A 115,343-nucleotide genomic window follows, 5' to 3' on the forward strand; every position below is an offset into this window, starting at 1 on the left:
GCCACGGAAAAATAATGGAAATTCCGATCCGTCACCCGCAAACGCGCCGAACCCAAACGAAAACGACGCCCGGAGCGGGCGCTCGGGCGTCGTTTCTGTCGTCGTGACGTTTTGCGTGGCACCCCGGTCCAGGGTCGGGCCGCGGAGCCACGTGCTTGACGCGTCAGGCGGCCTGCTTGGCGGCGTTCAGCGGGATCTCGACATCGATCTCGAGGATCGACATGTGCTCGTCCCGGTCCATCTTCACATGCACCTTGTCGCTGTCGATCTGCACGTGCTTTGCGATGACGGCGAGGATTTCCTCGCGCAGGATGGCAACCAGGTCGGATCCGGCTGCACCGCGTTCGTGCGCGAGCAGAACCTGCAGCCGCTCGCGCGCCATGGGCGCGGACCTCTGTTTGGTGAAAAGGCGGAAAATGCTCATGCGGCCCTCCGTGCGAAGATCTTGCCGAACAGGCCACGCTTCTCACCGGGGATCGTCACCGGCAGGGTTTCCCCGGCCAGCCGACGGGCGGCATCGAAATAGGCCATGGCCGGCGGGCACCGCACATCGGCGAGCGTAACCGGCGCGCCGATATTGGAGGCACGCAGCACATCCATGCTTTCGGGGATGATGCCGAGCAGCGGGATCGACAGGATCTCCAGCACGTCCTCGACCTTCAGCATGTCGCCACGCTCGGCGCGGACCGGGTCGTAACGCGTGAGAAGCAGGTGCTTCTCCATGCGTTCGCCATTTTCGGCCTTCAGCGTCTTGGAGTCGAGCAGACCGATGATGCGATCGCTGTCGCGCACCGACGAAACTTCCGGATTGGTCACGACCACGGCGACATCCGCATGGCGCATGGCGAGCGTCGCGCCGCGCTCGATGCCGGCCGGGCTGTCGCAGATGATCCAGTCGAAATGCTGCTTCAGCTCGGCAATGACGCGCTCGACGCCGTCTTCCGTCAGATTGTCCTTGTCGCGCGTCTGCGACGCGGGCAGCAGGAACAGGGTCTCGAGCCGCTTGTCCCGGATCAGCGCCTGCGGCAGCTTTGCGTCACCCTGGATGACATTGATCAGATCGTAGACGACGCGGCGCTCGGCGCCCATCACCAGATCGAGATTGCGCAGCCCGACATCGAAGTCGACCACGACAACCTTTTCGTTCCTCTGAGCCAGGGCGGCACCGAGGGCGGCCGTGGACGTGGTCTTGCCGACCCCACCCTTGCCTGACGTAACGACGATGACTTTCCCCATCTTGCTCTCCTGTTTTGGCCGTTTGCGGCTCACTTGAGTTTCTCTGCCATGATCGCATCGTCCTCCAGCCACAGCTGGACGGGCTGTCCGCGGAAGCCGGGGGCCATGTCTTCGGCCATTTTGTAGACGCCGTCGATCGCGACCAGTTCGGCCTCGAGCTTCCGGCAGAAGATCCGTGCGGCCGCGTTGCCGACGGCGCCCGCCATGGCGCGGCCACGCAGCGCGCCATAGATATGGATCGAGCCGCCAGCAATGATTTCGGCACCCGAAGCCACCGAACCGACCACGGTCACATCGCCCTCGGTAAAGACGACGGATTGCCCGGACCTGACCGGCTCCCGGATGACGAGCGATTGCAGCGCCGGGCGGGGCTCGTCCGCGCGCGCCTCGGTGGAGTCCGGCACCGGATCGCCGGACGTTTCGGCATCCGTCGGATCGCTGGTCGCGACCTCGAAGTCGGAAGCCGGGCGTCCACCCTTCAAGGCCGGCGGCATTCCCGGCGCGATTGCGGACGGACGCGCGCCTTCGATGCCCATGATGCTGACATTGCGCTGCGTGAGTTCGTCGACGAGCGCTTTCAGCTGTGCCCGGTCGAGCTTGAGGTCCGCGACATCGAGGACCGCCGGCCGGCCGAAGAAGAAGCCTGCAGATCGCGCGGCGAGGTCATCCAGCCGGATCAGCCACGCGTCGAGCGGCAGGTCCGGTGAGAGAACGACCGCGAGAAAGGAGCGGCCCTTGATACGGATCGAGCGGGCGTCTGTGGGCACTGTGTCCATCTGGGTTAAGGATTCGTTTACGATGTTTAACGCTGGGTTGGTTAATGAAAGGTTAACAGGACCGGCCTTGCCCAAGGCTTGCGGACGGATCGACAGCAGTCAAAACAGCTCTTTCAGGAGCGCTGCGAGCCGTCACGGTGTGCCTTGGGGAACATCCCGCGCCGCGGCACGTTCCAGTGCCACAAAAATGTAAGGGATGGAGGATTGATGGTCACGTCAGAGATTGCGACACAGGATCAGGCCGCAGGCCCCCTGACGAACGGCGCCCTCGACCTGCCCGCCCTGACGATCGATGACTACAATATCGAGATTCGCGACAAGGATGGCTTTATCGGCGACAAGGCGACGAAAGCCGAGTTCCGCGCCAAGCTGGACGCCTGGCGCAAGGTCATGCGCGCGGTCGACATCGACCCGATCGGAAAGGTGCCGACGGCCGATCTTCCGAAGCGCGAGATCGACGGCTTTCTTAAAGGCAAGAACGCCCAAGCATCAGCCCTGGTCTGGAGCGCGGTCGAGGATTTCGCGCAGGAGTTCGCGGATGTCGTCACGCGTTTTCTGAAACAGAAGCACTGGTCCGGCACCGAACGGATCGCGGTCGGCGGCGGCTTCCGGCAGAGCCGGTCGGGCGAACTGGCCATTGCGCGCACCGAGATGCTGCTTGCCGAGCGCGGCGTCCATGTTCACCTGGTTCCGATCGTCCATCATTCCGACGACGCAGGCCTGATCGGCGCGGTACATCTGATGCCGGCCTGGATGCTAAAGGGGCACAAGGCGATCTTCGCCGTGGATATCGGCGGGACGAACATGCGGGCGGGCGTGGTCGATCTCGGAAAGGCGAAGTCCGACAACAGGCATTATCTTGAGGAGGCTGCCGTCTGGCAGTCGGAGATCTGGCGGCACGCCGACGATCGCCCGAGCCGGAGCGCAGCCGTCGAGCGGCTCATCGGGATGCTCAAGGACCTGATCGCCCGTGCCAAGGCGGAAAACCTGGCGCCGGCACCCTTGATCGGTATCGGTTGCCCGGGGATCATCCAGGCGGACGGGTCCATCGAGCGCGGAGGACAGAATCTTCCCGGCGGCAATTGGGAAAGCGACAGCTTCAACCTCCCGGCGGCCATCAAGAAAGCCATTCCCGAGATCGACGGCCATCAGACCGTGGTGATGATGCACAATGATGCGGTCGTCCAGGGCCTTTCCCAGATCCCCTTCATGACAGATATTTCCAAATGGGCCGTGCTCACCATCGGCACCGGGCTCGGCAATGCGCATTTCGTCAACAAGGCGAAGGCGAAGGCCTGAAGGAAGATAGTCCGGTGTCGCATTTGTGAAGCGACGCTTCCTCCGTTCCCGTCTACCGTTTAAGAGACAGGACGAGAGGGAGATGTCGCGATGACGCGCCTGACAGCCAAGGATTTCGACCAGGAGCTCCTGGAACTCTACGATTACTATGCTCATGGAAAGATCTCCAAGCGCGAGTTTCTCGACCGCGCCGCCAAATTCGCGATCGGCGGACTGACGGCTGCGGCGATCCTTTCCTCCATGAGCCCGGATTATGCGCTTGCGCAGCAGGTCGCCTTCACCGATCCCGATATCGTTGCCGAATACATCACCTATCCATCGCCCCGGGGACACGGAGAGGTGCGCGGCTACCTCGTCAAGCCGGCGAAACCGCAGGGACGCGTTGCTGCGGTGGTCGTGGTCCATGAGAACCGCGGCCTCAATCCCTATATCGAAGACGTGGCGCGCCGGGTTGCAAAGACCGGCTTCATAGCCCTGGCGCCCGATGGCCTGAGTTCCGTCGGCGGCTATCCCGGGAATGACGAGAAGGGCCGCGAGTTGCAGAAGACGGTCGACCCGACGAAGCTGATGAACGATTTTTTCGCAGCCGTGGAATTCCTGATGAAGCATGACGCCGCGACCGGGAAGGTCGGAATGACAGGCTTCTGCTATGGCGGCGGTGTCTCCAATGCCGCGGCGGTTGCCTATCCCGAACTGGCCGCGGCCGTGCCGTTTTACGGTCGTCAGCCGAAGTCCGAGGATGTGCCCAAGATCAAGGCGCCCTTGCTTCTGCATTTTGGGGAGCTGGACAAAGGGGTCAACGAAGGCTGGCCCGCTTACGAAGCCGCCTTAAAGGCCGCCGGCAAGACCTATGAGGCGCATATTTATCCCGGCGCCAACCATGGATTCCATAACGACTCGACGCCGCGTTACGATGAAGCGGCCGCAAAGCTGGCCTGGGATCGGACGATCGCCTGGTTCAACCGATATCTCGCATGAGCCGTGGACGATCGTGCCCGGAGCCGAAGGTCGAACACCATCTTTTCGACCGGCGCCCTTTCGACCGGCGCGGGTTCCGGGCAAGCCGCCGGCTTCCGGAACGTCCCCCTTCGCCGGCACAGGTGGGATGCTCCGGGGGCACCGGCGTCAGAATTTCTGGGTCAGCGACACCTTGAAGGTGCGTCCGGCTTCCGAATAAAACGCGGATGCGTTGGCGATGGCCTTGACCTCGAGAGCATCGAGATAGGTCTTGTCGAACATGTTGTAGATACCACCCTGGAGACGCAGGCCGTTCGCCTGTGCGGGCTCCCACCAGCCCGTCAGGTTGACGACACCGTAGCCGCCGGGACGGGTCGCAGCCGCTGAGTCCGCATCGACGGCAGCCGCGGTGACAAGGCTGAGGTCCGTTCCCCAGATCTCGGTGTTGTATCCCAGGCCAAGAATTGCCTTCAGGGGTGCGACGGAGGCGAGGAGCTTGTGCGTATCGAGATCGGTTCCGCGGGCATAGGCGAGCGATCCATGGAGATCGATGCCCGACGACAGCGTTTTCTGCGCACGCGCTTCGACGCCGGAAATCCGAACGCGCGCGCGATTGAAATATTCAACGGTGCCGACCCGATACCCCGCCTCGGGCGTTGTTTCCGTGTCGATGAAGTTCGTATAGCGCGTGCTGTAGGCTGAGACGCGCCCGCCGAAATTCTCATCGCCAAAGCTGGCGCCGGCTTCAAAACCGAAGCTCGTCTCCGGATCAAGATCCGGATTGCCGATCTGCCGGTAGAGCGGGGCATTGTCGTAATTGCTGTAGAGCTGGGCGACGTTCGGCGCCTTGAACGCGGTCGCCACCTGGGCGTAGAGCTCGATGTCCGGACGGACCTGCCAAGCCGCGCGCAATTTGGGCGAGAGGCGGACATCGCTCTGTCCGTCGGGCAGATTAGGGCTGCTGCCAATGCTGGTATAGGTCGCGGTCTCCTGCGGATCGTAACGGTACCCGTCGAGGCGTAGGCCGGGTGTCAGGGAGATGTCGCTCTGGCCGATCCCGATGGTGTCCTCGGCAAACAGGCCCACCATCATGCTGTCGGTATCGGGCATGTCAGAGCGGTTGTTGTGAAAGTTTGCGCAGGGAGGGGCAAAGACGATGTCGCAGCTATCGTCGCCCTTCTGGTACTGGGTTGTCCGGGTCAGGTCGAGATTGCCGCCGAAGGTAAGCTGGTGGCTGAACGCGCCGGTATCAAAGCTCGATCGCGCATAGGCGCTCGCGCCATAGGAGCGCGCTTCATTGGTGCTCGATCGCATGTAGAAGCCGGCCGGTGCGGTCAGCCGGGTGCCGTGGGTGCCTTCAACGCGCTCGGCGCGCTGGAGATAAACGGTCGCAAAGGCGCTGTCGATCCAGCTTCCGTCGCTTTCGGCATCGAAGACATAGTCGAGCGATAACCGGTCCCGCTTCTTGTCGGAACTCCGGTCATAGTCATCTGGCTGGTAGGTCACGCCCTGGGTCTGACGCAAGTTGGTCGACGTGTTCTGGTCGTAATGCTCCGCCGTCCAACCGATCGTATGGCCGCCTTCGAGCGATTGGCGCATCTTGAAGAGAATGTTGCGTCGGTTGAGATCCTGCGGATCGGCCTCCGTGCGCGTCGGGCCGTAACCTCCGGTATCGCCACCTGTCTTTTCCTCATGTCCGTATTTGTAGGAACTCTGGAAGAGCACGGTGGTGTTGTCGAAGCGTTTGGCAACCGCTGCGGCCCCGGTCAGCGCGCGATCGGCGCCGTCATAGCCGAGCTTGGCCACACCGCCGACCGTCGCACCCGCAGCCATCAGGTCTTCCGGCTCCAGCGTATGCAGAATAACCGCGCCGCCGAGTGCTCCGGAGCCGGCCCGGCTCGAATCGGCACCGCGTAGAATGTCGATCGTACCAAGAGACGCGAAATCATAGGTATCGACCCCGCCAAGAGATCCGCGCACGCCGTCCGACAGGTAGGGAATGGGGATGCTGTCAATGGTCGTGCGGACGCGATCGTTTTCCAGACCGCGAATATTGACGCTCTTCGTTGCCGATACGAAACTGACGCCCGGCTCCGTGGTATCCCCGAGATCGTCGAGATTGTCGATCTCCTTCCCTGAGATTTCCTCTGCCGTTGTCCGGGTTGCGAGCGGGGTAACTTCCGGCGCGCCCTGCCGGACGCGTTTGCCCTTGACGACAATCGCAGGCAGCGCCGTCGGCTCTTGCAACGCGGTAGCGTCCTGCGCCATCCCCCCGTCTTGTGCGGCTACTTTGGTTGAGGGTGCCAGCGAACCGATGGCGATAAGGCAAGAGCAGGCAAGACGAAGGGACCGGACGCTCCGAATGATCATGTCGTTTCCTTTCAGCGGACACGGCAAGCCCATTCGCCGCAGGGTTTCCCGCGGAGATGACATGACATGGCCGACATGTTGAACCGGCAGACGAATGCCTGCCCCCTGCTGTGACAGCTATAAAACATGACAATTATAGTCAATATTAAAAGCTGATGTTCGATCCTTGGTTTCTGGGGGTGACAACGAGCATGACGGCGGAGAAAAGCCGGCTTCGACATGGACAAGGCCGTTCCGCCGACTACTTGGAGACCATGCGGTCGCGACGTGTTCGACCTGCTGCTCGGCATGGGTCACGATTCTGACCGACGCACCGCCTGGAAGGAACGACACGCATGCCCCTGCCCCCGCTTTCGGATCGAACGGAGACGCTCGTCGTTCTCCAAGGCGTCTCGAAAAGCTATGGGACAGCCGAGGGCCCGCTCATGGTCCTGCAAGCGATGGACCTCACGCTGGACGCAGGGCAAAGCCTCGCGCTCACCGGTGAATCTGGCAGCGGCAAGAGCACGCTGCTGCATCTGGTCGCGGGCCTCGATCATCCCGACCAAGGCCGGATCATGGTTGACGGACAGGAAATCGGCGGTCTCGACGACAAGGGGCGGGCTAGCCTGCGTCGGTCGACGGTGGGACTGGTGTTTCAGCAGTTCAACCTGATCCCATCCCTGACCGTTGCGGCAAATCTCGCATTTCATGCGCGCCTTGCTGGCCGTTTCAACGCGACGTGGCAGCGGCAGCTGACGGAAAGGCTCGGGCTTGACCACCTCCTTGCCCGCTATCCCGAACAATTGTCCGGCGGCCAACAGCAACGCGTGGCAATCGGGCGTACGCTGGCCGCACGCCCGAAACTGGTGCTGGCGGACGAACCGACCGGCAATCTCGACGAAGCAACGGGCGATGCCGTGATGGCCCTGATGCTGTCGCTCGTGGCGGAAACGGGATCCTCGCTCCTGATGGTCACGCATTCCGACCGTCTGGCGCGATGCCTGGATCGCCGCATCCATCTGCGCTCGGGCTGCATCGACGCAACGACGGTTCCCACGGCATGATGCGCCGCACCGCGATGGCAGCGCTCTTGTCGCATTGGCGCAGACGGCCGATGCAGCTGGTCATGCTGCTCCTTGGTCTGTCGCTTGCGACCGCTCTCTGGTCCGGCGTTCAGGCGATCAATGCCGAGGCGCGCGCGAGCTATGATCGCGCGGCCGCAACGCTCGGACAGGACCGTCTCGACCGGATCGTCAGCGGTACGGGCGCGCCGATCAGGCAATCCGATTATATCGCGCTACGCCGCGCGGGATGGCTCGTTTCGCCGGTGGTCGATGGGACGCTCCGCCTCGGTCAAACGCGCCTCAACATCATTGGCATCGATCCTCTTACCATGCCGACCGAGGGGCTGAATGCGGATGTCGCGCGCGACGGAGATCTCGCAGCCTTCCTCACGCCTCCCGGTCTGCTCTACCTGTCTCCCGAAACGGCGGACAAGCTGTCCGGATCCTCCCTACCGCCGATGAAGCGAACCTCTTCCCTCCCCGCCGGCATCGGCATGACCGATATCGGCGTTGCACAGCAGCTTCTCGGCAAGCCCGGCGAGATCAGCCAGTTGATCGTCGCGCCCGGTCAGCGACGGGATCTGCGGGCGATCGGAGAGATCGCGCCGACATTGGTGGTCAAGGCACCGGATGCGCGAGGCGACCTTGCGCGCCTGACCGACAGCTTTCACCTCAACCTGACCGCCTTCGGATTTCTCGCGTTTGCGGTCGGCCTGTTCATTGTCTATTCCGCCATCGGACTGGCCTTCGAACAGCGACGGGCGACCTTCCGCACGCTCCGCTCGCTGGGCCTCCCGGCATCCACCCTGACAGGCCTTCTTCTGGCGGAGCTTGTGGGGTTCGCCATCGTCGCCGGCGTCGCTGGCGTTCTGCTCGGCTATCTCGTCGGTTCCATCCTTCTACCCGGTGTTGCCGCGACCCTGCAGGGACTCTACGGCGCGAGCGTTCCCGGCACGCTGTCGCTGCGACCACAATGGTGGGCGTCCGGTCTCGCGATCGCGCTGTTTGGCACGCTTGCAGCCGCGGCGCAGAGCCTCTGGCGCGTGTGGCGCATGCCCCTTCTCGCACCGGCCCAGCCACGCGCGTGGGCGCGCGCATCCGAGTCCGGACTTCGGTTGCAAGCGGCAGCGGCCGCGACGCTGTTTGCCGCGACGATCGCCCTTGCAGGCTTTGGTTCGGGCCTCGTTGTCGGTTTTTCCGTGCTCGGGGGCCTGCTTCTCGGTGCCGCGCTGTTGCTGCCAGTCCTTCTCGCGCTGTTCCTCGCCCTCATGCAGCGGCTGGCCCGGCACCCTACCGCACAATGGTTCTGGGCGGATACCCGCCAGCAGCTGCCCGGCCTGTCGCTGGCCCTCATGGCGCTGCTCCTTGCCCTTTCCGCCAACATCGGCGTTGGCACCATGGTCTCGAGCTTCAGGCTGACCTTCACCGGCTGGCTCGATCAGCGGCTTGCGGCCGAGCTTTATGTGACGGCCCGTAGCGAGCCCGAAGCCGCAGCCCTGCGCGGATGGCTGAAGGGCCGGGTCGATGCGGTTCTGCCGATCTGGAGCGTTTCCGGAGAAGTAGCCGACGCACCGGCCGAGATCTACGGTGTCGCGGACGATCCGACATATCGTGAAAACTGGCCGCTCCTCGCCCGCACGACGGAGACCTGGGATCGTGTGGCGAACGGTACCGGGGCGCTGGTCAACGAACAACTGTCACGGCGGGACGGACTTGAGATCGGCGACAGCCTGACGCTTCCTGGCGGCTGGACCACGACGATTGCCGGCGTCTACTCCGACTACGGCAATCCCCTCCCCCAGGTGATGATCGGTCTTGATGCGCTGACCACCCACTATCCCGACGTCGCGCGCCTTCGCTACGGGCTCCGGCTTCCCCCGGAAAACGTCGCCGCTGTCTCGGAGGCTTTGCGCGCGCGCTTCGACCTTCCGCCGGAGAACATCGTCGATCAGGGGAGCCTCAAGCGCCGTTCCCTCGCGGTTTTCGAACAGACTTTTTCGGTCACCGCCGCCCTCAACGTTCTCACGCTCGGCGTGGCTGGTCTCGCCATGTTTGCCAGCTTGATGACGCTTTCCACAATGCGGCTGCCGCAGCTTGCGCCGATCTGGGCCATGGGACTGACCCGCCGCCAGCTTGTCGTTCTCGAACTCGCAAGAACCCTGGTTCTGGCCGTGATCACCCTGATTGCGGCCTTGCCCGTCGGGCTCGGGCTGGCCTGGGTGCTGCTCTCGGTCGTCAATGTCGAAGCTTTCGGCTGGCAGCTTCCCATGCATGTCTTCCCCGCCGACTGGGTGCGGCTTGCGATACTTGCCCTTGGCGCGAGCCTTCTGTCGGCCCTCATTCCCCTGCGCCAGCTGGCCGCCACGGCGCCTTCCGACCTCCTGAAAGTCTTTGCCAATGAACGGTAGGCTCCCCACCGCCAAAGTTGTCATTCTGCTCCTGATGTCGGTTCTGCTCGGCTTCAGCCAGCCGATGCCGGCCGGCGCGCAAGGTTTCGCCGGTCTCGGCACGACGGCCGAAGGCTTCGCCGTGCCAGAGCCCGGCAAAAGCTTCGCGTTCCCGCGCGATCATGGCGCGCATCCCGATTTCCGCATCGAATGGTGGTACATCACGGCCAACCTCATGGGCGCCGACGGAAAGGCGTACGGGGTGCAGTGGACGCTCTTCCGGTCCGCGCTGCAGCCGGGAGACCATGAGGGTTGGAACAGTCCGCAGATCTGGATGGGACATGCCGGTCTGACGACGCCGGACCGGCACTTCGTGGCGGAGCGCATTGCCCGAGGCGGCATCGGTCAGGCCGGCGTCACACCGGAGCCGTTCGACGCCTGGATCGATGACTGGCGCATGCAGGCCGCCGCACCGGCGAAAGGGTCGGAGACGAACGCGCCGAGTGATGGACTTGCGAATGTCACGCTCAGGGCCACGGGAGCAGAATTCGGCTATGCGCTCGGCCTCACAGCGAAGGGTCCGATCGTGCTGCAGGGGCAAGGCGGATATTCGGTCAAGTCTGCCGCGGGACAGGCGAGCTACTATTATTCCCAACCCTTCTACACCGTCCGCGGCACGATTTCGTTGCCCGGCGGCGATGTCGCGGTCACCGGCCAGGCCTGGCTCGATCGGGAATGGTCGTCGCAGCCCTTGGCAGCGGACCAGACGGGCTGGGACTGGTTCTCGTTGCATTTCGACAGCGGCGACAAGCTGATGGGCTTTCGTCTTCGCGACAGCGGCGCCGGCTACACATCCGCCACCTGGATCGCGGCAGACGGAACGCCCTCCCCCCTCCCCCCGGGGGCCCTGACGGTCGAGCCCCTCTCCTCTGCGCAGGTTGCGGGGCGGACGGTGCCTGTCGGATGGCGCCTGAGGCTTCCCGCCCGCGGTCTCGACATCACAACCACCGCCGTGAACCCGCAAGCGTGGATGGCGACACGGACGCCCTACTGGGAAGGCCCGATCAGCGTCTCCGGTAGCCATCAGGGGCGCGGCTATCTGGAGATGACCGGTTATTGACGGCAGACGCGGCGACGGGCAATGGACGACGTGGTGGATGTCGTCCGTGATTTCAGGGCATCCGCCGACGAATAGGATTAGACGTTTCAAGGCGTAACGGATAATTTACACGCAATGAACGCAGCGATTTCAGTCGAAAACAGTGCACAGCCGGATTTTCGTTCTCAGGACGCCGCAGGTAGACTCGACGTTGGCGCGCGCGCCGACGAGGAACGGATGAGACGATGACAACTGACCTGGGTTCGACGGCGATGACCGGCGTGAAGGGCCTCGACGACGTGCTGGCAGGCGGCCTCTCACGCCGGCACGTTTTTCTGCTGGAAGGCTCCCCTGGCACGGGCAAGACGACGATCTCCTTGCAGTTCCTGCTGGAGGGCGCGGCCCGCGGAGAGCGCTGTCTCTATATCACGCTGTCGGAAACGGAGGATGAACTCCGCAGCAGCGCCACCTCCCACGGCATGACGATCGGCGAGGACATCACGATTTTCGAACTCGTGCCGCCGGAAAGCCTGCTGGACTCCGAACAGCAGCAGAGCCTGCTTTACTCCTCCGATCTCGAACTCGGCGAAACGACCAAGCTGATCTTCGAAGCCTTCGAGCGCGTGCGCCCGAGCCGGGTCGTCATCGACAGTCTTTCGGAGATCCGTCTCCTGGCGCAGAGTTCCCTGCGCTACCGGCGCCAGATCCTTGCATTGAAGCACTATTTCTCGAAATCGGGCGCGACCGTTCTGCTTCTCGACGATCTTACCGCGGATGTCCTCGACAAGACGGTGCACAGCGTCGTCCATGGTGTCATTCATCTGGAGGAACTGTCCCCGAACTATGGCGCCGAACGTCGCCGCCTGCGCATCATCAAGTATCGCGGCAGGGCCTATCGCGGCGGCTACCACGACTACATCATCGAAACCGGCGGCGTCGTCGTGTTCCCCCGCCTGCGCGCGACGGAACACCGGACGGACTTCGCGCGGACCATGCTTAGCAGCGGCATTCCCGCCTTCGACGGCCTTCTCGGCGGCGGCATTACCCGCGGATCGAGCACGCTCCTCATCGGGCCGGCCGGCACGGGCAAAAGTCTCTTCGGTCTGCAGTTCGTGGACGCAGCGGTCAAGCGCGGCGAAACCGCGGCCATCTTCGTCTTCGACGAGGAACTGGGCCTGCTCTTTGCCCGCACGCGCAGCATGGGCATCGATCTGGAAGCGATGCGCGCTGCCGGACACCTCTACATCGAACAGCTGGATGCCGCAGAACTGTCGCCCGGCGAGTTCGCGCAGCGCGTTCGCGAAAGCGTGACCCGTTCCAACGCGAAAACGGTCCTGATCGACAGCGTCAATGGCTATCAGGCTGCGATGCCGGAGGAAAATGCGCTCATTCTCCACATTCACGAGCTTTTGCAATATCTCAACCGCCAGGGCGCAAACACCTTCCTGACCGTTGCCCAGCACGGCTTGGTCGGCGACATGAAGTCGCCCGTCGACGTCACGTACCTCGCGGATACCGTCATTCTGCTGCGCTATTTCGAGGCGATGGGGAAGGTGCGTCGAGCGGTCTCCGTCATCAAGAAGCGGACAGGTCACCACGAGGACACGATCCGCGAATACCGGATCGGGTCGGATGGCTTGAGCCTTGGCGAGCCGCTGGTGGGCTTTCAGGGCGTGCTTCGCGGCGTGCCGGTTCTCGCCAGCGGGGGCCCGTCGCTGATGCCGCCTGCCGATGGGAGTGGCGACAATTACTGATCGCGTTGCGACCGTTCTCGTCCTCGCGCCTGCCGGGCGCGATGCCCAGATAGCAGCATCCCTGCTCGCGGAGGCGGGGATGACATGCCTATCCGCAGAAAGCATGGCCCAGTTCGTCGAGAGGCTTGGCGAAAACATCGCCTTTGGCGTCCTCACCGAGGAAGCCCTTCGTTCGACCGATCTCAAGGCCCTTTCCGGCTGGATTTCGGCACAGCCAAGCTGGTCGGATCTTCCCTTCATCGTGCTCACACAGCGCGGCGGCGGACCCGAGCGCAATCCTGCGGCCGCCCGGCTCTCCGAGGTGCTCGGCAACGTCAGTTTCATCGAGCGACCGTTCCATGCGACGACCTTCATCAGCGTCGCCCGAACGGCCATGCGTGGACGACGTCGGCAGTTCGACGCGCAACTTCGGATGCAGGCGCTGGACGACGGCGAGCGGCGATTGGCCACGGCACTCGAGGCCGGAAGGCTCGGCGCCTGGGAGTTCGACCTCGCCACGGAAGCGTTAACGACGTCCGTCACGTGCCGTTCGATTTTCGGACGCGGCGCGGATGACACGCTGAGCTACGACGAACTGATCTCGACCATCCATCCGGAAGATCGCGAGCGGATGATCGACGCGGTCCGGCATACGATCGAGACCGGGCAGGATTACGCGATCGAATACAAGGTCGTCTGGCCGGACGGGTCGCTGCACTGGGCGGAGATCCGGGCGCAGGTCTATCGCGATGGTCACGGCCGGCCGGTCAAGCTCGTCGGTGTCTCCGCCGATATCACGGAGCGGCGCCGGCTTGAGGAACAGCAGCGACAGATCAACGAGACGCTGGAAGACCGCGTGACGAAGCGGACGGCAGAGCTCGAGGAAGCGCATGCCGCGGTCATGAGCGAGGTCGCGCAGCGCGAGAAAGCCGAGGAGCAACTGCGACAGGCGCTGAAGATGGAGGCCATCGGACAGTTGACGGGGGGTGTCGCGCACGATTTCAACAACCTGTTGATGGCGGTCCTCGGAAACCTCGAACTTCTGCGCAAGCATGTGGATGGCGACGCCAAGGCTGTTCGACTGATCGACGGTGCCGTCCAGGGCGCGCGCCGCGGCGCGTCGCTGACCCAGCGCCTGCTGGCCTTTGCGCGACGGCAGGACCTACAGGTCGGGCCGGTGGACCTCCACAAGCTGGTGACGGAGATGGAAGATCTTCTGCGCCGATCCGTCGGCTCCGCCATCACCTTGCAGAGCGAGATTACCGCAGATCTGCCGCCGGCAGAGGCAGACAGCAATCAGCTCGAACTTGCTCTCCTCAATCTCGTCGTCAATGCGCGCGATGCGATGCCGGACGGCGGAACCATCACCATCCGGCTCGACATGGAAGATCGCGCCGTTGCCACCGACGTGCTCTCGGCCGGTCGCTATCTCGTGCTTTCGGTTACCGACACCGGCACCGGGATGGATGCGGAAACGCTACGCAAGGCCATCGATCCGTTCTTTTCTACCAAGGAGCTGGGAAAAGGTACCGGCCTTGGTCTGTCGATGATCCATGGCCTCGCGATCCAGCTGAAGGGCGCGCTGCAGCTGTCGAGCCGGCCCGGCCAAGGCACGACGGCCGTCCTGCGCCTCCCGGTCGCAAAACCAAGCGAAGCGCGCGAAACGGCTTTCCCGCCGGAGGTTCCGTCTGTCGGTCCGTCGCAAGAGTCGGGCTCGCTGCGAATCCTCATGGTCGATGACGATGCCCTGATCGCCATGAGCACCGTGGACATGCTGGAAGATCTCGGTCACAGCGTGGTCGAGGCCAATTCCGGTCGTCAGGCCCTCGGTATTCTGGAAGGCGGCGACGTCTTCGACCTGATGATCACCGACTTCTCGATGCCGGGTATGAACGGGGCAGAACTGGCCAGGAAGGCACTGGCGATGCGGCCGCATCTGAAGATCCTCATTGCGACGGGATATGCAGAATTGCCTGCGGGAGCGGAACTCAACATCCCGAGGCTCGGCAAGCCCTATTCGCAGGATCAGTTGGCAACCGAGATCGCAAAGATCGTCTGCCAGTCCTGAAGCGGAAATGAAGCGGCTACCGCTTGATGCGCAGGATTGTCTCGATCTCCACCGTCATGCCGTTGGGCAGCGAGCCCATGCCGATCGCCGACCGCGCATGACGTCCGTCCTCGCCCATCACCTCGATCAGCAGGTCGGAAAACCCGTTGATGACGAACGGATGGTCGGTGAAATCGGGCGTGGCGTTGACCATTCCAAAAACCTTGATGACCTCGACCGCGTCGAGATCCCCCACCGCATGCTGCACCGTCGACAGAACCTGAAGCGCGACGATACGGGCGTGGCCTCGCGCCTCCTCGATCGAGACATCGCGCCCGACTTTTCCCGTATGCCAGCCTCCGCCGGCCCGTGCCGCACCTCGCCCCGCCAGATAGAGCATGTCGCCCGCTTTCTTAGCCCGCACATAATTACCGCCGGGTGCCAGCGGGGCCGGCAATGCCAGGCCTAGTTCCTCCAGTCGTCGGTAGCAGCTCATGGCCTCCCCTCCCCTCTCTAGACGCTGCTCAGAAGCAGGCTCGTCTCGCTGTTCGACACGCCCTCGATCATCCGGACCTCACGAAGCACCCGGTCGAAATCCGACAAGGTCGCAGAACGCATGTTCGCCACCAGATCCCAATTTCCGTTGGTCGTATGGAGCGCGTAGATTTCGGGAATACCCCGAAGCCGGCGGATCACCTGGGTCGTCGATTTTCCGACGACCTCGATCATCATCACGGCATGGATGGTCTGTGCATCGAAATCCTCGCGCAGGCGCACGGTGAAGCCAAGGAGGGTTCCGGTGTCCAGCAGGCGGTCCAGACGGTTCTGGACGGTGCCGCGTGCGACACCCAGCGCGTCCGACAACTTGGATAGCGATGCCCGTCCATCTACCCTGAGATGGGCAATGATGCGCCGATCAAGATCGTCCGGCACATAGATCGCCGTGGTCGCGTCCTTGGAATATCTCACAGATCACATGTCCATCTGCATGGGAAGTTGGCGGATTAGACATTGTTGATCGCACTTTGTCATCCCCTCTGTCACTGACGCAAAGCGCCGCCGAATCACAAGGTCCGGCGGCGGGTCGTGACGCCCGATGGGATCGCAGGCCTATTCGGCGGGCTGAAGATGCGGGTGGTCCCCCTCTGCCGACGTCTTCAGCGGTCGGTTTCCAGCCAGCCTGCGCACCAGCACATAGAAGACCGGGGTCATGAAGATCCCGAAGATCGTGACGCCGATCATGCCGGAGAAGACGGCGATCCCCATGGCGGCCCGCATTTCGGCCCCCGCCCCCGTGGAGATGACGAGCGGCACCACGCCCATGATGAACGCCATCGACGTCATCAGAATGGGGCGCAGACGCAGCCGGCTTGCCTCGACAGCCGCCTGCAGGGGCGTCCGTCCTTCGAACTCCAGCTCGCGCGCGAACTCGACGATCAGGATGGCGTTCTTTGCCGACAGTCCGACAAGGACGACAAGGCCGATCTGGGTAAAGATGTTGTTGTCGCCCCCTGTCAGCCACACCCCGGTGAGCGCGGCCAACACGCCCATCGGCACGATCATGATGATGGCAAGGGGCAGTGTGAGGCTCTCATATTGGGCCGCGAGCACGAGATAGACGAGAAGCAAAGCGAGCGGAAAGACCAGGAACCCGGAGCTGCCTGCCAGGATCTGCTGGTAGGTAAGATCGGTCCATTCGAAATCGATTCCGGAGGGCAGCGTTTCCCGCGCGATCTGCTCGATGGCGGCTTGCGCCTGACCGGACGAGAATCCCGGTGCCGGTGCGCCGTTGACATCCGCCGCGAGGAAACCGTTGTACCGGGTCGTTCGCTCCGGCCCTGTGGTGGCATCGACGTTCAGAAGCGCCGACAACGGGATCATCTGGCCCGTCTGCGAGCGGACCTTCAGCTGTCCGATATCCTCTGGCTTTGCCCGATATTTCGCATCCGCCTGGACACGTACGCTGTAGGTTCGCCCGAATGCATTGAAATCGTTGACATAAAGAGAACCGAGATAAATCTGCAGAGCATCGAAGACGTCTGTGACCGACACACCGAGTTGTTCGGCCTTTGTACGGTCAAGGTCTGCAAAGAGCTGCGGAACATTGATCTGGAAGCTGGAGAAGATGCCCGCCAGCTCCGGTGTCTGGTAGGCCTTGCCGATGAAGGCTTTGGTCGCCTCATCCAGGGCCTGATAGCCGTAGCCGGCGCGGTCCTCGATCTGCAGCTTGAAGCCGCCTGTGGATCCAAGACCGTTGACGGGCGGCGGCGGGAACATGGCGATGAAAGCATCCTGGATGCCGGCATATTTCTGGTTCAGCTGCATTGCGATGGCGCCGCCCGAAAGCTCCGGCGTCGTTCGTTTTTCGAAGTCATCCAGAATGGCGAAGACGATCCCGGCATTGGAGCCGATCGTAAACCCGTTGATCGACAGTCCGGGGAAGGCGATCGCATTCTTCACGCCTGGCTGCTGCAGCGCGATGTCGCTCATCTTCTTGATGACGCTCTCGGTTCTATCGAGGGTCGCACCATCGGGAAGTTGGGCGAAACCAATCAGATACTGCTTGTCCTGCGCCGGGACGAACCCGCCGGGAACCGCGTTGAACATGGCATAGGTCGCGCCGGCCAGCGCGAGATAGATGACCATGACGACGCTCTTGCGCGACAGAAGTCCACCAATGCTGCGGCCATACCCGTTGGACGCCGCACCGAAGGCACGATTGAACCCCCGGAAGAACCAACCGAGCGCCTTGTCCATAGCGATCGTCAGAACGTCCTTCTTGGCATGATGCCCCTTGAGCAGCAGGGCGGCCAGCGCCGGTGACAGCGTCAGCGAATTGATGGCGGAGATCACGGTGGAGATTGCGATGGTAAGCGCAAACTGACGGTAGAACTGCCCGGAAAGCCCCGTAATGAAGGCCAGCGGTACGAAGACGGCGACCAGCACCAAGGCAATCGCGATGATGGGTCCGGAGACCTCCTGCATCGCGCGATAGGTCGCTTCGCGCGGTGCCAGGCCATTTTCGATGTTGCGCTCGACATTTTCCACAACGACGATCGCGTCGTCCACGACGATGCCGATGGCTAGAACGAGACCAAACAGGGTCAACGCGTTCACCGAGAAGCCGAAGACATACATCACAGCGAAGGTGCCGATGATGGAGACGGGAACGGCAATCAGGGGGATGATCGACGCGCGCCATGTCTGCAGGAACAGGATGACGACGATGACGACAAGGGCGATCGCCTCGAGCAAGGTATCGATCACCTTTTCGATGGACGCGCGAACGAACTCCGTCGTGTCATAAACGATCTCGAACCGAACGCCCTCGGGCATGGCTTTCGCCAGTTCCGCCATGGTCTCCCGAACGTTGTCGGAAATGGCGATGGCGTTGGAGCCCGGCGACTGGAAGACGGGCACAGCCACGGCGGGTTCTCCGTCCAGAAGCGAGCGCAGCGTATAATCGGCGGCGCCGAGCTCGATCCGGGCAACGTCCCGTAGCCGGGTTATCTCGCCATTGCTCCCGCTCTTGACGATGATATTGCCGAATTGCTCGGGCGTTTGCAGACGTCCCTGCGCGTTTACGGAAAGCTGCAGATCCGTGCCGGGAAGCGTTGGAGACGCCCCGATGATGCCGGCTGCAGCCTGCACGTTCTGCTGGCGGATGGCGGTGGTGATGTCGCTGGCGGCAAGCCCGTATTCGGCGGCCTTCTGGGGGTCGATCCAGACACGCATCGAGTAGTCGCCGGCTCCGAAAACCTGAACCTGCCCTACGCCTTCGATGCGCGCGAGCCGGTCCTTGATGTTGAGAACCGCATAATTGCGGAGATAGGTGAGGTCGTAGCGACCGCCGGTAGACACCAGATTGACGACCATCATCAGGTCGGGCGAACTCTTGACTGTCGTGACGCCAAGCGCACGGACTTCTGCGGGCAGACGGGGTTCCGCTTGCGATACCCGGTTCTGGACGAGCTGCTGCGCCTTGTCGGGGTCGGTGCCGAGCTTGAACGTGACCGTCAGCGTCAGGACGCCATCAGCCGTTGCCTGGCTGGACATGTAGAGCATGTCTTCGACGCCATTGATCGACTCTTCCAAGGGGGTCGCGACGGTTTCCGCGATCACCTTCGGATTGGCGCCAGGATATGTCCCGCGGACGACGATCGATGGGGGAACGACATCCGGATATTCGGAAATCGGCAAGGCGCGCATGCCGATCAGGCCTGCAACGACGATAAGAACCGACAGGACGCCGGCAAACACCGGTCTGTCGATGAAAAACCTCGAAATGTTCATGTCATAACCCCTCTCCGGGACTGATCAGGAGACGAATGACCCTGCTCGCGGCAGGGAGACCGCAAGGTCGGGCAATGGTAAAAACTGTGGGTTTGGGAGGCGACCGATGCCGATGAAACGAGTTGTCTTCCATCAGCATCGGTCTTGCGAGGCCGCGGCCGGTCTACTGCTGGGCGACCTTCGCTTCGGTCTGTGGATCGACCAGTGCTCCGGGACGAACCCGTTGAAGCCCGTTGACCACGATCCGGTCTCCTGCGGTGAGGCCCTTTTCGACGATACGCTGGCCATCGACGGTGGTTCCGAGCTCGATCTGGCGGTAGACGATCGTATTTTGAGGATCGACCACGAAGACGAACTTCTTGTCCTGGTCGGTTCCGACAGCCTTTTCGCTAATCATCAGGCGGTTTTCCGGCGCGGGATCACCCATGCGGATGCGCACGAACTGTCCTGGAAGCAGACGTCCGCCGGGATTGTCAAACACGGCGCGAACACGCACTGTGCCGCTTTGTGCGTTGACCTCGTTGTCGATCCACTGGAGCTGACCGTGCACGGCTGTCCCCTCCCCCGCTCCCGTGGCGAGTTCCACGGGTATGCGAGACAGGTCCGGCGCGCCTGACGTATCATGACCGAGTTGCGCAAGCGTCCGCCGGACCAGATCCTCGGTGACATCGAAACTCGCATAGATCGGATCAATCGAGACGAGCGTCGTCAGCACAGGCGAGCCCGATCCTGCTGCCACCAGATTGCCCTCGGTGATTTCACGACGCCCGACCCGTCCGGAAATCGGTGCCCGAACCTCGGTATAGCCAAGATCCAGTTGGGCGACATGCAAGGAGGCTTTTGCCGACTGAAGGGCTGCCAATGCTTCCGCCTTTGCGCTGCGGCGCTGGGCAAGGTCGCTGTCGGAAAGCACGTTCTTTGTTGTCAGTCGCTCGCCGCGATCCAGCTCCGTGCTCGCATAGGCAAGCCGTGCTTCTGCCGACGCGACCTGGCCTTCCGCCTGCGCGACGGCCGCCTGATAGGGTTCCGGATCGATCGTCACGAGAAGATCTCCAGCCTTGACCAAAGCGCCTTCGCGAAACGCAACGGACTGTACCGCCCCGGCGACCCTCGGCCGGATCTGTACCCGGCCGACAGCCTCCAGCCGGCCGGAAAACGTCTGCCAGGTCGCGACATTGCGCGCTTCGACGGTTGCAACCGTCACAGGCACCGCCTGCGGAGCCGCCGCCGCAACAGGCTCGGCCGCCACTGCGCCCCCGGTTCGTTCGAAATAGAAGGCTGCCCCCGCAACGGACGCAGCAATGCTCAGGCCGGCGCCCATCAGGGCCCAGCGGTTTGTTCTTGCTGTCATGTTCAACTCCTTGGCCCCGGATGGCGCCGCTTTAAACTGTTGCCCGATCCCCCGATCGCAGCTCGTTGACGAAACCCGAAAACTCGGCGCCCACCGCCTCGATCCACGGTCCCGCATATTTCCTGTAGAGTCCCGGCCATCCAAAGCCGACCGGGAGAACCTTTTCTCGGACTCGCACGCCGGCGTCTCGAAGGCGCCCTGCATAGGACCGGACTTCGTCGCGCAGCGGATCATCCTCCGACGTCATCAGAAGCGCCGGAGCCACCCGCATCAGCCGAGAACATTCGCACGGCGCCGCGTACGGGTGCTGCCCACCGCAAACGGCGCGCATATAGTGCTGCCATCCGTCCGCCCATCGCTCGCGCTGGCTGATATCTGCCTCTCGCATCGAAATCGACGTCATGCGCGGATCGATCATCGGTGACAGAAGCATCTGCCCAGCGAGGCGACCCGGAAAGCGATCGCGCGCCTTGAGCGCCACGCCAGCGGCAATATTTCCGCCGGCTTCATCGCCAACGACGAAGACCGGTGATTTCGCGGATCCTCCAAGCAGTCTGCGATGTTCGTCGATATAGCGAAGGACCGAACAGGCATGATCGAGAACCTCCGGGAAACAGAAGTCCGACGCACGTCCATATTCCGCGTCCACGACCACTGCCCCGCTCTCCGCGATCGCCCTGGGAATGGCTCGTTCCTCCTCCAGGCAGGTCGTGTCGAGAAACGCGCCACCCTGCAGACAGAGAACCAAAGGCTGTTGCTTGTTCGACGTGGAGCCCCTGTAAATGCGCGCACCAACGTCCAGACCGCCATCGGTCTGAATCTCGATCCTTTGTGAAGCGCTGTTCATCACGAATGCCGCCCTTCATAGAGCACCTTGCTCCTTCTGGTCTTTATCTAGTATTGTCCCGCAGCTCTGCACAAGCTACGCTAATCGGACATCAATGTTCCGGAATGTCGAACAATTGATCGTAGACTGGAGACCGAGTAATGGATCAGTTGACTGCAATGCGTGTTTTCGTTCGTGTCGTTGAGACCGGTAACTTTACACGTGCTGCGTCCACCTTGAGCATGCCGAAGACGACGGTGACGAACTATGTCCAGAGCCTCGAAGCTCGTCTTCAAGCGACACTTCTCAATCGGACGACGCGTCGGGTCATCGTCACAACGGATGGAGCCCTTTACTACGAGCGCGCCGTTCAAATCCTTTCCGAACTCGATGAACTGGACAGCAGTCTCAGCAACTCCCAATCCCAGCCAAGCGGACGGCTGCGCGTCGAGATGGCTGGTGCGTTTGCTGACCTGGTCGTGATCCCTGCCCTTTGCGACTTCTATCAGAGATATCCTCTGATCAAGCTGGATATCGGCGTCGGTGATCGGCTGGTTGATTATGTGGCCGAGAACGTCGACTGCGCCTTGCGTGGTGGCACGCCGGGTGACCAATCCTTGATCGCGCGCAAGGTTGGCGACATGACCATGAAGCTCTGTGCTGCTCCGCTCTATCTGGAGAAATTCGGCGAGCCTCATGAACCCGAAGATCTCACCCGTGCTCACGTTGCTGTCGGCTATCTCCTGGCGCAGTCCGGACGCATCATGGATCTCGAACTCGAAAACGCTGCGCGCGCGGTCGCGGTGACACCAAACTACATTCTGTCCGTTAACGATGCACGCTCCTACGTCAATGCAGCCATCGGCGGATTGGGCGTCGCGGCAGCCCCGGGCTTCATGATCGATGCTGCTCTGAGTGCTGGTACGCTGCGGCAGGTGTTGCCGGGATGGAGGGTCAAGCCGATCCCGCTTTATGTCGTCTACCCTCCGCGACGGCACTTGAGCAACAAGGTTCGGGTCTTCGTCGACTGGTTGGCCAAGCTCATGCAAACCTTGCCAGCTGACAGGGTTTTGAAGACGGACAGGCTGCCTTAGCGTATTCGAGGTCAACCGCATGGCTCCAACACAACCGGCGCCGAGCGCCCGCCTGCCCCGCGCGCCTTCAGAAGACCCATCATCATCTGCGACGACGAAAACTCTCCAGCCTTGGCCTTTTGCGTCAGATGGCGGAGATATCCACCAGGCGATCGAATATGGTCGCTCCGCTCGAGAATGCAGCTGATCGCCACCGCTGTTGAAACTGTGCCCATCGTTACACACGCGTCTTCGTACGCTGATGGACTGATACCGAACATGCGGCCAACGATATTTGCGGCAGACGCCAGATCTCGCCAGTCACGAATTTCACAGCGAGACGCATAGTCCGAGATAGACGGGCATGTCTTCAGCACGAGAGATAGTGACGTCGCTATTTCAGGACGAGGTTGATCGACGCTTCGTTTTTCGTTCTCGTTTCTTGGTTTGGTCGATGCCTCAGAATCAAAAGAAGATTCAGATTCTGATATCTGTATGTGGCGCTCATTTTGGCAGGGATTGGCGCTCAGTTTTTCTGGAATCTTTTGTGCATCCAAGGCCTTGATGATGTCATTACGCAGCTGCCGGAGCTGGCCGTATGCGTCGACCACAGTCTCCATTGTGACGCTTCGGGGAAGTGCGTCGATGATGGACCGAAAGGTCTCGTGATGAAGGTCCCAGTTTCCGGGCGTGCCATCTGCCCTTGCAAGAGCAATCAGCTTTGCGATGTCCCGTCGGCAGATGGTGAGGTTTTCACGCATTTCCTGTAGCTGCAGGCGCTCGGTGAGCACGGCTTGCGCCATTGCCTCAATCTCCGATGAACGGGCGAGAAGAGGCGCAAGCGAGAATCCAAAGGCTTCCTTCAGCTCGCCATTGCGATGGCGGCGCGTGTAACGTTTGCCATTGGCGCTGTCTTTGCGCACGATCAGGCCCGCGTCGACCAGAAGCGCCAGATGCCGCCGGATGGTCTGCTCGGCCATCCCGTTAGCCCGCAGCGAAAGTTGCTGGTTGGACGGGAAGACGACAAGGCCCGTCTCGGCCGAGATCTCGTTCTTCGGGTAGAAGGAGAGGAGCGCGTTAAGAAGCGCAAGTGTCCGGTCGGAAATGCCGAACCGCGCTCGGGCTTCGCACAAAGCCCGATACAGCTTCCATTTATCGACCGTTTGCGAGAGTTCACTCGTTGCCGTGCTCTGTCCTGTGAGCATGGCACGCGTCATCGGCCGCCGCCCAAAGGGCGTCGTCACAAGATTCGTGTCCATTTTCGTTGCCTCCAAGCGTAGGGCAAACGATTCCGGTCACCAAAGCGGCGTTCTCACGTTGACAAGTGATTCGAAGGGAGCTATTCGTTTCTCTGCTACAAGACAACAAAGGCTCTCAGGTGGTTCGCCGCTTGGGGGCCTTTCGTTTAACCGATACAGCATCCTTTCCTATTTAATGTTTCGTGACCCCTCAAACGGGGAAACCCTGTCATGTGACAGGGTTTTCAGGTGTCCGCGTCGTCCTTGCGCGCAAATCTCTCGACCAATCGCGGCATTTCAGCCTGCAGAAAAGCCGAGAAGGCTGCGCCTTTCGGGCCGACATGAACAATGCGTAATTCTTTGGCTGACACTTTCACCCGGGCGATGTCCCGTCCGTCGGCATCTCTGAGCGAAAGGACATCGGCGGCACCGTCGTCCGTCTCGGGGTCACGAGTCTTCAAAGCCGTCAGTGCCAAGCGAAAACGGTCGTCAGATCCGATAGCCGACATTCCGTCGGCCCGCAGACGTTTTTCCACCAGGGCCGACCCATTTCCGGATGCCGAGAACAGCTTGGCAAAGTCGCCCCATCGCGGCCGACCGACCTTGGGCGCACGTCCGATAAGCTCAATCACGTCGAGCGGCACGGCGCGATAGACACCGCGCATCCGAGCAAGCTCCGCATCATCAATCGCCAGCGCCGATTTGATGTCTCTCGGCTTGATCTGGGCGTCGTCCATGCGCGCCGCAAACAACGCGCGCTCGATCCATGTGAGGTCCTGACGAGCGGCATTCTCGATGCCTTGTGACACGACGAGGTCGCGATCAGACATCTCAACGACCAGCGCGCGCACCGGCAAGCCAAGTTCCTTAGCCGCCTTAAGACGTCTGTGGCCGTAGATGACCTGGTATCGACCGGGTCGATCCGGATGCGGCCTCACCTGGATCGGGATCTTCTGGCCTTCCGCCTCGAACGTAGCTTTGAAAGCGGCAAAATCCTGCGCATTGTCGTCTGCTAGCCGGTCCGGATACGGCGACGGATCGATCAGGGAGGCGTCAAGCTCCAAACTGGCACCGGCGCCGGACTCCACCAGCGCCTTCAGCCGGTCCCGTTCGTCGCGAAGTTCGCCGATGGAACGCTGAGCGGCCCCGATCACACCGGCCCCGACACGGGGGAGAGTAGGGGAGGGGGGCTGGACTGCCGCTGGTTGCGGTTCCGCAGGCTGCGGGTCGGAATCGACGGCTGCCGACAGGATCCCGAAATTTGCAATGATCGATTTTCTGGTCTTGCTCATGTCCTGCCCCAGCTCTGGCGGACAAGGTCGAGAATGCTCTCGTTGACCGCATCCATGGCTTCCCGCGCACGGCGATGCGTATCGCGCCCCACCTGTCCGATCTCTAGCTCGTAGAGGCTTCTCTTGGCGAGCCCTGCCGCTTCGACCGCCGTGCTTTCGACGGCCGTTGCAAGAAGAACATCCGAGCCGAAAAGGTGACGCAGCATTGCAACGACCTGCGACTGGGGCTGGTCGTTCGGGTCGTGACGGGTGATCAGATAACGGAAGAAATCCTGGTTCAGCTCGGCACCGTTTTCATTCAGCACCTGGATCAGATCGCCCATCATCAGCAGGAACTGGCTCATCGACGCGACATCCAGCATGGCCGGATGCACCGTCACGATCATGCCGGTCGCCGCATAAATGGCGCCGAGCGTCAGAAACCCGAGGGACGGCGGCGTATCAAGGACGACGACGTCATAATCCGCCTCCACTTCGAGAAGCGCCATTTTCAATCTTTCGAAGAAGATTCCGCCTGCGCCGCCGCCGCGTTGCGCCAGCACGCGTGGCGTATCGTGTTCATACTCCATGACCTCGAGATTGCCGGGTATCAGGTCGATACCGTCGAAATAGGTCTTGCGAATGATGTCGCGGATCGGTCGACGTTGCTCGTCATAGCGCAGGGCTGCGTAGATCGTTTCATTCGGGCCGACATCAACCTCGGGCTGGGCGCCGAACATGGCGGAAAGCGACGCCTGGGGATCGAGGTCGATCGCAAGAACGCGGTAGCCGTGAAGGGCGAGAAAATGCGCAAGATGCACACTCGTGGTGGTCTTTGCACTGCCGCCCTTGAAGTTCGAAATTGCCAGCACCTGGAGATGTTCGCCGTCCCGCCGGTGCGGCAGGAACCGCTGCGCATCCGACGGCTTCTGCTCGGCGAAGAAATTACGTAACTCGTTGATCTGAGTGAGGGTATAGGCCCGATGGTTGTTCTCAAGGCGGCTCGGTACCGGCCCGCGACCTTCAATAGACAGGAGCTTCAGGGTCGAATCCGGTATAGAGGTCAGCTTTGAAACTTCGTTCGTCAGAAAAAAGCGGAGGTTTTTTTCGGCCTTCGGCGGGTACATCCGGGCGCGCAACTGCTGAAGCTGGTTGGACAGCATTCCGGCGTGGCGCATGATCTTGGCAGCAGCGTCCTCTTGCCCGGCGGTGTCGCGCCGCACGTCATCTCTTAGCGCCATTTGTCCCTCTTGTCGGCCAATATGCGTTTTAGCGGCCATCCGTCGCTAAGCTACGCCATGATTCTTGATCGCCGTCCAGCGAAATAGCGAGAACGGGTGGCATGTCGGCTAATGAAGCCTGGGGATAGCGGCCTGTAAACCCGTTTCAAATGAGACGGTTACGCCACTTGAAGCAACAAAAGCCAGACACGGTCTGTCCGGGTTCCCGCCGCTCTGTTCGGTATCAAACGCCCATGACACCGCCACTCGGACTCAAGACCGTCCCGAATCGTTTTTTTTTGACCAATCGCTGCAAGCGGTTCGAATCGGGGCACATTTCGTGATAGCTAACATACAGAGGGCGAGAGAGGGAGCGACGTGGTGCTCGCCCGGCCCGCGAGAGATGGATGTGAAGCGAATGGACCCCGCTGCCCTTTCCCCTGTTGCCTTGCGCATGAATGCGGAACTTGCTGCCGCCGATCCCAGTCTGGTTCAAAATGCGGATCTTCTGGCGGCCGTTTTTGCGGGATGCGGCGATTGTATCAAGATCCTCGACCTCGATGGGCACCTCCAATTCATGAGCGATGGCGGCAAGCAGGTGATGGAGGTCGACGATTTCGACACGATCCGGAGCTGCCCGTGGCCGGATTTCTGGTCCGGGGATGGAAACGCTGCCGCGAAGGCGGCGATCGCCTCGGCGCGAGAGGGCAGGGCGTCCCGTTTTTCCGGATCGGCCGTAACCCTCAAGGGAAGCCCACGGTATTGGGACGTTCAGGTTCTGCCCATCGTCGGGGCCGACGGTGTCCCAACCCATCTCCTGTCGATCTCGAGGGACATCACCGAAACCCGTCTCGCGCGGCAGGAGGCGAGCCACCTCTCGGCCGAGCTTCAGGTCGCGGCCGTGCGGGAAGCGGACAGCATGCGTCGGCTCTTCGAAAGCGCGCCGAGCTTTCTCTGCACGCTTGAGGGACCCCACCACGTCGTGAAGATCGTCAACAACGCCTTTTCACGGCTGATCGGTCCGCGCCCCTCGGTGGGCCGTCCTTTCCGGTCCGTCTTGCCGGAGCTCGAGAGCCAGCAGGTTCTCACGCTGTTCGATCGCGTCTACGCCACGGGCGAGGCCCTGACAGGTCGCGGCGAACTGATCCGCCTGAAGCGTTTCGAGGGCGAGGCCGAGGAGGACTTCTATCTGAATTTCGTCATCCAACCCGTTCGCGATCCGCAGGGTACGGTCACGGGCCTGTTCATCGAAGGACATGATGTCACCGATCTGAAACGCGCCGAGCTTGCGCTTCGCCAGCGGGAGCTGCAGCTGCAGCTCGCACTCGACTCTGCCGAAATGGGCGTTTGGGAAGCCGTGCTTGTCGACGGGCGGATCGTCTCGACGTCGGAGGATGCTCGAGCGTCGCTTCTTCTCGGCCGACACTCCGGGGAACATCCTGTTTTCGAGACGTTTGCCGCCGGGGTGCACCCGAATGATCGACCGGCCTTCGATCTGGCGATCCGCCAGGCCATCGACCCCCTGGGGGAGGGGCACCTCGATGTAGAATATCGGCTCCTCTCCAGCGAAGACCGTCCGGAACGATGGATCCAGGCGCGGGCACAGGTCGTTTCCGACCCCCAAACGACACGCCTGATCGGCACCGTGCGCGATATCACGGCGATCAAGGATGCTGAGAGCCAGTACACGCTTCTCAACGGCGAGCTCCAGCATCGGATCAAGAACACTCTGGCGATGGTCAGTGCGATCGCATCACAGACCTTGAAGGGTGATGCCATCATGGAGCAGCGCGACACCTTCAACGCGCGCCTGCACACACTTGCGCATGCGCACGACCTTCTCATGGGAGAAGCCCAGGAGAAAGGCAGCATACGCGACGTCATCGAAACGGCTTTGGCGCCCCATCGTGCCGCTGCGGCTCAGTTTGACGTTTCCGGTCCCGATCGGTTCCTGTCGCCGAAGCAGACACTGTCTCTCGCCCTTGCCATCCACGAGCTGGCGACCAACGCGGCAAAGTACGGCGCGCTTTCCATGCCGGACGGGAAGGTGCGGGTCACCTGGCAGGAGGATGCGCGGGGAGCGGCCGCCCAGGCATTTGCTCTGCGGTGGGAAGAGCAGGGCGGGCCGACCGTCGTTCAGCCCACCCGATCCGGATTTGGCTCTCGGTTGATCACGCGCGTCCTCGCCGCAGACTTCAAAGGTGAGGTGAGGCTCGACTTTGCGCCAAGCGGATTGATCTGCACGCTGGTTTCACGGTTTCCGATCGCGCAGGGGTCGTGATGCGCATGAAAAAGACCGCCTGTCGTTCAACAGGCGGTCCATGACGGGTGTTCCTTAGCCGGCTTTAGACGCGAACGTCGTCCAGATCCCGCTTGGTGCCGGCAACGCCGCCGAACCATGCGGCAACTGCACCGAGGACCAGAGCGATGAAGCCGAGGATGGCGCCGGTCGAGACGGCAGCCGTCGCCGTCTGCGCAGCTTCGATGGCCTTCTGCTTGGCTGCTTCCATGTTCTGACGGTAGGTCTGCTCATACTGCTGAACCTGGGTGCGGGCCTGGTCGACCGGGATGTTCTGCGCACGAGCGAGAGCTTCGGCAGCCCGCGTGCGGGCTTCCTCGGCGGTTGCCTCGTCACCGGTGACAACAGCCTGAACGGCGGAGACGGCCGCGCTCTGCAGCGCCTGCGGGTCGTTGCCCGTCGTGTTGCGGATCTGCTGCTCGATGCCGGCCATCGGATTGGTGACATCGGCGAGTGCCGGTGCTGCGGTCGTGGCAGCCGTCGCTGCCGTGCGGCCAACGCCACCAACAACGCTCGAAAGGCCGCTGAAGGCACCGCCGACGATCGCGCCGACGGAGGTCGTCAGCAGGTAGAGAACGACGAGCGCCGTGACGGCCCAGGCTGTGACACCATGATAGCCACCGGTCGACTTGCTGGCGCGGCCTGAAAGACGGCTGGCGACATAACCACCGACAAAGGATGCAATGATGCCGGAGACGACAAACCAGGCACCACCGGCCATTGAAAAGGTGCTCGCCTGCGGATTATCGTACTGGGCCGGATCGATGACGGCTGCGCCGATGCCGACGCCGAGGAGATTGAGAAGGAATTGAACGGCAAGTGCCAGTGCGACACCGGCGAAAATGGAACCCCAGGATACTTTGTGCAATGACGCAGTTACTGAAGGCACGCCACCGTAGACGGTTTCGGTCGGACGATAGGAAGAAGCTGGGATTGTCATACTGATCGGGTCCTCTAGAGCCTGTCGCAAACGTGCGAGCGGTCTGAGAACGTGGAGTTTCGTCAGAAGTTCCAGACATTAGAAAAATATAATGAGGTGACGTCTCTTCGGCTGCTCTAGGGTGGCTTCTAACGATGCCGACCACGCTGCCGTCGAGTTGGACCCGTTCGCCGTGGCGGCTTGATGACGCCGCAGAGCGGTCTATCTTCCTGTCAGCCTTGTAAGCCGAGCCCGAGGAATGAACGCATGCGTCCTGTCTGGATCTCCCTTTGTCTTGCAGCGCTTCTTCAAGCTTCTTGTGCCGATGCCGAGGATATCGATCATGGGCGTCGGATCTTCCAGACCTGCGCGTCCTGCCACGTCGTTGACGCGGAAACCAACAAATACGGTCCCTATCTCAAGGGCGTCGTCGGGCGGAAGGCCGGCGCTGTCCCGGACTTTCGATATTCCCAAGCGATGACGGATGCCGGAAATTCCGGTCTCGTCTGGGACGACGAAGCGCTGGCAGCGTTTCTCTATAGTCCGAAACGGAAGGTTCCCGGGACGAGCATGCGGTTCTGGGGCCTCTGGAGCGAGAGCGAGATCCGCGACGTCATCGCTTATCTCAAAACTTTTCCCTGAGGACCCTTTCCGCGAGGACGAGAGCGGACGGCATCACTCCGCGGCCAGCGCAGGGATGTCGCGGGCATCGTCCGGCCGATCCCCGGCGTCTTCCTCCTGCGTAGGCCCGGCCCGCTTGGGGTCGCGCCCGAAGAACAGGGCATAGGCAGCCGGCAGCACGAAGATGGTCAGGACGGTGGCAACAAGGATGCCGCCCATCATGGCGTAGGCGAGGGGACCCCAGAAGACCCCGCGCGAAATCGGGATGAGCGCGAGAACGGCGGTCAGTGCGGTCAGCATGATGGGCCGGAAACGCAGGACCGCGCCGCCGACGATCGCGTCCATCCTGTTCATCCCCGCGGCGATATCCTGGTCGATCTGATCGATGAGGATGATCGAGTTGCGGATAATGATCCCGAGAAGCGCGATCACGCCGAGAATGGCAACGAAGCCGAAAGGTGCGCCGCTGATCAGCAGGGCCGCGCTGGCACCGATGATCCCCAGCGGTCCGGTCGCAAGCACCAGCATCGCCTTCCCGAAGTGTTGCAGCTGGATCATCAGGAGAACGACGATGATCATCAGCATGATCGGAGCTTTCGCCGCAATCGACGCCTGGCTTTCCGCGGCATCTTCGGCACCGCCCTGGATGTCCACCGTGTAGCCGGGTGCGAGACCATCGCGCAGATCTTGCATGCCCGCATACATCTGCATGACCACATCGTTCGGTTGCACACCGTCCGGCAGGGTGCCGCGAACAGTGATCGTGGGCAACCGATCGCGTCGCCATTCGACGCCCTGCTCGAGAACCGGCACCACCTTGGCGATCTGTGAAAGCGGGATGAAACCGCCGAAATCGGTCGGAATGTAGACGGAATTTACCGCCGACAGCAGCTTGCGGCTCTCGTCCGGCTCGCGTGCAACGATCGATACCGTCTCCTCGCCGTTGCGGAAATCTCCAAGGGGCGCCCCGTTGGTCGTGGTCTGAAGCATCTGGCGAATGCGCTGTGAGGTCACGCCGAGCGCGCGGGCGCGATCCTGATCAACGATCAGGCGCATGGCCGGCACCGGCTCGAGCCAGTCGTCATGAACGGCACCGAGCATCGGATTGGCCAGGAAGCGCTTCTTAACCTCGTCCGCGATCCGCCGCACCTCGGCGCGATCCGAGCCGCTTACGCGCATCTGGACGGGCCATCCGGTCGGGGGGCCGAGAAAGAGGCGATCCACCTTCGAACGGATCGAGGGAAAGTCTTTCGCCAGCATGTCGCGAAGCTTCAGGATCAGCCTTTCACGCGCTGGCTCATCCTTGGCCATGACGAGGAGCTGTGCGAAATTCGGGTTGCGCAGCTGCTGGTCGAGCGGCAGGAAGAAGCGGGGCGCGCCTTCGCCGGCGTAGCTCGCAACGAAACGCTTGTCGGGGTCGTCCAGAAGGCGGGCTTCCAGCGCCTTGGTCTGCGTTTCGACCTCCTTGATGCTGGTGCCCTCCGGAAGCCAGAGATCCACCATGATCTCGGGCCGGGACGATTGCGGAAAGAAGTTCTGCGGGATGAACTGGAACGCCCAGAGGCTGGCCACGAAGGTGCCGAGCGTCAGCGCGATCACGATCAGGCGGTGACGCACGCTCCAGCCTACGGTCGCGCGCAGACGACGGTAGAACCGGGTGTCGAAGACATCATGGTGCCCGCCCGCGTGTGGGCGCTGCTTCAGGATCATGTAGCCGAGCCAGGGTGTGAAATAGACCGCGACGAACCAGGACACCACGAGCGCGATGCCGACGACGTAGAAGAGCGAGCGGACGTATTCACCGGCTGTCGAGGCGGCAAATCCGACCGGAATGAAGCCCGCCGTCGTGATCAGGGTGCCGGTCAGCATGGGAAAGGCCGTCGAGGAATAGGCAAAGCTCGCGGCTTCGATCTTGACGAGCCCTTCGTCCAGTTTGCGCTCCATCAATTCGACGACGATCATGGCGTCGTCGACCAGGAGGCCGAGCGCAATGATGAGCGCGCCGAGGGAGATGCGCTGCAGATCGATGCCGATCTCGTACATGATGGCAAACGTGGCGGCGAGCACCAGAGGAATGGCGATTGCGATGACCAGCCCCGAGCGCCAGCCGATCGACAGGAACGAGACGACGAGGACGATGATCAGCGCTTCCGCGAGCGCCTTCATGAACTCGCCGACCGCTTCATTCACCACTTCCGGCTGATTGGAAATCTGTTCCACGTCGACGCCGTAGGGCAGCGCTTGCTCGAACCGCGCATAGGTCGCCTCGACGGCCTTGCCGACATCGATGACGTTAAAGCCCTTGGCCATGACGACGCCGAGTTGCACGCTGTCCTGTCCGTTGACCCGGTATTTGCGCGAGAAAGGATCTTCCAGCCCGGACGTCACCTGAGCGATATCGCCAAGCCGCGTGACCTGGTTTCCGGCGCGCAGACGCAGGTTCTCGATGTCCTCGACCTTGCCAACGTCGCCTTCCACGGAGATGCGCACCGAGCGGTCGCCGGTATCGACGGTGCCGGCAGGGTCGATCGCATTCTGCCCGGCAAGCGTATCTCTGAGGTCGTTCAGCGTCAGCCCACGTTCGGCAAGCGCCTTCGACGACACGTCGATGAAGATCTTTTCCGGCTGGTCGCCGATGATCACCGCTTTTTCCACGCCGGGCGTAGAAAGCAGCATGTCACGTGCCTTGATCGCGTAGCGTTTCAGCTCGGGATAGCTGTAGCCATTGCCCATCAAAGCATGGAGCGTGATGAATGTATCGCCGAACTCGTCGTTGAAGAAAGGACCGACGATACCGGCGGGCAGCTCGGAGCGGATATCGCCGACCTTCTTGCGCACTTGATAGAACGCGTCGGCCACCTGCGCGGCATTCGTGTCGCCCTTCACCTGCAGTGTGATGATCGTGCTTCCGGCGCGGCTATAGGAACGGACGAAATCGAGATGCGGGGTTTCCTGGAGCTTGCGCTCGATCTTGTTGACCACCTGATCCTGCATGTCCTCGATGGAGGCTCCCGGCCAGAGCGCTTGGATGACCATGACGCGGAAGGTGAAATCCGGGTCTTCCTTCTGGCCCATGTTCATCAGGCCGAACACGCCGGAAAGGATGATCAGTCCGAACAGGAACCGTGCGATGCTCGGATGCCCGATCGCCCAACGCGAGAGATTGAACCGTTGACGGCCATCGCCCGCGGGCGGCGGCGCAGCGGTGTTCCCGGATGTGGCCGTCTTCAGACCGGAATGTGGACCTTGGGGCGTCATGACGTCGTTCCGTTTCGGTAGGTGCGCGCGGAAATTGGGACGAGGCGCGCGTCGGCAGGGTTCGGGAGGGTCGATCACGTTCCGGAAGGGTCAGCGGGTCGCCGGAGCCGCTCCGGCAAGGCTCGCCTCGCGCGGCAGGGCGTCATCCGGCAGTTTCACCTTCAGGTCCTCGCGCATGAACTGCGTGCCCGCCGTCACCACGATATCGCCGGGTTTCAGGCCGTCTGCGATGCGGACGGAAACGCCGTTGAAATCGGCGATCGAAACCGGGCGCGCATGCACGGTTTCCTTTGCGGCATCGACAAGCCAGACCAGCGTTCGGTCGCCGTCCTTGGCAAGCGCGCTCAGCGGAAGGGAGGCGAGGGCAGGGCCCGTTTCCTGCGTCGCGGCAATCGACGCGGTCATGCCCAGACGCACGCGGTCATTCTCCGGCAGGCTGACGCGGACGGCGAAGGTGCGGGATTGCAGATCGGCGCTGCCGGCGATTTCCCGGACTTTTCCGGGCAGGCTCAGGCCGGCGCTCGACCAGAGCGTGACGTCTACGGTCTTGCCAGGCGTGAAGGCGAAGATGTCCGTTTCGGGGATGGCGACCAGAACTTCTTTCTCCCCGTCGGCCGCGACGGTCAGGATCGGCGTCCCAACCGCGACCACTTGTCCGACCTCGGCGCTGACGGCCGTGACGACCCCATCCCGGTCGGCGGCAAGAGAACCGTAGGCGACCTGGTTTCGTGCCTGCTCGAGCGTCGAACGTGCGGAATCGCGTGTGGAAACCGCCTGATCATAGGATAACTGGGCCTGTTCGAGCTGTGACTTCGAAGAGACGTTGGAGGCAAACAGCTCGTTCGCACGCGTGCGGGCGAGGTTCGCCGTCTCGACCTGGCGCTCGGCGGCGGAGAGGCTGGCCTCGGCGGCGCGAACGGACAGCGTGAAGTCCGTCGTATCGAGCCGCGCGAGGATCTGCCCCTTCTTGACGTGATCGCCGACATCGACGTGGCGCTCCGTCACCTTTCCGGCAACGCGGAAGCCGAGGGACGTTTCCGTGCGCGCTCGGACGGAGCCGGAGTAGTCCAGCGTGCGCGTCGTCTGTTCGTGCGCCACCGTCATGACGCGAACCGGCCGGACGACATCCGGCTTGACCTCGGCCTTCTCGTCGGAGCACGCCGCGAGGAACACGCTCGATGCGGCGAGGAGGGCAAGCACGGGCGCATGACGCACTGCGCGGGCGAATGGTTTCGACATGGTGATCGTCCTTGAGGGGGAGGGGCGCTTGGCCGGATGTTCCGTGTCGGCGTGACCCAAAGAGAGGTTCATGGCTTCAGCGCCTCGATCGCGAAAGCAACCAGATCTTCCGGCTGGGCACGATTTTCCTTGGCGACGCATTGCGCGACCATCTGCGGATGGCAGAGCATGACGGTGGCGGCACCGAAGCATTTTGCCGCGACATGCGGATCCTGTTCGCGGAATTCGCCGGACGCGATCCCCTCGGCGATGATCTCCGCCATCAGATCGTTGACGCGGTCGATGTGCCGTTCGATGACGTGCCAGTCCCGCTCGATGGCAACGATGACCATCTCATGGACTTTCTCTTCGTCCAGCATCGTTTCCATGGTCAGGCTGTGTTGTTCGAGCGTGTAACGGCGCAGGCGTTCGCTGGCACTCAGCGGCAAGGCTGCGATGCGTTGCGCCAGATCGTAGCTGGCGCCCAGCATGCGGCTGCAGAGCGCCTGATGGATCTCCACCTTCGATGCGAAGAAGCGGTAGATATTGGCCGTGGACATGCCGAGGTCACGGGCGATGTCGGCGACGGTCGTCTTCCCGTATCCGTAATGCCGGAAGAGCTTCTCCGCGGCATCGAGAATGCGCATGACACCGTCTTGCCGTGCTGCTTCCGTCGTATCCATGTCCATTCGAGCATCACCTTACGACTGACGAATTTTGTATTTCGTCAGTCGTAACGCGAAAAGGAGCCACCGTCAATGCGTCCCTGACATCGACGATGACACGGTCGGATTTACCTTGATAAGCGTGGCAGACTAGAGAGCGACGCCGCGATCGTCGAAACGGTACAGGAAGGCGTCCTGCGGTTTGATCCGGACGCCCTGTCCGACGGGAAGCACCAGACCGCCATGGGTTCTGATCTGCAGGCGGGGCGCGCCTTCGACCTCCACGACAAGATAGGTGTCGCTTCCGAGGTATTCGGCAGCAACGACCCGCCCATACCACCCGTCGTCGGCCGTTCCGGCACCGGTGCCGCTTGTCGCCTGGATGTCGAAATGTTCCGGCCGTACGCCGAGGGTCGATGCTCGGTATCCGTCTGCCAGCCGCCCCGTGATCAGGTTCATCTGCGGCGATCCGATGAAGGTGGCCACGAAGAGATTGGCAGGCTTGCGATAGAGATCGAGCGGGTGCCCGACCTGTTCGACCTTTCCGCCATTCATGACCACGATCTTGTCCGCCATCGTCATGGCTTCGACCTGATCATGCGTGACATAGACCGTCGTGGTCGCAAGTCGTTGTTGCAACTCGCGGATTTCGCCGCGCATCTGCACGCGCAGTTTGGCATCGAGATTGGACAGGGGTTCATCGAAGAGGAAGATCTTCGGGGCGCGGACGATGGCGCGTCCCATGGCGACGCGTTGGCGCTGCCCGCCGGACAGCGCAACCGGCTTTCGGTCGAGATAGCGTGTCAGATCGAGGATTTCGGCGGCGGACGCAACGCGCTGGCCGATCTCGCTCTTCGCAAGGCCTGCAAGTCGCAAGGCAAAACCCATGTTGGATGCGACCGTCATGTGCGGGTAAAGCGCATAGTTTTGAAAGACCATGGCGATGTCGCGGTCTCGCGGGGCAAGATCGTTGACGCGTGTGCCCTGGATCCGGATATCACCGGATGTGATGGCCTCCAGCCCGGCAATCGTCCGCAGCAAGGTAGATTTTCCGCAGCCGGACGGGCCAACCAGCGCGAGGAACTCGCCGTCCTCGGCCGTCACGGAAATGCCGTGCAGCACCTCCAGAACGCCGTAGGATTTCCGGATGTCTTCAAGTTCCAAACGCCCCATCATCATCCTCCCAAGAGTGTGGCTTGACACAAAACAAAAGTGATTTAATCTAATTTCTACGGCCTGGGAAGATCGTTGTTGGAGGCGATGGGGCCGGTAGGGAGCAGAGGCGGCCGGCGACATGCGTGTGGCAGTCGCCCTCCGCGAGACGAGGATGTAAACGCTGCCGCCGCTTCGGGCATCGCCACGGCGAGACGATTGTCGGCCGCATGACAACGTTTGGGGAGGACATTTGAAATGAACACCAGAATTCTCACGCTCCTGTCGGCCGTCGCCATGGCGCTGCCGGTTTCCGCCTTCGGGCAGGATACGATCACCGGCGATACCGTCGGTCCGCCGGACGCGCCGAACAAGCTCGTCTTCCGCATGACCTCGGATGGTCCGCGCAACAACGACCCGGTTCTTGCCGAAGGCTACAGCAAGCTGTTCAACGCGTTCGTCGCCAATCATGCAGGTTGGCAGGTCGAACTGCAGATGATGTCCGGCGACATCAGCCAGGAACAGGCCCGCATGCTCGAACAGGCCAAGTCCGGCAATGCGCCCGATTGCGCAGCGGTCGACAGCTTTGTTCTCCCGCTCTTCAAGAAGTCCGGCGTGCTGCAGTCGTTCTCGCCGTATTTCAAGAAGGAGGAGATCGACCAGCTGTTTCCCTTCATCCGCGACGGCGTAACGGGTGCAGACGGGCAGATTTACGCATGGTGGTGGTCGACCGACCTTCGGGTGCTCTACCGCAACACCGAGATCATCCCGGATGCGCCCGAGACGTGGGACGATACGAAGAAGGCAGCGCTGACCTCGGTCGAAAAGGGCATGGAGGGCATTCTCTTCAATGGCGGCCGCTACGAAGGCACGACGTTCGACTGGCTTGCGAATTTCTGGGGCCAGGGCGGAAAGCTGGTGGACGATGCCGGCAAGCCGATCTTCGGCGAGGGCGAAAACCGGGAAAAGTTCATCAAGGCCGTCAACTACTATCGTGACCTGGTTGAATCCGGTGCGGCCCCGAAGCGCGTGGCGACCATCGGCAACTACGACGACTTCAACGCGGCCGCAGCGGCCGGTACGTCGGCCCTGTTTGTCGGCGGCAACTGGCAGTACAACCAGCTGAAAACGGTTCTCGAGCCCGAAGAGCTGGCCAAATGGACCTTCTCGAGGCTGCCCGGACCGACGAAGGACGAGCGTTCCACGGGCACAGGTGGCTGGACAGTCGCTGCCTTTTCGAAGGATCCGGCCAAGGTCGAGATGTGCGCCAACCTCGCGCGGGAGATCTACATGGGGCCTGCCAACGAACTGCAGGAGCAGCTGCCGACCCGCGCCGACTTCTATTCCACCTACAAGATCTTCTCGAGCGACACCAACAAGGCGTTCGGCGAAGCGCTGAAGGTCGGTCAGGCCCGTCCCGGCGCACCGGTCTATCCGGAGATTTCCAACCAGATCCAGATCATGATGGGCAAGGTGCTGACCGGTGCGGAAGCCACGGATGCGGCCGTGGACGAAGCCTTCAAGGCATCGACGGCCGCCTTCGGCCGCCTCTAGCACCCGGCACGGCGCGAGAGTGATCTCGCGCCGTGCATCTCACGCGCAAGGCTGGACCGATCATGACAGTGCGGAATGCAACCTTTGAACGCCCCATGGCCGCCGGTCTCGCGCGCAGCAGCCGGCACGATGCTCCGCGGGTGGCCCCCTGGGTGCTGCCGCTCATCCTTGTGCTCGGCCTGTTCTACCTCTACCCCGTCTTCGACGTCATGCGGCTCGCCTTCATGCGGGCGACGCTGCTGGCAAACGACGGCACCTACACGCTTTCCACGCTGATCGACACACTGTCGCGGCCGGAGCTGGCGCAGATTTTGTGGGTCACCTTCGTCTTCACCGCGTCGAGCGTCGTCGCCCAGCAGGTGCTCGGCCTTGTCATCGCCCTCGTGGTGGTGCGCGGGGAGGGGCGCGGCCTGTTCGGAACGACGATCGTACGCACGACCGCGCTGGTCGCCTGGGTGGTCCCGGGCATTGCGGGCGGCATCATCTGGAAGATGCTCTTCAACGAAGCGCCGTTCGGCGGGCTCAACAGCATCCTGCGTCTTCTCGGGGCGGCACCGGTGCAATGGCTGTCGGATCCGGATCTCGTCATGTGGTCGGTCGTGCTGTCGAACGTCTGGCGCGGGACCGCCTTCTCCATGGTCGTCATGTATGCGGCACTGAAGGCCATCGACCCTGTTCTTTATGAGGCCGCCTCCGTCGATGGCGCCAACGCCCGCCAGAGGCTGCTCCACGTGACCCTGCCGCAGCTGCGTGCCGCCATTCTCGTCAACATGATCCTGATCACGATCCAGACGCTGAACACGTTCGATGCGATCATCTCGCTGACCGGCGGCGGCCCCGGCCGGGCAACGGAAGTGCTCTCGCTCTATACGTTCAACATCGTGTTCCGGAACTACGACCTGTCGGTCGGTGCCGTGCTGTCGATCCTGATGCTCGCGATCAGCCTGGGTCTTGCTCTCGTCTATGCCGTGTTCCTTCCGAAGGGAGATGAATGATGTCGGCCGCGTCCCGCGAGAGGCTGGGCGATGCGCTCAGCTACCTGTTCATGCTGGTGATCTTCGTCTTCTTCGCATGGCCCCTGCTCTGGCTTCTGTCGCTGGCCCTGCGCACCCGCAAGGAAGTGTTTCTCGGCGTCAGCCGGTTCATCCCGAAGGCGCCGACCCTCGACAACTTCGCCATGATCCTCTCATCGGACAAGTTCCTCGGTTACCTCTGGAACGCACTGAAACTGTCCTCCCTGAGCGCCATCGGTTGCCTCGTCGTGGCGCTGCCGGCGGCCTACGCGTTCTCGCGCTTCAGGTTTCGCGGCAAGGGCGCCTGGATGATGGCCATCCTGTCCGTGCAGATGATCTCGCCGCTCGTCATCATGGTGCCGCTCTACCGCTACATGGCCGCGATCGGGCTGACCGACAGCCACTTCGGCGTCGTCATGGTCTACATCGCGCTCGCCGTTCCCACGGTCACATGGATTCTCAAGGGATCGATCGACGGGATCCCCAAGAGCCTCGACGAGGCCGCACTGATCGATGGCTGCAATCGGTGGGGCGTGTTCGTGCGCGTCATCCTGCCGCTGTCCACGCCGGGCATCGCGTCCGCCTTCATCATCTCGGTCATCGCCGGCTGGTCGCAGTTCCTCGTGCCGTTCCTGCTCATCACCCGCGAAGCCCTCACGCCGATCGGGGTCGGCATCTTCCAGTATGCCGGGACCCAGAACGATAGCTCGATCCAGTTGCTCGCCGCTGCCTGCCTCGTTTCCGTGGTGCCGGCGATCATCGCCTTCCTTTCCCTGCAGCGCCTGATCCTTGGCGCCATGACCGCCGGTGCGGTCAAGGGTTGATCCTTTCATGACACAGACCAGGACTTGAAGATCATGACACTGACACTTGCCCAACGTCTCGAGCGCTTCCAGGTGCGCATGGCCGAACTTGAATTCTGGCGCGTCCACAAGACCGTCCAGATCGAGGGCTGGCGTTGCAACGACACGCCGATCGCGCTGGGCGAAGCCTGGCCCCAGGTCCGCGGCACGCAGCGGTTTGCAGGCTTCGCCGTCGTGCCGGCCGGCTGGCCGCTGGAGGATACACGCCTCTACGTCGACCTCGGCGGCGAAAGCCTGATCACGATCGCCTCGGAGGATGGCACGGCGAAGACGGTCGGGCTCGATCCGTACCATCGCGAGTTCGGCGTGCCCGCGACACGCTTCACCGTGACATCGGAAACCGTCGCCCGTCTGCCGTTCGGCGAACCCGTCCGCAAGCCGCATCTCGAACGCGCCGAGCTTCTTTGGCTGGAGCCGTCGGTCGACAGGCTTTGGCTGCTCGTCCGCCAGATCGCGGAGGCCATCGCCGTTCTCGAAGGCCACGACGTCGTGCCGCATCTGCTGGACGCCGGCGAGGAGGCGCTTCGCTCGCTCGACTGGCCGTCGGCGACGGCCGATTACGTCTCGCGCACGTCGATGGCGCCGATGCAGCAGAAGATCTGGCAGCTGCCGGACCTGAAGTCCGAGCCGGCGGGCCTCGACGACCATCACCGCGCGAGCGTGACCAAGGCCTATGACGCACTGATGGCGCGCCTTGCCGCGCTCCGCGAGCGTTTTCCGCCGCAGGGGAAGATCGCGCTGACAGGCCATGCGCATATCGATCTGGCCTGGCTCTGGCCCTACGACGAGACGCGCCGAAAGATCCGGCGCACCTTCCACACGGCCCTTTCGCTGATGGAGGGGTCCAACGATTTCCGTTTCAACCAGTCGACCGCACATTACTACGCGCAGATCGCGGAAGACGACCCGGATCTACTGGAGCGCGTCAAGGAGCAGGTGAAAGCCGGAAAGTGGGAGACCGTGGGCGGCCTTTGGATCGAGCCTGACACCAACATGCCAACCGGCGAAAGCCTGTCGCGACAGGTGCTCTATGGACAGCGCTATTTCGAAAAGACCTTCGGCCTGCGCCACACCGTCTGCTGGCTGCCGGACTGCTTCGGTTTCACGGGCGCGCTGCCGCAGATCCTGCGCCAGGGGGGCATGAAGAGCTTCTTCACGATCAAGGTCAACTGGTCGGAGACGAACCGGTTTCCCGCGGATCTCTTCTGGTGGGAAGGTATCGACGGCAGCCGCGTTCTCGCGCACACATTCGACAACCCGATGCAGGGCTATAACGGCTTCGTACGGCCGGACTGCTTCGTCCCGACCTGGAAGAACTTTCGCCAGAAGGACAAGCACGAAACGACGCTGCTGTGCGTCGGCTACGGCGACGGCGGCGGCGGCGTGACGCCGGAAATGGTCACGCGCGAAGAGCAGCTGCGCGTCTTCCCGGCAATCCCGCAAGCGGCATGGACCCGCGTCGAGGACTTCTTCGACGGCGCGCACAAGACGGCGTCCCGAAAGGCTCTGCACGTCTGGCAGGGCGAAATCTATCTCGAGCTTCACCGCGCGACGCTGACGAGTCAGAGTGCGGTGAAACGCCTCCACCGCAAGGCCGAACGGACCCTGATCACGGCGGAAACCGTTGCAGGTCTCGCCCATCTGATGGGGGCGGATCGTCCCGCATCCTTGGAGCCGACTTGGCGCGTCGTCCTGAAGAACGAGTTCCACGACATTCTGCCCGGTTCCTCGATCGCCGAGGTCTATGTGGATGCCGTCCGCGAACTCGATGGCGCCATTGCCGAGGGAGCCGGCGCGCTCGATCAGGCGATGTCCGCCCTCGCGCGTCGCCTGCCAGCCGCGTCCGGTGGAGAAAGCGGCACCGTGCTCGTCGTCAACCCGTCCCTGTCGTCGCGCGCGATCCGCTTGAACATGCCGGACGGACCTGTGTCGGCCGAAGGATCGGTGCCCCCGCTCGGCATTGCCGTCCTTCCGGCCTCGGCCATCGCACCGGCACCGGGCCTCAAGGTCACGAAGAACACGCTGGAGAACGCGACCCTCAAGGTGACGCTCGCCGAAGATGGATCAATCGCCAGTCTCCTGCACAAGCCGACGGGCCGGGAGGCCATCGAAGGGCGCGGCAACAGGCTGTATGCCTATACGGCCGACAAGCCGCGGAATTGGGATGCGTGGGATGTCGAGAACGACTACGTCGACAAGGCCGAGGAGATCACCGGTTTCGACGCGATCGAGATTGTCGAGACGGGTCCGCACCGTGCCGCGATCCGCATCAAACGGACGTGGCGCCATTCCAGCATCGTGCAGACGCTGAGCCTTGGGGCGAATGCGCGGCGTCTCGATATCCATACGGAGATCGACTGGCATGACCGACGCGTCATGCTGCGAAGCCTCAGCGAGCTTGCCGTGAAAAGCCGGATGGCGACCTGCGAATGCGCCTATGGCGTGCTCGAGCGGCCGACCGGATCCAACACCTCCTGGGACGAAGCCATGTTCGAGGCCCCGGCGCACCGCTTCGTCGATCTGTCCGAACCCGATTTCGGTGTGGCGCTGATCAATGACGCGAAGTATGGGCACAGCATGCGGGGCAGCGTGCTGGGCCTCTCGCTCCTGCGCTCGCCGATCTATCCGGACCCCATGGCGGACGAGGGATATCAGGCCTTCACCTATTCCCTGATGCCGCATGCAGGCACCTGGTATGAAGGCGGCGTGCGCGAGGAAGCCGAGGAGCTGAACCAGCCGCTCGTGGTTCTTCCGGTAACGGATCGCGCGGTCGGTGCCTGGCAGCCGCTCGCACCGAAGGGGATCGACGCGGCACTTTCGGGACTGAAGCCGAGCGAGGACGGCGACGATCTCGTGCTGCGCGTTTTCGAGCCGGCAGGCCGGCGTGGCGATTTCTCGGTCACGCTGCCCGACGGCTGGGCAATGAGCGCACCGGTGACCATCCTCGAAGAGCCGATGGACGACGTTGCCGCCACCGGCCTCTTGCCTTTCGAGGTCAAAAGCTGGCGTCTCACACGAAGCTGATCGATCGAGCCTTTCTCCCCCGGCCTCTTTGGCCTACCTTGGCCCGCATGTCGCAAGACGTGCGGGCCTTTTTCACCTCCGCGAGACCAGGGCGAATGTCCGTTTCCGTCGAGGCGAGAGCCGTGCGGCGCGGGGCGTTCGTTCGAGCATGAAGAGAGGTGTCGTGTGACCTTTGCCGGATCCAATGGCGAGCAGGCGGCGGCGCAGAACCGCGCCACGATCCTGAGTGATATTTATCGCGAAGCTCCGATCTCGCGCACGGAACTCGCACACCGCTCCCGGCTCACAAAACAGACCGTGACGCGGATCGTCGATCGCCTGCTCGATGAAGGGGTCGTCATGGAGGCGCGGCGACGTCAGGGCCTGCGCGGGCAGCCGGCCATCGAGCTGGAGATCGATCCCGAAGGCGTCTTCTCGATCGGCGCCAACATCGATCGCGACCATCTGACCGTCGTTGCGGTGGACGCGACCGGTGCCGTGCGCGGGCGCATTCACCACGAGGAACGCTTCCTGATGCCGGAGACCTTCGTCGCGCTGATGGGAGACGCGGTTTCGTCCTTCCTGCGGCGAAAGGTCATCCAGGAGCCGCGGCTGGCCGGGATCGGCCTCGCCATCCCCGACTGGCTCGGCGAAGTGCCGGTCATTGGCCGCCCGGACACCTATGCCCGGTGGAGCGGCTTCGACGTGCGGGGCGCGCTTGCCGGCATCACCAGCCATCCTGTCTTCATCGACAACGACGCCAACGCCGCGGCCCTCGGCGAGATCGAATATGGCTTCGGTACCGAAATCAGCAGTTTCTTCTACATCTTCGTCAACGCCTGCCTTGGCGGCAGTCTCGTCATCGACGGCATGCGCCACAAGGGTGCAAGTGGTCTCGGCGGCGAAATCGGGTGGCTGCCTGTCGTGATCGACGAGGGGCCTTGCTCCGGCAAGACGCAGCCGCTCGGCGAGATGTTTTCGCTTTTCATTCTCTACGATCATCTGCGGCAGCACGGCGTTTCCGTTTCCACGCCGACGGAGCTGGCCGCCCTGACAGGCACGGCGCGCGGGCTCGTCAGCGCCTGGCTGCGCAGGATCAGCATCACGCTGGCCGAGGCCATCATCGACATCGGCATGATCGTCGATCCCGATGCCGTGCTGATCGGCGGGCGTCTCCCGGTCCGGATGATCGATGAGCTCCTGGTCTACACCCGCGAGGAGATCACCCGCCGCGGCGTGACGCCGCCCTCCCTGCATCGCGCCGCGGGATCGGACGATGCCGCGGCGCTGGGGGCGGCAACCATGCCGCTTGCCCATCGGCTGTGCCTGCCGACCGCGGAGGCGGCGCAACGGGAGCGCGTCCCGCTGTCGGCTCATCCAAACGGCGTCAGGCTGACCGCGCGAGCAACAGCTCCATGATCGGCGTCATCGCGGCCCCGATCCCGATGCCGCCGCCGTCCAGCGAGACGCGCCGGATGGGCGGAATCCAGGGTGCGGCCACGAAGGTGCGTGCCTGATCGGTGCGTTGAACCTGCATGCAGGCCATGAGGCGATCGAGCACGATATCCGGAAGCGCTCCGCCGAGGAGCAGGGCGCCGGGCGAGACGAAGCCGGCGATGGCGACGACCGCTTCCAGCAGGCGCCCGGCCACGGTTTCGATCCAGTCGGAAAGCGCCGGCGGTCCGGCGTCTCGCGCGCGCTGATACGCCCGGATGTTGGCCACTTCGGTCAGGCTCGGGTGCAGCCGTCCTGGACGCATGTCGCCGATCTGGCCTGCCCGCCCGTTCATCCCGCGAAACGTCTTGCCGCCGATGAAGAGTCCGGCCCGAACCGTCTCGTCGATCAGCACCACCACCAGCCCCCCTTCCGGCTCGCCGAGCCCGAGCAGGCGTTCGCCGGTCAGACAGGCCTCCGTATCCGGCATCAAGAAGACGGGGCGCCCCGGCAGAAGTCGTTCCACCGTTTCCGTTTCAGGGGCACAGTCCGGGGCAAAGGCGAAGCCGAGGCCGACGGGTGCACGCTCCTCGGCTTTGGCGAGCACCGCCTTCACCGCTTCGGGCAGCTTTGCCCCGATGTCGGACCCCGAAAGGACCTCGCGCGCGAGGACCGCGCCTAGGAGATCGACAAGCACCACCTCGGCCGCGTCGGCGGACAGGCTGACGCCCAGCCCGCATGCGCCCCCGGGCTGCAGCGTGAATTCCGCGGCATGATAGCGCCCGGTCCCGGCGCGCTTGCGCTTCAGGACCAGGCCCTGTGCATCGAGCCGGTTCATGATGCCCGTTACGGCTGGTTCGGTCAGGCCGAGACGGTTGGACAGCTCCTGCCGGGTCAGCGGCCCAAAGGTCCTGAGGAGGCTCAGCGCGACCCGCGAATTGTGATCGGCAATGTCTCCGGGGCTCATGCCCGGCCCCGGCCCGATCCCGGGCTCCTCCGCTATAAGGCTCCGTGACGTCGTGCGCGTCAACCGCTGTCCCGGCCTCATGGGTCTCGGTCTCCCATGTTGACCGGTGTCAGCCCGTGCGCACACGACCGCCGTTTCCCGTTCCTTCTGTCGTCAGGCATCTGGTGCATGTTCCTCGCGCCCGTGAAATGTCCGCTCCCGCGCCGAGGCATGCGTTCGCCGGACATGACGCTTGAGCCGTCTCGACCCTGCAACGTCTGGCGTTCCCTCGCAAGAGTGGAAGCGCGATGTGCCCGCAAATGACGAGGGAGCCTAAGCGATCGAACCGATCGCCGTACCGGCGGAGAGGTAGGCGCCCTGTTCGGCAACGATGCGCAAGCGACCCGAGCGATGGGCTGTGACCTGTGTTTCCATCTTCATGGCCTCGAGAATGGCGATCAGCTCGCCTTCCTGGACCTCATCGCCGTCAACCGCCTTCCATACCTGCAGCGTCCCGGAGATAGGGGCGATGACCTCCGTGACATCGACCGTGGCTGGGGTTCCCACCGCTGGTGTGCCCGGTGTCCCACCGGCCCCGCCGAGCCCTGCAAGCAGCGCTGTCGGCAGGCCGACGGCGTGGAGGCGGCCGTCGATCTCGATATGTGTGCGCATCATGCCGGCTGGCGTCGGCACAACGGGGCGGGGAGCCGCCTCGGGAAGGGCGGCAAAATCCGTCTCGATCCAGCGCGTATGCACCTTGAAGCCGTCTTCGCCCCGGAAATCGGCGGTCTCGATGGCAGCGCGGTGGAAGGGCAGGACAGTGGCGATGCCCTCGATGCGAAATTCGGCCAGGGCCCGACGGGCGCGTGCCAGGGCCTGCTCCCGGTTCGCGCCGGTGACGATCAGCTTCGATGTCAGGGAATCAAAGGTCCCTGGCACCGTCGATCCAGTGACGACGCCACTGTCGAGGCGGATGCCGGGACCTGAAGGCGGACGAAACTCGGTGATGGTGCCGGGCGTCGGCAGGAAACCGCGGCCGGGATCCTCCGCATTGATCCGAAACTCGATGGAATGGCCCCGCGGCGCCGGTGTCTCCAGAACGCCGAGCGGAAGCCCATCGGCAACACGGAACTGCTCAACCACGAGGTCGATACCCGTCGTTTCCTCCGTCACCGGATGTTCGACCTGCAGGCGCGTATTGACCTCGAGAAACGAGATGGTGCCGTCAATGCCGAGCAGGAATTCGACGGTGCCCGCACCGGTATAGCCGGCGGCCTTGCAGATGCTGGCCGCGGACCGATGGATCTCGTTCCGTTGCGCGTCGCTGAGGAAGGGGGCAGGGGCCTCCTCGACGAGCTTCTGGTTGCGACGCTGCAGGGAGCAGTCACGCGTCCCCAGCACGACGACATTTCCGTGGCGATCGGCCAGCACCTGCGCTTCGATATGGCGAGGCCTTTCGAGGAAGCGCTCGAGGAAACACTCGCCGCGCCCGAAGGCGGCAGTCGCCTCCCGCACGGCGGAGTCGTAGAGATCCGGAATGTCCTCGCGTTTCCACGCGACCTTGAGGCCGCGCCCGCCACCGCCATGGGCCGCCTTGATGGCGACGGGAAGGCCATGAGCGTCGGCAAAGGCGATGACCTCTGCTGCGGTTTCGACCGGGCCGTCGCTGCCGGCCACGAGCGGGGCCCCGACACGGGTTGCGATTCGCCGCGCCTCGACCTTGTCGCCGAGCGCTTCGATGACGTGAGGATCGGGGCCGATCCAGATGAGGTCTGCCTGTTGCACAGCCCGCGCGAACTCGGCTCGCTCCGAGAGGAATCCGTATCCGGGATGCACAGCATCCGCGCCGGACCGCTTGGCGATGGCGATCAGCTTGTCGATGTCGAGATAGCTGTCGGCAGGCCGGTTGCCATCAAGGCCATAGGCCTCGTCCGCCAGGCGCACGTGCAGCGCATCGATATCGCAATCGGCATAGACAGCGACCGAGCCGACGCCGTAGTCGCGGCAGGCACGAATGATCCGGACGGCGATTTCGCCCCGATTGGCGATCAGAACTTTCTTCATGCGTATCCTCCCTCTGAGGTGGCCGATGGCAAGGGCACGAGCAGGCGCATCAGGCCTTGGCCGGCACGATGTCTGCGAACGGCGCGATCGGCCGGAACTGGATGCGGGCATTGACCGGGATCTGGCCGGCCAGGTCGAGATGATAGTCGGCAACCGTCGCAATGACGGGATAGCCGCCGGTCAGGGGATGATCGGCGAGGAACAGGACGGGCTGCCCGCTATGCGGCACCTGGATCGCTCCGGTGGCGGTCCCCTCGCTCGGCAGCTCCGCCTTGTCCCGACGTTCCAGCGGGGTATCGCCCGCCAGGCGAATGCCGACCCGGTTGGATTGCGGCGTCACGTGGAAGACCTGGGACGACAGCGCATCGAGGCCCGCTTCGGTGAACCAGTCGCTGCGCGGCCCCAGCACCACGTCCAGCGTGACGATGTCGTTCGCTGCGGGGTGAACGAAGGCTGCCGTTTCCTCGATCGACACCGCTTCAAGCCCCGCCATATCGGTGCCGGCCTTGAGAACGGCCCCCTTGATCACGGGATCCGGGCCGACGATGGCGAGCGTATCGGTCGAGGTGCTGCCGAGAATGGGTGTCACGTCGAAGCCGCCACGCACCGAAAGATAGCTGCGCATACCTCTGGCAGGTTCGCCCAAGGTCACGACATCGCCGGGCTCCAGCGAGATCGGACGGTATGTCTCGGCCTGCTGCACGCGCCCCTCGACATCCCGGATTTCGATCGGACAGGGAGCACCGGTGATGCCGATGACCGTGCGGCCGGAAACCGAGACGGAAAAGCCGCCGAGCGTCAGTTCGAGACAGGTTTTACCAGGCGGATTGCCCACCACGCGGTTGGCGGCGCGGTAGGCGCCCTGGTCGAGCGCGCCGGCTGAGGAGACGCCTTGCCCGGTCTGGCCGAAGCGGCCCGCGTCCTGGAAAAGCGCCGGCATGGGCGCGGCAAGGACGGTGAAGGACACGCCGCCTGCATCGGCATTCGAGGCGACGACCGTTTCCGGGGAGATCGGTGAAGCCACGCTGTAGGAGCGTTTCGCCAGATCGTAGAACTGCACGCGGTAGCCCGGTTGGAAGAGCGCGGGCGGATCGCGCGACAGGTCCCACATCTTTTTGGGCGTCACGCCGATGATCTGCCAGCCTCCGGGGCTTTCCTGCGGATAGACCCCGCTGAAAGCGCCAGCGAGCGCCACCGACCCGGCCGGAATACGGGTGCGAGGGCTCTGGCGACGCGGTACCTGCAGAGCGGGGTCTCCGCCGACGAGATAGCCGAAACCGGGCGCAAAGCCGCAGAAGGCCACGGTGAACGCGCTGTCCACATGCCGACGGATCACCTCGTCGACGGCGAGGCCCGTGAGCTCGGCGACGTCGGCCAGATCTTCGCCTTCGTACCGCACGGGGATGTCGACGCGCTTGTCGGACGGTGCGATACGCGCAGAGAGATCCCGCGTTGCGACCTCTCGCGCTAGTGCCTGCGGCGTCGTGGAGCTTGGCTGGAAACGGATCATCAACGTGCGGGCGGCCGGCACAAGATCCACGATGCCGGATACCGGTTCGGCCTCCAGCGAGGCAAACAGCGCCAACGTTTCCTGGAGATCGGCAAGCTCGACAAGCAGTGTGGTCAGGCTGACGGGGAGAAAGCGCATCGTGATCCTCAGGCGTGGTAGGCCGAATCCGGAATATCGGTGATGAACATGTGCCCCGGCGCGTGGGTGATGGCAAAGGGCACGCCGGAGGCCATGACGGCCGCCTGGGGCGTCACGCCGCAGGCCCAGAATACGGGAACTTCGCCGGGTTCGATCCGCACGGCGTCGCCGAACTCCGGCTTTGCGAGGTTGGCAATCCCGATCTCCTCCGGCGCGCCGACATGGACCGGTGCGCCATGCACGGCCGGAAAGCGACCGGAGATGGTTGCGGCATCCGCAACACGACCGGCCTGGATGGGCCGCATGGAGACGACGAGATTGCCGTGCAGGCGTCCGGCCGGGCGACAGGGCCGATTGGTCAGATACATCGGCACGTTGGAGCAGTCGGTGATGTGGCGGATCTCGATGCCGGCTTCGGCCATCGGCGTCTCGAAGGTGAAGCTGCACCCGATCAGAAAGCTGACGAGATCGGGATGCTCGGCCCAGGCGGCCCGGGCGTCTGCGGTTTCTTCCGCAAGCTTGCCGTCCCGCCAGATGCGGTAGAGCGGCACGTCGGTCCGAAGGTCCGCGTCGGGCGCGAGCAGGGTGCTGTGTGATCCGGGGTCCGACACGTCGAGAACCGGACAGGCTTTCGGGTTGCGTTGGGCGTAGAGCAGAAAATCGAACGCCCAATCGCGCGGCAGCACGATCATGTTGGCCTGCGTGAAGCCGGGCGCGACACCGGATGTGGGCGCGACACTGCCGGCGCGGTAACGCGCGCGGGCCTCCCGGGCGCAGGTTGCGTCGACATGGCGTAGATGTTCGATGGCAATCACGAGGATCTCCCGGTGTTTTCGACGCGCGGCAGAAACGATCTCACCGAAAGTCCCTCTGCTTCGAAGGCACGTCGGATTTCGCGGGCGATCGAAACGGCGCCGGGGCTGTCCCCATGAACGCAGATCGATTGCGCCTCGATGCGGATGGTGGAGCCGTCGATGGCGGTCAGCGTGCCGTCGCGGGCCAGCTGGATCATGCGCTGCGCGATGGTTTCAGGGTCGTGAAGCACGGCGCCGGCCTCCCTGCGGGAAACAAGCCGGCCCTCCGGCGTGTAGGCGCGGTCGGCAAAGGCCTCGGCGACGACGGCAAGTCCGGCGCGGCGCGCGAGATCAAGGATCGGCGTGCCGGCAAGCCCCATCAGGACGAGGCCGTCATCGATCGCCTTGATGCCGTCAATGACGGCCTGCCCCTGCTTCGGGTCGTTGGCGATCTTGTTATAGAGGGCGCCATGCGGCTTGACGTAGCTGACCCTGGATCCGGCGGCCGCCGCCATGCCCTTCAGGGCGCCGATCTGATAGATGACGTCGGCGATGAGTTCGTCCGATGTGACGTCCATGTCGCGCCGGCCGAAGCCGACGCGGTCGGGATACGAGACGTGCGCGCCGATGGCGACGCCGTGATGAGCAGCGGCGCGGACAGTGCGCAGGATCCCGCCGGGATCGCCGGCATGAAAGCCGCAGGCGATGTTGGCACTGGAGACGATGGCAAGCATGGCCGTATCGTCACCCATGTCCCAGGCGCCGTAGCTTTCGCCGAGGTCGCTGTTGAGATCGATGGCTTTCATGTCGCGCTCCTACCCTTGGTCGTTGGCTCGTCACCGAGATGGTGTGTGTCCGGACGCAAACCGCGTCGCGCCCGGGTGGTTCTGGTGCCCTATGCGGTCAACAGCGCGAAAATCGGGCCGATCGAGCGGTACCCCATGTACCAGGTAAGGGCGCAGGCCAGCACACCCAGCACGAGAAGCCAGCGCGGATAGCGGTAGCCGCCCATCAGGTCCGAGCGTGCCCAGGCCGCATAGATGAAGATCGACAGGCCGATGGGAAGGATGAGCCCGTTAAGCCCGCCGACGAACACGAGCATCTGCGCGGGTGGTGTCGTGATGAGGACATAGGCCAGCAGCGACACGCCGATGAAGATGACCGTTGCAATGTTGCGGCTGCGCTCGGAGATGTCCTTCTTGAAGACCGTGATGAAGGATACGGACGTGTAGGCCGCTCCGATGACCGAGGTGATGGCGGCGAACCAGAGCACGGCGCCGAAAATGCGGTAACCGACATCGCCGGCGGCCGCCTGGAACGCCTGGGCCGCAGGATTCGCGCCCTTTCCGGAGATATCGATGACGGCCCCGCTGGCCACCACGCCGAGGATAGCGAGGAACAGCACGTAGCGCATGAGACCCGTCACGGCGATGCCGGTCAGAGCTGCGCGATTGACCGCGCCGAGATTCTCGATGCCGACCGTGCCCTTGTCGAGCAGGCGATGCGCGCCGGAATAGGTGATATAGCCGCCGACCGTGCCGCCGACGATGGTGGTGATCGTGGCGAAATCGATCGTGCTCGGAAGAAACGTCTGAAACAGCGCGTCGCCGACCGGCGGTGCCGAGACCACGGCGACATAGAGCGTGAGCACGATCATGAGAATGCCGGCCACGACGATGAGCCGATCGATCGCAACGCCGGCCTTCTTGGACAGGAAGATGGCAATGGCGATCAGGGCGCTGATCGCGCCGCCCCACTTCGGATCCGCACCGAGCATCGCGTTCAGGCCGAGGCCGGCGCCGCCGATGTTGCCGACATTGAAGAACAGTCCGCCGACGATCACGAGAATGGCGAGCAGATAGCCGGTGCCGGGGACTGCGGCGTTGGCGATATCGGAGGCGCGCATCTTCGTCAGCGTGACGATCCGCCAGATGTTCAGCTGGACGACGAAATCGATGACGATGGAGGCGAGAATGGCGAACGCAAAGGCAGCGCCGAGCTTCGTCGTGAAGGTCGCCGTCTGGGTGATGAAGCCCGGACCGATCGCGGAGGTGGCCATCAGGAAGATGGCGGCAACCAGCGCCGCTCTGCGAGACTTTGTCGACATGCTACCGGCTGCGGGATTGCCCTGCGACGGTGCGGGAGACGATATGGGTGTTTCGGCCATGTTACCCTCTTTGTTGTCCGCGTCGCCCTATGAGCCCAGGGTCGTGCGGCTGTTTTATCGGAGTAAGGTCGCCGCGTTTCACAACCCTGTCAATATCGTTCAACGATTTTATTGCATCGTTCTACGTTAATGTTCAAATTCTTGGCAGACTGCTCTGCGAGCAAGCAGAAAAACGAGGCGTTGCCGGTCTTTTCAGCAAGAGGATAGGGCATTTGCCCTCTTGGACTCCGTGAATGTCTCGACAGTCTGCCGCGCCCCTCCCGGCATGCCGTCGAAATCGTGTGAAGAGGCGCTCAGATCGATCGCAGGAGGTTTCCCTTGGACATGATCCGCGATATCGCTGCGATGACGGCGCGCACGCAACGCATGGGGTGCCTGGGGGACCGCGTTTTCGATGGCAGAACAGGACATGATATCGGCGCTGGCGCCGCGCCTTGCAGAGAAGATCCGGGACAGGCTGATCGCCGGTGAACTGAAGCCGGGGCAACGCCTGTCGGAAGCGGCGCTGAGCGCGGATTTCGCCGTCTCGCGCAACTCGCTTCGGGAGGCCTTCCGTCTCCTCACGAAGGAAGGCCTGCTGCGGCACGAACCCAATCGCGGCATGTTCGTCGCCACGCCCAGCATGGCGTCGATCCTGGATATCTACAGGGTCCGGCGCATGATCGAGTGTCAGGCGCTGGCCGGGGCCTACCCGCACCACCCCGCGGTCGCCCGCATGCGGCGGGCCGTCGAGGCTGCCAAAGTCGCGCGCGACGCCGAGCACTGGGGCAGCGTCGGAAGCCAGAACATGGTGTTCCACGCCGGTATCGTCGAGCTGGCCGACAGCGAGCGGCTGAATGCGTTCTATGCCCAGATCGCCGCAGAGCTTCGTCTGAGTTTCGGCCTGCTTGCCGACCCCGAACTTCTCCATGCGCCGTATGTCGATCTCAACGCCGCGATCCTCGACCATCTCGAAGCCGGACGGACGCAGGAGGCGGCCGACCTGCTGGAGGCCTACCTCACACAGTCGGAGCGCACCGTCCTCGCCGCATTTTCAAGGATCGGCTGACGCGCGCTTTAGCCATCGGTGCGGTGGCCGTCCGCGTCGAAGAGATGTAGGGCCTGCCGGTTTGCGGCGACCGGCACCATGTCGTCCATCAGGATGCGGGACCGGCCCGCAACGCGGAAGATGATCGGCTGGCCGTTCGTCAGATGCCCGTGAACGTAGCTTTCCGCACCCACGAGCTCGACCGCCGCGACCTTCACATCCGCGCGGAAGGCATCGCCCGTGCGGCCATCCTCGGAGAGGTGGAGATCCTCCGGACGGATGCCGAGTGTCGCGCTTTTCGCCGGCAACGGGATGCCCGGATCAAGACTCCAGGCATCGCTCGAGACGCCGGGCAGCAGGTTCATGGAGGGGGAGCCGATGAAGGTGGCGACGAAGGTGGTTGCCGGCCTTTCGTAAAGTTCGATCGGCGTTCCCACCTGCTCGATCACGCCGCCGTTCAGAACGACGAGCCGGTCGGCGAGCGTCATCGCCTCCATCTGGTCGTGCGTGACGTAAACGCTGGTCGTCTTCAGGGATTTCTGCAGCCGTTTGATCTCGACGCGCATCTGGACACGCAGTTTCGCATCGAGGTTCGACAGCGGCTCGTCGAACAGGAAGGCCGCGGGTTCGCGCACGATCGCGCGGCCCATGGCGACACGCTGGCGCTGGCCGCCCGAGAGCTGCCGCGGCTTGCGCTCCAGAAAACCTTCGATTTCCAGAGCCTTTGCGGCCGCCGCAATGCGCCGGTCTATTTCGGCCTGGGGCGTGTTACGGTTCTTCAGGCCATAGGCCAGGTTCTGGCGTACCGACATGTGCGGATAGAGCGCGTAGTTCTGGAAGACCATGGCGATGTCGCGTTCGGAGGGTTCCAGCGTGTTGACCACGCGTCCGCCGATCGAGATCTCGCCGCCGGTGATGCTCTCCAGGCCTGCGATCATGCGCAGCAGCGTTGATTTCCCGCAGCCGGAGGGTCCGACGAGGACGAGGAATTCGCCATCGGCGATATCCAGCGAAATGCCCTTGATGGCGTCGACATTGCCATATTTTTTGCGGACGTCGTTGAGAACGATATTGGCCATTATTTTTCCGTCTCCACGAGACCTTTGACGAACCAGCGCTGCATGAGCACCACGACGAGAATGGGGGGAATGATGGCGAGGATCGCCGTGACCATCACGTAGTTCCACGGCGTGGACGCGTCCGTAAAGTCCACCATGCGCCGCAGGCCGATGATGACCGTGTTCATCTTCGCGTCGTTCGTGACCAGCAGCGGCCAGAGATACTGCGTCCATCCGTAGATGAAGAGGATGACGAACAGGGCCGCGATGTTGGTGCTCGACAGCGGCAGAAGGATATCCCGCATGAAACGGAACGGGCCCGCATTGTCGATGCGCGCCGCTTCGACGAGTTCTCCCGGAATGGTCAGGAAGAACTGCCGGAAAAGGAACGTTGCCGTCGCCGACGCCATCAGGGGCAGGGTCAATCCTGCATAGGTGTCGATCAGTCCGAGATCGACGATGACCTTGTAGGTCGGCAGGATGCGCACCTCGACCGGCAGCATCAGCGTGACGAAGATCATCCAGAAGAACGCCATGCGGAACGGAAACCGAAAGAAGACGATGGCAAAGGCAGAAAGGAACGAGATGACGATCTTGCCGACCGCGATTGCCATGGCGACCACGAAGGAATTGAAGAGCAGCCGTTCGAGGCTCACGCCGACGACGCGTTCGACGCCACCCGTCAGCGCCTCCGTGTAGTTCTCGACGAAGTGGCCGCCCGGCAGCAGCGACATGGGCGGGCGGATGATCGCCTCCGACGTCGCCGTGGACGCGATGAACGTGTAATAGATCGGGAAGGCGACGATGATGATGCCGAGCATCAGGATGGCGTGGCCGACGAGGTTGGCGATGGGGCGTTTTTCGATCATCTCGAGGCCTCAACCATAGTGCACGCGCTTCTCGACGAAGCGGAACTGGAACGCCGTGAGTGCGATCACGATCACCATGAGGATGACGGACTGGGCGGCCGAGGAGCCCAGGTTCAGATTGACGAAGCCGTCATTGTAGACCTTGTACACCAGCGTCTCCGTTGCCTTTGCAGGTCCGCCGCCGGTCACGGAATGGATGATGCCGAACGTGTCGAAGAACGCGTAGACTGTGTTGACCACGAGCAGAAAAAACGTGGTCGGCGCCAGCAGCGGAAAGACGATCGTCCAGAACCGTCGCGCGCCGCGCGCGCCGTCGATGGATGCTGCCTCGATCAGGCTTTTCGGAATGGCCTGCAGCCCGGCGACGAAAAAGAGGAAATTGTAGCTGATCTGTTTCCATGCGGCAGCGACGACGACGAGTGCCATCGCCTGCTCGCCGTTCAGCAAGGGGTCCCATCCAAAGCCGTTGCGACGCAACAGGTAGGCGAATGTCCCCATGGCCGGATTGAACATGAAGAGCCAGAGCATGCCGGCCACGGCCGGCGCAACGGCATAGGGCCAGATCAGCAGGGTCCGATAGAAGGTCTGGCCGCGCACCACTTTGTCGGCAGCCGTCGCCAGCAACAGCGCGACGCCCATGGAGACAAGAGCGGTCAGAATGCTGAAGACCACGGTGACCTGCAGGGCGTGGATATAGTTCGGATCCGACAGCACGGCACGAAAATTGGCAAGGCCGACGAAGCCGCTTTTCAGGCCGAACGGATCCTCGCGCATGACGGACTGGTAGAGCGCCTGGCTTGCGGGCCAGAAGAAAAAGATCACCGTGAGAACGATCTGCGGGGCGACCAGCAGGTACGGCAGGATCTTGTTGGGAAAGGCGACGTTGTGCACCGGGTGCTCCTCGGGACGGCAGTCGGGCGGCGTACCGACCCGTCAAAAGGGGTCGGTACGCCGGTGAGGACAGGTCAGTTGCCGATGGCTTCCGCGATCGCCGCATTGCCGCGTTCGACAGCCTTGTCGAGGGCAGCCTTCGCATCCTGCTTTCCGGCCAGCATCGCTTCGAATTCCTCGTTCATGATGTCGCGAACCTGCGGCAGGTTGACGAGACGCACGCCCTTGGAGTTTTCGGTCGGTGCCTTGCCCATCATCTGCAGGATCGGCGTCTCGCGGCCCGGATTCTTGTCGTAGAACCCGGATTTCTTGGTGTCTTCATAGGCGGCATTGGTGACCGGCATGTAGCCGGAGACCTGGTGGAGCCTTGCCTGGATCTTGGTCTGGGAGAGGAAATTGAAGAACTGCGCGATGCCCGCATATTCCGCATCGCTCTTTCCGCCGAACACCCAGAGGCTCGCGCCGCCCGGGATCGTGTTCTGCGGCCCATGGCCTTCGTAATAGGGGAGCTGGCCGATCCCGTATTTGACGCCCGACTTGACGATGTCGCCGAGGCCACCGGACGATTCCGTCAGGATCGCGCATTCGCCGGACATGAACAACTGCTTGGCTTCCGATGTCCGGCCTCCATACCGGAAGGTGCCATCTTTCGCGAGATCCGCAATCGCCTGGAAATGCTCGACGAACAGCGGCGCGTTGAACTCGAGCTTGACGTCGTTGCCGCCAAGGCCGTTCTCGTTGGTGCCGTATGGCACATTGTTCCACGCTGCGAGATTTTCGGTCTGGATCCAGGTGAGCCAGGTGGAGGTGAAGCCGCAGGATGCGGCACCGCTCGCCTTGATTTTCTTTGCGGCAGCAAACACGTCCGGCCAGGTCTTCGGCGGCGCTTCGGCGTCCAGGCCGGCCTTCGCGAAGATATCCTTGTTATAATAGAGGATCGGCGAGGACGAGTTGTAGGGGAAGGACAGCATCGTGCCGTCGGGCTTGGAGTAGTAGGCCGCGATACCGGCCAGATATTGCGACTTGTCGAAGGTGAAGCCGCCCTTCTGCAGCACCTCGGCGGCCGGCATGATCGCACCCTCGGCGCCCATCATCACGCCGCTGCCCGCGTCGAACACCTGGATGATGGCGGGTGGCTGCTCGGAGCGGAACGCGGCGATGCCGGCGTTCAACGTCTCGGGATAGGTGCCCTTGAAAACCGGCGTAATGGTATAGTCCGACTGGCTTTCGTTGAACTCCTTGGCAAGCTGGTTGACGACCTCGTTGTTCGCCCCCGTCATCGCATGCCACCATTGCAGGTCGGTCGCAGCCGATGCGGCGAGCGGTCCGGTAGCCGACAAAGCAAGAGCCGCTACCGTTGCCTTCAAGGTCGATGCCTTCAGGAATGTCTTGAACATGAACGTCCTCCCGGTTTGGCAAAGCAGGACAAGCCGCTTCGCGATCTCAGCGCGACGATCCTCCTCGACCGTCACCAATCGGTTACATATGCCGGGCTTTTTCCGGGGCGGCAACCGACAATCGACCATCGTCCACGATCATGCATCCGCCAGCAGTACCCGCCGCCGAAGTATAAAACGGTCGGAACAGCTCTGAAATCCGGTTAATACTTCGTTAACGATTCAAGATTGGCTCAATGTTAAATAAAACTGGAACAAAGCTGGTCTTTGTCCATTTCAGCTGCAGTCTCAATGTCAAATGGGTAATGCGTCATGACCGAGAACACAGTCCGCCGGTGGCAGAGCCGTCCGATCATCGACTATCCCGTCGTGATCATCGAAGATCATCTTTTGCTGGCGCTCGATCTGGAAGACGCCGTGTCAGCCGCAGGCCTGAATGCGGGCGTCGTCGGTTTTGCCAGCCGGAAGAAGCACGCTCTTCGCATTGGCGGTCTGGCCGCGATCGCTTTCGTCGACGTGAACCTTGCCGACGGGCCGAGCGGCCCGGAGATCGGCCGAATCCTCGCACGGGATCACGATGTCACGGTCATCTTCACCACATCGGATCCGGAAGCGCTGGGAACCGGCGTTCCCGGTACGATGGGCGTTCTGAAGAAACCTGTCAGCCGGGAAGCGGTGCGCGGTGCGTTGACCTATGCAATCGCGCGCCGGCGGGGCGACTTGGCCGTCGTGCCGCCCGAGATGACGCTGTTTGCCGGCTGAGGATTTCCTCGGCGTCCATGGATCACCTGACGAGCCGGCCGGCGCGGCGGAGAGTGTGTCTCCGCCGCCTGTTCTCAGTGGCGCGAGGAAACCGCTGCAGGTGTCGCCGCGCGAGCGTTGGCAAGGCCGCGAATGGCGTCCTGGTTTCCGGTCGCAGCGAGCGCCTCGAACGTGCGGATCGCCTCGCCGAACCGCTTCAACCCAAGAAGAGCGTAGCCGCGCAGTACCATCAGATCGACGCGCTCGGGCGCAAGTTGCGCGCGGCGTTCGAGCAGGATCAGGGCCTCGGAGAAGCGCTTCTGGTCGAAGGCGGCCAAGGCACGGTTTGTCAGAAGGGCGATCTGGATCTCGGTTGCCTTCCCGGCATCCATAGAGCCACGCGTCGCTGCGACCGATGCCTTGTCGGTCAGGCCCTGCCGCAGATAGGCAAGGCTCTGGCCATAGGCGGCTTCGCTGCGGATGCGCGTATCCCCGGCGCGGATGGCGGCGTCGAAATGACGTGCAGCCTCGAGGGGCCGGTTCAACTCCATCAGGCACCAGCCATGCCGAAGCGCCTCGCCGGCCGAGAGACCGGACGGGTCCGTGGACGTGCTGCAGCCTCGACCCGACGCCGATGCGACGTTGCGCCTCGCGGCGCCTGAGCGCGCCGGACGCTGCCGCGGCGGTGCTGCCGGTTCGACGCTCGCCTGTGTCGAAGCCTCTCCCGATGACGCACGCGCGCTTTGCCGCTCGGGCTGCTGCGGAGCTTCGTCGGCAACTGTTGCGGCCGGCAATCTGCGCGCGGTTTCCACGTCGTCCTGCTGTTCGCCGAGCAGTGCGATCCGCGGTGAGCGACCAGCCCACTGCCTCTGGATGCGGGCGACATCGCGTGCCCTGCCGAGTTGGTTTGCCGTGATCGCAAGCCCATAGGCGGAGGGCTCCGTCTCCGGCGCCCAGGTCAGCGATGTCGAGAACCACTGCAGTGCGAGCTGGGGCTGTTCGAAGGCGCGCGCATACCAGCCGAACTGCTGGGCGACGTCGGCGCTCCGGGCGCGCATTGCCTCCTGCGCGATGCGTTGCAGCACGTCCGCTTCGATCACGACCGGCGGATCGAGCGCCAACAGATTTGACGCCGCCGCCAGATAGGTCGCGCGCGTATCGTCGGACGTGTCGCGCCAGGGATAAAGCACGGCTTCCGCTTCCCCCGGTGTTTTTCGGGCGACGAGCGTCAGCGCAAGACCTTGGGACGCCGTAGCGGAGTCCTCCGCCGTCCGCGCCTTGCGAAACCAGGTTTCTGCCTGCTCGGTCGCGTCGCGACGGAGATAGTACCAGCCGAGCAGCAGGGCGTCGGAGGCCTTCCCACCGGTTTCGGCGGCATGCTCGAGACGCGAGAGATATGTCGGGGGCACGACCAGCTTGGGGTCTTCGCCGGCAGACGCGACGAACTGGCGGGCCAGATCGTCCTTGACCGGCTCGAATTCGCCCTTGCCGGTCGGATCGGTCTTTTCCTGTGTCAGCAGTTGCTCGACCAGCGGGCGGGGCAGCAGCGAAGCCGCCTTCTGCACCGTCGCCAGCCGGTCCGCGCTTTCGGTGCAGCTCGAGAGGATATAGGTATAGGCATCCACCGCGCGCTGCGCGCGGTCGGTCTTTGCGAAGGCCTCCGCCAAACGCCAGAGAATGTCGATCTCGCTGCATACGAGAAGCTGGGGCATTTCCGCTGCGACATCGACCACGATCGGATATTGCTGAAGATTGGAGGCGTTCAGGAGACGCTGCCGGGCTTCGCCGAGCGCGAGCATGGCGAGCAGGTTCTCCGGAGGCTGCCAGCCGGGCTCGCGTGCCTGGCGGTCGGCAATGGCCTTGCGGACATCGGCGTAGCGCGTTTCGGCGTAGAGCGCCCACATGGCCTCCAGCTGGGTATCGGCATTGGGTGGAGCGGCCAGCGGATCCGCCGGAGGTTCCCAGTCCGGATAGAGCGTGCGCAAGCGCGCGATCTCTGCCTGCAGCCGGACGGTGTCGCCCTGACGCGCGAAGTATCGCAGAGCACCTTCATCGACGCTCGGTTTTGCAGGTGTTGCCGCTGCAGGCGCCGCGGCGGTCGCGGGCGCACCTTCCGGCGGTTTGGCGGGCGTTTGCGGTTGCACCTGCGCCTTGATCACGGGCTCCGGTTTCACCGTCGCATCCGGAATGGCCTGCGGTTTCTCGTCGACGGGTCCGTCGACGGAGGCCTCAGTGGCAGCATCCCGGGTTTCCGCTGCCGTTCCAGCCTCGCCCTCAGCCTCCGTTTTCGTCTCAGCCCCCGTCTGCGTGTCGGACACTGTCTCTGGCTTGGCGCCCGTCTCCGTCTCGGCACCCGTCTCGGGCAGGGCCGCTGCCGGCGGCAGGTCCTGCAACAGGTCGGCCGGCCGCGGCTCGCTGCGGCGCGCGGCGGGGGTCGGCGGGACCAGGCTCAGCCGGTTGCCTGTCTCGTCGACGGCAGGCGGAGCGACGATCGAGCCCGTCGACAGTTCAGCCTTCGGCCAGAAGACGGACCCGTAATAGGTTGCCGTTGCCGCTGCTGCGACCAGCGTCGAGAAAAGCAGGATGCGGGCGGTGGTCATGGGAACTCCCGGTAGACTGTCCGAGCAGGAAACGGCGCGCGCAGAGGGCGCATCGATACCGGACCCGGTCGAACGGCTGTCTTGAAACGTCCGCGATGCAGGGGCCTCATCGGCTGCGCCCCAGAAGGCGCAGCATCAGGGTGGTGATGATGCCGAGAAGCGCAAAGCCGGAGATGAAGATGACGGCGAAGAAAAGGATATTGGTCGAAAGCCAGTTCGCGGCGATCAGGCGCCAGTTGGCGATCGAGAATGGCTGTGTCGGGTTCAGGTGAAGATCGCGCACCGGCACCATCGAAACGTTTCCGGTGGACTCCTCGAATGTCGTGATGCGGCCGTCGAGACCATTCCAGCGTGCCTCCTGCACCATCGCGCTCATGCCGGTCTGAAGGCTCGCGGACGTCGGGCCCGTTGCGAGCGTCCACGTCCCGGCTCCGGACGGGCTGCGGCCCTGCGCGATCATGAAGCTGACATTTTCGGAGGGGGAAAAATCCTCTTCCTTGCCGGGCAGGAAGCGGAGCGAGTCCATCGACAGATCGAGATCGCTCTTCAACCAGGCCTCGAGGCGCGACCCCTGACCGAGCCAGCTGCCGCCGGAGACTTTCTGGCGCCATTCCTCGAACAGGGTTCCACTGCTGTCGTCCGGCTGCCCGCCGGCATGATGCGTGCCCCAGTTGGCCGGTGCCGCCCCGATCTGCATCTGGGTCAGCAAGGGCGGGGGGAGTTGCGACAGCGTGCCGACGATCAGCGCATTGCGATCGCCAAGGGCTGCGGGAGATGCGACCGTGTCGAGTGCCAGAGGATTGCCGGCGGCAACAGCGAGGCGGCCGAGCAGGGTGGCCGCAGCCGACAGCGTTTCGGGGTCGAGGCGGTCGAGATAAAGGGCCGTCGGTTGCTCCGCGCGGCGGTAGGGCTGCCCCGTGGATGAGGTCGCCGCGAGGCTGGGGCTGCTGTCGATCCGGGCGAAATCCGGCATATGGAATTCGGTCGTGTCGAACAGGGCGAAACGCGGCGTGGTCTGGGCCGGCGTTCCCGTGGCGCAGGCATCGTCTTCCGCTGCCAGCAGGACGGCTTCGATCGAGATGCGATTCACCCCCGGCACGAAGTGCCGCAGCGTCACCGTGATGGGAAGATGGCTGAGAATGCCGCCGCCTTCCGTAGAGAGGGGCGTCGTCGTCGCGATATTGCCGTTGACATACACGTCGATCCGGCTTCCCGGCAGAACCGATGGGGCGTAGCCGGCGTCGAGCAGGATCACGGCGTCGCCGTAGGCGCTGGCATAGAAATCGGCAGGCACACCGAGCATGAACTCCGTGCGGAACCTGCGCCCTGCGAACTCGCTGGTGGTGATGCCGAGCTGCGAGAGAGGGATGCGCGTGTCGCCGACGAGGATCGGCGCATCCGGCGTGTGCCATGCCTTGGTGGAAAACGAGGTGCGCGAGGTACCTGGTGCTGCGTCAAGCGGACTTGCGAGCGTTTCCACCGCCTGCCGAAGCGCCTCGGCCGTCGGGCCCGTGACGACGAGCGCATTGACGCCCCGCGTTGCACTGGGCGCAAACGCCACCGTCGGGCCAACGGCCGTGCCGGCGGGAAGGGTCGGCAGCATCCCGTCGATTTCAAGCTGTGTGCCGACCAGCACGGTCAGCGTGCCCGCGGCGGACGTGGCAGGCAGGGCGGTATGGAAGGCGACCGTCTGGTTCGGCATCTGCGTGCGAAGCGCCAAAGCCTGCGCGAGCCGCAGCAACATGTTCGAGCGGCTGGGATTCGTCAGCGCTGGAGCGACGATGTCGATGGCCGTCGCGCCCGTGCCGTCGAGGCCGACGGCCTGGATGTCATCGATGCTGGAAAGGCGATCGCCGACCGGCGCGTTGAAGGTCAGATAGGTGCGGCTCGGGTCGATGTTGGTCCACAGATCGTAGGTGGACTGGATGCTGCAATCCGTCCGGTGACGCTGCTGTGTCGAGAGACGCACGACGTTCGCACCGGCCTGCAGCGCGCCGCTCGGGAGTGGCAGAACGAGGTCGTGCACGGCATCCGCCGAGGCGACCGGCACCTGGCCGACCACGCTCCCGTTGAGCTCGACGGAGAAGCTGGAAGCCTCCGGCGCGACGACGATGGAATTCTGGTAGCCGATGGTAATGGCGGTTGCCGCGTTTGCCTGTTCGGGCGTGAGGTAGATCGTCCATGTCCGCCGGTCGGTCTCGCCGGAAAGGCTGAGCTTTCCGAACGGAAGGATGTACCGTCGATAGGCATCCGTCTCCATCGGCGCAGGCGCAGGGGCCTTGGCTGCGGCCGGCGACTGCGGTGCAGACGGCGTTGCCGAAGGCTGGACGGGTGCGGGTGAGGCGGGCGCTTGTGGACGCGGTTCCGCAGATGCCGGGGCGGGGACGGGCGGTGACAGCTGGAAGGGCGCCGGCTCGCTTGCCGGTTGTTGCGGTCGCGCCTCGGATCCTCTCGCGGACGGTGCCGTCTGCGTGCCCGGCGCTGCCGGATCGGGTGCCTGGGTGGGGTGCTGCGGCGCTGCCGGCCTTTCCCGGGACATGTCGAACGGGGCCGACTGCGCCAGGAGCTGCGAAGGCGCAAGAAGAGCTAGCGTGCAGGCGATGACGACGTGTTTCATGGTCTTGCGGCCTCCTTCTTGGCAGGGGCTGCGTCCTTCGACCCGCCGAGGCTCCGGAAGAAGTAGAAGAGACCGCGATTGGTCTGGTAGAGCGCGATGGCAAAGAAGCTGATCGTGCCCCGGATCAAGCCAGGATTGCGGCGCCGGCCCATCTGGAATTCGCTCCACTGGGCGGAGTTGGCGAAGATGATGTCGGCGAGCAGGCGCCGTTCCTGTGCTTCACGCGGTGCGAACGTACAGCCGACGAGCACAAAGCCGTCGCCCCGTCCGCTGCGGACGATCTTGACCGGTATGGAAGATGGTGCGCCCGGACTGAAGGTCTCGACCCGAATTTCCTCCATCGCCCCCTCGGTCAAGGGCTGCATGGACCGATTGTAGACATGGACGAGAAGCCCGTTGACCGAGACGTTCTCGATGATGCCCGGAAACCACTCGTCGCCCACCTTGAATTCGCAGCGACGCTTGACGTTGACCCGGCGGGAGGACGACTTTTCGCGCCGTTCGGAGACCACGCCGAGCGCGCAGCCGGCGAAGACGAGGTTGAGCAGGTTCCAGCCGGCCACGACCAGCGTCACGTCTGACTTATAGGGCTCGGCATAGATTTTGTAGAACGACATGATGGTGGCGATGAGCAGCACACCGAAGATGACGAAGAACGGGCGACTGATCTCCGAAAGTCGGTTGTCACTGATCGATTCGTCTTTCGCGGTGACCTTGAAGGTGGGCTTCGATGGATTGAAGATCACCGAGATGACGGCCGGCAACAGATGCACGGTCTGCACATATTCGTAGAGTTCGGAGATCCAGGGCCAGCGGAAACGACCGTAGAGATAGTTCTGCATGAGCAGGTTCACGAGCATGTAGGTGGTCGTGTAGGCCAGGAACTCGCCGCCGGAGCCGACGAAGATTTCCAGATCAAAGAAGATGTAGAATAGCGGTGCGAACAGGAAGACCGTGCGCGGAAACGGGAACAGCCAGAACAGCGTCGAGGACATGTAGCAGAGCCGCTGCGGCATGCTCAGCCCGCGCTTGAAGAGCGGCATGCGGAACATGAGGATCTGCATCATCCCCTGCGCCCAACGGCTGCGCTGGCCGATGAAGCTTGCAAACGTCGCGGGTTGAAGCCCGGCAATCAACGGCTTGTCGACATAGACGCTGTTCCAGCCACGGGAATGAAGCGCCAGCGCCGTTTCGCAATCCTCGGTGATGCTGATGCCGCTGAAGCCATTGGTGTCTTCGAGAGCACGCCGGTTGAGCACGGCCGCCGACCCGCAGAAGAAGGCGGCGTTCCATTTGTCGAGCCCGCGCTGAATGATGCCGTAGAACATCTCGTTCTCGCTCGGCATCTTGTTGAAGGTCTTCAGGTTGCGCTCGATCGGATCGGGATTGAGGAAGAAATGCGGAGTCTGGACGAGAAAGAGGCGCGGGTCCTCCTCGAAATAGCCGACCGTCTCGCGCAGGAAGTCGCGTGCCGGCGCATGGTCGGCGTCAAACACGGTGATCAGGTCGCCTTGGGATTGGCGCATGCCATTGTTCAGATTTCCGGCCTTCGCATGTTCGTTGCGATCGCGCGTGAGATAGTTGGCATCGAGATTGCGGCAGAGTTCTTTCAGTTCCTCGTGGCGGCGCTGGGCGGCCTGGCTGTCGGGGATGCTCGCCGCGTTCCGCTTCTGCAGCGTGCCGCCGTCGTCCAGCAGCCAGACGGTGAGCTTCTCGGGCGGATAATCCATGTTCTTGGCGGCCGCCAGCGTGTTGGCCAGCAGATCGGCGTCCTCGTTGTAGGTCGGGATGAACACATCGACCGAGGGCGCATAGTCCGCAGAGCCCGGGCGCGGGCGGTTCGGCGGAAGCGGCATGGAAACGATGAAGAGGCTGAGCGCCAGCATCGCGACGCTGTACATTTCAGCCAGATAGAGCAGGAAGCCGGGGATGAAGTTTTCCAGCTGGTTGACCGGCGGCAGCGTGCTGGTGGTGCGCCAGTAGACGTAGCGCAGCACGATGGCAGTTCCGAAGCCGAGGCCGATAAGGCGCCAGTTGCCCTCTGCCTTCAGCACTTTCAGGACTGCAAGGAGCGCCATGCAGAGGAAGGCGGCAACCAGATGCGTCTGGAGGCTGACGGGCAGGGTCGTGATCGCCACGATGACGACCGACATGCAGATCCATGCAACGACGATAAGCGCCTTGAACATGACCCTATTTTCCCTTTTCGGAAGAGTGCTGGATATGGCGCATGGATCACATGTTCCTTGTGCAGGCGCTGCTCTGGGAGACGGCACAGGGCACAGACGGAATGACGGGCCCAGCCTGGGGCCCGGGGGTCGTTGCAGCGCGCGCCGCGCCGTCCTCACTCGGCAGGCTGACGGGTCGGGGTGCCATTGGCGTCTGAGGAGCACCTGCCGGTCCGTTCGCGCTCATGTTGGGCGCGGGGATGGCGACCGAGGGAACGGAGGGCTGAATGTTTTCCACACGCGTCGCTGCAGGCCGCGTGTTCTGGCGTTCGAGCCGGCGAAGGGCAGGACGGACAGGCGCGGGCCCGGACAGATCGGGGGCCTCCGGCGGCGGCAGCAGCCGCGCTCCGGCGCCGGCAGCATAGATCGGCCGCCCGAGCTGCCCGACGGCAGGGTCGAGAGGGGGCACGTTGCCATAAGGATTCCAGGCGACGCTGTCGAACGCTCCGGTCAACGTGTAATGATACATCATCGACAGGAGCGCATCGCGCGAGGCGCCGGTCTGGCAAATGCGGACCCGCGTCTGGATCATGCCGAGATAACGGAAGGTGCGCACGAGATTGTCGGACGCCTTGATCTGCTGCCAGCCATAAAGGCATGCGTCGCCAGAACTTTCGTTCGTGCCGTAGGCATAGGCGAACGCGCCGTAATTGTTCTGGACGAAGCTCGGGGAAATGCTCATGCGGATCGTCGGAAACTCCGACCGCATCTCGCCGACCGCTTGCGCCGTCGTCATGATCCGGGTCGGGAGCCGCGATGCCCCGTCGAACGCTGTGGCGGTGGGGCCGAAATAGCGGACCTGGATGTAGTTCTGTCCGCGGCCGCGCGCATCCGTGGCCAGAATGATGTCCTGCTGGACGGCATTGGAAAAATTACGTTCGATCACGCTCACAATGGCCGGACCGCCGGGCGGAGGAAAAGCCAGCGCTTTTTCTGCTGCGATCTCTGTCGGCGCGGACGACTGCTTCAGTCCGCCGGTCTGGGTGCAGCCGGACATCGCCGCAGCACTCAGAGCCAGAAGCATGCCCGGCATGGCCGTTCTTCCTGCAATTGCGAAAGCCGTATGAAACATGAGCGCGATGCATCCAGTGATGGAATCAGGGTTATTCCATCTCATTTCTCGCGGGCATGGTTAATGTTCGGTTAATCTTTCCTAACGCTTTCCACCAATGCGCGTCTTACGGGACGTTTTGCTGCCGGTTCGTGGTCCGGACGACACGAAGTCGGCCGTTGCCGACCGATGGAATGTGCGTGCGGGCCGGCCCCTTCCGAATCAAAAAGAAAGCCCTTGGCGAGCGTTACAACCACGTTTGCAGCGCTTGATTGCTGTTCCCAGGATCGAACGACCAAAAGCCGAACGCTTGACGGGTCGTTCTACCCAGCTACTGAGCACCTGTGGTCGGCCCGGGATTGTTCGGCACTGTCTGGGTCTTCTCCGGCTGAGGTGGCGCGCCACCGCCTGTCGAAGCGTCCTGGGAAGGGCTGATGACGAGCCAGCCGATCGCGATCAGGATCACCACGAGAACGGCAACGCTGAGGGCTGTGCGATTCAACGTCATGTGTCAGCTCCCCCACCCGCGTTGCCCGTCACGACGTTCGCTTTGGGATCGACGCGGCCTGCAGCGTCTTCGACCCGCATCGACGCGGCATAGACGAACAGTGCGCAGATCAAGGACGTGGCAAGGACCACGATGACGGCCTGGTTTCCGGTGTGAACTCTCATGCAGGGGAAAGGCACCGACGCTCCGTATGTTCCCGTCCGACGCACGCGTCGCGCCCTTCGACGTTAAGCATCTCCTACGTTTGTCGCAGAAGATGCGCTGAAAACCGGCTTTGAGGGCATGGGACTGTCGATTTGCAATCGGTTGTCCTGTAAGGAGCTTGCAATCGATACAATGTATGGCGCACCGGCGATGGCTTTCAGGTTTCTGACGAAGAATACGAGGACGAGCGTCAGCTTCACGGAGGCTTCCACGAAGCTCGTGCTCGTGAAGGACGTGACGATTGATGTGACGGGCAGCGGCATCGTCGCCTCCGGCCTCGCAAAAGCGCGCGACGTGGTCATCGACGGCACCATCAAGGCCGGCGCGTCCGGGGTGCTGTACGGGGCGGCCAATGCCGGTGATCTCGACGGGTCTGTCGTCGTCTCCAGAACGGGATCCATCGTCGCCGGTACGGTCGCTGTATCCGCGACGGCAGCCGGCATGGATATCGTCAATCGCGGCAGCATGTCCGGAAAGCAGGCCGGGATCAGCGTGGTCGGCAACACGGCGAATATCGCCAATGAATCCAGCATAGCATCGTCTGCCGGCAGTGCGGTGCTGGTGAAGGGCGCCGCGGCAATGGTCGTCAACAACGGCAAGATGGTCGGCCAGCTCGATGCCCTGAAGCTTTCCGGCGATCGCATCGTCATGACGAACAACAAGGATATCTCATCCGCCACCGCTGCCGGCATCGTGGTTGACGGGCTCGCAACAATCGTGACCAACAACGGTTCGATCGCCGCGCGCGGCAACGGGATAACGGCCACCGGAGCCTCCGAGATCATCACGAACAATGGCACGGTCGGCAGTGGGGCGACGGCTGTTTTTGCCAAGGGCAAGAACGCCATCGTCACGAATTCGGGCGTGTTGCAAGCCGGGGCCGACGGCATCCTGCTGACGGGCGCCAAGGGAACGTTGACCAATACGAAGACGATCGCGGTCGGTGGCACCGCCCTTCATGTTGTCGCCGACGATGCGATCGTCAACAACCGTGGCTCTTTGGCCGGCGCCGTGGGAATCTCGGTCGTCGGGGATCATGCGCGCGGTGCCAACAGCGGCACGATTTCCGCCTCCAAGGGCAGCGCCGTCGACTTTGCCGGCGCCGATCATGCCAGTTTCAATAACAGCGGCGTTTTGTCGGCGCGGTCGGGCGTTGCGTTCAAGAGCGGCGACGGCCAGCAGTCGGTCACCAACACCGGCACGATGAAGGGCGACGTCCTGCTCGGCGGGGGCAACGACTACTTCGACGGTCGCGGCGGAACGGTCCTTGGCACGGTTGCGGGCGGTGCCGGTCACGATACCTATGTGATCGACAATGCGCGCACCTTGCTGGTCGAGGCCAAGAACGCCGGCAACGATCTCGTCATCTCGAGCGTCAGCTACACGCTGGCGGACAATTTCGAATATCTCACGCTCAGCGGCACGGCTGCCAGCAACGCGACCGGCAACGGGCTTGCCAACCAGATCCATGGAAACAGCGCGTCCAACCGTATCGACGGCAAGGCCGGCAACGACATGATCTGGGGCCATGGCGGAGCGGATATCCTGACGGGCGGCGCCGGCGCCGACCAATTCGTTTTTTCCACCGGCGATGGCCGGGACGTGATCCTCGATTTTGCCGCCAGCGGACAAGCCCACGACATTCTCGACCTCACCAACCTCAAGGCGATCACGGATTTCGCCGACCTGATGAAACATCACGCCCGACAGGACGGCAACGATGTCCTGATCGATGCCACCGGTGGTGACAGCATCCTGCTGAAGAACGTGAAACTCGGCCTTCTCGACAAGGGCGACTTCTTCTTCTGAGCCTTCTTGCCGTTTCGGATCGTTCAGGCTGCGGCGCGTTGCAGCATGCCGAACAGATCCCGCGGATCGTCGGGGTCGGCGATGATGTCGATCTGCTGGAAGAAGTCGGTTCCAGCCAAAGCCGCCCGCACGTAGCGAAGCGCGGAGAAATCCTCCACGGCAAAGCCGACGCTGTCGAAAAGCGTGATCTGTCGCGCGTCCGTCCGGCCCGGCACGTCCCCTCGCACGACCCGCCACAGCTCGGTGACCGGATAGTCCGGCGCCATCTGCTGAATTTCGCCCTCGACGCGGGTCTGCGGCGGATATTCCACGAACGTGTCGGCGCGCAAAAGGATGTCCCGATGCAGCTCTGTCTTCCCCGGACAATCCCCGCCGATCGCGTTGATATGCACGCCGCTGCCGATCATGTTGTCGGTCAGGATGGTGGCACATAGCTTGTCCGCCGTGCAGGTCGTGATGATGCCGGCACCCTCGATCGCCTGTTCGGCGCTTTCGCAGGCGTGGAGCACAAGCCCCGAGCCCGTGAGATTCCGGACCGTCTTATCGGTCGCCCGCCTGTCGATATCGAACAGCCGGACCTCGGTCAGGCCAAGGACGGACTTCATCGCCAGCGCCTGGAACTCGGCCTGCGCCCCATTGCCGATCATCGCCATCACCCGCGTGCCTTTCGGCGCCAGGTGGCGGGCCGCCATCGCGGATGTCGCTGCCGTGCGCAGCGCCGTCAACAACGTCATTTCCGTCATCAGAACAGGATAGCCGGTCGCCACATCCGCCAGGAGACCGAACGCCGTCACGGTCTGCAGGCCGGCCGCCATGTTCTTTGGGTGACCGTTCACATATTTGAAGCCGTAGATCTCCCCATCGGAGGTCGGCATCAGTTCGATCACGCCCTCGCGGGAGTGCGATGCGATCCGCGGCGTCTTGTCGAAGACGTCCCAGCGGCGAAAGTCCGCTTCGATCGTGTCGGTCAGTTCGCGCAGAACGCGCTCGATACCGAGGTGGTGAACGAGCCGCATCATGTTCTCGACGCTGACGAAGGGGATCAGGGCCTTTTCGGACGGCAGGGCAGACATCGGTTTTTCCTCGTTGCTCCGACGAATGGTAGCAACCGGAAATGTTTGTCGAAACGGCTGATGATTGGCATATCTCGCTTGAAAATGCGCATTCTGCATGGTCGAATTGCCCTTTTGGCCAGTGTCAGCGCGAGAGCAGATACTGCCGTGGTGCACTCCCCATCATCCGTCGGAACATGGTCGAGAACGCCGCAATGTTTTCGTAACCCGCATCCAGCGCGACGCTCGTGATCGAATGTCCGGCAGCAAGGCGCGGCAGCGAGGCAAACAGGCAGGCCTGTTGCCGCCACGTCACGAAACTGACGCCAGTCTGCGCCCGGAAGAACCGGGTGAAGCTTCGGCGGCTCATGGCAAGCTTGGCCGCCCATTCATCAATGCTTGCCACGGCGAGGGGGGTCTCCAGAAAGGCGCGGCACGCGTCGGCGAGACGCGGATCGTTGGGAAAGGGCAGGCCGAGCGGTACTTCCGGTAAATGCTGTATCTCGTCGAGCAGGAGATCCATGACCAGCTCGCGTCGGCGCGGGTTGGGGTGCGGACTGAGGCGTGGATTGGGGCTTGGATTGGGGAGTGGCGGCGTGTCCCGCACCAGTTCATCCATCAGATTGACCGCAAGCGTTGTGACGTTGACCACTTTCGGCCGCTCGACCAGGGCCAGTTGTGGATCGACGTAGATCGACAACATCTCGACCGGGCTCATGGTCTCCGATGCGTGCTCCAACCCGGCCGGGATGATGAGCCCGTGGCCCGGCGGGATCATCCAGCGCCGATCGATGGTTCCAACGACGACGACCCCCCGGCGGGCATGCCAGAGCTGCGTCTTCCCGTGTGAATGGACCGGGCTGCGCACGCCTTGTCTGTAGTGTCGGCCGATGACGTAGAGCGGCTCCTGTGCTGCATCGATGCGGCTCAGGCTTTTGCGGTGCTCGTCGAGATCGCTGTCGCTGCTCGGAAATTCGGTCGATCGCACTTTGGCCCACTCACGAAAAAAGTGGACCAGAGCGCAAAGGCAGGCCACCGTCAAGCTCTGTACGAGAGGCAAACGGCGAAACAGGTATCGAAGAGGCGGGAGGGCCGATATGGCAAGCGTGACCACAGAGAGCGGAATCCGGGCGGAGACGATCACCTTTTCGATCATCGCGGCAGCAAGTTTCTGCCACATGCTCAACGACATCATGCAGTCGCTGCTCACGTCGCTCTATCCCCTGATCAAGGCGAACTACGCGCTGGATTTCGTCCAGATCGGCCTGCTGACCTTTGCCTTCCAGGTGACGGCGTCGCTTCTGCAGCCCGTGGTCGGCGTGGTGACGGATCGCTGGCCCATGCCGTTCTCCCTGCCGGCGGCCATGCTTTCCACCTGCGCGGGCCTGTTCACGCTCGCCTTCGCACACAGCTTCGAAGTGCTCATCGTCGGCGCCTGCCTCATCGGCGTCGGTTCAGCCGTCTTTCATCCCGAAGCCTCCCGGGTCGCACGTCTCGCCTCCGGTGGACGCCACGGCCTGGCCCAATCCTTCTTCCAGGTCGGTGGCAACGCCGGAACGGCGATCGGTCCGCTTCTGGCAGCGTTCATCGTCATCCCGCGGGGACAGGAGACACTTGGCTGGTTCTCGATCTTCGCGATCGTCGGCTTTATCGTGCTGTCCTTCGTCAGCACATGGTATCTGCGTCACCGCCGGGCGAATGCCGGGCGCCCGACGCTCGATCGGGCCCTGCCGCTGCCGCGCAACCAAGTTTTGTGGACGCTGGCCGTGCTCACCGTTCTCACGGCGACGAAGAACGCCTATCTCGCCAGCATTTCGAGCTACTTCACCTTCTTTGCCATCGAGAAGTTCGGGGTCGGCGTGCAGGATGCGCAGATCATGCTGTTCCTGTTTCTCGGTGCCTCTGCTGCCGGCGTCTTTTTCGGTGGTCCGATCGGCGACCGCTTCGGGGCGCGCGTCGTCATCTGGTTCTCGATCCTCGGCGTCATCCCGTTTGCGCTGATGCTGCCCTATGCCGATCTTTTCTGGACCTCTGCGCTGGTCATCATCATCGGCTTCATCTTCTCCTCGGCCTTTTCCGCCATCGTCGTCTTCGCGCAGGAGCTGGTGCCGGGGAGGGTGGGGCTGATCGCCGGCATGTTCTTCGGCTTCGCCTTCGGGTTCGGCGGCATCGGCGCGGCCGTTCTCGGCTTGTTCGCCGATCGCTACGGCATCGAGTTCGTCTACCGTCTCTGCTCCTATCTGCCGCTCCTCGGCCTGCTCACGGTCCTGCTGCCAAAGCTGCCCGGCCGCAAGCGCGCCTGAGGTTCACGCGGAAGGCGGGCCGTCGCAGATGGCTTCCGCCTCGATCTCGACCTCGTAGTCCCCGATCAGGTCGCCAGCCTGCACCATGGTGTTGGCGGGCAGCACCGTGCCGAACACCCGGCCATGGGCGCGGGAGACCGGCTCCCACTGGCCGGCGTCGCGCAGATAGACGCGCGTTCGCACGACATCGTTCATCGATCCGCCAAGCGCGGTGATCGAGGCGGCGATCTTGTCGAGGATATAGGTTGCCTGCGCGCCGGCATCGCCCGGCGCAACGCAGCGGTCGGCGGCATGGGTCGCCGTCGTGCCCGAGACGTGGATGCGGTCGCCCACGCGAACCGCGCGGCTGTAGCCGGCAATGGGTTCCCAGACGCTGCCGGACGAAACCCGGCGACGCCCGGGGCGTCCCGGCACCGGCTCGGCGGTGTAGATCGACGGAATGGCGCTCAGGTGATGGCTGAGATCTCCGGAGGCGGTCAGGAAGGGCGCTTTCCGGTATTCGTCGCCGCAGTCTCCCGGGATGGGTTTCGTTCCTGCAAAGGCGGCGTCGAGCGCTGCGTGGTCTTCGGCATCGAGGCGGAATCGGAAGACGTTGAGATTGTCGTCTCTATGCTCGTTTTCCCCGAGACGCGCGCCGATGATCGTGGCAGCGACGGCGGGATGCTCCAGAACCCAGCGGCTGGCGACGTTCGAGACCGACACCTTGTGGCGTCTGGCGATATCGGATGCCGCGCGGAGAATGGTCTGGAACGCGTCCCAGCCGCCGGCCGTGTCGATGAAACGCTTGTATTTCGAGCGGCTCCAGTCGGGAATGGTGTCCGGTTCGGGCTTCCCCAACCATTTCTCCGAGAGAAAACCGCCACACAGCGTGCCATAGGCGAGGAGCTTGACGCCACGCTTCGCGCAGAGATCCGAGAGTGGGCCGGAGGCCCGGCGATCGACGAGCGAGAACGAAACCTGGTTGGTGGCGATCTCGATGCCATCGGCGAGCGCCAGCGCCAGGTGTCCGGCATCGAAGTTCGTCAGGCCCAGAGCACCGATCAGCCCTTCCTCCTTCAGGCGCTGCATCTCGTGCAAGGCATCGAGCCAGGCCGGATGCTCGAACGTCCACCAGTGGAACTGCAGGAGGTCAACCCGGTCCACACCCAGACGCGTCAGCCGCTCCTCAACACCGCGCCGCACGATCTCGCGGGTCATCTGTCCCGGCTCCGGGCACCATTTCGTGAAGGCGACAGGTCTTGGTTCCCCGGTGTATCGCGACAGCAGACGGCCGGTGATCACCTCTGCCGAACCATAGTGGTCGGCCATGTCGAACGTATCGAAGCCGTCCTGGGCATAGGCGTGCAGAGCGTCGGCCCCCCTCTCCGGGTCGATCGTCGTGCCGTTCTTCTCGATATCGGCAACCTGCCAGAGGCCGCAGACAAGGCGGCTGATCTCGAGGTCTGGGGTGAGGCGGATGCGGTCAGGGCGCTCGGTCATCAGGATGTCTCCCGGGCTTGCGCCCGTGTTTTCCGCGGGGGCTAAGCGCGCTGCGCGCGCCCACGATGCCGCGGGGCCGAAGAAGAAGGATGGCGCAGAGGCCGACGCCGATCGCCACGATCTGGAGCGCCGCCGCCCGGGCCTGCTGCTCCGGCGGCACGAAAGCGGAAACGGCCGCGGCGGAGAGGGCCCAGAGCCCCCAGACGAGGATCGCGCCGAGAATGGCACCGCGATTGCTGCCCGAGCCGCCGACGATAAGCATGGCCCAGACCTGGAAGGTCAGGATGGGCAGATAATTGTCCGGCGCGATAAAGCCGATGAAATGCGCCTGGGCCGCCCCTGCAAGACCCATGATGGCGCCGCCGATCGTGAAGGCCTGCAGGCGAAAGCGGATCGGGCGCTTGCCGAGGGCCTGCGCTGCCGTCTCGTCTTCGCGGATCGCCCGGAGAACGCGGCCCCACGGGCTTTTTGCCAAATGCTCGAGGGCGACGTAGAGACCGACCACCAGGCCGGTCATCAAGGCAAGGTTGGCAAGACCGAAGGCAAGGGCGTTGCCGGCAAGATGGGAGAAGGGGCGGGGAATGAAGCCGATGCCGAAAGCGCCGCCGGTCAGGGGCTGCAGGTTCAAGACGCAGAGCTGCACGCAGACCGCCACGCCGAACGTGGCGATCGCGAGATAGTCCGAGCGCAGCCGTATGGTCAGCGCGCCGACGAGCCATGCGGCGAGACCCGCCATGGCGGCACCGCCCGCCCAGCCGACGACGATCGGCAGGTCGAAGCCGCCAAACCTGTCCGGCGTCGGCGGCGTGGTCAGCAGCGCGGAAACATATGCACCGATGGCGACGAACGCCGCGATACCGACGTTGAACAACCCTGTCTGCCCCCATTGAAGGTTGAGCCCGAGACACATGACGGCATAGGTCAGCGCCATTGTCAGGAAGAAGCCCGCATAGGCCAGCAGATCGAGGCTCATGCGGATCTCCCGAAGAGACCGCGCGGCCGGAACAGAAGCACGGCGACCAGGATGACGAAGGAGACGGCCGCCCGCCATTCTGCGCCCACGATTTGGACGGCTGCGGCCTCCGAAAGGCCGACGACGAGGCCGGCCAGCATGGCGCCGGGCACGCTGCCGATCCCGCCGAGGATGGCGGCCGCAAACAGAGGCAGCAGGAGGTCGTGACCGAGATACGGCCGGATCTGAACGAGCAGGCCCGTCATGATGCCGGCAAGGCAGGCAAGGCCGGCGCCCAGCATCCAGACCACGCGGATGACCCGGCGCACGTCGACGCCTGCGATCCCGGCAAGCGCCGGGTTTTCGCTGACCGCTCGCATGGCGCGGCCGATATCGGTCCGTGTCATCAGAAGATGCACGGCGAGAACGGCGAGGAGGGCCACGGCAAGTGACAGCAACTGGTCCGGCGTTGCTCTCAGACCTGCCCCTAGCGGCATTGCGATCTGCAGCGCCTTGGTGAAGTAGGCAGGCTTCGACGTGAAGAGGAATTCAAGCAGGCTGCGCAGTGCAAGCGACGCCCCGAAACTGGCCATGACGAGAATGATCACGGCGCTTCCCCGCGCGCGAAGACGCCCGAAGAGAACAGCATCGACCGCGAGCGCCAGTGCCCCGGTCAGGAGGACGGCGACGATGGCGGCCAAGGGCAGCGACCAACCGAACGAGAACGGGCCAATGGGTCGTGTCAGGGAGGTCGAAAGCAGGCCGAGGGCCCCGCTGACCGCCAGAGCGAGATAGGCACCCCAGGAGAGAAGCTCGCCGTGGCCGAAATTGGCAAAGCGCAGGATGGAATAGGTCAGCGTCACGCCGATTGCGCCGAGACCGATCATCGCGCCTGCGACAAGGCCGTCCATGAGGAATTGCGGGTTCATGGGACAGCGGCCTCCACGGAATGCGATGTGCCGAGATAGAGGCGTGCCAACAAAGGATCGCCGAACAGGCCGTCGGCCTGTCCCTCATGCGCGATGCGGCCTTCGACCAGAACGACGGCGCGGCGGGATACGGAGAGAGCCGCCTTCACATTCTGCTCCACCAGCACGATCGTCACGCCTTCGCCGTTGATCTCGCGGAGCATGGAAAACACCTCCCCGACGATCTTGGGGGACAGGCCTGCGGAGGGCTCGTCGAGAATAAGGACGGCGGGGTCCACGATGAGGGCACGGGCGACCGCGAGCATCTGGCGTTGTCCGCCCGAGAGTGCCCCGGCGAGCCGCGAAGGCTGGCGTGCGAGATCCGGGAAGCGTCGATAAAGACGATCGATGAGGCCGGCGCGCGCCGCCTTGGGCAGAATGGCTGCGGCAAGCTGCAGGTTCTCGTGGATGGAGAGCGTCGCGAAGATGTTTTCGGTCTGCGGCACGAAGGCAAGGCCGCGGGCAGTTTTGCGATGGGAGGGAACGCTGGTGATATCCTGCCCGCGGAGATGAACGGTCCCACTCTTGATCGGCACGACGCCGGCGATCGCCTTCACGAGAGTCGACTTGCCTGCGCCGTTCGGGCCGAGCAGGACAAGGAAATCCCCGGAGGGCACGGTGAGATCCACGCCGCGAACGATCGGCAGATCGGGCTCGTAACCAGCGACGAGCGCGCGGATATCCAGTGCGGGAACCGGGATCGGAGACGCCGCCGCACTCATGCCATCGCTCCGAGATAGGCCTCGATGACGGCAGGATTGCGCGCAACCTCAGCCGGCGTGCCTTCCGCGAGCGGCTTGCCGATCGCCATGGCGACGACCCTTGAGCAGAGCCGCGAGACCATGTCCATGTTGTGCTCGATCAGAAGAATGGAGGTGCCCCCGGCATTGAGCTGAAGGACGCGCTCGATGATCGTTTCCAGAAGTGCAGGGTTGACCCCGGCTGCCGGCTCGTCGAGCAGGATCGCGCTGGGATCGGCCATGAGAATGCGTGCGAGTTCCAAGAGCTTGCGCTGCCCGCCGGAGAGAACGCGCGCCGGTTCGTGCTCCAGATGGGACAGCGTAACGAAGGCAAGGAGCGCTCGGGCCTTCTCCACGGCGGCCCTCTCCTGTCTGCGAACATGGGCGAGCCGCAGGAAGTTGGCAAAGAGGCTTTCCCCGTCCTGGCGCTGCGCGCCGGCGAGCACGTTCTCGAGGACGGTCATGTCGAGAAAAGGCCGGGGGATCTGGAATGTCCTGCCGATGCCGAGCCCGATCCGCTGCTCGGGCCGGTCCTGCGCGGCGTCCCGCCCGCCGATGCGGATCTCGCCCGAGGTCGGCTTCAGCGTTCCGGCGATAAGATTGAAGAGCGTCGTCTTGCCGGCGCCGTTGGGTCCGATCAGACCCACCATCTCGCCCCGCCCCACCTGCAGCGACATGCCGTCGACCGCCGTCATTCCGTCAAACCGCTTGACGAGATCACGAGCGTCGATGACGGCGGCATCGGGGGTCTGAAGGGGCAAACGAAGCATCCCAAGGCTGCGGGGAAATCACGGGTTTAGTCTTGCGAACCGTCTGCGCCAACCAAATCCGGGCGGCTAAAGTGCGCCTGTCGCAACAGGCTGATAACACTTATGGATTTCAACAGCTAGGTCGCCTTGTCCTCGTGTTTCGGACCGCCGCTTTTCCTGCCGCGGTGTTGCAGACTTTCGACAGTTCTAGCAGCGGAGAACAACGACGCGCCATAGCGACCGCCTGTGGGCAAGACGTCCTATTTCCGCAGAACGGCCTCGCGGTCGTCCACTGTCTCCACCCGGGTCGCAAACCAGTTTGCCAGCAGCGCGCCGGAAATGTTGTGCCAGACGCTGAAGATTGCGCTGGGCACCGCGGCAAGCGGCGAGAAATAGGCGGTGGCCAGCGCGGCGCCAAGGCCGGAATTCTGCATGCCGACTTCGATGGCGATGGCCTTGCGCTTGGCAAGCGACAGTCCGGATGCCTTGGCCGCGAAGAAGCCGAGGAGATACCCCAGGCCGTTGTGCAGCACGACGACGGCGAAGATCATCAGGCCGGATTGCGCAATGGCCGCCTTCGACCCGCCGACGACGGCGGACACGATCAGAACGATCCCGATGACACTCACGAGCGGAAGGGCGGGGACGGCGGCCTTGACGACGCCAGGCAGAAGTTTCTGCAGCGCCGCGCCTAGTGCGAGCGGAACCAACACGACCTTGATGATGCTGAGAAACATTGCCCAGCCATCGACCGGAAGGAACTGGCTGGCAAGCATCCAGACCAGGAAAGGCGTGATGATCGGCGCGGCCAGCGTCGTGACCGAGGTGCAGGCAACCGACAGGGCGACGTCGCCCTTGGACAGGAAGGTCATCACATTGGATGACGTGCCGCCCGGACAGCAGCCGACGAGGATGACGCCCGCCGCAACCTCCGGCGGCATGGGGATGATCCATGTCAGGAAGACGGCCAGCAGCGGCATGATCGCGAACTGGCCGACGACGCCGATGGTCACGTCGAACGGCCGCCGCAAAACCTCGCGAAAATCGTCGACGGAGAGGGTCAGCCCCATGCCGAACATGATGATCGACAGAAGGGTCACGATCCATGGGCCGATCTGCTTGAACGTATCCGGAAAGAAGAAGCCAAGGACCGCAAAGAGGATGACCCACAGGGCGAAGCTTTTGCCGACGAAGGCCGAGATGGATGACAGGCGGTTCATAGGCGCACTCCCGATGCCGTTTCGCCGTGGTGTAAACGCCGCGCCTTCCCTGTCAAGAGCAGGACTTCTGCAATCCAGGGCTTTCGTCCTTTGCATATTGTTCAACGATTTGTTAGGGAGCCGTTTACAAGATAAAGGAAGCCGATGTTCAAATTCACGATCAATCCGCCCGTCTTCTTCGGATCGGTGGCTGTCATTCTGATGTCTGTCGCTGTCGGCGCCGTCGCGCCGATGCGGGCCGAGGCGATTTTCGGCGCCCTGCAAAGCTGGATCCTCTCATCCTTCGGCTGGCTGTATCTCCTGGCGGTCGGCGTCTTCCTGTTCGGCATCCTCATTCTTGCCTTCGGCCGTTACGGGGACCTGAAGCTCGGCCCCGATGACAGCCAGCCGGAGTTTCGATACCTCTCCTGGATTGCCATGCTGTTTGCCGCCGGAATGGGCATCGGTCTCATGTATTTTGCCGTCGGCGAACCGATGACGCATTTTGCGACCCCGCCGACCGCCGACCCGCTGTCGGTCGCGGCAAAGCGCGAGGCGATGAGCGTCACCTTCTTTCACTGGGGCATCCACGCCTGGGCGATTTATTCGGTGGTGGGCTTGTCGCTCGCCTATTTCGGGTATCGCTACAACCTCCCGCTGACCATTCGTTCGGGGCTGTATCCCCTGTTGAAGGAACGCATCAACGGCCCGATCGGGCATATGGTGGATATCTTCGCCATTTGCGGCACGCTCTTCGGCATTGCCACATCCCTCGGACTCGGCGTGCTCCAGATCAATGCCGGGCTGAACTTCCTGCTCGGCGTGCCTGTATCGTCCGTCGTGCAGGCGGTCCTGATCGTCGTCATCTCGGCGGTCGCGACGCTCTCCGTCGTCAGCGGACTGGGCAAGGGTGTGCGCATTCTGAGCGAGCTCAATCTCGTTGTCGCCGTGGCGCTCATGGTCTTCGTTCTGATCGTCGGCCCCAGCACACAGCTGATGCGGGACTTCGTCCAGAATATCGGGCTTTACCTCGATACGTTCCTGCTGCGCACCTTCAACATCTACGCCTACGAGCCGACCCCCTGGATCGACTCCTGGACGCTGTTCTACTGGGCCTGGTGGATCTCGTGGTCGCCCTTCGTCGGCATGTTCATCGCGCGTATCTCGCGCGGACGGACCGTGCGTGAATTCGTGATCGCGGTACTCTTCGTGCCGAGCATCTTCACATTCCTCTGGATGACCGTGTTCGGCAACACGGCGATCGATATCGATCAGGGCGTCGCCGCCGGTGCGCTCGGGCAGGCCATATCGCAGGATATCTCGGTCGGGCTCTTCCAGTTCTTCCAGTACCTGCCGTTCCCGGCGGTCACCTCGGCGCTTGCCGTGGCGCTGGTCGCCATCTTTTTCGTCACATCGGCCGATTCCGGCTCGCTGGTGATCGACACGATCGCGGCCGGTGGTGAAACCAACACCGGAACGGCGCAACGCATCTTCTGGTGCGGCCTCGAGGGCTTCGTGGCGATCGTCCTGCTGCTGACGGGCGGGCTGACCGCGCTGCAATCCGCGACCATCGCCTCCGCCTTGCCTTTCGTCTTCGTGATGATGGCCCTGCTGTTCGGCTTGTTCAAGGGTATGCGGGCCGACGTGGCGCAGCAATCGACCCTTGTCGGGCCCATGGTGGCCCATCCGGCCGCCGGCATCACCTGGCAGCGCCGGCTGGCACTGGCGCTGAATGCCCCGAGCGCGACGGACGTTGCCACCTTCATCGACACCGTTGCGGAACCGGCGCTGGCGGCCGTTGCGGGCGAACTCCGGCGCGCCGGGCGGGATGCGACAGTGCGGCGGAGCGCAGAGGATGCGGGAACCGGCGGCGGGCTTGTGAGCCTGTCGGTGCCGGCCGAGCGCGTTCGCGACTTCGTCTATGCCGTTGCGCCCGCGGCGCAGAAACTGCCGGCCTACACCGCGTTCGACGCGGCGAAGATGGGGCTTCGGCACGAAGCGCGCACCTCGTTCTCGGATGGCAGCAAGGGTTATGACATCATGGGAATGAACAAGGAGCAGATCATCACGGATGTTCTTGCCCAGTTCGAACGCTACCTCGCATTGACGGCGTCAACCGAAACCGCGCTGATGACAAACGCGCCCGAGCACCCGTAAGGTCCCACGGACCGTCTGCGGCGGCCATGTCCTATCGCTCTGCAGCGCGGCGGTCGCCCGCCGGGCTGCGCGCTTCCCGCGCCTCATGCAGGTCGCCCGAACGTGTGCAGCGGTTTCGGGAAATAAGATGCATCAAAACAAGACCTGAAAGCGCGTTGCGTGAATCCTTTTGCACGGAATGCGCTTTAGAACCGTGCCTTCAGCTGCGCGCCGACGTTCCATTCGGGATCGTCATACTGGCGGAAAGTGGCACCAACTGAAGTGTCCATGTGCCAAACATCATCGAGACGGACGCCGATCCGGCCTCCGGCCGACGCAAAGGACTGGTCGCGTGCCTGGCCGGATACATCTCCGACCCAGTCGACAGATGCGCCTACGGCCTTGTCATCGGCGAAGATGCGGCCCACCGCACCAGACAGCGTGTAGTCCAGGCGGCCCTCGGTCTGGTGGCTCCAGGCGACTTCGGCGCTGGCGATGTTTTCGCTCGACGTGCCGCCGCGGACCTTGGCCGCGAAGAGATTGCGATCCGTCGCGGGCTCGTCGTAGCCGTCGAGGTCAAGCCATGCCTTTGTGAAGCGCGCCGAGAGCACGATCTCGTTTGCCGGGTCCGGCGCGAAAACGGCACCGATACGTCCGTAAGCGCTCACGAGCGATCCAGTGGCGGTACCGCCGGCGGAGACGACCGTGCTCGTGTCGAGGTAGCTGCGAGACAGATTTGCGCGCACATTGGGTGAGCCCCAGGCGCCGACCTCGCCAAAGCCCCGCCACGTCGCCTGCGGCGTCGTGTAGCGGACGGCCCCGGCGAGCAAAGCCAGCGTGTCGACCGAGACAGCGTCTTCGTCGGGATTGACGATCGCGGCACCGCCGAGAAGGCTGATCCCGCTGCCGGCTTCCCACCGACCCTTGAATCCTGCCGCAGCGCTGGACGTGCCGAAGAGGCTGATGGAACTGCCGGCATCGAAGCGCTCCCCTTCGCCGAGAAGCCCCTGTGCCGTGCCCATGAGTTCGGCGGCGATCGCCTGCCGCTGGCGCGCCAGCTGATCCATCGAGTTCGTCACCGAAGACAACGTCGTAAAGCCGAGACGCGTGATATCGACGGTGTCGAGAAGGAGGGTCGCGTCCGGTGTGTTCGGATCGATCGGTGCCGTCGTCTCGACGACGATCGTCAGGCCAAGCGTGTCCGATCCCGAAATTCCGACCTTGCCGCCCGTGGCGACGTCGTCCTGCAGCGGGCCTCCGACCTGATATGTGAGAACCTGTCGACCATCCTGCAGGGTCACGATCTGTGCCGTCTGGCCATCTTCCGCCGTGACGAAGCCGCGATAATCAACGCCAAAGACGCTGAAGCCATCGGCGCGCGTGACGGGAACGGTCAACTGGCAGGTGCTCGTCGCACGCGACAGACCGGGGCCGCCGCCGGCCGTTGCCGAAAAGTCGTCGAAGAGCACGCTGGTCGCATTGCCATCAGGCGAGGGAACGCTCGAAAACGTGCCGTCCGCACATCCGTCCGCCGCAGCGGCATTGCCCGACACGACCGCTGCCACGCCTGCGAAACAGAGGGCGAGAGACGTTCTGTTGCCCATGGGGAAACCTTCGATGGTGGCCGGCCGTGGCGGATCTGTCGAATGCGGGCGGGCGGCGTGTTTGCGCCGACCGCCCGGTTTGATGTTAGCGGCAGGTCTTCCACTGCAGCTGGTAAACGATGGCGGCCTTCACATCCTGTGTGTCGACCGTCGCCATGGCTTCCTGGCCACGGGTGGTGTTCACGCGGATGCTGGAATTGGTCCGCAGGTTGACGTCCTCGCCGCAGGCCGACCAGATCAGGGAGTCGGCCACCAGCTTGTTGGAAATCAGGTAGTCCTTTTCGTTCGGGCCGTTAAAGGTCTTGACGAAGGCCGGTCCGCGCGTTCCGGCAAAGAAGTATTCGACGTTGAACTGCGAGCGGGCGCCGCGCGGCAGCTGATTGAAGCCGCGATAGTCGATCGCCAGGACCGACACGCTGCGACCCTGGGGCACGTGAACCGGAATCGCAACGTTGCAGGTCTTGCGGTCGAAGTTCTTGCCGGTGTCTCCGCCGGCCTGGACGATGTAGTTGTCGAACAGCAGGCTCAGGGCCTTGCCGTCCGGGCTGATCGTCGCCGAAACGCTGTCGGACGGGCAACCGCTACCGCCGTAGCCGGGAACGCCGAGGGAAATGTCGTCTGCGTAAGCTGCAGACGAGATGAACAGCGACGCCAGCAGGAGACCGAATCTCTTCATTGAACTTCCTCGTTTTGATGTGAGCCTTAGGCCCTGGCAGGAAAATAGGTGTGCCAACATGAACCGTCGCTGAGCATTCCGTTCGGCTGCAATTCACGTCGGGAAGCGCTAGGAGTAGAGGGACGTGGTTAAGAGAGTTTTAAGCAAACGCGTTCGAAATCGCGTCATTTGGTGGCAAGATCATGTTCGTTCGCACGAACACAGATGATGCCACTCGCTTCGGCGGTAACCGACCGACCGACAGGAAGGAAAGAAAACTATGAAACTCCGCACCTTTGCCCGGAACGCGACGATCTTGTCCGCCATCGGCATCGTCCTTGCGGGATGCGCCACCGATCCGTCCGCACCGACCGTCCAGGGAAGGCCGTCCCGCTCCGCGGAGATCCTGCAGGAGCATCAGCGCAAGCAGGCGATCCGCGCGCGCGAGGGCGGCTACGAGCGCCTGTATCGCCCGCGCCTGTGCCGATCGAATACGGATCCCTGCCTTCGCTGACCTGCGGCCGCTGAACATCTCCGGGGGCAGGCCCGACTGCAATGCCGGTCTAGCGGAAGATCGATTTCAGCACGTTGCCGCCCTTTAGGAGGTCAATGATCTCGTCGCCGCGCCCGTTCAGCACGGCCTGCATGCCCCAGAGACCGAAGCCCTTGACCTCGTCGGCGGTGACCACCGGCGGCATGGAAAGTTCCTGCGGATTGGTGACGACGTCGAGCAAGGCGGGGCCGGGATGCGCAAGAACGCTCGCGATGGCATCCTCCAGCAGAGCGGGATCCTCAACGCGGATGGCGTGGATGCCCATGGCCTGTGCCATCAAGGCAAAGTTCGGATTTTGAAGATCGGTTCCGAACTTGAGGAAGCCGCCGCCCTTCATCTCCAGAGCCACGAAGCCGAGAGACCCATTGTTGTAGATCACCACCTTCACCGGCAGATCTTGCTGCGCCAGCGTAAGGAAATCGCCCATCAGCATGGTGAAGCCGCCATCGCCCGAAAGGCTGATGACCTGCCGGCCGGGAAAGGCTGCCTGTGCGCCGATCGCCTGCGGCATCGCGTTGGCCATCGAACCATGTGCAAGCGAACTCAGCATCCGTCGACGCCCGTTCATCGCGAGATACCGCGCCGCCCACACCGTGACGGTGCCGACGTCGAAGGTAAAAACCGCATCGTCGGAGGCCTGGTCGCTGATGGCCTTGGTGAGGTACTGCGGATGAATTGGCTTTCGCCCCGGCGTTCCGGTCGCAAGCTCGTCAAGCCCCTTTCGCGCCTTCTTGTAGTTGGCAAGGCTCTTGCGCAAGAAGGCATCGTCGGTCTTGCGGTCCAGTCGGGGCAGCAGGCCCTCGATCGTCGCGCCGATATCGCCGACGACGCCGAGCGCGAGCGGCGTCCTCCGCCCAAGATTCTCCGGGCGGAGATCCACCTGCGCAATCGTCGCGTCCTTCGGAAAAAATTGGCGGTAGGGAAAGTCCGTGCCCAGCATCAGCAGGGTGTCGCAATCCATCAGCGCGTGATAGCCGGACGTGAACCCGATCAGACCGGTCATGCCGACATCGTAAGGGTTGTCCCATTCCACATGTTCCTTGCCACCCAAGGCATGAACGATCGGCGCCTTCAGCGCTTCGGCAAGCTGGATGACCCGATCATGCGCGCCGGCGCAGCCGCGGCCGCAGAACAGGGTGATCCGCTCGCCCTTGTTCAGAAGATCCGCCAGCGCGGCGAGCTCGGTCGCGCCGGGAGTAACCACGGGAGCGACGATCCGCAGGCCGGCGGCAGCGGAGATCGGGGCCTCATAGGCTGACAACGCGATATCGCCGGGGATCACCACGACGGAGACGCTGCGATTGCCCAGCGCACTGCGGATCGCCGTCTCGAGAATGCCGGGCAGCTGCTCGGGGTGGGAGACCAGTTCGCAATAATCCGAGCATGCCCGAAAGAGCTCTTCGGGTTTCGTTTCCTGAAAGTAGTTCCGGCCGATTTCGCGCGACGGGATCTGCGCGGCAATGGCGAGGACGGGAACGCGGCTCCGGTGGCAATCGAAGAGACCGTTGATCAGATGCGTGTTCCCCGGACCGCAGGATCCCGCACAGACGGCAAGTTCTCCCGTCAGCGCGGCCTCGGCGCCCGCCGCAAAAGCCGCAACCTCTTCGTGGCGCACATGCACCCAGTCGATATCGCCGCGCTTGCGCAGCGACTCGGTCATTGCGTTCAGACTATCGCCGACAAGCCCGTAGATGCGGCGGACGCCGGCCTGATGGAGAACCTCGGTGACGAGGTCGGCTGCGGTCTTGGCCATGGCGGAGCTCCTGTGACGATGAGACGGCCTGCCGATCGCACGGGTCAACAGGCGGGATCGCCACTGTCGGACGATCGCATTCCGACATCTATGGCAGCGAAGCCGACAGTCGAGGGCCTTTTCGCATGCCGACCGGGAGGTCGGGCAGACGACCGATCGTCCAGCGCCGCGCGGTCCTAAAGTGTCTTCAGCAAGCGCAGAAGGGAAAGGATTTCCAGCGGGGTGCGCCGCTTGAACCCGATATATGTCGGCATTTCCTCGCCATGGAAACGCCGCTTGAAAGCGGCTTGTCCCTGCAGGTTGAAGATCCGGGCGTTGACCCTTTCCGAGCGAAAGGCCCGTTGGAACAGGCCGCGCCAGATGCGGCTTTCCGAAAAGCCGCTTTCCGTAATGGCCGCAAGCGGCGACAGTCCGAACGTGACGATCGCCCGGCCCTCTGCGGCAAACCGTTCTGTCGCAAACTTCGTCAGGCCGATCTCCGCGTGCGGCGTCGTTCCTGCGAGCTTTCGCTTGAACGCGACCGTATAACCGATCACCTCGCCGTCACGAAAGATCGGATCGAAATCGAGGACCGCGACCGGATGGCCTTCGGGATCGATGATGAGAAAGCGGCGCATGAAGGGTGCGAGCTGCACGCCGAAGGGCCGATTGAGGAAGCGCATTTCGCGCCGGCTGACGATGCGGCCGCTGCGCCAGTTTGATGAGATCTCTCGCACCTTCTGCGCGTCGGCAATGCTTCCGTCGCACTCGATCAGCCGGTAGTTTTTCTTGAGGAGCCAGCGCTCGGAATAGCGGATTGTCTCGTTTCGCTTACCGGCAAACGAGTGCGTGTCGAGCGACAGTTTCGTGTCAACGCCCATGTGATTGATCCGATAACCGAGCGTCTCCAGCACGGCAGCCGTATCGCGCGAGGTTTGTACGAAGCAGGGCGCGTTCGAAGCCGCGACGAAGCGGCGTATGTAATCGGCTCGGCGCGCCGGATCCGCGACGGGGTCGCCAAGCACGAAGGTGTGACCCATCTTGGTTGCATAGGCGATGTAGCCATCGGCATCGCCGAAATACTTGAGATCCGGTTGGGCATAGGTCGAATAGGCCAGCGAGAAATCGCCATACTTTCGCACGAGCTCCAGCCGGGCGGGCGCATCGAGCTCGGCAGCAGGCAGCTTGGGAAGGCGCGCATTCAGGATCGCGTCCGTCCGCTTGCGTAGGCTTGGCATTCACAGGGCTCCGGAATAAAGCGAAGGCAGGGTTGGATGGCATTTGACGAAATATAAGGTAAACGCTTACCCAGCTGCTTTGGACATTGCCACCTTGTCGCTCCCGCGCACAGTCCCTAGTCTGCGGAAAGCGTTGGAAAGAAGCTATTTTGTCGACAGAAGTCCATGAGGTTGTGATCGTCGGGGCCGGGCTGGCCGGATTGACGGCCGCCTATGTCCTCCGGCAGCACGGCATCCCGGCGATCCTGCTCGAACGCGAGCCGGATCTTGGCCTTTCCTGGCAGAGGCGTCACCCGCAGCTCACGCTGAACACCCACCGCAGCCTCTCCACGCTTCCCGACAGCCGATATCCCGCGGGCACAGGTGCGTTTCCCAAACGCAACGCAGTGGTTCAGCATCTCCGAGACTTCGCCCGCGAGCACGCCTTCGACATCCGCCATGGCGTCACTGTGCGCGAGATCACGCGAGACGCGAGCGGCGTCCTGAACATCGCCTGCGGCGATGGCGATCTGCAGGCACGACATGTGATCATGGCCGTCGGGCGCGACACGGAGAGACAGTTTCCACCCTGGCCCGGACTGGAGAGCTATGAGGGCGACGTGCGGCATGCTGCCGACTTCGGCGACGCCCTATCTTACGCTGGTCGATCCGTCCTGGTCGTCGGAGGTGGCAATTCCGGCTTCGACGTTCTCAATCATTTGAGCCGCGTGAAGACGGGCCCTGTCTGGTTTTCCGTCCGGCGCGGCCCGTCCATCCTGCCGAAACGGCTGTTCCGCTTTGCGGTGCACCGCCTGTCTCCCATCATGCAGGCGCTGCCGACGCCCGTTGTCGATCGCATGATCGCCATAACGCAGTTTCTCGCCTTCGGCCGTCTCGCCCGGCTCGGATTTCCGGAAGGCGCGCACGACGCTGCGACGCGGCTGGTCCACCAGCAGATCGCCATTCCCGTCGATGATGGCGCAATCGCCGCCATCCGACGCAAGCAGGTCAGCGTCGTTCGCGGCGTCCATTCCCTTGAACGCAACGCCGTGATTTTGGAAGACGGACGTCGACTGGCGCCGGACGTCGTCATCGTCGCCACAGGCTACGGCTCGGCTGCCTTGGCTCACAGCAAGGGTCACGATGGAGATGGACTCTGGCACGTCGGACTGACGCCCAGCCTTACCTCTTACTTTCGCCAGACGCGGCTCGAGGCGACGCGTGTCGCGAAGGCGATCAAACGATCTTCGGGAAACTGAGATTGTCTGAAGGCAGCGGGTCGCTCGTCCATTGGTCGGGGGCGGCCGATGACTGCGGCTTTGCGGCAGGGACGGGGGGCCGATAGGGCACCTGCGCAAAGTCCTGTGCTCGGGAGAAACTGCTAAGGTAGGCTTTTCCGAAGAAGCAGCCATGCCTATACCACTAGTAAGTCAAGGAAAACGAAAATATCGACTTAACTTTGACTTAATCCGACATCGCTAGTGTCTGCGCACGAAGATCAAGCACCTTCGTATCCAGCGGCATGACGCGCGCCCTTGTTCGCCGGAAACGGCATGTCCCCCTCAGCCTCCTTGCCCGCAGAGCGCCCGACACCGAGGAACTTCCGTGCCCAGAACATCAAACCTGATGACGCGCATTCTCATTGCCGCGTCCGTCCTCGTTGCCGTGGCTTTTGCCGGCTTCTCGTTCTATATCGACACGCTGCAACGACGAGCGACGACGCATTCTGTCGAAGAGAATATCGCCTTTTCCGGGAAGCAGGCGGCGCAAAGCGTCGCGAACTGGCTCAACGGTCGCGTCACGCTGACGGCCATGGCTGCCGATGCCGCTGCCAACGCATCTGATCCCGCAGCGCTTCTCGCCGTTCTGAAGAATGAGGTTCTGGTCAAGGAATTCATGACGACCTATGTCGGTGACGAGGCCGGCATCTTTACCATGTGGCCGGCGTCGGACATGCCGGCCGACTACGACCCGCGGAAACGCCCTTGGTACCAGGATGCCGCAAAGGCGAAAGGCGCTGTCCTGACGGCCCCTTACGTCGACGCATCGAGCGGTGACCTGATCATCAGCGCGGCGGTGCCTCTCATCAGAAATGGCGCGCTCGCCGGCGTTGCAGGCAGCGACTTTTCGCTCAAAACGCTGGTCTCCATGATCCAGTCGATCGACGCAGGAACCGGCGGCTTCGCCTTCCTCGTCAACAAGTCCGGCCAGATTCTCGTCCATCCCGACGCCAAGCTGGTGACGAAGTCTCTTTCCGACGCCTTCCCGACGGCCACACCGGCGATCGGCAGCGGTATCACGGAGACGCAATCCGACGGTAAGTCGATGCTTGTCAGCTTCGTGCCGGTCGCAGGCCTTCCCACCGTCGAATGGTATGTCGGCTTTGCGGTCGATGCCGATCAGGTCTACTCCGCCATCGGTCAATTCCGCATTGCCGCAACGATCGCGACACTTCTCGCCGTCGGCGCCATGATCGTCTTTCTGGCAAGCCTCCTCAGCCGTCTTGTCATTCGCCCGGTCACCGATATGACGCGCGCCATGGAAAAGCTGGCATCGGGCGACCTCAAGACGGAAATTCCCCGGCAGGAGCGCCGCGATCAGATCGGCTCCATGGCCGCGGCCGTCGCCGTCTTCCGCGACAATGCCCTTGACCGGACACGCCTCGAGGCCGAGGCGGAAAGTGGCCGCTCGCTCTCCGAGCGCGAACAGCGCGAGCGTGAGGCCGCGAAGGCGCGAGAAACTGCCGATATCCAGCATGCCGTCGAGGCTCTCGCAACGGGGCTTGGCCGACTGGCCGATGGCGACCTTGGTTATCGCATCTCGACGCCCTTCGTCCTTCATCTCGACCGCCTGCGTGCCGACTTCAACCATGCCGTTTCTAAACTGCATGACGCCCTGCGCGCCGTCGGCAGCAATGCGCTTGCCATCGATGCCGGTGCGAGCGAGATCCGCCATGCAGCAGACGATCTTGCCCGCCGCACCGAACAGCAGGCTGCCTCTGTCGAAGAAACCGCAGCCGCGCTCGAGGAGATCACCACCACCGTGGGCGACAGTGCGCGCCGTGCCGAGGAGGTCGGTCAGCTCGTTGCCCGTGCCCGTGCCGGCGCAGAGACCTCCGGCGAGATCGTCGGCAAGGCCGTCAGCGCCATGCAGGGCATCGAAACATCGTCCAACGAGATCGGCAACATTATCGGCGTCATCGATGACATTGCGTTCCAGACGAACCTGCTCGCCTTGAATGCAGGCGTCGAAGCGGCGCGTGCCGGGGAGGCGGGCAAGGGCTTTGCCGTCGTCGCCCAGGAAGTTCGCGAACTGGCGCAGCGTTCCGCGAAGGCAGCCAAGGAGATCAAGGCGCTGATCACAACCTCTAGCGGGCAGGTGCGCACGGGTGTCTCCCTGGTCGGCGAGACCGGCCAGTGCCTTCAGGCGATTGCAGGGCAGGTTCAGGAGATCAACGCGCATATTGCGGCGATCGTCACCGCCAGCCGCGAGCAGTCGACCGGGCTTCAGGAGATCAACACCGCCGTGAACACCATGGACCAGGGCACCCAGCAGAATGCGGCCATGGTCGAGGAGCAGACGGCTGCAAGCCACGGGCTGGCAGGGGAAGCCGCTGCGCTGAACGCATTGCTCGAGCAGTTCAAACTGGGTGATGACGGCGCGACGCGGCAGGCGACGCCGGCACGCCGGGCGGCCTGATTCAAAGCCCCTGAAGCGCCCGATCGAAGAGATGGGGTGCTGCAAGGGGGGAGCTGCAAGGGGCGGTGGCGCGCGCCGCTAGCGTCGGAAGATCACGCTGTCGGGCGCGGACCGCCGCTCCCAACCCGACCGCTCCAAAGCCGGCGTGTCGTCGTCGGCTGCGGGATAGCCGAGGCAGAAGTAACCGATGAAATGCCAGGTTTCCGGGATGTCGAGGGAGGTCACCACCTCTTGGGGGTCGAGAATCGACAGCCAGCCGAGCCCGATCCCCTCCGCCCGGGCGGCAAGCCATAGCGTGTGGACGGCCAGCACAACCGAATAATCGAGCGTTTCCGGCATTGTCCTGCGGCCGAGCCCGTCCCCTTGGGCAGTGGCGCGGTCGCAAAAGACGGCAAGCTGGCAGGGCGCCGCATCGAGACCGGCAAGCTTCAGTTGGGCATACCGTTGCGCTTTGTCGCCCGAATATCCTGAAAGCGCGTTGGCATTGCACGCCTCGAACCCCCGGCGCACGCCGTCGCGGCGTGTGACGTCGTTGACAAGAACAAAGCGCCAGGGTTGGCTGAGGCCAACCGATGGCGCGCGGCAGGCCGCTTCGACCAGGCGCTCCACCGTGCCTGCGGGTAGCGGATCGGAGCGGAACAGCCGCACATCGCGACGCCATGTCAGAAGCTGCGCCAGTTCAGCCTGGAAACCGGCGTCGAATGTCTTTCGCGGCAGCATGTTCCCCGTCCTCGGTTCGACCGCTTCGGTGGTCTTGCGGCGGATCCGTTGCCGCTTAACAGCCGGAGACCGGCAAGCGCCAGACGGTGGCCGCCGTTCTCGACAAGCCCCGGCTCGGTCACACGTTCGGGTTTACCGCTGGCGCTTCGGGCTTGCCCGTCCAAAGAGGAATGTTCAGATCGCGAGAAACCTCCGGATCGGCCGTGTACAACGGCCGGCCTTCGGCAAGCAACTGTTCGATGACGGTCTTGTCCATCTGGACATGAGCGCGTGCCAGACCGGTCTGATTGTACGAATGTCCCGTCGAGTTCGGGTTGATGCCCGTGATGATGACCTGCGGCGCACCGTGATAGAGAGCGAAGAGGACGGCATTCAGGCCGTTCGAGCATTTGTCCTCGGTCCGCACCTCTGTGTTCTTGCGGCCTGTCATGCGGTCAAAGAGCGACATCCGCTCGTATCGGTCGATGATCACGAGATTGTCGTAGCCGTAGCCGAAGGCTTTCAATCCATCCACGAGCCGCTGGCGCGCATTCTTGCGCCAGAGCAGGACATACAGACTGCGCGTCCGCCGACCCGTGAGAACGCGGCGGACCTCTCTCGCATTCGTCGACGTGCCCTCGACCTGGTTGAACATCATGAAGGTGATATCCGGAACGTCGATCCCCCAGGCGCGTATCGCGGACTGCGATCCGTTGATCGTCATCACGCTGAAATCCGCGTCCCAACCTTCCGGTTTGTTGATAACAGGCGCAGAGCCGACCACGACCGCGGGGCCGCGGAAGACGTGGTCGCAGGCGGGTGGGCGCGGGCGGATCAGCCGGTACTTGAGCGACCGATGAAGGCGCTGGCGGGTCTGGACGAACCACTTCTTCATGTCTTGCATCGAAGCCCCTCATTCGGCCGCCACAGAAGGTGCGTCACCGCTTCTTCAGAAACCGGGGTTTGAGATTGCGCAGAAACATATCTGCGGATTTCAGGACGCCGGTGAGCGAAATGAGCTTGTCCACCTGCGCATCCGTGTTGCCGATGCGTTGCGAGAGAACGTCGGCCACCGTGAAGGATATCTGGCTGGGCGAGATCTCGGGGAAGCGTGCGGACAGCTTGGCATAGGGATCGGACAGGTCCGCATCGTGAAGCGAGAGCTTGCCTGCCGTGGCAAATACCCGCAGACAGACCTGTTCGAAGACCCAGTCGTGAACGGCCACAACCCGCCACTTCTCGCTTCTTTTGCCCGAAAATCCTGCCAGCACGACCTCGACCGGCACGCGCTGTTCCAAGAGCCAGTAGGCCAATGCGAAGCCCGACGTCGGAAGCTTGTCTGCGGGATAGATCCCGTTGCCGAGCAATGTCAGGTCCAGATGGCCGGTGGCCGTGCCGCCATAGTCGGCCTGCGTGTTCGGCGTTTCGCTTTCGGCGAGACGGATGTTCAGAATGCCGTGGAACCTGTCGGGGACGAAAAGCCCGAGCACCTGCTCGACCTCGCCCCGGTAGACGATGTTTGCACCCCGCGGCTGCGCCCGGGACACGAGCAGGCTGTGGCCGGCGAAAGGTTGCTGGAGAACTTTATAGGCCTTGTTGAAAAAGACGAACAAGGCATCGTCCGTGTAGGCGCGCCTCAAGGCAGGGACGTCGACCTGTTCGCTGTTGGCCACCAGGATGACCCGGGAGAACCGGGAAAAGAAGGTCCGCCAATCCTGCTCGGATGACAGGCCGGCGGTCGTCTCAGCGTCTCGATCTCCGGCGATATCCATAAAACCTGCCACTTTCAGACGATATCCGGTGAAACGCGGTTCATCGGGGCTCATGCTGTTGAACGATGGCCCGCAAAGATAGTAAGGCCATATGAACGCGGTCGGCAGAGGCTCGGCCCGGTTCTATCTTGTCGGGTTTCTACAAATGTTCGGATGGAAGAGCAAACGGAGTTTCACGCGGGAACTCGTCATCACGCCACCGGCACCTTTGGCCGGTCGGCACGGCATATCCATCGTCGCCTGCGTCAAGAATGAAGCCTCCTATATCGAGGAGTGGATCCGCTTCCACACCGCGATCGGCGTTCGGCATTTTCACATCTACGACGACGGCTCGACGGACGGCACGATGGACATCCTCCGGTCGCTCTTGCCCGCCGACGCTCTGACGATCGTTCCCTGGATCATGCGCATACGCGACCAGGCGACATCGGTGGTGCTGAATGGCCAGGCGATCGCCTTCGCGCATGCCCTCCTCAATTTCGGTGGTCGATATGATTGGATGGCGTTCATCGATGTGGATGAGTTCCTTCTGCCGCGCCGCGACCGGACGCTCGAGGAAGCATTGCGCCACGTGAAGGGCTTTCCGAACATTTCCTTGCCGTGGCACATGTTTGGACATGGCGGCCATCGGGTGCGCCCCGCGGGGCCCGTCTGCCTCAACTACACGGCGCGGGTGGCCCACCCGGAACGCCAGGGCGGAAACGCCAGCAACTTCAAATGCATCGTTGATCCCACAAGCGTAACCGGCGTCAGCGTGCATCGTTTCTGGACGAAGGCGTTCGGTGATCGCACGTCGAACGATGCTGGCATGGTCGCATCGGTGCGGGATCGCAAGGCAGAGGCGTTCTATTCGGCGGAAAACCTGCAGCTCAATCATTATTATCTGAAGTCGCAGCAGGAGCTTGCCGAGAAGGTCGCGCGCGGCTGGTCGTTCGACGATACGACGGAGAAATATCGGCAGAAGGTTGCCGAAACCGCCCGCTATATCGAACACGACGTGGTCGAAGACCGTGCCATGGCGGCGTTCATTGCACGAAACCACATCGATCTCGGACCATCCGCGATCCCAGTGCCGGAGACGATGCATGACCGAACATCCTGATCGTTCCGCCAGCCTGCCATCGGTCCGCAGAGGTTGGGCCGTGACCGAGGAAAAGGCAGGCACGCTCACGCAGTGTCTCGGGATCGCCCGACAGATCGACCCCGCGCCCGTCGTCAAGATCGTGACGAGACCGCACGGCTGGCGCAAATGGTTCAAACCCCGGCTGTTCTCGGCGCGCGAAGCCGAGCCCGCCTTCCTGGTGTCCTGCGGCTTCCGCGCGGAAGAGCCCGTCCTTGCCATCAAACACGCTTTCGGCGGCCGGCCTTTCGCCGTTCATCTGCAGCGGCCGCGTGTGGATGGCTACGATCTCATCTTCGTTTCGCGGCACGACTGGGTGCCGGACCTCGACGGGATCAGCCATGTCCGCCAGATGGTGGGCGTCCCCCACCAGATCACCCCGGAAAGGCTGGCAGCATACGCCGACAGCCGGTCGAAATATGCGGGACCGACCGACCGGGTCGCGGCCGTCTTCCTCGGCGGTTCCAATGGCGCCTATCTCTATGACGACGCCTGTCATCTGCACATCCGCGATGCCGTCAAGGGCCTTGAGGCGGCGGGATGGAAGGTCGTCATCACCGTCTCTCGGCGGTCCAGCGAGGAGACGCTGCAGGCTGCCTTGACGCTGCGATCCGAAAACGTCACGGTCTGGGACCGGACGGGGGAAAATCCGTATCTCGATTTCATGGCTTCGGCGGATGCGTTTCTGATTGCCAAGGACTCGATCACCATGCCCTGCGAGGCGCTGGTGACCGGAAAGCCGGTTTATACGCTCGATCTCACCCCCGTTCCGGGCGAGCGGCTTTTAAAATTCGAGACCTATCACACGGACCTTCGGGAAACGCTGAACCTGACGCGGGCCTTCAAGGGAGATCTCGCACCCTATGTCTACGAGCCTTTGAACGAAACGAAGCGCATCGGTGCGATCGTTGCGGATGCACTGGTAGACCGGCAGATCCATGGTCCGCGCCGTATTTCGGTCAGCGTAAAGCGGCAGATCTGAGAAGAGCGGCTTCGTTCTGCGACGGAAAGCCTATTCCCGCCAGTGATCCCCGACCCAGAGGGTGGGCTTGATGTAGTGACGCAGGTCGCTGAAGAGCGAATGCCGACGCTCTCTGCCGGTCAGCACGTTCATGAAATAGGTGGCAGGCGTCGATGCGATCTGTTTGCCCCGATACTTCCCTTCAAAGGCATGCTGCGGAAGCAGGCCACGCGGAAAAATGACGACGCGGGCGGACTTGGGCAGCTTCGGCGGCAGAAAGTAATTCAACGGGAATGTGCGACGGCAATCCTGGCGGAAATGCAGAACCCAGCGTCTCGGATAGAATGTCACGCCGCCGGGTGCGTTCTTCGTAACGAACCGCTGCTCGTAGCGATACTCGTCAGCGACCTTCTGCGGATCAGCACGGAACTTGTCCTGGATCGGCTGCAGTTTGCCGACGGGGAAACGAAACAGCGACGTCTGACCGAGGCGCTCGAACGGCGTGGTCTGGTTCCGAGCCATGACGATATCGTCCGGCCCGCCCACGGTGAAAAAGTCGTCGAGCGAGGAAACGACCACCAGGTCGAGATCCAGAAACAGGACGGCACCCTTGAGATTGCCGAGCGTCTTGCCCCAGAGGCGCGCCTTTGGCCAGATCCCACGGGAATTGACGGGCATCACCACGTCGAGTTCGGGAAGATCGTCGCAGGCGACCTCCGGCCGGATGCCGTCTCGATTGTCTGTAAAACAGGTGAAGGTGAAGGGCGGCGTGATGTTCCGCTCCACCATGGCATAGAGCCGGTTGATGAAGGGCGGGCCGTATTTCGTGCCCCAGTTGATGCAGATGATCTGCTTCACTCCACCGCTTGCTTCGAGATTCTGCAACGACATTTTCCGACCTCTTACGGACCTCGGGCCGCGCTGTCCGGAGGCCTCCGAGCAGCGCGAGCCTCGCCCTGTCGCCGTCTCCATCTTGCTGTAAGGCAAGATGGAATGACCCTGATGCGACAGGCCTAGGGACGATGCGGCTGACGGCGATCGCCGTCAGCCGCATCCTGCCGATTAGCGCTGCTGGACGTGGAGCATGCGTTCGCGCGTCGCGAACCACTCTTCCGAATAGTCGTCGTTCTTGTACTCTTCGAAGTACGGGCCGCCGTCTGTAAAGTGGACGAGGGCCGCATCTTCGCTGCGCTCGTACTCGTTGACCAACCAATTCCAGGCCGGGGGCAGTTCGCCAATCAGTTCTTCCGATTCCAGCCACTTGAACTGGTGAAGCTCCAGGCCTGTTGCCGTATTGACGTAATCGAGGTCGAGCTTGCGGCACTTCGCGTTGTTGAACAGGATCACGCTCGACCAGTTCTTTTTCTCGTATTTCGTCTGGACCTGCCCGAGAAACTTCGTTTCGACCTTCGGGACGTAATTGTGCTTCACGCACATGGCGGCATAGCGATCATCTTTCAGCTCCCAGAGCTTGGCAATGTCGGTGCGCATGAGCATGTCGCAGTCGGCAAAGAGCGACCAGCCTTCAAAGTTGCTGAGATAAGGCACCAGGAAGCGCGAGAAGGAAAATTCGGTCGACTGGAGCGAATTGCGCTCGCGCGTGAAGATGTTTGCGACGTTGCTCAGCACGATGGGCGTGAACGCGACAGGAATGGAGCTCTTTTCCAGAATGCTCTGGCAAAGAACGTGATAGGCGGCAACTTCCTTGGTATCGAAACCGATGAAGACATTGGCAATTTCGGTCATATCTCTCTCATTCCTCAAATGCGTTTCCGATTGCGGCAGGACGCGTCGTCTGGCTGACGCCGGACATCCCGGTACGCAGCGTATGAAGGCCGTCGGTCCCTGGTGGAATCCACCGGCACATGTTCCCCGGGCCTTTCGAACGGGATATCAGTGGCACACGTAAGCTGCAACCCTGTGGCGGATCATGACGAGGAAACTCTCCGTTCCGATGTCACGATGTGCGAACGTTCCTCGACGCCTGAAGAATGTCTTCGAGCCGCGCGACGTGACGGATGCCGATCGAGGCAGACAAGCCTTCTTCTGTCGTGAACACCTCGGGCCGCTCCCGGAGTTTCGACAGGACATAGGCGTCTTCGTCAATCTGACGCCGCGTGCTGCCCTTCTCGTTATAGGAATGGCCCATGACGGTCAGCGAGAAGCCGGCCAGCGTTGCGGAAGGAACGCCCATGAAGAGCGCATAGCAGAGGGCTGCGACGCCATTCGTGACATGGCCGGTCTCGCCGATATCGGTCGGCATGCCGCCGCACACGTGATCGACAATGGCCTCGCGCTCTTCCTTGGTCGCGCGCATCAGGCTGCGGTAGCGAACGCTCGGTTTCATCAGCAGTTTCAGCCGCATGACCCAAAGCGGCCGGGTATGGAGCCACAGAAGGCCCCGCGTCCGGACATCCGGATGCTCTTCCCACGACTTCTTGCGCTTCCGAAACGTCAGGTCCGCTGCCGGCAGACCGAGCATGTTGGCGGTCTTGCCCGCATTGTTCACATCCATTCGTGCGCAATGGGCGACGATGTCGGTGGGCAGCGTCGGGTTGGGCGCAGATCCCAGAATGAGCCAGGGCCGATCGAGAATCTTGAGCTTTGCAAGCCAGCGGCGATGGGTCTCTCTCAGTGCCTGCAACTCTTGCGTATTCATCTTGCGTTCCCAGGAAGCGGTGAACCGTGCGACGGGCACCACGATAAAGTCTCATTTTGCGGCTTCTCCCTCTGCGGGAGGTCGATCGGATCCGTCGTGCGGTGCGCACGGATACAATCGATATGCCTCGGACGGATGCGGATGTCATGCCGTTTTTCGCGGTGCATGGCGTTAACAGAGGTCCGGACGGCCGATCGGCGGGTGGGAACGGAAGCGATCGTATCGGATGCCGCCCATGACATCGTTCTGTACAAGACGACGTACAGAGGCTCGAACAGGAAAGAACGCCCATGGCCGCTTCGGCTGTATCGGAACGTGTCAGAGGCACGGCGCATCTGCAGTATCGCGCCGACCTCGATGGTCTGCGTGCGCTTGCCATTCTGCCCGTCGTTCTGTTTCATGCTGATATCCCGCTTTTCCGTGGCGGTTTCGTCGGCGTCGATGTGTTCTTCGTCCTCTCCGGCTACTTCATGGCGAAGATCATCCTGTCTGATCTCGCGGCGGGAACGTTTTCCTTTGCGGACTTCTACATCCGCCGGATCAGACGCATCATCCCGGCGCTGTTCACGATGATGGCGATCACGGCCGTGTTTGCGTGGTTCCGGCTGATGCCGCAGGAGTTTCGCTACTTCGGCGACAGCGTGCGGGCCGCAGCTCTGTTTTCCGCCAATATCCTCTTCCGTCAGGAGAGCGGATATTTCGACATCTCGGCCGAGATGAAGCCACTGCTTCACACGTGGTCGCTGTCGATGGAAGAGCAGTTCTATATTCTCTTCCCGATCTCCCTGCTCCTGGTTTTCACCTATGCCCGCCGCTTCCTCCTGCACATCACCGGTGCGCTGATCCTGATCTCGTTCGCGGCGTGCCTGTGGGCCACAGGTCATTCCCCGGAAAAGGCGTTCTTCCTTCTGCATTTCCGGGTGTGGGAGCTGCTCATCGGGGCGCTGGTCGCCTTTGCGCCTCGGCCTGCCTATAGCGAGCGGATGGCCACTTTTCTCAGCGCCGCCGGGCTTGCTGCCATCCTTGCTGCGATCTTTCTCTACTCCTCTACCACGCCATTTCCGGGGCCATTCGCCGCTGTCCCCGTGCTGGGCGCAGCCCTCGTTGTTCATGCCGGGGCCACCAGCTGGTTTCCTGCCGGGATCCTGACCAATCGTGTTGCCGTCTTCATCGGCCGAATTTCCTATTCGCTCTATCTGTGGCACTGGCCGATTATCGTGTTCTACCGCTACGAGACAGGGCACCATCTGACCCTTTCCGACAGCGTGCTGGTCGTGGTCCTGTCCTTCGTGTGCGCCTCGCTGTCGTGGCGGTTCATCGAGCAGCCCGCCCGCTATTCCCCCATTTTTCGATCGCGCAGGCTCGTCCTGTCGCTTCTGGGAACGACGATGGCTGCCGCGGCCGGCTTCGGTGTGCTCGTGACCCGCTATGATGGTCTGCCTCAGCGCCTCCCTGCAGACGTCTTTGCCCTCTATTCTGCAACCTACGACCAGAGCCCGTTCTTCGCGCCGAAGTGCTTTACCGACACGGACGGCCAAGGATTGCAGACGCAATCCATCCGTGAGGGAGCTGTTTGCCCCATGGGTGCGCCTTCAGGCGGAGCGCCGCGTTTCATCGTCTGGGGGGATTCGCATGCAGCCGCTATCGCGCCGGCCATCGACGCGGCGGCTCGCAAGGCAGGTCTGTCCGGGCTCTTTGTTGCCCGCGCCTCCTGTCCACCGCTTCCCGACGCCGTCTTCGGACCAGAGCGCGTGGTTGAACGCTGCCGGGAAACGCTCTCGGCAACCCTCAGCTTGATCGAGCGGACAAAGGCCCCCTATGTGTTCCTGGTCGGTTACTGGCCCAAATATGTCCACCGTACCGAGCTGGCCGGAGAAGGCGTCTTTTTCAACACCTCCGAACCGCTGCTTCTGCCCGACTGGTCGGCGCCTGTCCGCGACAGCCTGAGGGCGACGATCGGTGCGTTAACGAAACAGGGCACCCGAACCATTCTTGTCCAGGACGTTCCCGAAATGGGCGTGAAGGTGCCGGAAGCGCTGGCGCGGGCGAAGATGACCGGGGAAAGCAGCGATTTCAGTCTGCCGCTCGGCTACACGCTGCAACGACAGAAGCTCGCCCGCGACATGCTAACGGAACTCGCACGGGAAACGGGAGCATTGATCGTTGATCCCTTTACCGCGCTCTGCGATGAGGCGCGGTGCCATCCCGTTGCCGCTGGGAACATTCTCTACCGTGACGGCGATCATCTCTCGCTGACAGGCGCGATGTATCTGGCGCCGCTGTTCGACCCAACCATGGTCATGATCGCAAAACCCGTCGGCGAGACGACGAAGCCGTCGATGGAGCGGTGGAGCTTCGCCGTGCCGGACCAGCCCCGCCGTTGACGACGGGGGCCGGACACGTCTCGTGACAGCGCTGTGGAAAAGAGGCCGATCAGGCCACTTCGCTTAAGTGCGACGTCTGCGAAGATAGAGGCCCCGTCCGCGTCGCACCCTCGGTGTCGCCATGCGCGGCGTTCAGGCAGCGGGCAACGAGGTCGTGATGGATCCACCGGACAGGACCGGTGGGCGCCGACGTCGCACCGAAGATGAGCCGGCCGGTTGCCTCCACCACGAGCGTGCTCAAGAGGTCGCTGATCAGCGCCTTGCCGTCGCGATGCATGGCGGTGATATCGTTGGAGGTGCCGATCGTCAGATCCGCCTGGGCTTGGCTGTTGGGCATCGGCCAGGCGTTGAAGTCGTAGAACGGTTCCATGACGGCACTGGCCTGCAGATCCCGGATTCGGCGCAATACATCCGCCACCGTATGGCCATCCGCAAGCAGGGCCTCGCACGCCCGCCACTGCTCGTCGGCCCAGCGCCCACCATTCTCGCGCTTCAGCGCCAGAAGAAGCGGTATCAGCGGGAGCTCGATGCCGGTAAAGACATCCGACGAGTTGGTGCGGATTTCCGGGCAATTGTAGACGGTTGCCGTCACGCCCTTATCCCAGGCGTCCGAAGCGATGGCCTCGAGGCGCATCTTGGCATAGCCCTGCGTGTAGTTCGTGTAGGTCTGCCAGCGATATTCGTCGCCGATGAGAATGCCGGTCCCGTGATAGCCATAGGCCGTGTAGCGCACGGCATGGCCCGAGGCCTCGACGCGTGCGCGGATGGCGGCGCTTGCCTCGATGAGGTGACGGAAGGTGTTTGCCGACACTTCGTCGAAGTTCTGGAGAATCAGTTTGCCCATGTCGCTTTCGAGCAGGGTCTGCGACGACATATGGCGGGCGCCGGTGCCCTTGTAGATCCTGTTGGCCACGACGAGCAGAACCTTGGCTTTGGGGATGCCGCCAGCCATCGTATGGGCGAAAAACACGTTCTTCCCGTCCGGGATCATACCGTCGAGCGCTGTCATGACCTGCGCCAATGCCGTCTTGAAGCGGTTTGTCGCAATGGCCTTGCAGGTCTCGATGTGATCCCAGTCGATCCGGGCGTCCTGCCACGTCTGGAGGGTGAGATCCGCCAGCATATCCGTCGGTGTCGGACCGCCCTCCGGGCCGTCGAGATCGAAGCCTGCCATCAGCGGCACGTTGATGATCGTGCCACCCAGTCGCGCCTCGGCGTCCGACAGCTCTTCCTGCGTCAACGGCCGCAGCGCATTGTTTTCATCGCGGCGGCCGACGGTAATGCCGACGATCTGCATGCCGACCTTGCGGGCCTGGTCGAGAAGGCCCGTCGCATACCCACGGCCGAACAACTCGCCGAAGAGGACGAAGATATCGCCTTTCCGAAACAGCGTGTTGTCGGCGATGCTTTCCAGTGCGATCGGGTTTTCCATGATCATGTCTTCAGGTCGTGGGTCGTTACGCGGACGTCGCAACAGTCGTTGATCATCCCATGAACGCTGTTGGCGGCAATGGAAAGTCATTTAACGTGACGGATTATATCGAAACGTGAACCGAGGGTGTCATTGACCCCTTCGGGCGGTGGACATCGAGACCCAGCATCCCCGCAGACGGATGTCGTCGAACGCGCCCGGTCGGCACATGGATGTCATTCTGCAGTCGCGTTTTGTGAGCCTTGGTTGCATTTCAGAAAGGCAATCGCGCGTTCCTGAGTGCTCCTATATTTAGGGTTCTATGATCAAGAAACACATCGATTTCTCATATTGTTGGTTTCGACAAGAAGTAGGGAGGTGATCGGTATCGTTTTCGAATATACATGTTTTAATGAATACAGATATACGAAGATTAGTCTTCCCGCTTATTGATTTTTGCTTCCGGAAGCCGATTTCATCCTTCTCATGACGACGGAGGTCGATATGGAAGAGATGGAGAAGAAGCGTCGCTCGCGTGGACAGGGTGCCTTGGGCGATTTGACGGCAACCAAGCAGGCGGTGATGGAGATGCAGCGCCGCCTGGACGAAGAGCGCCGGCAGAAAACCGAGCGGCTCCGGGCACAAAGGCTCGCGCAAGGCAAGGATCGCGACACGGCAAGTGGTCCTGCATGAGGATTCGATTCTTCACCGACGAGGGCGGCCGGATCGACGATAATGGCGGTGCTTCGCTTCCGGACCTGGCGACGGCCGAACAAGAGGCGTTGAGCGCGCTTCAGGACTGGCTGCGCGATCTCGAGCCGACGGCGCTTCCCGCAACGACGGCCGTGATCGGCGAGCGCGCTGACGGGACGCTGCTTTTCCGCGTGCAGCTTGATGTCACGATCGAGCGCTTTGACGGGGACGAATCATGATCGGGCCTTTCCTTTGCCCGCACGGTGTCTTGAAGGACTCGATCCGCTGCGTTTCGAGGCAAAGGTGACGGGATGAGCCTGCCGGAAGACGATGCGGAACAGCGCCTGGCTCTCTTCGATTTCGCTTTCCGGCATGCTCCCATCGGCATGGCGTTGGTTGACACGCAGGGACGCATCGTTCGCGGAAACCGGTCCTTCTCACGAATGGTGGGGATCCCGCCGGAGAAGCTGAATGCCGTGCCCTTTGCGGACTTTACGCATCCAGATGATCTGGAAGCGGATGTCACTCTCTTCAACGAGGTGTTGGCCAAACGGCGCGACGGATATACCATCGAGAAACGCTACATTCGTCCGGATCGGTCGATTGTCCACGTGCGCATTCATGTGGCCGCTATGCGGGCCAGCGATGGCGAGGTGGTCCGCTTTATATCCCAGGTCGAGGACATTACGCAGGCCAAGGAAGCCGAGCGGCAGCTGAGCGAACGTGCGGCGCAGCTGGAGTTGGCGCTGGAAACGGTCCGTGGCGGCTTCTGGCAAATGGACATCCAAGCCCGGGTCTTCGAAGCGTCCGATCGGCTTACCCAGTATATTTGCGGTCCGAATGTGGAAAGGCTCGACCTCGAAGCCTATGTCGAAAAGATCAACAGCGTCGACAAAGCGTCAGCCGATCTCGGACCGCTGATCCGGGGCGCGATCGACCAGAACGTCGCGGAATACAGGCTGGACACCATTGCAGGCGAGCGTTGGATGCGATGCGACCGCCGTCTTCTGCGGGACGCGGATGGGAGACCGCTGAAGATTGTCGGCATGGCGATCGACTTTACGGAGGAACGCCGCCAGATCGAGGATCTACAGAGAAACGCGCAGACCGACAGCCTGACCGGGCTTCTCAACCGACGCGGCCTCGAAGCGCGGGTCTCGCAGATGACGTCATCCGAGGGATTTGCGGTCCTGGCGATCGACCTCGACGGCTTCAAGCAGGTCAACGACCGTTACGGCCATGCGGCCGGCGATGCCGTCTTGGCGGAGACAGCGCGCCGCTTGACCGCCTGCGTCAGGAGCATTGACCATGTGTGTCGGGTGGGCGGGGACGAGTTTGTCGTGGTCATCGCCGGTGACAAGACAACGGGTATCGCCGTCGCCCATCGCATGGTGAGCGCGATGCGGACGCCTTTTCTGATGCGGAAGGCGGGAAGCGAAGCCGGCATATCGGTCGACGTGCGGGCCAGTATCGGTGGTGTCTGGTCGGCCACGCGGACCGACCTTGACGGCATGATCGCGCATGCCGATTCACTGCTCTACCGCGTCAAAGCATCCGGGAAAGACGGGGTCGGGTTCGACCGCCAAGCTTTTCCCTGACAGACGAACAACAAGCAGGCGCCTGCGAGCGCCACGAGGAGATCGACATGCCGACATCGAAACGAACCTGGCTGATCACAGGCTGCTCGACGGGCTTCGGGCGAGCGCTTGCGGAAATTCTGATTGCCCGCGGGGATACCGTGTTTGCGACGGCCCGCAATCCCCAGCAGATTGGGGATCTGGTCGACGGACACGCGAACGCCCATGCGCTCAAGCTGGACGTGACCTCGCGGGAAGACATCGCGGCGGCAGCCGCGCGGGTCGAGGAAGCCGGCGGGGTCGACGTGCTCGTGAACAATGCGGGTTATGGATACCTTACGGCCTTCGAAGAGGGAGACGAGGCCGGCTATAGGGCCCAGTTCGAGGCAAACGTGTTCGGGCTGATCGCCATGACCAAGGCCGTCTTGCCGTCCATGCGTGCGCGTGCCACCGGCCACATCGTCAATATCGCCTCGGTCGGCGGCCTCGTCGGCAATCCGGGCTCGTCCTATTACGCCGCAACGAAATTCGCTGTGGTCGGCATGTCCGAGGCCTTGTCGAAGGAAGTGGGCGCGTTGGGTATCAAGGTCACGGTCATCGAGCCCGGCCCCTTCCGGACGGACTGGGCGGGCCGTTCCCTTCAATCCGCCGCCGGGCGCATCGATGCCTACGCAAAGACGGTGCACGAGCGGCTCGATCAGGTCGCGGAGCTGAGCGGTCATCAGCCCGGCGACCCCATCCGGGCCGCGGAGGCCATCATCCAGGCCGTCGAGAGCGAGCAGCCGCCGTTGAACCTGATCCTCGGCGCGCCGGGCCTGAAATCGGTCCGGGAAAAACTGGCGACACTCACCGCCGAGATCGACCGCTGGGAGCCCGTGACGCTCGGCGCGGATTATCCTGAGAGCTGATCTGGCAGGTCGCCGGCAAAAAGCCAGTCGACCCGCTTTTCATGCCCTCTCTTAAACGGAAAGGGCCATCCTACGCGGCGCCGAATGCGCCTGCAGGATGGCCTTTTCCCTGTCACGGCAGAACGGGCAGGGTTCCGACAATCCGCAGGGCAAGACCTTCGTAGGGATCGAGCGTGATGGTAAGCGCGCCATCCTCCTGGAGGTCGCCCTCGATCGTTTCTCCGATCATGTCGACGACAGGGCCGGGCGTAACCTGTGGCAGGACGATCACTTCCTGCAGCGGGGTGCCGCCGAAGTTGAGCGCTGTAACCTGCGTGCCGCGTCCGTCGGGCAATTCGTGCACCATGACCAACAGACCCGGCGTCGTCGTGTCGGGGATCATGACCTGACGGCTGGCAGCAAGGCCGTAGGCTTCGCGGATGGCCAGGAGGCGTTTCAGCTGGCTCGCAAAGGAGTCCGGCTGCGTCAGCTGTTCCGTGACCGGGCCGTAGAGCGCCCGGGTGCGCGGAACACCCTCGGCGGATTGCCCCGCATCGGACTGGCCTGTCAGATCGTAGGCACCGCGTTCGATCCATCGCGTATCGCCGTCACCCATGAGATGCGCAACGTCCTCCGCGCGAACGGGGAGGGCGCCGACAAGATCCCAGCCGGAGAGCGCGAAGATGCCCGGCTGAAAGGCATTGTACATGACCAGCAACAGATGGATCTTGCGGATGAGCGCGATCGCCTCGTCGTCGATCGTATCGAGATCGGCGATGCCGAGTGCGGCCGTGATGACGCTCGCCGTGGTGCAGGCGATGCCGTTTGTAACGAACGGAAGATTGTAGGGAGCATTGGCGCCGGACAGCCGCTCGCGGATGACGTCGCGCAGATGCATCCGGAGCGTCCGGCCCTGCCACGTCTGTCCGCTGAAGCTGTAGATGTCGTCGGCGTGCAATGTCCAGAAATGAACGAGTTCGGTCGTCAGTTCATCATGGTTCTGCAGCGCATGGATGAGCGATGCCGGATCGATGCCGAACTCGTGCACGGTTCGCAGCATCATGCGCAGCCACTCGGTGTTTCCCGTGAGCAGCGCGTGATGATAGGCGGGGCGGGTGATGAAGTCGTAGGAGAGGTCGGCGCCGCCTTTCGACATCGCCGCGATGTCGTCGACCGTCAGGTTGAGCTCCTGGAAGGAGAAGCCGCCGGCCTTGCGCACCATGCCCGCCAGCAGAGCGTTGCCGGTCAGCGACAGGGGATGGCTTTCCGACCACGCCGGCCCGTCGGCACGGCGTTCGACACCGAGAAAGCCGTTGGCATCCAGCCGGAGTCCGCGGGCGCCGAGCTGGTCGATCGAATGAAGGGCATCGCCGATGATCATCTGCTGGGCCGCAAAGGTCGGGTCCAGCCAGTTGAGACTCGGCTGGCCTTCCTTGAAATAGTGGAGATAGACCCAGCGCCGCAGTTTTCCGTCGACACCCTCGACCGGGGCCGTCGCGCTCCAGTCGGTTTCCTTCACGCCCGGCTCGAAGAAAATGACACGTTGCAGCTGGCCGACGATAAAGCCCTTGTCCCGGAGATAGTCGACGGTTTCCGCGCCGAGGTTGACGGCATCCCGTCCCTCCGGCACGTCGGGCAGACGCGGCCATTCCTCCTCGGGGATTTCCACCATGTGGTAGAGCCCGGGATAGGAACCGTGTTTCATTTCGGCAAGGCGGAAATCCGCCCCCTTGCCGGTATGTGACGGAATGACGTCATCAATGACGATCGCGTTGAAGGCCGCAGCCATGCGACTGATCGCGACGAACTCTTCCGTTGTTCCGAAGGCGGGATCGATGTCGAAGCCGATGCGGTCGAAGTTGCCGTCAATCGTCGGCGTATAGGTTCCGTTTTTCAGGCCGCCGGACCGTTTCGTGGGGCCGACATGGATGCCCCGCACGCCGATCGACGATAGGGCCGACCACAGCTGAGGATCGCCCAGCGTCTTCAGGACGGAGTCGCCCTCGCGGGTGATGACGGAGGGTGGATAAGCTGTGAACCAGACCGAGGCGATGGCCGAGGCGGAACGTGGGCGCGGTTCCGCATAAGGCCGCTGCCAGAAACGTCCTTGCCCGCCGTAACTTTCCGCGAACTGGCGTGCCTGGTGCAGCATCGAGGAAGATACGAGGTTGTCGATGTCGTCTTTGCTCGGTGATGTCATCTCAGCTTCTGATCCCGCATGTGTCTGGTCGTACCTCTGGTCCACGATGATCGATGTAGGGGTCGCGGGGCGAAAGGAAACGGCAAAACGGCACTTCGGTCGATGCTCTCTCGGGAAACAGATTGCGGGCTGCCTGAAACGCTGATCCAGCAATCCCTCACGCGGACCTTGCGACAGGTGCGCGCATCGCCAAAAAGCCGAACGCCGAACCGCCGAGAGTCTTGGGCCTCGGTCGTGTTCGGCGTGGCAGGAAATCGCGGCCGCCTGCGGGTGAGGCGGCCGCTCTCGGGATCAGTTTGCCGGCGGCGTGGTCGTAGCCGGAGCCGGCGTCGTGGTGGCCGGGGGCGTCGTGGTCGGTGCCGGAGCAGGGGTCGAAGCGGCCGGCGGCGTGGCAGGCGGTGCGGGAGCCGGCTCCGGGCTGCGCATGACGCTCCAGAGAACGATGACGACGATAACAGCGACGACGGCTGCAATAATGGTGTTGCGGTTCAAAGTTGCCTCCTTGGTTAGCATGCTTAACCTAGCCGCGAACGCGTGATTGTCCAAGCCTTTAGCGAAAGAAGCGCTCCGCGCGGTCGGATTTTGCGTCGAATGCGCGCGCCGTGTCCGACATCGGGTCTCTCAATGGCGCGTACCGCTGCTTTCAAGGCGCGCACGAACCGGAGCTTGCGCCCTTGCTTACCATGGCAAAATATGAGAACGAGCGTCATGTTAAGGCCCTCAGCGAACGGACACCCCATCATGCGCTTCTGGCATCGGATGTCGTGGCGGACGGACGGCATCACCGTCTCCGCTCCCGTGCAGTGGCGCCAGCTCGACGGAATGGTGACGGTGCTCTGGGAGGCTGAAAGCCGCGCCGGGGCAAGCGGCTACTACCTTGCGGACGATCCGCGCATCATGCTGTTTTTCAACGACGTCTCGCAGAATGTCCGGATCTCCAACCGCAGCGACGACTTCACCCGCAACGCCCGCGCCATGCCGCGTGCCGTCTACGTTCCCGCGGGCATGCCCATGTGGACGACCAGCCGGACCGCGCATCGCTTCAGCCACCTCAATCTTCATCTCCACAAGGATGCGATCCTTCGCTATCTCGCACCGTCGATCGGGCGCGCGTCGGCACAGGCCGCGCTGCGCCGCCCGGCCGAGCTGAACGACATCTCCGGAATCGAGACGCTGGCGCGCCTTCTGGCAAACGAGATCCGATCGCCAACCAAGCACGCCGTCTATGCCGAGAGCCTTGTCGGCTGCATCGTCGCAGGGCTCCTCGACATCCCGGCCGAACGACCACCGAAGGCCGGCGCCCGTCTGACCCAGGCGCAGATGAACAAGCTGATGGCCCAAGCGGACCAAGCCGGTGGCCATCGCATGTCGGTCGCCGAGATGGCCGCGATCGTCGGCCTGTCGGAAAGCTGGTTTTCCAGCGTCTTCAAGAAGACCACGGGCCAGACACCGCTTCAGTGGCAGCTTGGCAAGCGGATCGGACAGGCAAAGCAACTGCTCGTGACGAGCGACCTTCCGGTGGCCAGCATCGCAGCCCAACTGGGGTTTTCCGACCAGGCGCACCTGACGAAGGTCTTTCGGCAGATCGACGGCGAGACACCGGCCGCATGGCGGCGTCTGCACCACATCCGAGCATCGGAAACGTCCGCCGGCGCCTGAGCGCAGGCAGACGTCCGCGCGTCCCTCACCAGCTCTGGCGAAGCGTCGCCATGAGTTTGCGACCCGGATTGTAATAGACGGCGCCGGAGTCGGTGCTCGCGATGTGTTTTTCATCGAACACATTGTTGACGTTCAACTGAAGGGTCGTGTTTTCCTGGATCTTGTAACTGTAAGCCAGATCAAACACGACGGCGCGCTCGGACGTCTTGGTATTGCCGATGTCGGTGAAGTAGGAGTCGAGATAGCGGGCTCCGACGCCGAAGGTCATATCGCCGCGTGCGCCTTGTCCGGCGAGCGTGTAGGTGCTCCAGATCGAGGCGAGATGCCTGGGTACGCGCATCAGCCGGTTGCCGTCATTGGCGCCGCCCGGTTCTTCGATGTCGGAATCGATGTAGCTGTAAGCCGCAATGACATCGAGGTGGTCGGTGACTTCCGCCTTGGCTTCCAGCTCAAAACCACGATGGCGAACCTTCTCGACCGTTTGCGGCAGGTAGGTGACCTGATCGTAGACGGTGATGTTGCCTTTCGTCAGATCGTAGACGGATGCCGTAATCAGGGCGGGGAAGGCTTCCGGGCGATACTTGATGCCGACTTCGTACTGCTTGCCCGTCGTCGGATCCGCCCCCGAGGCCGGCGGTGCCGCGGATTCTGCATAGCTGATGTAGGGTGCCAGTTCTTCGGTGATCTTGTAGCTTGCACCGATGCGCTTGGTGAACTCGCTGTGATCTGCTGACGTCGTCGTGCCGGCAAGGCGGTCCGTCTCGCTGAGGTCGAGCCAGTCGTTTCGCAGGCCAACGCTGACCGTCAGCTTGTCGAAGAAGGTCAGATCCTGCTGGAGGTAGACCGCGGCCGTCTTCTGGTCGTTGTCGACGCTCGAGAAGGGCGAAAGGCTGCCGGGACCGCCGCTGTAGATCGGGTTTTCCCAGTCGATCGATGGCGCCGCCGTGTAGAAGGTGTCGGTGTCGGAAGCGAAATTGTTGTATTCCGTACCCAGCAGTGTCCGGCTCTCGACGGTGTCGGTGCCGGCTTCATAGACGAGATTGGCATCGATGATGAATTGTTCGGAGGACTTTTCGCTGCCGAAGAAGTAGCGGCTGGCCGTCGTCGTGCCGTCGGTCGGGGTGCCCCCGATATAGGCGCTGCCGAACCCGTCATTGAGAGTGCTGTAGCGGGCGTTGGAACCGAAGCTGAAGCCGTTGCCGAAATCATGGTCGAACATCACGCTGTAGCTGTTGCGATTCGTGTCGCGGAAATAGTAGTCCGGCTCGCCGAAGAACGTGTCGCGGTCGAAATGCGTGCCGAGCGGGTGGCCGCCGCTGCCGGGAACGCCATCCTTGTCGAGATGGTCGAAAACGACGGTCAGGTTCGTCGCCGCGTCGGGCCGCCAGGTCAGGCCGCCCATGATGAAGTTTTCGTCGTCTTGCGAATAGTCGTATTCTGCTTCGGCGCGCTGGAGCTTTCCGGTCAGGCGAAAGGACAGTGTGTCGTCCTCGGTCAGGTTGTCGCCGAGGTCGAAACCGACCTCCTTGTGGGCAAACGATCCGGCGGTGCCGTAGACCTCGCCGAAACGCTCGTGCTTCGGTGTCTTCGTGACGTAGTTGACCGATCCGCCGGGTTCTGCTGCGCCGAAGCCGGATGAACTTGCGCCCTTCAGGACTTCGATCCGCTCGAAGGCGTAGGGCTCCTCCCGCGTGCCGGCGAAGGTCCGGCCGATCGCCAGCCCGTCGCGATAGGTGTAGGGCGTAAAGCCGCGTATGTCGAAATAGTCGTAGCGGTCGTCGGATCCGTAGAAGTCGGTCACGACGCCGGCGGTATACTGGACCACCTGCTCGACGCTGTCGGCGGCGCGCGCCTCGATTTCCTTGGACGTGATCACGGAAACCGCTGCCGGTGCCGTCAGGATATCCGTCGGTAGCTTGCCGGTTGCCGTGGTTTCCGTCGCAACGATCGACGTCGCATCGCCCTCCGTGTTGAGCACGGTCCCGCTCGACCCGCCACCGCGGACAACGATGGTCTCGAGCACGGTTGCATTGCCCGATGCGTCCTGGGCGAACGCGCCTGCCGGCGACAGTGCAACCCAGGCGGTGCAGCCGAGCAGGATGGTGCTGCGCGTGCGGATGAAGGTCGACCGCCGGGTTTTGCCTGTTCTTTCGATGTCCATGTGCCGTATCCAGAGTGTCGTGAGGCCGGGCCGCCGCGCGGGGCGGGGCAGTTCAGAATGCTGTTGCGGCAGATTCGGCCGCGTCGCATTCCTGCCGTCCGTATAACTGGAGCGAATTTATCGAGTATTGTGGATTCCTCCGTTTTTGTCGAATCCCGCGGTTAACTCTTCGGCGTCTGTGCGTGCGTGCCGCTTTGGCGTTGACGCCCGCCGTTGAAGCTGAGAAGAAAAGTCAACTTTTGTCCATCAAAGGGATCGGGATGAGATTTTTGCGCTTCGCCATGCTTTTCGCCATGACCGTCTGGCTGCTGTCGCCGGCGCGTGCAGAGGTCGCGGACACGCCCGTCTTTCCGGTCACCCTGCACCATGCATTCGGAACCACCGTGATCGAGACCAAGCCGCAGCGCGTGGCGACGGTCGCCTGGGCGAACCACGAGGTTCCGCTCGCGCTCGGCATCGTGCCCGTGGGAATGGCGCGCGCGAACTTTGGCGACGACGACAAGGACGGCATTCTTCCTTGGGTCAAGGCACGCCTCGACGCGTTGGGTGGTTCGCCGCCCGTCCTGTTCGACGAAGGCGACGGCATTGACTTCGAGGCCGTCGCAGCCACGCGCCCGGATGTCATCCTCGCGGCCTATTCCGGTATCAGTCAGGCGGATTACGACACGCTGAGCCAGATCGCCCCGGTGATCGCCTATCCGCAGGCGCCCTGGTCCACCGATTGGCGCGAGACGATCCGCCTCAACAGTGCCGGGCTCGGGATGGCGCGGGAAGGCGAAGCGCTCATCAACGATATCGACAGCGATATCGCCAGCACGCTTGTCGGGCATCCGGAACTGAAGGACAAGTCGGTCATGTTCATCACGCACCTGAGCCCGTCGGATCTGAGCATCATCCATTTCTACACGACAAACGACACGCGCGTGAAATTCTTCGGCGATCTCGGCCTTGCCGCGCCGAAGAGCGTCCGTCAGGCATCCCAGCCGGGAAAATACTCGGGTTCGATCAGCGCCGAGCAGATCGATGCGTTCGACGATGTCGATATCCTCGTGACCTATGGCGATGATGCCCTGTTCGATACGCTGAAGTCCAATCCGCTGACGCGCCATATGCCGGCGGTCGCGAACGGAGCGGTGGTCATGCTCGGGAATGATCCGGTCGGCAACGCCGCCAATCCCACCCCCTTGTCGATCCGCTGGGTCCTCAAGGATTATGTGGCGCGCCTGGGTAAGGCGGCAAAGTCACAGGAATGACGGCCGGTTCACTCCAGGCAACTGCCAAGGTGGCTCATCGTGCCGCGTCTTCCGCACGATCGCGCGGCCTATGGCTTGCCCTCCTTGCCGCCGCGCTTGCCGTGCTCGCGGTCCTGTCTGTGACGACAGGGACGCGCGCCGTTGCCTGGGCGGATATCGCAGCGGCCCTCGGCGGCGCGCAGGAGACGATCGGACAGTCTGCCGTCGCCCTTCGCCTTCCGCGAACGGGGCTTGCCCTGTTGGCGGGTGCCGCACTGTCCCTCGCTGGCGCGATCATGCAGGGCGTCACGCGCAATCCGCTCGCGGACCCGGGCATTCTCGGGGTCAACATGGGGGCGTCCCTTGCCGTCGTTATCGGTGTCGCCTGGTTCGGAATGGCATCGGCGCAGGCCACGATCTGGACCGCGATCACCGGTGCCGCTGGCGCCGCGCTGTTCGTCTACACGATCGGCTCCTTGGGACGGGGCGGGGCGACGCCCCTCAAGCTGGCGCTGGCCGGTGCGGCCACCTCCGTCGCCTTCTCCTCGCTGGTCATTGCCGTCGTTCTTCCGCGGGGCGACATTGCCGGCGGGATCCAGGCCTGGCAGATCGGCGGCGTGGGCGGCGCGACGGGTGATCGTGTCCTTCCCGTGCTGCCGTTTCTCGTCATCGGCTTTGCCATCAGCCTGCTCTCGGCGCGCAAGCTGAATTCGCTGGCGCTGGGCGACGATGTCGCGGCCGGCCTCGGCGAACACGTGGCGGCAGCGCGTGCCGTCGCGGCCTTCGGCGCGATCCTGCTCTGCGGTGCCACCACCGCCGTCTGCGGCCCCATCGGCTTTGTCGGCCTCATGGTGCCGCATCTCTGCCGCCTGCTGATCGGCGTCGATCACCGCTGGCTCTTGCCGTTTTCGGCCCTTGGCGGTGCCTGCCTTCTCCTTGCGGCCGATATTCTCGGGCGCATCATCGCCCGGCCGGGCGAAATCGACGTCGGCATCATTACGGCCCTGGTCGGCGCGCCGTTCTTCATCTGGATCGTACGCCGCCAGCGCGTGCGGGACCTGTGAGCGCGATGTCGCCGACCCTCGAACGCCTCGTGCGCCATCGGACACGCCGGACGCGCCAGCGCTGGACGGCCATCTGCGGTTTCCTGGCGCTGGCCGTCTTCCTCTTCGGTCTCACCCTGTCCGTCGGGCAAAGCCTTGTCGCGCCGAGAGACGTCCTGCGCGTTCTCGTGGGCGAACCCGTTTCCGGAGCGTCTTTCGTTGTCGGCCAATTGCGCCTGCCGCGCGCCGTCCTCGCAACGCTCGCCGGCGTCTGCTTCGGCCTCGGCGGGGCAGCATTCCAGACCATGCTGCGCAATCCGCTGGCCAGTCCCGACATCATCGGCATCACCTCGGGCGCCGGCGCCGCCGCGGTCTTCGCGATCGTCATTCTCCAGATGTCCGGCCCGATCGTGTCGTTGCTGGCGGTCGGCGCCGGGCTCTGCGTCGCACTCGCGGTCTATGGATTGTCGTTCCGGAACGGCGTCGGCGGGACTCGGCTCATCCTCGTCGGGATTGGTGTTTCCGCCATGTTGCAGAGCGTCATCGCTTACCTTCTCTCCACCGCGCCTTCCTGGAGCCTGCAGGAGGCGATGCGCTGGTTGACGGGCAGCGTCAACGGCGCGCAACTGCAGCAGGCGCTGCCGTTGCTGCTCGCGATCGGGCTCTTCGGCAGCCTGCTTCTCAGTCGTGTCCGCGATCTCGAGGCGTTGCGGCTCGGCGACGAGACGGCGTCCGCGCTCGGCGTCCAGGTGAACCGAACCCGTATGACGGTCATCGTTTCGGCCGTCGGCATGATCGCCGCGGCAACCGCCATCACCGGGCCGATCGCCTTCGTGGCGTTTCTGTCAGGTCCGATCGCCGCACGCATTGTCCGCGCGAGCGGGTCGCTGCTCCTGCCGGCGGCGCTTGTGGGGGCCATCCTCGTTCTCGCCGGAGACTATGCGGGGCAGGTGCTGCTTCCCAGCCGCTACCCTGTCGGCGTCATCACCGGTGCTCTTGGCGCGCCTTACCTTCTGCTCCTGATCGTCCGGGTCAGCCGGACCGGAGGTTCCCTGTGACCGACCACACACTCGTTGCGACCGGGCTTTCCGCCGGATATGACGGCAAGACGATCCTGCACGGGCTCGACCTCGCCATACCCACGGGCCGGATCACGATCATCGTCGGCGCCAATGCCTGCGGCAAGTCGACGTTCCTGCGCACCCTGTCACGGCTGCTCGTCCCGACAAAGGGGCACGTCCTCCTCGACGGAGCCTCGATCCACCGCACGCCGGCGCGCCAGCTTGCTCGGACGCTCGGCCTGCTGCCACAGGCGCCGATCGCGCCGGAAGGCATCACGGTTGCCGATCTCGTCAGCCGCGGTCGTCATCCGCACAAGAGCCTCTTCTCGCGCTGGACGCGCAAAGATGACGAAGCCATCGACAGCGCACTTGCCGCGACCAAGACCTTTGATCTTGCCGAACGACCGGTCGATGAGCTTTCCGGCGGCCAGCGCCAGCGCGTGTGGATTGCCATGGCGCTGGCCCAGGAGACGGACATCCTGCTCCTCGACGAACCGACGACCTTTCTCGACATCCACCACCAGATCGAGGTGCTCGATCTTCTGACCGACCTCAACTGCGCGCGCGGCACCACGATCGTCATGGTGCTGCACGATCTGAACCTTGCGGCGCGCTATGCGGACGTTCTCGTCGCCATGACCGGCGGGCAGATTCATGCCTTCGGGCCACCCGGCGAGGTGCTGACGGAGGACATGGTCCGCACGGTCTTCGGGCTGGAAAGCCGCGTCATCGCCGATCCCCTGTCCCACTGCCCCATGATGTTGCCGATCGGGCGTCACAGGATGGCCGGACACGAGGCGGCTTGATCTCCAGTCGCGACGGATGCTAGGCCGCGTCGACATCGCACCCTGAAGGAGACGGCGCATGACGACCAGTGACGACACGGCATTCGTCGCCGCACTTGCGGGCGCCGGGCAGCCCATGGCGGCCTATGCAGCATTGGAGGCGCTGACGCAGGCACGCGTCGGCGTGAAGCTTTTCACCATCATGACGAGCGACACGACGACACGGGTCGCCGAGCGTGTCTATTCCAACATGCCCGAGCAGTATCCGGTTTCCGGAACGAAGCCCTATAACGAGACCCACTGGTCGGACATCACGCTGACGCAGCAGAAGACCTTCGTGGCCAACACGATCGAGGAGATCGCGGCCGTGTTCGGCGATTACGAGCTGATCGACCAGCTCGGATGCCAATCGGTTATCAACGTGCCGATCGTGATCGGAGGAACCGTGGTCGGCACGATCAACTGCCTGCACGAGGCCGGATATTACACGCCCGAGCGCGTCGCAGCCGCGGAGGCGCTGAAGCTGCCGGGCGCCGTCTGCATGCTGCTCGCCGCAGCCGGCCGCACCGAGAGCGACAACGTCGCCGTCGTCTGAGCACGCGCTCGTCGTCCTTCGCGGCCTCAGAGCAGTCCGCGGACGGCGAGATTGCGCATGAAGGCCGAAAGCCCGAATGTCCATTCGGGAGATGTGGTGGACAAGGCGACGGTGTTGGTGAGCGTCCCGAGGTCCGGATTGGAAATCGTCACGACATCGTCGATCTTGTGCGTAAATCCTTCTCCGGGCATGTCGCGGTCCTCGACGGGTGCAAACAGCGTCCCCATGAACAGCATGAGGCCGTCGGGATACTGATGGTGGCGTCCGATGGTCTGGGCGACGAGGTCGAGCGGGTCGCGGCTGATCTCGCGCATGGTGCTTTTGCCGGACATCGCAAAACCGTCGGTTCCCCGGATGGCAAGGTCGAGGTCGGCCGTCCGGATGTCGTCGATGCCATAGGTCGCGTCGAACAACCGGATGAACGGACCCAGCGCCGAAGACGCATTGTTGTCCTTCGCCTTGCCGAGCAACAAGGCCGAGCGGCCCTCGACGTCTCGCAGGTTGACGTCGTTGCCGAGTGTCGCGCCCTTGACGCGGCCCTGGCTGTCGACAGCCAGCACGATCTC

At 63.1% G+C, this 115,343-nt stretch carries 92 protein-coding genes (1 of these 92 running past the window's edge); 36 read left to right on the forward strand and 56 right to left on the reverse strand.

Translation table 11 applies throughout. The features are described 5' to 3' along the window. Positions 1–163 precede the first annotated feature (163 nt). The 3 genes from minE to minC are packed head-to-tail and all read right to left on the reverse strand — an operon-like array spanning position 164 to position 2,012. The gene (gene minE / locus ASG03_RS11290) at positions 164–424 is read right to left on the reverse strand and encodes a cell division topological specificity factor MinE (protein WP_062478188.1); all 261 of its coding nucleotides are present in this window, start codon (positions 422–424) and stop codon (positions 164–166) included. Continuing rightward, entirely contained in the window at positions 421–1,236 is an 816-nt protein-coding gene (gene minD, locus ASG03_RS11295; RefSeq protein WP_062478191.1) for a septum site-determining protein MinD, read from the reverse strand. The genes minE and minD overlap by 4 nt, the downstream gene beginning before the upstream one ends. A gap of 29 nt (positions 1,237–1,265) precedes the next feature. Beyond that, complete coding sequence (gene minC, locus ASG03_RS11300; RefSeq protein ID WP_062693637.1) at positions 1,266–2,012, reverse strand: septum site-determining protein MinC; 747 nt, start codon at positions 2,010–2,012, stop codon at positions 1,266–1,268. 207 nt (positions 2,013–2,219) lie between these two features. Here minC and ASG03_RS11305 point away from each other — a divergent pair, with 207 nt between their 5' ends. Both ASG03_RS11305 and yghX read left to right on the forward strand, forming a co-directional pair. Beyond that, entirely contained in the window at positions 2,220–3,311 is a 1,092-nt protein-coding gene (locus ASG03_RS11305) for an ROK family protein (RefSeq protein ID WP_062693638.1), read from the forward strand. A 90-nt stretch (positions 3,312–3,401) separates the two neighbouring features. Continuing rightward, positions 3,402–4,289, forward strand: a complete 888-nt coding sequence (gene yghX, locus ASG03_RS11310) for a YghX family hydrolase (RefSeq protein ID WP_062693639.1) — start codon at positions 3,402–3,404, stop codon at positions 4,287–4,289. A gap of 147 nt (positions 4,290–4,436) precedes the next feature. Here the strand turns inward: yghX and ASG03_RS11315 are convergent, their stop codons facing one another. Further along, positions 4,437–6,536: a TonB-dependent hemoglobin/transferrin/lactoferrin family receptor gene (locus ASG03_RS11315; protein WP_062693640.1), complete on the reverse strand. Its 2,100-nt coding sequence runs from the start codon at positions 6,534–6,536 to the stop codon at positions 4,437–4,439. Positions 6,537–6,973: 437 nt separating this feature from the next. Between ASG03_RS11315 and ASG03_RS11320 the strand changes: the two genes are divergently transcribed. The 5 genes from ASG03_RS11320 (at position 6,974) to ASG03_RS11340 (ending at position 14,971) form a co-directional block, all read left to right on the forward strand. Next, positions 6,974–7,684: an ABC transporter ATP-binding protein gene (locus ASG03_RS11320; RefSeq protein WP_062693641.1), complete on the forward strand. Its 711-nt coding sequence runs from the start codon at positions 6,974–6,976 to the stop codon at positions 7,682–7,684. Beyond that, positions 7,684–10,092, forward strand: a complete 2,409-nt coding sequence (locus ASG03_RS11325) for an ABC transporter permease (RefSeq protein ID WP_062693842.1) — start codon at positions 7,684–7,686, stop codon at positions 10,090–10,092. The genes ASG03_RS11320 and ASG03_RS11325 overlap by 1 nt, the downstream gene beginning before the upstream one ends. Beyond that, positions 10,082–11,191, forward strand: coding sequence for a lipocalin-like domain-containing protein (locus ASG03_RS11330; RefSeq protein WP_062693642.1), 1,110 nt, complete (start codon positions 10,082–10,084; stop codon positions 11,189–11,191). The genes ASG03_RS11325 and ASG03_RS11330 overlap by 11 nt, the downstream gene beginning before the upstream one ends. A 224-nt stretch (positions 11,192–11,415) precedes the next feature. Further along, positions 11,416–12,924: an ATPase domain-containing protein gene (locus tag ASG03_RS11335; protein WP_062478209.1), complete on the forward strand. Its 1,509-nt coding sequence runs from the start codon at positions 11,416–11,418 to the stop codon at positions 12,922–12,924. Further along, positions 12,902–14,971 (forward strand): hybrid sensor histidine kinase/response regulator, encoded by a 2,070-nt coding sequence (locus ASG03_RS11340; protein WP_082475704.1) that lies wholly within the window; start codon positions 12,902–12,904, stop codon positions 14,969–14,971. Before ASG03_RS11335 ends, ASG03_RS11340 begins: the two co-directional genes overlap by 23 nt. 16 nt (positions 14,972–14,987) lie before the next feature. On the opposite strand, the gene ASG03_RS11345 is transcribed toward ASG03_RS11340, so the two are convergent. The 5 genes from ASG03_RS11345 to ASG03_RS11365 form a co-directional block, all read right to left on the reverse strand. Beyond that, positions 14,988–15,446 carry a RidA family protein gene (locus ASG03_RS11345; protein ID WP_062693643.1) on the reverse strand — a complete coding sequence of 153 codons (459 nt, stop codon included), beginning with the start codon at positions 15,444–15,446 and terminating at the stop codon, positions 14,988–14,990. A 17-nt stretch (positions 15,447–15,463) separates the two neighbouring features. Further along, complete coding sequence (locus tag ASG03_RS11350; protein ID WP_062478215.1) at positions 15,464–15,919, reverse strand: Lrp/AsnC family transcriptional regulator; 456 nt, start codon at positions 15,917–15,919, stop codon at positions 15,464–15,466. A gap of 141 nt (positions 15,920–16,060) precedes the next feature. Further along, on the reverse strand, positions 16,061–19,243 hold the full coding sequence (locus tag ASG03_RS11355) for an efflux RND transporter permease subunit (protein ID WP_062693644.1): 3,183 nt from the start codon (positions 19,241–19,243) through the stop codon (positions 16,061–16,063). A 163-nt stretch (positions 19,244–19,406) separates the two neighbouring features. Continuing rightward, positions 19,407–20,594, reverse strand: coding sequence for an efflux RND transporter periplasmic adaptor subunit (locus ASG03_RS11360; RefSeq protein ID WP_062693645.1), 1,188 nt, complete (start codon positions 20,592–20,594; stop codon positions 19,407–19,409). 31 nt (positions 20,595–20,625) lie between these two features. Further along, complete coding sequence (locus tag ASG03_RS11365) at positions 20,626–21,441, reverse strand: alpha/beta hydrolase fold domain-containing protein (protein ID WP_062693646.1); 816 nt, start codon at positions 21,439–21,441, stop codon at positions 20,626–20,628. Between the two features lie 140 nt (positions 21,442–21,581). Here ASG03_RS11365 and ASG03_RS11370 point away from each other — a divergent pair, with 140 nt between their 5' ends. Then, complete coding sequence (locus ASG03_RS11370) at positions 21,582–22,514, forward strand: LysR family transcriptional regulator (protein WP_062693647.1); 933 nt, start codon at positions 21,582–21,584, stop codon at positions 22,512–22,514. An 11-nt stretch (positions 22,515–22,525) separates the two neighbouring features. Here ASG03_RS11370 and repC read toward each other — a convergent pair whose 3' ends face one another. The 3 genes from repC to repA form a co-directional block, all read right to left on the reverse strand. Then, positions 22,526–23,752, reverse strand: coding sequence for a plasmid replication protein RepC (repC, locus tag ASG03_RS11375; protein WP_062693648.1), 1,227 nt, complete (start codon positions 23,750–23,752; stop codon positions 22,526–22,528). Between the two features lie 224 nt (positions 23,753–23,976). Continuing rightward, positions 23,977–25,023: a plasmid partitioning protein RepB gene (repB, locus tag ASG03_RS11380; RefSeq protein WP_062693649.1), complete on the reverse strand. Its 1,047-nt coding sequence runs from the start codon at positions 25,021–25,023 to the stop codon at positions 23,977–23,979. Next, on the reverse strand, positions 25,020–26,243 hold the full coding sequence (repA, locus tag ASG03_RS11385; protein WP_062693650.1) for a plasmid partitioning protein RepA: 1,224 nt from the start codon (positions 26,241–26,243) through the stop codon (positions 25,020–25,022). Before repA ends, repB begins: the two co-directional genes overlap by 4 nt. A gap of 397 nt (positions 26,244–26,640) precedes the next feature. On the opposite strand from repA, the gene ASG03_RS11390 reads away from it, so the two are divergent. Then, positions 26,641–28,503: a PAS domain-containing sensor histidine kinase gene (locus ASG03_RS11390; protein ID WP_062693651.1), complete on the forward strand. Its 1,863-nt coding sequence runs from the start codon at positions 26,641–26,643 to the stop codon at positions 28,501–28,503. A 64-nt stretch (positions 28,504–28,567) separates the two neighbouring features. On the opposite strand, the gene ASG03_RS11395 is transcribed toward ASG03_RS11390, so the two are convergent. Next, positions 28,568–29,461 (reverse strand): hypothetical protein, encoded by an 894-nt coding sequence (locus tag ASG03_RS11395; protein ID WP_062478239.1) that lies wholly within the window; start codon positions 29,459–29,461, stop codon positions 28,568–28,570. Between the two features lie 246 nt (positions 29,462–29,707). On the opposite strand from ASG03_RS11395, the gene ASG03_RS11400 reads away from it, so the two are divergent. Continuing rightward, positions 29,708–30,082, forward strand: coding sequence for a c-type cytochrome (locus ASG03_RS11400; RefSeq protein ID WP_062478242.1), 375 nt, complete (start codon positions 29,708–29,710; stop codon positions 30,080–30,082). Positions 30,083–30,115: 33 nt separating this feature from the next. Here the strand turns inward: ASG03_RS11400 and ASG03_RS11405 are convergent, their stop codons facing one another. The 4 genes from ASG03_RS11405 to ASG03_RS11420 form a co-directional block, all read right to left on the reverse strand. Beyond that, on the reverse strand, positions 30,116–33,319 hold the full coding sequence (locus ASG03_RS11405) for an efflux RND transporter permease subunit (protein WP_082475706.1): 3,204 nt from the start codon (positions 33,317–33,319) through the stop codon (positions 30,116–30,118). 90 nt (positions 33,320–33,409) lie between these two features. Then, positions 33,410–34,558 (reverse strand): efflux RND transporter periplasmic adaptor subunit, encoded by a 1,149-nt coding sequence (locus ASG03_RS11410; RefSeq protein ID WP_062693652.1) that lies wholly within the window; start codon positions 34,556–34,558, stop codon positions 33,410–33,412. Positions 34,559–34,626: 68 nt separating this feature from the next. Next, a complete protein-coding gene (locus ASG03_RS11415) occupies positions 34,627–35,226 on the reverse strand; it encodes a TetR family transcriptional regulator (protein ID WP_062478247.1) in 600 nt (199 codons plus the stop codon). 126 nt (positions 35,227–35,352) lie between these two features. Then, on the reverse strand, positions 35,353–36,375 hold the full coding sequence (locus tag ASG03_RS11420; RefSeq protein ID WP_062693653.1) for an ABC transporter ATP-binding protein: 1,023 nt from the start codon (positions 36,373–36,375) through the stop codon (positions 35,353–35,355). 237 nt (positions 36,376–36,612) lie between these two features. On the opposite strand from ASG03_RS11420, the gene ASG03_RS11425 reads away from it, so the two are divergent. The 5 genes from ASG03_RS11425 (at position 36,613) to ASG03_RS11445 (ending at position 44,206) form a co-directional block, all read left to right on the forward strand. Further along, a complete protein-coding gene (locus ASG03_RS11425; protein WP_062693654.1) occupies positions 36,613–37,908 on the forward strand; it encodes an extracellular solute-binding protein in 1,296 nt (431 codons plus the stop codon). A 95-nt stretch (positions 37,909–38,003) separates the two neighbouring features. After that, complete coding sequence (locus tag ASG03_RS11430; RefSeq protein WP_062478832.1) at positions 38,004–38,903, forward strand: carbohydrate ABC transporter permease; 900 nt, start codon at positions 38,004–38,006, stop codon at positions 38,901–38,903. After that, on the forward strand, positions 38,903–39,745 hold the full coding sequence (locus ASG03_RS11435; protein WP_062478256.1) for a carbohydrate ABC transporter permease: 843 nt from the start codon (positions 38,903–38,905) through the stop codon (positions 39,743–39,745). The genes ASG03_RS11430 and ASG03_RS11435 overlap by 1 nt, the downstream gene beginning before the upstream one ends. A 33-nt stretch (positions 39,746–39,778) precedes the next feature. Further along, complete coding sequence (locus ASG03_RS11440) at positions 39,779–42,808, forward strand: alpha-mannosidase (RefSeq protein WP_062693845.1); 3,030 nt, start codon at positions 39,779–39,781, stop codon at positions 42,806–42,808. 165 nt (positions 42,809–42,973) lie between these two features. Next, the gene (locus ASG03_RS11445) at positions 42,974–44,206 is read left to right on the forward strand and encodes an ROK family transcriptional regulator (RefSeq protein ID WP_062478258.1); all 1,233 of its coding nucleotides are present in this window, start codon (positions 42,974–42,976) and stop codon (positions 44,204–44,206) included. Here ASG03_RS11445 and ASG03_RS11450 read toward each other — a convergent pair. The 6 genes from ASG03_RS11450 to ASG03_RS11475 all read right to left on the reverse strand — a co-directional run bounded on the left by ASG03_RS11450 (position 44,175) and on the right by ASG03_RS11475 (position 51,780). Then, positions 44,175–45,188 carry an ROK family transcriptional regulator gene (locus ASG03_RS11450; protein WP_062693655.1) on the reverse strand — a complete coding sequence of 338 codons (1,014 nt, stop codon included), beginning with the start codon at positions 45,186–45,188 and terminating at the stop codon, positions 44,175–44,177. The genes ASG03_RS11445 and ASG03_RS11450 overlap by 32 nt on opposite strands. A gap of 312 nt (positions 45,189–45,500) precedes the next feature. Beyond that, the gene (locus ASG03_RS11455) at positions 45,501–47,231 is read right to left on the reverse strand and encodes an acetyl/propionyl/methylcrotonyl-CoA carboxylase subunit alpha (RefSeq protein ID WP_062693656.1); all 1,731 of its coding nucleotides are present in this window, start codon (positions 47,229–47,231) and stop codon (positions 45,501–45,503) included. 49 nt (positions 47,232–47,280) lie between these two features. Further along, the gene (locus tag ASG03_RS11460) at positions 47,281–48,879 is read right to left on the reverse strand and encodes a 5-oxoprolinase/urea amidolyase family protein (RefSeq protein ID WP_062693657.1); all 1,599 of its coding nucleotides are present in this window, start codon (positions 48,877–48,879) and stop codon (positions 47,281–47,283) included. 8 nt (positions 48,880–48,887) lie between these two features. After that, complete coding sequence (locus tag ASG03_RS11465) at positions 48,888–49,694, reverse strand: putative hydro-lyase (protein WP_062693658.1); 807 nt, start codon at positions 49,692–49,694, stop codon at positions 48,888–48,890. Then, a complete protein-coding gene (locus ASG03_RS11470) occupies positions 49,691–50,479 on the reverse strand; it encodes a LamB/YcsF family protein (RefSeq protein ID WP_062693659.1) in 789 nt (262 codons plus the stop codon). The genes ASG03_RS11465 and ASG03_RS11470 overlap by 4 nt, the downstream gene beginning before the upstream one ends. Before the next feature lie 89 nt (positions 50,480–50,568). Continuing rightward, a complete protein-coding gene (locus ASG03_RS11475) occupies positions 50,569–51,780 on the reverse strand; it encodes an NRAMP family divalent metal transporter (protein ID WP_062478847.1) in 1,212 nt (403 codons plus the stop codon). Between the two features lie 454 nt (positions 51,781–52,234). On the opposite strand from ASG03_RS11475, the gene ASG03_RS11480 reads away from it, so the two are divergent. Continuing rightward, positions 52,235–52,888 carry a GntR family transcriptional regulator gene (locus ASG03_RS11480; protein WP_062478276.1) on the forward strand — a complete coding sequence of 218 codons (654 nt, stop codon included), beginning with the start codon at positions 52,235–52,237 and terminating at the stop codon, positions 52,886–52,888. Positions 52,889–52,896: 8 nt separating this feature from the next. Here the strand turns inward: ASG03_RS11480 and ASG03_RS11485 are convergent, their stop codons facing one another. The 4 genes from ASG03_RS11485 to ugpB form a co-directional block, all read right to left on the reverse strand. Next, a complete protein-coding gene (locus tag ASG03_RS11485; RefSeq protein WP_062693660.1) occupies positions 52,897–53,946 on the reverse strand; it encodes a sn-glycerol-3-phosphate import ATP-binding protein UgpC in 1,050 nt (349 codons plus the stop codon). Beyond that, positions 53,946–54,794, reverse strand: coding sequence for a sn-glycerol-3-phosphate ABC transporter permease UgpE (gene ugpE, locus ASG03_RS11490; RefSeq protein WP_062478281.1), 849 nt, complete (start codon positions 54,792–54,794; stop codon positions 53,946–53,948). The genes ASG03_RS11485 and ugpE overlap by 1 nt, the downstream gene beginning before the upstream one ends. A gap of 9 nt (positions 54,795–54,803) precedes the next feature. Further along, entirely contained in the window at positions 54,804–55,685 is an 882-nt protein-coding gene (gene ugpA / locus ASG03_RS11495; RefSeq protein ID WP_062478284.1) for a sn-glycerol-3-phosphate ABC transporter permease UgpA, read from the reverse strand. Positions 55,686–55,759: 74 nt separating this feature from the next. Then, positions 55,760–57,082, reverse strand: coding sequence for a sn-glycerol-3-phosphate ABC transporter substrate-binding protein UgpB (ugpB, locus tag ASG03_RS11500; protein ID WP_062693846.1), 1,323 nt, complete (start codon positions 57,080–57,082; stop codon positions 55,760–55,762). A 312-nt stretch (positions 57,083–57,394) separates the two neighbouring features. Here ugpB and ASG03_RS11505 point away from each other — a divergent pair, with 312 nt between their 5' ends. Next, entirely contained in the window at positions 57,395–57,844 is a 450-nt protein-coding gene (locus tag ASG03_RS11505; protein ID WP_062693661.1) for a response regulator, read from the forward strand. 74 nt (positions 57,845–57,918) lie between these two features. Here ASG03_RS11505 and ASG03_RS11510 read toward each other — a convergent pair whose 3' ends face one another. From ASG03_RS11510 to ASG03_RS21675, 6 genes are all read right to left on the reverse strand, one after another. Beyond that, the gene (locus ASG03_RS11510; RefSeq protein ID WP_062693662.1) at positions 57,919–60,423 is read right to left on the reverse strand and encodes a tetratricopeptide repeat protein; all 2,505 of its coding nucleotides are present in this window, start codon (positions 60,421–60,423) and stop codon (positions 57,919–57,921) included. A 106-nt stretch (positions 60,424–60,529) separates the two neighbouring features. Next, positions 60,530–63,040 carry a cellulose biosynthesis cyclic di-GMP-binding regulatory protein BcsB gene (locus ASG03_RS11515; RefSeq protein WP_062693663.1) on the reverse strand — a complete coding sequence of 837 codons (2,511 nt, stop codon included), beginning with the start codon at positions 63,038–63,040 and terminating at the stop codon, positions 60,530–60,532. Continuing rightward, on the reverse strand, positions 63,037–65,229 hold the full coding sequence (bcsA, locus tag ASG03_RS11520; RefSeq protein WP_062478295.1) for a UDP-forming cellulose synthase catalytic subunit: 2,193 nt from the start codon (positions 65,227–65,229) through the stop codon (positions 63,037–63,039). The genes ASG03_RS11515 and bcsA overlap by 4 nt, the downstream gene beginning before the upstream one ends. Before the next feature lie 46 nt (positions 65,230–65,275). Further along, the gene (gene bcsN, locus ASG03_RS11525) at positions 65,276–66,301 is read right to left on the reverse strand and encodes a cellulose biosynthesis protein BcsN (protein ID WP_062693664.1); all 1,026 of its coding nucleotides are present in this window, start codon (positions 66,299–66,301) and stop codon (positions 65,276–65,278) included. A gap of 349 nt (positions 66,302–66,650) precedes the next feature. Further along, positions 66,651–66,827 (reverse strand): hypothetical protein, encoded by a 177-nt coding sequence (locus ASG03_RS21475; RefSeq protein ID WP_156381815.1) that lies wholly within the window; start codon positions 66,825–66,827, stop codon positions 66,651–66,653. Continuing rightward, a complete protein-coding gene (locus tag ASG03_RS21675; protein ID WP_162241382.1) occupies positions 66,824–66,991 on the reverse strand; it encodes a hypothetical protein in 168 nt (55 codons plus the stop codon). The genes ASG03_RS21475 and ASG03_RS21675 overlap by 4 nt, the downstream gene beginning before the upstream one ends. A gap of 190 nt (positions 66,992–67,181) precedes the next feature. Here ASG03_RS21675 and ASG03_RS11530 point away from each other — a divergent pair, with 190 nt between their 5' ends. After that, positions 67,182–68,840 (forward strand): calcium-binding protein, encoded by a 1,659-nt coding sequence (locus ASG03_RS11530; protein WP_156381816.1) that lies wholly within the window; start codon positions 67,182–67,184, stop codon positions 68,838–68,840. Between the two features lie 23 nt (positions 68,841–68,863). Here ASG03_RS11530 and ASG03_RS11535 read toward each other — a convergent pair whose 3' ends face one another. Together ASG03_RS11535 and ASG03_RS11540 are read right to left on the reverse strand one after the other, a co-directional pair. Then, a complete protein-coding gene (locus ASG03_RS11535) occupies positions 68,864–69,913 on the reverse strand; it encodes an ornithine cyclodeaminase (RefSeq protein WP_062478304.1) in 1,050 nt (349 codons plus the stop codon). 124 nt (positions 69,914–70,037) lie between these two features. After that, a complete protein-coding gene (locus tag ASG03_RS11540) occupies positions 70,038–71,048 on the reverse strand; it encodes an AraC family transcriptional regulator (protein ID WP_244475231.1) in 1,011 nt (336 codons plus the stop codon). Here ASG03_RS11540 and ASG03_RS11545 point away from each other — a divergent pair. After that, complete coding sequence (locus ASG03_RS11545; protein WP_062693666.1) at positions 70,990–72,195, forward strand: MFS transporter; 1,206 nt, start codon at positions 70,990–70,992, stop codon at positions 72,193–72,195. The genes ASG03_RS11540 and ASG03_RS11545 overlap by 59 nt on opposite strands. A 3-nt stretch (positions 72,196–72,198) precedes the next feature. On the opposite strand, the gene ASG03_RS11550 is transcribed toward ASG03_RS11545, so the two are convergent. The 6 genes from ASG03_RS11550 to ASG03_RS11575 form a co-directional block, all read right to left on the reverse strand. After that, positions 72,199–73,674 carry an aldo/keto reductase gene (locus ASG03_RS11550; RefSeq protein ID WP_062693667.1) on the reverse strand — a complete coding sequence of 492 codons (1,476 nt, stop codon included), beginning with the start codon at positions 73,672–73,674 and terminating at the stop codon, positions 72,199–72,201. Continuing rightward, positions 73,658–74,647 (reverse strand): branched-chain amino acid ABC transporter permease, encoded by a 990-nt coding sequence (locus ASG03_RS11555; RefSeq protein WP_062478312.1) that lies wholly within the window; start codon positions 74,645–74,647, stop codon positions 73,658–73,660. Before ASG03_RS11555 ends, ASG03_RS11550 begins: the two co-directional genes overlap by 17 nt. Next, positions 74,644–75,555 carry a branched-chain amino acid ABC transporter permease gene (locus ASG03_RS11560; protein ID WP_062693668.1) on the reverse strand — a complete coding sequence of 304 codons (912 nt, stop codon included), beginning with the start codon at positions 75,553–75,555 and terminating at the stop codon, positions 74,644–74,646. Before ASG03_RS11560 ends, ASG03_RS11555 begins: the two co-directional genes overlap by 4 nt. Then, positions 75,552–76,316, reverse strand: coding sequence for an ABC transporter ATP-binding protein (locus ASG03_RS11565; RefSeq protein WP_062693669.1), 765 nt, complete (start codon positions 76,314–76,316; stop codon positions 75,552–75,554). Before ASG03_RS11565 ends, ASG03_RS11560 begins: the two co-directional genes overlap by 4 nt. Further along, on the reverse strand, positions 76,313–77,095 hold the full coding sequence (locus ASG03_RS11570; RefSeq protein ID WP_244475232.1) for an ABC transporter ATP-binding protein: 783 nt from the start codon (positions 77,093–77,095) through the stop codon (positions 76,313–76,315). Before ASG03_RS11570 ends, ASG03_RS11565 begins: the two co-directional genes overlap by 4 nt. Positions 77,096–77,343: 248 nt before the next feature. Continuing rightward, on the reverse strand, positions 77,344–78,303 hold the full coding sequence (locus ASG03_RS11575; RefSeq protein ID WP_062478323.1) for a bile acid:sodium symporter family protein: 960 nt from the start codon (positions 78,301–78,303) through the stop codon (positions 77,344–77,346). A gap of 144 nt (positions 78,304–78,447) precedes the next feature. Here ASG03_RS11575 and ASG03_RS11580 point away from each other — a divergent pair, with 144 nt between their 5' ends. Next, positions 78,448–80,439, forward strand: a complete 1,992-nt coding sequence (locus ASG03_RS11580) for a BCCT family transporter (RefSeq protein WP_062693671.1) — start codon at positions 78,448–78,450, stop codon at positions 80,437–80,439. Positions 80,440–80,624: 185 nt separating this feature from the next. Here the strand turns inward: ASG03_RS11580 and ASG03_RS11585 are convergent, their stop codons facing one another. Next, the gene (locus ASG03_RS11585) at positions 80,625–82,022 is read right to left on the reverse strand and encodes a DUF4360 domain-containing protein (protein ID WP_062693672.1); all 1,398 of its coding nucleotides are present in this window, start codon (positions 82,020–82,022) and stop codon (positions 80,625–80,627) included. Positions 82,023–82,107: 85 nt separating this feature from the next. Then, positions 82,108–82,698, reverse strand: a complete 591-nt coding sequence (locus tag ASG03_RS11590; protein ID WP_082475709.1) for a DUF4360 domain-containing protein — start codon at positions 82,696–82,698, stop codon at positions 82,108–82,110. Positions 82,699–82,957: 259 nt separating this feature from the next. On the opposite strand from ASG03_RS11590, the gene ASG03_RS11595 reads away from it, so the two are divergent. Next, positions 82,958–83,191: a hypothetical protein gene (locus tag ASG03_RS11595; protein WP_062693674.1), complete on the forward strand. Its 234-nt coding sequence runs from the start codon at positions 82,958–82,960 to the stop codon at positions 83,189–83,191. A gap of 49 nt (positions 83,192–83,240) precedes the next feature. Here the strand turns inward: ASG03_RS11595 and poxB are convergent, their stop codons facing one another. Together poxB and ASG03_RS11605 are read right to left on the reverse strand one after the other, a co-directional pair. Further along, the gene (gene poxB, locus ASG03_RS11600; protein ID WP_062693675.1) at positions 83,241–84,983 is read right to left on the reverse strand and encodes a ubiquinone-dependent pyruvate dehydrogenase; all 1,743 of its coding nucleotides are present in this window, start codon (positions 84,981–84,983) and stop codon (positions 83,241–83,243) included. Positions 84,984–85,159: 176 nt separating this feature from the next. After that, a complete protein-coding gene (locus ASG03_RS11605) occupies positions 85,160–86,200 on the reverse strand; it encodes a phosphatidylglycerol lysyltransferase domain-containing protein (RefSeq protein WP_062478342.1) in 1,041 nt (346 codons plus the stop codon). 149 nt (positions 86,201–86,349) lie between these two features. Here ASG03_RS11605 and ASG03_RS11610 point away from each other — a divergent pair, with 149 nt between their 5' ends. Both ASG03_RS11610 and mcpU read left to right on the forward strand, forming a co-directional pair. After that, positions 86,350–87,438 (forward strand): flavin-containing monooxygenase, encoded by a 1,089-nt coding sequence (locus tag ASG03_RS11610; RefSeq protein WP_162241383.1) that lies wholly within the window; start codon positions 86,350–86,352, stop codon positions 87,436–87,438. A gap of 346 nt (positions 87,439–87,784) precedes the next feature. Beyond that, entirely contained in the window at positions 87,785–89,878 is a 2,094-nt protein-coding gene (mcpU, locus tag ASG03_RS11615) for a methyl-accepting chemotaxis protein McpU (RefSeq protein WP_062693677.1), read from the forward strand. Between the two features lie 78 nt (positions 89,879–89,956). On the opposite strand, the gene bluB is transcribed toward mcpU, so the two are convergent. The 3 genes from bluB to ASG03_RS11630 all read right to left on the reverse strand — a co-directional run bounded on the left by bluB (position 89,957) and on the right by ASG03_RS11630 (position 92,349). Further along, complete coding sequence (bluB, locus tag ASG03_RS11620; protein ID WP_062693678.1) at positions 89,957–90,598, reverse strand: 5,6-dimethylbenzimidazole synthase; 642 nt, start codon at positions 90,596–90,598, stop codon at positions 89,957–89,959. 118 nt (positions 90,599–90,716) lie between these two features. Beyond that, positions 90,717–91,472, reverse strand: coding sequence for a hypothetical protein (locus tag ASG03_RS11625; protein WP_062693848.1), 756 nt, complete (start codon positions 91,470–91,472; stop codon positions 90,717–90,719). A 43-nt stretch (positions 91,473–91,515) separates the two neighbouring features. Continuing rightward, on the reverse strand, positions 91,516–92,349 hold the full coding sequence (locus ASG03_RS11630; RefSeq protein ID WP_062693679.1) for a hypothetical protein: 834 nt from the start codon (positions 92,347–92,349) through the stop codon (positions 91,516–91,518). A 145-nt stretch (positions 92,350–92,494) separates the two neighbouring features. On the opposite strand from ASG03_RS11630, the gene ASG03_RS11635 reads away from it, so the two are divergent. Further along, positions 92,495–93,451, forward strand: a complete 957-nt coding sequence (locus ASG03_RS11635) for a glycosyltransferase family 92 protein (protein ID WP_062693849.1) — start codon at positions 92,495–92,497, stop codon at positions 93,449–93,451. Beyond that, positions 93,435–94,451, forward strand: coding sequence for a mitochondrial fission ELM1 family protein (locus ASG03_RS11640; RefSeq protein WP_062693680.1), 1,017 nt, complete (start codon positions 93,435–93,437; stop codon positions 94,449–94,451). The genes ASG03_RS11635 and ASG03_RS11640 overlap by 17 nt, the downstream gene beginning before the upstream one ends. 30 nt (positions 94,452–94,481) lie before the next feature. On the opposite strand, the gene ASG03_RS11645 is transcribed toward ASG03_RS11640, so the two are convergent. The 3 genes from ASG03_RS11645 to ASG03_RS11655 form a co-directional block, all read right to left on the reverse strand. Continuing rightward, entirely contained in the window at positions 94,482–95,321 is an 840-nt protein-coding gene (locus ASG03_RS11645; RefSeq protein WP_062693681.1) for a hypothetical protein, read from the reverse strand. A gap of 171 nt (positions 95,322–95,492) precedes the next feature. Further along, positions 95,493–96,176, reverse strand: coding sequence for a hypothetical protein (locus ASG03_RS11650; RefSeq protein ID WP_062693682.1), 684 nt, complete (start codon positions 96,174–96,176; stop codon positions 95,493–95,495). Positions 96,177–96,387: 211 nt separating this feature from the next. Continuing rightward, positions 96,388–97,089 (reverse strand): hypothetical protein, encoded by a 702-nt coding sequence (locus ASG03_RS11655; RefSeq protein ID WP_062693850.1) that lies wholly within the window; start codon positions 97,087–97,089, stop codon positions 96,388–96,390. Positions 97,090–97,379: 290 nt separating this feature from the next. Here ASG03_RS11655 and ASG03_RS11660 point away from each other — a divergent pair, with 290 nt between their 5' ends. After that, positions 97,380–99,473 (forward strand): acyltransferase family protein, encoded by a 2,094-nt coding sequence (locus tag ASG03_RS11660; RefSeq protein ID WP_062693683.1) that lies wholly within the window; start codon positions 97,380–97,382, stop codon positions 99,471–99,473. 49 nt (positions 99,474–99,522) lie between these two features. Here the strand turns inward: ASG03_RS11660 and ASG03_RS11665 are convergent, their stop codons facing one another. Further along, positions 99,523–100,905, reverse strand: a complete 1,383-nt coding sequence (locus ASG03_RS11665) for an enoyl ACP reductase FabMG family protein (protein WP_062478862.1) — start codon at positions 100,903–100,905, stop codon at positions 99,523–99,525. 483 nt (positions 100,906–101,388) lie between these two features. On the opposite strand from ASG03_RS11665, the gene ASG03_RS11670 reads away from it, so the two are divergent. The 4 genes from ASG03_RS11670 to ASG03_RS11685 all read left to right on the forward strand — a co-directional run bounded on the left by ASG03_RS11670 (position 101,389) and on the right by ASG03_RS11685 (position 104,062). After that, on the forward strand, positions 101,389–101,577 hold the full coding sequence (locus ASG03_RS11670; protein ID WP_156381817.1) for a hypothetical protein: 189 nt from the start codon (positions 101,389–101,391) through the stop codon (positions 101,575–101,577). Further along, positions 101,574–101,816 carry a DUF6894 family protein gene (locus tag ASG03_RS11675; protein ID WP_062693685.1) on the forward strand — a complete coding sequence of 81 codons (243 nt, stop codon included), beginning with the start codon at positions 101,574–101,576 and terminating at the stop codon, positions 101,814–101,816. Before ASG03_RS11670 ends, ASG03_RS11675 begins: the two co-directional genes overlap by 4 nt. A 72-nt stretch (positions 101,817–101,888) precedes the next feature. After that, on the forward strand, positions 101,889–103,175 hold the full coding sequence (locus ASG03_RS11680) for a sensor domain-containing diguanylate cyclase (RefSeq protein WP_062693686.1): 1,287 nt from the start codon (positions 101,889–101,891) through the stop codon (positions 103,173–103,175). Positions 103,176–103,222: 47 nt separating this feature from the next. Further along, positions 103,223–104,062, forward strand: a complete 840-nt coding sequence (locus ASG03_RS11685; RefSeq protein WP_062693687.1) for an oxidoreductase — start codon at positions 103,223–103,225, stop codon at positions 104,060–104,062. A gap of 112 nt (positions 104,063–104,174) precedes the next feature. Here the strand turns inward: ASG03_RS11685 and treS are convergent, their stop codons facing one another. After that, positions 104,175–106,241, reverse strand: coding sequence for a maltose alpha-D-glucosyltransferase (gene treS / locus ASG03_RS11690; RefSeq protein WP_062693688.1), 2,067 nt, complete (start codon positions 106,239–106,241; stop codon positions 104,175–104,177). Positions 106,242–106,532: 291 nt separating this feature from the next. Further along, on the reverse strand, positions 106,533–106,733 hold the full coding sequence (locus tag ASG03_RS11695) for a hypothetical protein (protein ID WP_062478383.1): 201 nt from the start codon (positions 106,731–106,733) through the stop codon (positions 106,533–106,535). Between the two features lie 249 nt (positions 106,734–106,982). Between ASG03_RS11695 and ASG03_RS11700 the strand changes: the two genes are divergently transcribed. Beyond that, positions 106,983–107,900 (forward strand): helix-turn-helix domain-containing protein, encoded by a 918-nt coding sequence (locus ASG03_RS11700; RefSeq protein WP_082475711.1) that lies wholly within the window; start codon positions 106,983–106,985, stop codon positions 107,898–107,900. Positions 107,901–107,925: 25 nt separating this feature from the next. On the opposite strand, the gene ASG03_RS11705 is transcribed toward ASG03_RS11700, so the two are convergent. Further along, on the reverse strand, positions 107,926–110,061 hold the full coding sequence (locus tag ASG03_RS11705; protein ID WP_062693689.1) for a TonB-dependent siderophore receptor: 2,136 nt from the start codon (positions 110,059–110,061) through the stop codon (positions 107,926–107,928). A gap of 260 nt (positions 110,062–110,321) precedes the next feature. Here ASG03_RS11705 and ASG03_RS11710 point away from each other — a divergent pair, with 260 nt between their 5' ends. From ASG03_RS11710 to ASG03_RS11730, 5 genes are read left to right on the forward strand one after another with little or no spacing between them, the layout of a single operon-like run. Beyond that, on the forward strand, positions 110,322–111,314 hold the full coding sequence (locus tag ASG03_RS11710) for an iron-siderophore ABC transporter substrate-binding protein (RefSeq protein ID WP_062693852.1): 993 nt from the start codon (positions 110,322–110,324) through the stop codon (positions 111,312–111,314). Next, positions 111,311–112,357, forward strand: a complete 1,047-nt coding sequence (locus ASG03_RS11715) for a FecCD family ABC transporter permease (protein WP_062693690.1) — start codon at positions 111,311–111,313, stop codon at positions 112,355–112,357. The genes ASG03_RS11710 and ASG03_RS11715 overlap by 4 nt, the downstream gene beginning before the upstream one ends. Positions 112,358–112,362: 5 nt before the next feature. Beyond that, positions 112,363–113,394, forward strand: coding sequence for a FecCD family ABC transporter permease (locus tag ASG03_RS11720; protein WP_443216605.1), 1,032 nt, complete (start codon positions 112,363–112,365; stop codon positions 113,392–113,394). Next, positions 113,391–114,203 carry an ABC transporter ATP-binding protein gene (locus ASG03_RS11725; protein WP_062693692.1) on the forward strand — a complete coding sequence of 271 codons (813 nt, stop codon included), beginning with the start codon at positions 113,391–113,393 and terminating at the stop codon, positions 114,201–114,203. The genes ASG03_RS11720 and ASG03_RS11725 overlap by 4 nt, the downstream gene beginning before the upstream one ends. A 58-nt stretch (positions 114,204–114,261) precedes the next feature. After that, positions 114,262–114,777 carry a GAF domain-containing protein gene (locus ASG03_RS11730; RefSeq protein WP_062693693.1) on the forward strand — a complete coding sequence of 172 codons (516 nt, stop codon included), beginning with the start codon at positions 114,262–114,264 and terminating at the stop codon, positions 114,775–114,777. A 26-nt stretch (positions 114,778–114,803) separates the two neighbouring features. Here the strand turns inward: ASG03_RS11730 and ASG03_RS11735 are convergent, their stop codons facing one another. After that, positions 114,804–115,343, reverse strand: the 3' end of a protein-coding gene (locus tag ASG03_RS11735) for a fumarylacetoacetate hydrolase family protein (protein ID WP_062693853.1). The gene runs 615 nt beyond the window's last position; the window shows 540 of its 1,155 coding nt (coding positions 616–1,155); its start codon lies beyond the right edge, outside the window; its stop codon occupies positions 114,804–114,806.

Source organism: Rhizobium sp. Leaf341 (assembly GCF_001424325.1).
Classification (GTDB): domain Bacteria; phylum Pseudomonadota; class Alphaproteobacteria; order Rhizobiales; family Rhizobiaceae; genus Ferranicluibacter.

What these genes read in the sequence shown, in the direction of transcription:
- minE (WP_062478188.1), bottom strand. Translation starts at nt 424, where the DNA reads ATGAGCATTTTCCGCCTTTTCACCAAACAGAGGTCCGCGCCCATGGCG.
- minD (WP_062478191.1), bottom strand. Translation starts at nt 1,236, where the DNA reads ATGGGGAAAGTCATCGTCGTTACGTCAGGCAAGGGTGGGGTCGGCAAG.
- minC (WP_062693637.1), bottom strand. Translation starts at nt 2,012, where the DNA reads ATGGACACAGTGCCCACAGACGCCCGCTCGATCCGTATCAAGGGCCGC.
- ASG03_RS11305 (WP_062693638.1), top strand. Translation starts at nt 2,220, where the DNA reads ATGGTCACGTCAGAGATTGCGACACAGGATCAGGCCGCAGGCCCCCTG.
- yghX (WP_062693639.1), top strand. Translation starts at nt 3,402, where the DNA reads ATGACGCGCCTGACAGCCAAGGATTTCGACCAGGAGCTCCTGGAACTC.
- ASG03_RS11315 (WP_062693640.1), bottom strand. Translation starts at nt 6,536, where the DNA reads ATGGCGCAGGACGCTACCGCGTTGCAAGAGCCGACGGCGCTGCCTGCG.
- ASG03_RS11320 (WP_062693641.1), top strand. Translation starts at nt 6,974, where the DNA reads ATGCCCCTGCCCCCGCTTTCGGATCGAACGGAGACGCTCGTCGTTCTC.
- ASG03_RS11325 (WP_062693842.1), top strand. Translation starts at nt 7,684, where the DNA reads ATGCGCCGCACCGCGATGGCAGCGCTCTTGTCGCATTGGCGCAGACGG.
- ASG03_RS11330 (WP_062693642.1), top strand. Translation starts at nt 10,082, where the DNA reads ATGAACGGTAGGCTCCCCACCGCCAAAGTTGTCATTCTGCTCCTGATG.
- ASG03_RS11335 (WP_062478209.1), top strand. Translation starts at nt 11,416, where the DNA reads ATGACAACTGACCTGGGTTCGACGGCGATGACCGGCGTGAAGGGCCTC.
- ASG03_RS11340 (WP_082475704.1), top strand. Translation starts at nt 12,902, where the DNA reads ATGGGAGTGGCGACAATTACTGATCGCGTTGCGACCGTTCTCGTCCTC.
- ASG03_RS11345 (WP_062693643.1), bottom strand. Translation starts at nt 15,446, where the DNA reads ATGAGCTGCTACCGACGACTGGAGGAACTAGGCCTGGCATTGCCGGCC.
- ASG03_RS11355 (WP_062693644.1), bottom strand. Translation starts at nt 19,243, where the DNA reads ATGAACATTTCGAGGTTTTTCATCGACAGACCGGTGTTTGCCGGCGTC.
- ASG03_RS11360 (WP_062693645.1), bottom strand. Translation starts at nt 20,594, where the DNA reads ATGACAGCAAGAACAAACCGCTGGGCCCTGATGGGCGCCGGCCTGAGC.
- ASG03_RS11365 (WP_062693646.1), bottom strand. Translation starts at nt 21,441, where the DNA reads ATGAACAGCGCTTCACAAAGGATCGAGATTCAGACCGATGGCGGTCTG.
- ASG03_RS11370 (WP_062693647.1), top strand. Translation starts at nt 21,582, where the DNA reads ATGGATCAGTTGACTGCAATGCGTGTTTTCGTTCGTGTCGTTGAGACC.
- repC (WP_062693648.1), bottom strand. Translation starts at nt 23,752, where the DNA reads ATGGACACGAATCTTGTGACGACGCCCTTTGGGCGGCGGCCGATGACG.
- repB (WP_062693649.1), bottom strand. Translation starts at nt 25,023, where the DNA reads ATGAGCAAGACCAGAAAATCGATCATTGCAAATTTCGGGATCCTGTCG.
- repA (WP_062693650.1), bottom strand. Translation starts at nt 26,243, where the DNA reads ATGGCGCTAAGAGATGACGTGCGGCGCGACACCGCCGGGCAAGAGGAC.
- ASG03_RS11390 (WP_062693651.1), top strand. Translation starts at nt 26,641, where the DNA reads ATGGACCCCGCTGCCCTTTCCCCTGTTGCCTTGCGCATGAATGCGGAA.
- ASG03_RS11395 (WP_062478239.1), bottom strand. Translation starts at nt 29,461, where the DNA reads ATGACAATCCCAGCTTCTTCCTATCGTCCGACCGAAACCGTCTACGGT.
- ASG03_RS11400 (WP_062478242.1), top strand. Translation starts at nt 29,708, where the DNA reads ATGCGTCCTGTCTGGATCTCCCTTTGTCTTGCAGCGCTTCTTCAAGCT.
- ASG03_RS11405 (WP_082475706.1), bottom strand. Translation starts at nt 33,319, where the DNA reads ATGACGCCCCAAGGTCCACATTCCGGTCTGAAGACGGCCACATCCGGG.
- ASG03_RS11410 (WP_062693652.1), bottom strand. Translation starts at nt 34,558, where the DNA reads ATGTCGAAACCATTCGCCCGCGCAGTGCGTCATGCGCCCGTGCTTGCC.
- ASG03_RS11415 (WP_062478247.1), bottom strand. Translation starts at nt 35,226, where the DNA reads ATGGACATGGATACGACGGAAGCAGCACGGCAAGACGGTGTCATGCGC.
- ASG03_RS11420 (WP_062693653.1), bottom strand. Translation starts at nt 36,375, where the DNA reads ATGGGGCGTTTGGAACTTGAAGACATCCGGAAATCCTACGGCGTTCTG.
- ASG03_RS11425 (WP_062693654.1), top strand. Translation starts at nt 36,613, where the DNA reads ATGAACACCAGAATTCTCACGCTCCTGTCGGCCGTCGCCATGGCGCTG.
- ASG03_RS11430 (WP_062478832.1), top strand. Translation starts at nt 38,004, where the DNA reads ATGGCCGCCGGTCTCGCGCGCAGCAGCCGGCACGATGCTCCGCGGGTG.
- ASG03_RS11435 (WP_062478256.1), top strand. Translation starts at nt 38,903, where the DNA reads ATGTCGGCCGCGTCCCGCGAGAGGCTGGGCGATGCGCTCAGCTACCTG.
- ASG03_RS11440 (WP_062693845.1), top strand. Translation starts at nt 39,779, where the DNA reads ATGACACTGACACTTGCCCAACGTCTCGAGCGCTTCCAGGTGCGCATG.
- ASG03_RS11450 (WP_062693655.1), bottom strand. Translation starts at nt 45,188, where the DNA reads ATGAGCCCCGGAGACATTGCCGATCACAATTCGCGGGTCGCGCTGAGC.
- ASG03_RS11455 (WP_062693656.1), bottom strand. Translation starts at nt 47,231, where the DNA reads ATGAAGAAAGTTCTGATCGCCAATCGGGGCGAAATCGCCGTCCGGATC.
- ASG03_RS11460 (WP_062693657.1), bottom strand. Translation starts at nt 48,879, where the DNA reads ATGCGCTTTCTCCCCGTCAGCCTGACCACACTGCTTGTCGAGCTTGCC.
- ASG03_RS11470 (WP_062693659.1), bottom strand. Translation starts at nt 50,479, where the DNA reads ATGAAAGCCATCGATCTCAACAGCGACCTCGGCGAAAGCTACGGCGCC.
- ASG03_RS11475 (WP_062478847.1), bottom strand. Translation starts at nt 51,780, where the DNA reads ATGTCGACAAAGTCTCGCAGAGCGGCGCTGGTTGCCGCCATCTTCCTG.
- ASG03_RS11480 (WP_062478276.1), top strand. Translation starts at nt 52,235, where the DNA reads ATGGCAGAACAGGACATGATATCGGCGCTGGCGCCGCGCCTTGCAGAG.
- ASG03_RS11485 (WP_062693660.1), bottom strand. Translation starts at nt 53,946, where the DNA reads ATGGCCAATATCGTTCTCAACGACGTCCGCAAAAAATATGGCAATGTC.
- ugpE (WP_062478281.1), bottom strand. Translation starts at nt 54,794, where the DNA reads ATGATCGAAAAACGCCCCATCGCCAACCTCGTCGGCCACGCCATCCTG.
- ugpB (WP_062693846.1), bottom strand. Translation starts at nt 57,082, where the DNA reads ATGTTCAAGACATTCCTGAAGGCATCGACCTTGAAGGCAACGGTAGCG.
- ASG03_RS11505 (WP_062693661.1), top strand. Translation starts at nt 57,395, where the DNA reads ATGACCGAGAACACAGTCCGCCGGTGGCAGAGCCGTCCGATCATCGAC.
- ASG03_RS11510 (WP_062693662.1), bottom strand. Translation starts at nt 60,423, where the DNA reads ATGACCACCGCCCGCATCCTGCTTTTCTCGACGCTGGTCGCAGCAGCG.
- ASG03_RS11515 (WP_062693663.1), bottom strand. Translation starts at nt 63,040, where the DNA reads ATGAAACACGTCGTCATCGCCTGCACGCTAGCTCTTCTTGCGCCTTCG.
- bcsA (WP_062478295.1), bottom strand. Translation starts at nt 65,229, where the DNA reads ATGTTCAAGGCGCTTATCGTCGTTGCATGGATCTGCATGTCGGTCGTC.
- bcsN (WP_062693664.1), bottom strand. Translation starts at nt 66,301, where the DNA reads ATGCCGGGCATGCTTCTGGCTCTGAGTGCTGCGGCGATGTCCGGCTGC.
- ASG03_RS21475 (WP_156381815.1), bottom strand. Translation starts at nt 66,827, where the DNA reads ATGACGTTGAATCGCACAGCCCTCAGCGTTGCCGTTCTCGTGGTGATC.
- ASG03_RS21675 (WP_162241382.1), bottom strand. Translation starts at nt 66,991, where the DNA reads ATGAGAGTTCACACCGGAAACCAGGCCGTCATCGTGGTCCTTGCCACG.
- ASG03_RS11530 (WP_156381816.1), top strand. Translation starts at nt 67,182, where the DNA reads ATGGCTTTCAGGTTTCTGACGAAGAATACGAGGACGAGCGTCAGCTTC.
- ASG03_RS11535 (WP_062478304.1), bottom strand. Translation starts at nt 69,913, where the DNA reads ATGTCTGCCCTGCCGTCCGAAAAGGCCCTGATCCCCTTCGTCAGCGTC.
- ASG03_RS11545 (WP_062693666.1), top strand. Translation starts at nt 70,990, where the DNA reads ATGGCAAGCGTGACCACAGAGAGCGGAATCCGGGCGGAGACGATCACC.
- ASG03_RS11540 (WP_244475231.1), bottom strand. Translation starts at nt 71,048, where the DNA reads ATGATCGAAAAGGTGATCGTCTCCGCCCGGATTCCGCTCTCTGTGGTC.
- ASG03_RS11550 (WP_062693667.1), bottom strand. Translation starts at nt 73,674, where the DNA reads ATGACCGAGCGCCCTGACCGCATCCGCCTCACCCCAGACCTCGAGATC.
- ASG03_RS11555 (WP_062478312.1), bottom strand. Translation starts at nt 74,647, where the DNA reads ATGAGCCTCGATCTGCTGGCCTATGCGGGCTTCTTCCTGACAATGGCG.
- ASG03_RS11560 (WP_062693668.1), bottom strand. Translation starts at nt 75,555, where the DNA reads ATGAACCCGCAATTCCTCATGGACGGCCTTGTCGCAGGCGCGATGATC.
- ASG03_RS11565 (WP_062693669.1), bottom strand. Translation starts at nt 76,316, where the DNA reads ATGAGTGCGGCGGCGTCTCCGATCCCGGTTCCCGCACTGGATATCCGC.
- ASG03_RS11575 (WP_062478323.1), bottom strand. Translation starts at nt 78,303, where the DNA reads ATGAACCGCCTGTCATCCATCTCGGCCTTCGTCGGCAAAAGCTTCGCC.
- ASG03_RS11580 (WP_062693671.1), top strand. Translation starts at nt 78,448, where the DNA reads ATGTTCAAATTCACGATCAATCCGCCCGTCTTCTTCGGATCGGTGGCT.
- ASG03_RS11585 (WP_062693672.1), bottom strand. Translation starts at nt 82,022, where the DNA reads ATGGGCAACAGAACGTCTCTCGCCCTCTGTTTCGCAGGCGTGGCAGCG.
- ASG03_RS11590 (WP_082475709.1), bottom strand. Translation starts at nt 82,698, where the DNA reads ATGAAGAGATTCGGTCTCCTGCTGGCGTCGCTGTTCATCTCGTCTGCA.
- ASG03_RS11595 (WP_062693674.1), top strand. Translation starts at nt 82,958, where the DNA reads ATGAAACTCCGCACCTTTGCCCGGAACGCGACGATCTTGTCCGCCATC.
- poxB (WP_062693675.1), bottom strand. Translation starts at nt 84,983, where the DNA reads ATGGCCAAGACCGCAGCCGACCTCGTCACCGAGGTTCTCCATCAGGCC.
- ASG03_RS11605 (WP_062478342.1), bottom strand. Translation starts at nt 86,200, where the DNA reads ATGCCAAGCCTACGCAAGCGGACGGACGCGATCCTGAATGCGCGCCTT.
- bluB (WP_062693678.1), bottom strand. Translation starts at nt 90,598, where the DNA reads ATGCTGCCGCGAAAGACATTCGACGCCGGTTTCCAGGCTGAACTGGCG.
- ASG03_RS11625 (WP_062693848.1), bottom strand. Translation starts at nt 91,472, where the DNA reads ATGAAGAAGTGGTTCGTCCAGACCCGCCAGCGCCTTCATCGGTCGCTC.
- ASG03_RS11630 (WP_062693679.1), bottom strand. Translation starts at nt 92,349, where the DNA reads ATGGATATCGCCGGAGATCGAGACGCTGAGACGACCGCCGGCCTGTCA.
- ASG03_RS11635 (WP_062693849.1), top strand. Translation starts at nt 92,495, where the DNA reads ATGTTCGGATGGAAGAGCAAACGGAGTTTCACGCGGGAACTCGTCATC.
- ASG03_RS11640 (WP_062693680.1), top strand. Translation starts at nt 93,435, where the DNA reads ATGACCGAACATCCTGATCGTTCCGCCAGCCTGCCATCGGTCCGCAGA.
- ASG03_RS11645 (WP_062693681.1), bottom strand. Translation starts at nt 95,321, where the DNA reads ATGTCGTTGCAGAATCTCGAAGCAAGCGGTGGAGTGAAGCAGATCATC.
- ASG03_RS11650 (WP_062693682.1), bottom strand. Translation starts at nt 96,176, where the DNA reads ATGACCGAAATTGCCAATGTCTTCATCGGTTTCGATACCAAGGAAGTT.
- ASG03_RS11655 (WP_062693850.1), bottom strand. Translation starts at nt 97,089, where the DNA reads ATGAATACGCAAGAGTTGCAGGCACTGAGAGAGACCCATCGCCGCTGG.
- ASG03_RS11660 (WP_062693683.1), top strand. Translation starts at nt 97,380, where the DNA reads ATGGCCGCTTCGGCTGTATCGGAACGTGTCAGAGGCACGGCGCATCTG.
- ASG03_RS11665 (WP_062478862.1), bottom strand. Translation starts at nt 100,905, where the DNA reads ATGGAAAACCCGATCGCACTGGAAAGCATCGCCGACAACACGCTGTTT.
- ASG03_RS11670 (WP_156381817.1), top strand. Translation starts at nt 101,389, where the DNA reads ATGGAAGAGATGGAGAAGAAGCGTCGCTCGCGTGGACAGGGTGCCTTG.
- ASG03_RS11675 (WP_062693685.1), top strand. Translation starts at nt 101,574, where the DNA reads ATGAGGATTCGATTCTTCACCGACGAGGGCGGCCGGATCGACGATAAT.
- ASG03_RS11680 (WP_062693686.1), top strand. Translation starts at nt 101,889, where the DNA reads ATGAGCCTGCCGGAAGACGATGCGGAACAGCGCCTGGCTCTCTTCGAT.
- ASG03_RS11685 (WP_062693687.1), top strand. Translation starts at nt 103,223, where the DNA reads ATGCCGACATCGAAACGAACCTGGCTGATCACAGGCTGCTCGACGGGC.
- treS (WP_062693688.1), bottom strand. Translation starts at nt 106,241, where the DNA reads ATGACATCACCGAGCAAAGACGACATCGACAACCTCGTATCTTCCTCG.
- ASG03_RS11700 (WP_082475711.1), top strand. Translation starts at nt 106,983, where the DNA reads ATGCGCTTCTGGCATCGGATGTCGTGGCGGACGGACGGCATCACCGTC.
- ASG03_RS11705 (WP_062693689.1), bottom strand. Translation starts at nt 110,061, where the DNA reads ATGGACATCGAAAGAACAGGCAAAACCCGGCGGTCGACCTTCATCCGC.
- ASG03_RS11710 (WP_062693852.1), top strand. Translation starts at nt 110,322, where the DNA reads ATGAGATTTTTGCGCTTCGCCATGCTTTTCGCCATGACCGTCTGGCTG.
- ASG03_RS11715 (WP_062693690.1), top strand. Translation starts at nt 111,311, where the DNA reads ATGACGGCCGGTTCACTCCAGGCAACTGCCAAGGTGGCTCATCGTGCC.
- ASG03_RS11720 (WP_443216605.1), top strand. Translation starts at nt 112,363, where the DNA reads ATGTCGCCGACCCTCGAACGCCTCGTGCGCCATCGGACACGCCGGACG.
- ASG03_RS11730 (WP_062693693.1), top strand. Translation starts at nt 114,262, where the DNA reads ATGACGACCAGTGACGACACGGCATTCGTCGCCGCACTTGCGGGCGCC.